The sequence below is a fragment of the Nocardia sp. NPDC003726 genome, from assembly GCF_053586955.1.
This window is the reverse complement of the sequence record NZ_JBSFNF010000015.1, coordinates 57,672-173,014: the sequence shown is the minus strand read 5'-3', so window position 1 is coordinate 173,014 and position 115,343 is coordinate 57,672. Positions and strand designations below refer to the sequence as shown.

Here is a 115,343-nt window from a genome sequence, read left to right as displayed (position 1 = left end):
CCAGCACCTTGGCCGAGGTCTTGTCACCGGACTGGTAGCCGCACTGCACGTCGTCGACCCACGACTTGACCTGCGCCTGCACCATGGCGTCCTTGAGCGCCTTGGTCGCGTCGTCGAACTCCTTGAGGAACTCGCCCGAGGAGCCCGCCTTCACCGTGGCGAAGTAGTCGTCGAGGTTCTTGGAGTAGTCGTAGACCGAGACGTCCTTGCCGAATTCGCACGCGGCGTTGGTGGAGTCGCGGATCGCGTCGAGCTTGTCGCCGCGGTCCTTGCCCTGCAAGAAGAAGACCACCACCGCGGTGATCGCCGCGACCGCGAGCACGCCGGCCACGAACGCGGCCACCAGCGGAAGCGACGTGGACTTCGCGGGCCGCGCGGGTGCGTCCTTGCGGGACTCGCCCTTCGCTGTCTGTTGCTTCGCGCCTGCCTCGGCCTTGTCTGCCTTCTCCGCCTTGGACAGGTCGGGCGTCGCCGCGCCAGCGGCGTCCTGCGACTTCCCGGTCACCGCGTCGGTGTCCTGGTCGGAGGCGGCGGCCGTGGTCTCGGCGTCCTTGCCGGTCTCGGCGTCGTCGGTAGACATCGATAAAACCTGCACTTTCCCGGCGCGCGTCGGTGCGCACCGATTGGCTTCAGTGGTCCGCGACAGCGAACCTCGAGCGTTCCACCGGCGAGTATGCCCGGCCGGCGGGATGACCGCAGGGCCGGGTACGTCTCACCGCACCGGAGGCAGCGTCCGCTCGTTCGGATCCACACCCGGCGGCATGTGCGCGCCGTTGTTCGGCACGTCCGGCCGCGGAGCGTTGGCGGCGCCGCGGATCTGCTGACCCGGCGGCGGGTTCTCACAGTAGTTCCACTTCGGGATCGTGCCGTCCTGCACGACCTCGTTGCGGATCTTCGGGGTGTTGTAGGTGCAGAACGGCCGCGGCCAGATGTCGATCATCGCGTGGAACTCGCCGTCGTGCGCCGGAACGCCGAGCGCTTCGCCACCGACCGCGAGCGAGGGGAACAGCGCGCGCAGCGCGGGCAGCCGCAGCTGCGCCGCTTTCGTGATCGCCTGGAAATTGGTGGCCAGGCTGGTGATCGGATCGGCCGTCTTGTCCACCACCGCACCCAGGCTGGTGAGCTGGCCCGGCGCCTGCTCGAGCACTCGTTGCAGTTCCGCGTTGGCGTTGTTGAACTGCTCGAACAGCACGCCGGAGTTGCGGGTCAGCGTGGCCAGATCCGGTTGCGCCATGGACGTGGTGTTCGCGATGGTGCGCAAGTTGGTGATCAGGTTCGTGGTCTGCGGCAGCAGCGAGTCCAGGCCCGCCATCGCCAAGCTGATGCCGTTGACCAGCCCGCGCAGCTGATCCGGGCCGCCGCTGAGCGCGATGTCCAGCTCGTTGAGGATGACCTGGAAGTGATCGGGGTTGATCTGGGCGATCAGGGCGCTGGCGTTGTCCAGCACCGACCACACCGGCGTGGGCGTGTGGATCTTGTCCGGATCGAACTTGATCACCGCGCCGTTGGCCAGATACGGCCCCTGCTCGGCGTTCGGCCGGAAGTCGATGTACTGCTCACCCGCACCGGACAGCGCCTGCACCGCGATCTGGGTGTCCACCGGGATCTTGTACTTCGACTCGATCTGCGCGGTGGCGGCGATGGACTGGCCGCGATCGGTCAGCTCGATCGAGGTCACCTTGCCGATGCGCCAGCCGCGTAACGTCACGTCGTTGCCGGGCTGCAGACCACCGGAGCGGTCCAGATTCACCGTGACCGTGTAGTCGGACCGCAGCGGGTTCACCCGCATAACGTTGATCATCAGGTACGCGGCGCCGACCAGCAGCACGAGCACAAGACCCAGGTTCGACAGGAAGATCTTGCTGCCGAACAGCTTGCGCGCGGAGGTCATCGCTGTCCTCCCGCCACTCGGCTCTGGACCAGTTGCAGCACCTGGATCAGGCTGCCCGCGAAGTCCTGCAGGTCGTTGAGGTCCTGGATCTTGCCGTGCTCCGGATCGGTGAGCGCGCTGATGTCCAGGTTCGTCGCGGTCGCGTAGACCGCGAAGCTGCTGCCGCGGAAGGTCGCGTCCACCTTCGGCCGGATCACCCGCAGCCGGTCCAGCAGGACGCCGAAGCCGTCACCGGTCTTGGCGATCGCGTCCATCAGCTGACGCGTGTTGTCCAGCAGTCCGTTCAGGGTCTCGGTCGAGGTGTTCGCGTAGTCGCCCAGGGCGGCGCTGGTGGTGGACAACTTGGTGAGCAGATCGCCCAGGGCCCGGTTGTTCTCGGCGATGGCGCCGATCATCTGCGGCAGCGTGTCGGCCACCTCGCCGAGTTCCGCCCGCCTGCCCTCGATGGTGTTCGCGAGCGTGCTGAACTCGCCGAGCACGCTGTCCACCCGCGCGGAGTTGGCGTTCAGACTGCCGACAACGCCGGTCATCTCGGTGATCAGGTGAGCGAGTTGCTCGCCCCGGCCGCCGACGATGGAGTCCAGCTCCGAGCCGAGCTTGGAGAGGCTGGCGATGCCGCCGCCGTTGAACAGCATGGAGACCGAGATCAGCAACTGCTCGACGGTCGCGCCCGCGGAGGTGCTGTCGATGGTGAGGGTGTCGCCGTCGTGCAGCATCGCCGCCCCTGGCTCGGTCTTCGGCTTGGACACCGCGACGAACACGTCACCGAGGGGAGTGGCCTGCCGCAGCTCCGCCGTGCTGCCCTCGGGCAGCTCGATGTCCTTGCGGATGGTCAGGTCGACGATGGCCTGGAAGTTCTTGGTCTTGATGTCGGTGACCACCCCGACATCCGAACCGCCGATCTTCACCTTCGCCTGGTCGGGCAGGTTCAGCGCGTTCTCGAAGACCGCGTGGATGGTGTAGGTCTCCCCGCCCTGGCCCGGTTTCGGCAGCGGCAGCTTCTCCACGGTGAGCCCGCAGCCGGAGGTGACCGCCACACCGGCCACCGCGGCGACGGCGACCAGCGCCCTGCGTGCCTTGATCGTCATTCGGTACGTCATTTCGTCAGTCCGAGCAGTGCGGCGGTGAGCCCGTAGTCGGGTCCGAAGTCCTGCATGTTTCCGGTGCGGCAACCATCGGCCTTCATCTGGATGCGTTCGCAGAACAGGCTGACGATCTCACCCGACAGCGCGGTGCCGATCACCGCGTGCAACCGGACGTGCCCGTGCTCGCGGTCGATGATGTTGTCGACGTTCTGCATGACCATCGGCGCGAGGTCGGCGACCTCGGTGAGGCCGTAGGCGTTGTCGCGCAACTGCTGGGTCACGTTGGTCAGGCCGGACATCGTGCCGGACAGCTGATCCTGGTACTGCGTCAGCGTGGTGCTCGTGTTCCGCAGGAAGGCGAGCAGCTGATCCAGTGTGGCCTGCAAACCGGGAGCCTGTTCGGCGAGCAGGCCGGTCATCTGGGTCACCCGGTTGCTGAAATCGCGCACCGACTGGTCGTTCTCGGCCAGCATGGTGGTGAGGTCGTTCAGCTTGATGATGATGCTGGAGATCGCGTCCTTGTTGTCGACGCCGACCTTCAGCGCGCTGGACAGCGCGTTGAGGGTGTCGCGGATCTTCTCGCCGTTGCCGTTGAGCATCGGGTAGAGCACCCGGCCCGACAGCGGGCCGATGCCCTCCTGACCCGGCTCCGGCTTCAACGCGGCCGCGAACTGGTCGATGGTCTTGATCATCGTGTCCAGCTCGACCGGCGTCTTGGTGCGGGCCTTGGGCAGATGATCGCCGTCGGACAGGGTCGCGCCCCCGGTGTAGACCGGGGTGAGTTCGACGTGCCGGTCGGTCACGATGGACGGCGAGACGATCGCGGCGATGGCGTCTTTCGGGATCTTCACGTCCTTGTCGATGGACATGTGCACCTCGACCAGCGTGCCCTTCGGGACGATCTTGTCGACCTTGCCCACGTCGAGCCCGAGCACCGTGATCGGGTTGCCCTCGTAGATGCCCGCGATGTTGTCGAAGTCGGCGGTGATCTGCAGGGTGTTGCCCAACGCGTCGTTCACCGAACTCGGCAGCAGCGAGCAACTGCCTACCGTCAGTGCGGCGGCGCTGATCAGGACCGTCTTCGCGACGGCCGCCAGCGGAAAGCCCGTGCGGAATCTCATCCCTGGCACCCCTCGATGACTTGGGCGAAGCACAACCAGTTGTCCGGGAACAGCCACGGCAGGCCGACATCGCCGTACGGACCGCTGCCACCCCAGGAGTTCGCCAGGTAGCGCAGGGTCGGCGGCATGATCGACAGCATCCGGTCCAGGTTGTCCTTGTTCTTCTGCAGGCCCTCGGCCATGGTGTTCAGCTGCTGGATGGTCGGGCCGAGCTGATCGTTGTTCTCCGCGCCGATCGCCTCCAGCTGCTTGGTCAGCGTCGCGACGTTGTCCAGCAGCTGGCGCAGCAGCGCTTGGCGCTCCATCACCCGGTTGGCGATGGCCTCGCCCTGGGTGATCACCAGCAGGATGCTGTTGCGGTTGTCGCCGAGGATCTGGGTGACCCGGTCGAGGTCCTTCAGCAGGGTGTCGACCTCTGCCTTGCGGCTGTCGATCACCTTGGCCAGCGCGCCGACGCTGTCCAGCGCCTGGGCGGTGAGCTGGGGCGAGCCGTTCATCTGCTCGTTGATCAGGTTCAGCGAGTCGGCCAGCTTCTTGGTGTCGAGCGCTTCGAACTTCGGGGTGCCGACCTGCACCACGTCGGCCAGGTTGTACGGCACCGAGGTGTTGGAGACCGGAATCCGCTTGCTCTTCAGCCCCGAGCCGTCGCCCGGCTCGAGGTCGACGTACCGCGCGCCGAGCAGCGTGGCCATCTTGATCGACGCACGCGCGTCCGGGCCGAGTTTCACGTCGTCGCTGACGCTCAGCGTGAGCAGCACGTGACTGCCCTCGAGTTCGGCGCCGACCACCCGCCCGGAGGACACCCCGGCGATGTTCACCTTGTCGCCGACCCTGATGCCCGCGGCCTGCACGAATTCGGCCTTGATCGACTGCTCGCCGACGCCGATCAGCTTGTAGACGCTGGACACCAGCAGCAGCACCACGATGAGGGCGCCGCCGATGATGCCCAACCAGAAGTACCGGTTGCTGTCGAACCTGGACCTGAGTTTCGTCATCATGGGCGGCACACCGCCGAGTGCGAGGTGCCACCGATCTGGGAGAACAGACCGCGGGGGAACAGCACGCCGTAGAGCGACACGTCCAGGCCGCACAGGTAGGCGTTGGCGTAACCGCCCTCCGAGGTGTGCCTGCCCGCCGCCGACAAGACGTTCGGCAGGTCGATCGCGGCTTGATCGAGCTTGGCGCCGTTGTCCAGCAGCAGCGTCAGCGCCGCGCTGGTGGAGTTCTGCGCGTTGCGCAGGCTCGGCTGGATCCGGTCGAGCATGCCGACCACCGACGTGGTCGCGCTCGCGATCTGCTCGGTGGAGGCGAGCAACGACTGTCCTTGTTCGTACAGCCCGCCGATCAAGGCCCGGGTCTGGGTCACCAGGGTCTCCAATTCATCACCTCGTTTCGCCAACCCCGACATCACGCCCGACAGGTTGGTGATCACATCGGACAGGATCGCGTCCCTGCGCTGGAAGTCGGTGGCCAGCTGGGCGGCCTGGACGATGAACGCGCTCAGCGAGACGCCGTCACCCTGCAGTGCCTGGATGAACGTCTCCGACAGCCGGTTGACCTGCTCGGGCTGCAACACCTGGAACAGCGGCTGGAACCCGTTCAGCAGACCCGACACGTCGAACGACGGCTCGGTGCGATCGATCGGGATGGAACCGTTGTTCTTCAGCGGCGCCGGATTCGACGCCTTGCCCGGAGCCAGCGCCACGTACCGCTGACCGATCAGGTTCTGGTAGCGGACCAGCGCTTTGGTGTCGTTGTAGATCGTCTGGTCCCGCTGCACCACGAAGGTGACCTTGGCGACCGACTTCTTGAGGTTCGCGTCGCGGCCCAGCTCGATCTTCTCGACCTTGCCCACCCGGACGCCCGCCATGCGGACGTCGTCGCCCTCGTGCAGGCCGAGCACGTCGGAGAACGTGGCGGAGTAGGTGTAGGTGTCGCCGCTGACGATGCGCGCCAGCGTGTTCCACACCACCACCGTCACCAGGATCGACACGATGGCGAAGATGCTGAATCCGATCAGCGGCTTGCGAATGCTCATCGGCCGGCACCGTTGTCGGACACCTGCATGGTTCCGCCCTTCAGGATCGTGCTCAGCAGCAGGTATTCGGCTGTGGTCGGCTGGCGGCCGAGCAGCGCGGTGATCGCGGCGTCACCCCGGTAGGAGATCGGCGCCGCCGACGGGGCGCCCTCCGGCGCCGCGGCCGGAGCCGCGGGGGCCGGGGCCGGCGGGAGCAGGCCCGGCGGCAGCATCGGGAACAGGCCCTCGAGCGGGGTGCCCGCGAACGGGGCGGGGGCGCCGCCGGTCGGGGCGGCCGCCGTGGCGCGGTTCGGATCCGGGGTGGTGACGCCGGGGATCAGCGGCAGACCGGGCATCGGCACCACGGGAGGAAGTCCGGCGGCCGAGGCCAGCGCGCGCGGCTTCAACTGCTCCGGCAGCTCGCCGACATCGGCGACGGCGGGAGCGGTGTAGCAGCTCGGCCCGACCATGTCGCCGTAGCGCGGGCAGTCGGCCACGGTGTAGGGCCGGTACGGGGTGAGCGTGATGCCCGCGTCCCAGACCTGCTGCTTCTGCGGACCCCACTTGAAGGTGGTGTCCATCCGGCGCATGGTCTCGCTGAGGTTCAGCAGGCTCCTGGTGATCGCGTCCGGGTCCGCGGCGAGCGCGCCGAACATGTCGTTCGTGCCCGCGGTGACCTCGATGCCCACATTCGGGTTACGGGCGAACAGCCCGTTCACCGTGTCGATGGTTCCGCTGGTGCCGGTGATCAGCGAGACCAGCTCGCTGCGCCGGTCGGCGATGGTGCGCGCGGTCTGCACCGAGCTGCCGAGCACGTCGACCAGCTCGGGCGCGGACTGGTTGAGCGCGTTGAACGACGCGGAGAAGTCGCTGAGCAGCACACCGAGATCGGGAATCGACTCGTCGACGGCGAGCAGCCAGCGGTCCAGCCGCTCGACGGTGGAGCCGGGCATCCGGCCGCTGCCGTCCAGCGCCTGGGACAGGGTGCCGAGCACCCGGCCGAACTGCACAGGGTCGATCTTGTCGAGGATGTTGCGGACCGTGGTGAGCGTGTCCTGCAGCGCGATGGTGCCTTTGCTGCGGTCCTCCTCGATGACCGAGCCTTCGTGCAGGTACTGGTCGGCGGGACCGTTGAAGACGAGTTCGACGGAGGTGACGGCGAACAGGTTGCTCGGCACCACGCGAGCGGTCACGTTGGCCGGGATGTCACCGGCGAACTCCGGCTTCATCTCGATCCTGACCTTCTGCAGCTCGCCCTTGGCCGCGACGTCGACGGTCTTCACCGCGCCGACGAGCACGCCGCGGAACTTGACGTCGGCCTGCTCGGGCAGACCGTCACCGGTGGTGGTCAGGTTCGCGGTGACGTTGACCTTCTCCTGGAAGTACCCCTTGTAGCGCAGCATCAGGACACTGAGCACCAACGCGAACACGACCAGACCGCACACGCCTGCGATGAGCAGCTGCCGCATCGTGGGCCCGCGCCCACTGGGATCAATGATCATGTGGTGTCTACCCCGAGATACGGATGCCGGGGTTGACACCCCAGATCGCCAATGTCATGAACAGGTTCGCGAAAACGACCGCGATGATGCACATCTTGATCGCGCGGCCCGCGGCCACGCCGACGCCCTCGGGGCCACCGGAGGCGAAGAAGCCGTAGTAGCACTGGATGAACGTGGTGATCGCGACGAACAGGATCGCCTTGATCAGCGAGTAGATGACGTCGGTCGGGACCAGGAACTGATAGAAGTAGTGCTGGTAGGTGCCGGTGGCGGTGCCGCCGATCAGCTGCACGGTCAGCGAGCAGGAGACGTAGGCCATCGTGAGGCCGAGGCAGTAGAGCGGGATGATGGCGACCATCGCCGCGAACATCCTGGTGCTGATCAGATACGGCAGCGGCCGGATGGCGATGGACTCGAGCGCGTCGATCTCCTCGGAGATGCGCATGGCGCCGAGCTGCGCGGTGAACCGGCACCCCGCCTGGGCGGCGAAGGCCAGCGTCGCGAGCAGCGGGCCGAGTTCGCGCGTCGTCGCGAACGCCGAGATCGCACCGGTGATCGGACTCAGGCCGAGCAGGTTCAGCGAGTTGTAACCCTGGATGCCGACGGTCATGCCGCCGAACGCGCTCAGAATGACGACGACGCCGATGGTGCCGCCGCCGACGACGAGATTGCCGTTGCCCCAGGTGACGTCCGAGAGCAGGCGCCACACTTCCTTGGGGTAGTGCCGCAGCGCCAGCGGAATCGAGCCGATCGAGCGCAACAGGAAGAACACCTGGTGGCCGAGCCTGGCGAGCCAATCGACCGGAGCCTGCGCGGATTTCCGGAACGCTTGCAGCGGCCGCAACAGCGGCGGTACATAGGTTGATGACACCGGCTCAGACCACCTGTGACGGGAATAGTGCGTTGTAAACCTGGGTGATGATGAGGTTCACCCCGAACAGCATGATGGCGGAGCTCACCACCGCGGAATTCACCGAGTTCGCGACACCGCCGGGACCACCGCGGGTGTTCAATCCGGTGTCGCACGCGATGATTGCCGCCAGCAGACCGAAAATGAGCGATTTCGCCAGCGCGACAAGCAGATCGGTGGTCACCGCGAACGAAGAGAAGGTGCCGACGTAGGAACCCGGCGTACCGTTCTGCGCGAAGATATTGAAGATGTAGCCGGTCAGGAAGCCGACGAAGACGACGAAGCCGCACAGCAGCACACTGACCAGCATCGCGGCGCCGAGGCGCGGAGCGACCAGCCTGCGCATCGGATCGACGCCCATCACCTTCATGGCGTCGATCTCCTCGCGAATGGTGCGCGAACCGAGATCGGCGCAGACCGCGGAGCCGACGGCGCCCGCGATCATCAGCGAGGTGACCAGCGGGGCGCCCTGCTGAATGATGCCGAGGCCGTTGGCCGCGCCGATGAACGAGGTGGCGCCGACCTGTCCGGCGACCGAGCCGACCTGAATGGAGACGATGACGCCGATCGGGATGGCGACCAGCAGGGTCGGCGCCGCGGAGACACTGGCCATGAAGGCGCACTGCCGGACGAACTCCCCGAACGGGAAGCGCTTGCGGAAAATCGAGACGAACAGTTCGGCGACCGCGGCGAAGCCCATCGTGATCTGCCTGCCGAAGGTCTCCAGCGATCGCTTGGGATGATCTTGCCAATAAGATCTCGTCCAATCGACCGCACCACTGAACCGTGACCCTGATGGTGGACTCTCGGTCGACTGCACTGGCTGATCCTCCTCGACGCCGGTTGGTTGCCCCGACGACTCGTTTGCTTGACGCACCTTACTACGGAGTAGTGCAGAACACACCATCCACTTGTGATCGCAGTCATAGATGTCTGTCACCGCCGCGGAAAAGCAATGGTTGAGGCGCAGAACATTGGGAACGACCCCAAAGGTGACCAGTCGAGCTCTGGCACAAGCTACAGCCGAACTGCGGGAATGCTCGATCGCTTCCGGCGATTCGGCGAATTACTTCGGATAATTCTCATCGAAAATCAGATTTGTTTCCGGAGACCAACGCGACGTCTCCTTACTATCACCGAGACACTAACGGTCACCCGCTTTTCACAATTGCGATAGCTAATCGCTATTGGGCGCATAAGATACATTTGGTCACGGTTGTATGAAAGTGGATTGAAGCGCAGGGCAGTGGGGACAACCCCCGTAGTGGTGACGCGCCCGAGACCGATTACTGACACGATGGGTGCGACAGATTGATATCGTGCGGGCTTCCGACGTCTGGAGGGACATGTTCAGCAAACTCGCCAAGGTGGCCAATGCCGCCTTCGCCGTCGCCCTGGGCGCGGCGCTGCTCGGCACGGGCACAGGGGCCGCTAACGCCGACCCGGGCCCGCCGGTGTTGGGCGGTGGATCCGGCATCATCATCGACAACCAGTTCGAGTGCACGGTCACGACGGTCGGCCACGACAACGCGGGACGTCTGGTCGGCCTGACCGCGGGTCACTGCGGCGACCCCGGCGCGCAGGTCTACGCCGAAGCCGATCGCGGCTCGGGCGTGATCGGCCGTTTCGTGTACTCCAACCACGATCTGGACTACGCCGTCATCCAGTTCGATCCGGGCAGGATCACGCCGGTGAACCGGGTCGGCAACGTGACCATCACCAATCTCGGCGGACCGGCCAACTTCCCGCAGATCGTCTGCAAAGAAGGGCGCACCACCGGCAACACCTGCGGTATCGCCTGGGGCGACATCTTCCGGACGAACGTCGAGACCTGGAGCCAGATGTGCGTCGTGGAAGGCGACTCCGGCGCGCCGGTCGTCGTCGGTTCGACGCTGGTCGGCATGGTGAACGCCTACCTGGCCATCGCGTGCTTCGGTCCCGAGGTCGGGACCAACATGAGCGCGATCATGGCCGACATCAACGCGCGCGGCGGCGTCGGCGCGGGGTTCCTCCCGATCTGAGCGCCGGCGACACGGCGATGAGCGGCCCGGACGCGAGCTACGCGTTCGGGCCGCTGATTTTTTCGCTCGGCGCCACCGCGGGGCCCGTGACCGCGCACTGCGGCATGCAATCGACGCTGTCGAGGGTGGGTGCGTGCCGCACCGGACGCAGCAGCACGGCGGCGAGCACCGCGCCGATCACCAGCAGCCCGGCGCACAGCCACATCGCGGTGGCGAAACCGTCGTCGAAAGCCGCCGGATCACCCAGCGCACCCGAGATGCCCGCGAGTCCGGGCAGCGCCGCCACCGCGAGCAGTTGCGCGGTGCGCGCGACGGCGTTGTTCACACCGGAGGCGATGCCGGCCTCGCTCGCGGGCACCGCGCCGAGCACGGCGCCGGTGAGCGGGGCGACCAGCGCCGCGAGCCCGAGCCCGAAGACGAGAACACCGGGCAGCACATCGGTGAAATACGTGGTGTCGGGTCCGATCCGCAGCAACAGCACCAACCCCGCCGCAGCCAGCAGCGGTCCCGCGGTCATCGGGATGCGCGGCCCGTGCCGCTGCGCCCAGCGCCCGGCGGGAGCCGACAGCGCCAGCATGATCAGCGTGATCGGCACCGTCGCGACGCCGGACATCAGCGGCGTGTACCCAGCGACCAGTTGCAGTTCCAGCACCAGCAAGAAGAAGACGCCGCCGAGAGCGGCGTAGACCGCGAGCGTCACGAGATTCGCCGCGGTGAACACCCGCGAGCCGAACAGCGACGGAGGCACCAGCGGGTGGTCGCTGCGCAGTTCGATCGCGACGAAAGCCAGCAGCAGCACGACGCCGGCGCCGATGAGCACGGGCACGGTGTCGATCAGTCCGAGAGTCAACGCACCGAGAGCCAGCGCCACCACGAGCGCGCCGGGCACGTCCAGTTCCGGGGCGGCGTCGGGATCGCGGCTCTCTGGCACGTGCCGCAACGCGACCAGCACGACGACGAGGGTGAGCGGAACGTTCAGGAAGAAGATGGACCGCCAACCCGCGAGCTCGATGAGCCAGCCGCCGAGGAACGGCCCCAGCGCGCCCGCCACCCCGCCGAAGCCCGACCACAGGCCGATCGCGGCGCCTTGATCGCGGCGATCGATGGACGATGAGATCAGCGCCAGACTGCCCGGCGTGAGCAGCGCGCCCGCGACGCCCTGCAGGATCCGCGCCGCGACCAGCAGTTCGATGGAGGTCGCGACACCGCACAGCACCGATGCGACCGCGAAAGCCGCGGTTCCCCAGACGAAGACTTTGCGGCGGCCGAGCTTGTCGCCGAGCGAGCCGCCGAGCAGGATGAACGACGCGAGGGTGAGGGTGTAGCCGTTCAACGTCCACTGCAACCCTGCGACATCGGTCTCCAGCGATTCCCCGATCCGCGGCAGCGCGATGTTCACGACCGTCGCGTCGAGCGAGGCGACCGACGAGCCGAGGATGGTGGCCAGCAGGATCCAGCGACCGGTGCCCGACCGCAACCGCGGTAGCTCGGTGGTGCTCACCCACCCAACCTAGCGGCAGGCAGGCGTTGGGAAGTCCGGCTCAGAGTTCCTGGACGCAGATGACGAAACGGCGCTTGTCGTAGACGTATCCCGTGCCGCTGCCGCAGACGTTCACGTCGTCGGCGCTGTCCACGCGCTTGACCACCTTGACGCCCTTCACCGGCGACGAACCGGTGCAGTCGATGCGCTTGGGGTCGTCACCGCCGACGTCCATGCAGCCGCCGACCACCCAGTCGATGTCCAGGCACAGCGCGCCCTGTTCGATGCCGTTGATCGTCTCGGCGTAGTAGTTGTCGGCGTCGCTGCTGCACTGCGAGCTCTTCGCCGCCTTCGCGATCACCTTGTAGTTCGACTCGCGGCTGCCGCACGACGCCTTCTCGATGGTGGCGTTGGTGGTGGTGCCGCCGAGCTTCACGCAGTCGCCGATGCTCGCGTCGAAATCGGTGCTTCCGCTCGGCTTGCTCGTCGTCGGCTTGCCGGTGCTCGGCGTGGGCTTGCCCGAGGACGGCTTCGGCGTGTTGGTCACCGACACCGCGTCGATCGTCCCGTCCACCGCGGGCTGTGCGGTACCGCTGACCGTGGACGTACAGCCGACCAGCGACAATCCGGCCGCGACGGCCAGTCCGGCGAAGGCGAGACGCCCCCAGGTCAGTTGACGAGACACGTACAGTCCTCCCGAGCTGTAACGCCGGCGAACTCACGCCCCCGTAATCCGAAGTTGCCTTGGCTGCGCTTGAAATACCACGCCATGAATACACCATCGACCGAGCGCCCGTCGAGCCGGAGCCGGAAACGAATCGCGGCCAATGGCTCTGGGTATGGTGGGATTTCTGGTGTGGAAGGAGCCCCCCGGTGAAGCTGATCAGCGCAATCGTGTGTTCGACCGCGGCGATCGGAGGCTCCCTGGTCGTCCCTGGCATGGCCGCCGCCGCCGACGTGCACTGCCGATCGGAAGGCGGAACCGATATCACCCGCATCAATGGGGAGACGGCCTGCCGCGCGGCGACCGATGACTACGGCCTCGCCACGGCCAGCGGGATCGACGGGGTCGGCTACGCCAACGCGACCTCGGGCGCGACGGCCATCGGCATCGGCGCGGCGGGGGGCGTCGGCGCGAGCGAGGGCGCGGGCGGGGTTCCCGTCGCGCTGGGCTTCGGCCCTGATGCCGTCGCGATGACCTCGACCACAGCGCCGGGCGTGCGGACGTTCGCGATCTCGATCGCGCTGGAAGGGTCGCGAGCGGGGGTGGAGACCGCCGAGCAGGCGGTCGTCTGCCTGGGCGCGGCGGCCTTCGCGTGGAACGCCGACAGCGGCGACGCGTGCATTGCGACGCCTTTTGGGCTCTGGCAGACCCATTGAACGGGTTACCCTGGTTGACCAGCCCGGATAACGGCGGTCAGGAGGTGACCCCATGGTTTCGGCAATGGCGGCGGACGATTTCGAGCCCGCCGATGCGCCAGGCGGGAAGCTGGCCGCGCCGCACGAGATGCTGGTCGATCCGCGTTTCATCCGGCTGGCCGATCAGTTCTTCGGCCTGTTCGCCCAGCCCGCTCGCGGCGGCGGGGCGCTGGCGGTCTACCTCGACGGCAAGCCCGTGGTCGACATCTGGGCAGGCTGGGCGGACAAGGAACGGCGCTGGAACGGCGATACCGTCGCGCTGACCTTCTCCACCGGCAAGGGCGTTGCGTCCACCGTCGTACACCGCTTGGCCGAACGCGGGCTGATCGACTACGACATCCCGATGGCCGAGTACTGGCCGGAGTTCGCCGCGCACGGCAAAGACGACATCACCGTCCGTGACGTGCTCTGCCACCGCGCCGGTCTGCACCGGGTGCGCGGCCTGGTTCCCGGGCGGGAAGGCATCCTGCACTACGACGCCGTGGTCCGTGCGCTGGCCGACAGCCCGCCGGACCCCCGCCGCATCCGCACTTCCGGCTATCACGCGATCACCTTCGGCTGGCTGGTCGCCGAGCTCGTGCAACGAGCGACGGGAACGCCGTTCACCGAGGTGCTGCGCACCGAGATCGCCGAGCCGCTCGGCCTGGACGAGTACTGGTTCCGCGTTCCGGAATCCGAACGGCACCGGATCGCCAAGATCTATCGCCACCTCGGCCCGCCGGGTGTCCGCTGGAACACCGCCTCCTCGGTGCTGTCCTGGGTGCGGCCGGTGCGCGGGCTGGCCGAGGCGGGGATGCCGGAGAGCTTCGACGAGCTGGTCCGCGATCCCCGCGTGCACGACTCGGTGATGCCGGGCTGGAACGGCGTGTTCTCCGCGCGCGCCCTGGCGCGGATGTACGGCGCGCTGGCCAACGGCGGCATGGTCCACCCGACCGGTTCGGACCGGAAGACGCGCGGCCCCGAGCAAGGCGGGCGGTTCCTGGCCCCGCGGACGATCGAGACCATCAGCCAGGTGCAGCCGACGCACAGCCGGGACTACGTGCTCGGCGTGCCGATCCACTTCACGCTCGGCTACCACCGCCCGGTCCTGATGTCCAAGCAGCAGCCACGGCACGCGTTCGGCCACTACGGCGTCGGCGGGTCCGGCGCCTACGCCGATCCGGATCTCGGCATGTCGATCGCGTTCGTCACCAACGGGCTCGGCAGCATGGTGACCGCGCTCGGCGACGCCAGGCTCGCGCGGCTGGCGGCGACGGCGCAGGCGACGGTGCGCAAGCACAAGCAGACCGCGGGCTAGCGGCGAACCGCCGCGGCCGCGGCCTCGTGTTCTCGACATGGAGGTGCGCATGCCACGAACCGAGGCGGGTGCCCGCCGCGGCGGACCGCGTGTGCCGCGCGCGACCGTACTGCACGCGTTGGCCGCAGGGGCCGATTTCGACCGGTACTTCCACTGGCGCAGGGCGCGGGAAGGCGACCCGTTCTATGTTCGATTTCCCGGTTTCGGCGCGGTGCTGTTCACCGGGACGGCGGTCGGCGCGAGCGAGCTGTTCCGTTTGCCGGTCGATGGCTCCGAGCCGCCGCGTCCGAATCCGATCGAACCCATGGTCGGCGCCGCCTCGATGATCCTGGCTTCGGGCGAGCGCCATCGCCGCGACCGCGCCCTGCTCACCCCCGCCTTGCACAGTGCCCGGGTACGGGAGCACGGCGAGCTGATCCAGGAAGCCACCGAGCGGGAACTGGCCGGGGAGAGCGGTCAGCGGTGGGCGACGGGCGCGCGCATCGACGCGCGGGCGGCGGCGCGGGCCCTCACGCTGCGCGTCATCGCGACGGTGGTGTCGGGTGCGCGCGACCCGCGGCGGCAAGCGGAATACACCGCCGCGATGAGGGACTTCCTCACGGCGTTCTCCGGGCCGTTGCTGCTGGTGCCCGCTCTGCGCCGCGGGCTGCACGGGCACGGTCCGTGGGACCGGTTCCGCGCCGCGCGCGAGCGATTGGATCGGCTGATCAGAGCCGATATCGCACACCGGCGCGCGCACCCCGCCGCATCGCCCGCCGACCTGCTCGATCTGTTGCTGTCCGTCTACCCCGACGACGACGAACTGTGCGAGCAGATCCGCACCTTGCTCGTGGCCGGGCACGAGACCACCGCGACCACCCTGGTCTGGGCGCTGTTCCGGCTGCACCGCGCACCCGAGGCACTGGGCAGGCTGCGGCGGGAGTTGCGGGACGCGAGTCGGGACGCGGGCCCCGCGGAGCTGGCCGCGCTGCCCTACCTCGACGCCGTCTGCCAGGAGACGTTGCGGCTGCACCCACCGGTGCCGATCGTTCTGCGCCGGCTGACCGAGCCCTTCACGCTGCGCGGCGTCGGGCTCGCGCCCGGCGACACCGTGGGGATAGCGGTGCCATTGCTGCACTCCGATCCCGAAGTGTGGACCGACCCGGGACGCTTCGACCCGGGACGCTTCGTGGAGCGCCGCTACCGGCCGTTCGAGTTCGCGCCGTTCGGCGGCGGCCATCGGCGCTGCGTGGGCGCGGCCCTGGCGGACTACGAGTTGCGGATCGCGCTGGCCACCATCCTCGCGCGGGTACGCCTGCGACTCACCCCGCGGTACGCGCGCGGACCGGTCCCGCTCTCCGTGCCGCACAATATCGCGAGCGGTCCGCATCGTCCGATTTCGTTCGACGTGATCAGTGAGCTTCGTCACTAATGAGTTTGCTGTGAGCCATCTTTCGGGAATCGAACGCCTCCGGCCGCGGAGCGCCCGATCCGTCGTGACCGGCAGATTTGCCCGCTTCGATACCCGATCGACGTCTTTGTGATCCATACCACTACAAGCGCGTGTGCCGAATCATTCTGAAACGCCGGTAGCTTCCACACGCGCCGGGACGGTAGGAATGGACGACGGGTCGGGCCCTCGATACCAGTGGGGCGCTCTTCTGGCACCGTGCTGAAATGAAATATCTCGCTGCGCGGCGTACGCGTGCGCGCGAGAGATGGAATGGACGAGAAACCTATGCATGCCGCTTTGCACACCGGGTCGTCGCCTGCTCATCGCAAGGGAGCGCGGCTAGCCCGCCGGATGCGCGAGGGCGTCCTGCTGTCCGCCGCGATCGCGGCAGCCGGTGTTCTGCTCGTCGCGCCTGCCCAGGCCGAACCGCTCCCGGGGATCGGCACCGGCTCGGCCGCCGCCGCCACCGAGCCCGAACCACAGGCGAACTTCGCTCCGCCCTCGATCAACATCGCCGACGGCGAGGTGGTCGGCGTCGCACAGCCGATCATCATCACCTTCAAGGAACCGGTGACCGACCACGCCACCGCCGAGAAGGCCATCAAGATCACCTCCTCGAAGCCTGCGCCAGGACACTTCTACTGGCGCGGCGACAAGCAGGTGCGCTGGCGGCCGGACGAGTTCTGGCCGGACAACACCGACGTGCAGGTGCAGGCGGGCGGCACCACCAGCTCGTTCCGCATCGGCGACGCCTTCGTGACCACCGCCGACGACACCACCCACACCATCACCGTCACCCGCAACGGCGAGGTGGTGAAGGAGATGCCCACCTCGATGGGCAAGCCCAAGCACGAGACGCCGAACGGCACCTACATCGTCGGCGAGCAGCTGCGCAAGATGACCATGGACTCGTCGACCTACGGCGTTCCGGTCACCGACCCCGAGGGCTACAAGCTCGAGGTCGAGTACGCCACCCGCATCTCCAACAGCGGCATCTTCGTGCACGCGGCCCCGTGGTCGGTCGCCCAGCAGGGCGTGTCCAACGCCAGCCACGGCTGCCTGAACGTCAGCACCGAGGACGCCAAGTGGTTCTTCGAGAACGCGCGTCGCGGCGACCCGGTGATCGTGCAGAACACCCAGGGCGGCACGCTCAGCGCGAGCGACGGTCTCGGCGACTGGAACTGATCATTCGGTAACCCCTGATCGGCGCGAAGCCGAACATTACGATCAATTGCTCGAAGTAGCCGATCGTAGTGTTCGGCTTTTGCTCTACTTGGCCCGTGCGCGAGAAGTTCAGCGCGGCGGCGGGCGAACGTAACCGGCTGTTTGCTCCGGTCCGTAGAGTCACCGCCGTGCGTACCAGGCCGGAGCGAGTACTGCCGCAGCCACCGGGACGCGGTCTGCGGCACCGCCCCTGGCGGGACCACGCCCTGTTCCTCGTCTTGGTGCTGCCGAACCTCGCGCTTCTGGCGCTGTTCGTCTACCGGCCGCTGATCGACAACATCCGGCTGTCGCTGTTCGACTGGAACATCTCCGATCCGGTCGCCACCTTCGTCGGTTTCGACAACTACCGCGAATGGTGGAGCAGGCCGGATTCCTGGGACATCGTCACCAACACCGTGGTGTTCACCCTCGCGGCGGTGGTGGGCAGCATGGCGCTCGGTCTGGCGCTCGCGCTGCTGCTGGATCGGAAGCTGTTCGGCCGCAACGTGGTCCGCTCGGCGATCTTCGCGCCGTTCGTCATCTCCGGCGCCGCCATCGGCGTGGCCTTCCAGTTCATCTTCGATCCGAGTTTCGGCCTGGTCCAAGACGTGCTGCACCGGCTCGGCGTGCACGAGGTGCCGGATTTCTACCAGAGCCCGCGCTGGGCGCTGTTCATGGTGACGGTGACCTACATCTGGAAGAACCTCGGCTACGCCTTCGTCATCTATCTGGCCGCGCTGCAAGGCATCCGGGCCGACCTGATGGAAGCCGCGCAGATCGACGGCGCGAGCCGCTGGACGACGTTCACCAAAGTCCTCCTGCCGCAATTGCGCCCGACGACCTTCTTCCTGTCCATCACGGTGCTGCTGAATTCGCTGCAGGTCTTCGACATCATCAACGTGATGACCCGCGGCGGACCGCTCGGCACCGGCACCACGACCATGGTCTACCAGGTCTATCAGGAGTCCTTCCGCAATTTCCGGGCCGGTTACGGCGCGACCGTGGCGACCATCATGTTCCTGGTGCTGCTGATGGTGACGCTGGTGCAGGTGCGTGTCATGGATCGGGGGCAGCAGTGAATCGACAGCGCGCGGTGACGCTGCTCGGCTACGGCGCGATGGCGTGCGTGCTGATCATCGTGGGCGTTCCGCTGTTCTGGATCTTCATCACCTCGTTCAAAGCGCGGCCGGACATCTACGTGCAGCCCGCCGTGTACTGGCCGCACAGCTGGCACCCGGAGAACTACCGTGAGGCCACAACGACGTTGCCGTTCTGGACTTTCCTGCGCAATTCGCTGATCATCACCGGCATCGTCTCCGCGGTGAAGTTCGTGCTCGGCGTGTTCAGCGCGTACGGCCTGGTGTTCCTGCGCTTTCCTGGCAAGACGGTGGTGTTCCTGGTGATCATCGCGGCGCTGATGGTGCCCAACCAGATCACCGTGATCTCCAACTACGCGCTGATCGCTCAGCTGGGTTGGCGAAATACGTTCCAGGGCATCATCATTCCGCTCTGCGGTGTCGCCTTCGGAACCTTCCTCATGCGCAACCACTTCCTCTCGCTGCCCTCCGAGGTGATCGAGGCGGCGCGGATGGACGGCGCCAACTGGTGGCGGTTGCTCACCCGGGTGGTGCTGCCGATGTCCGGGCCGACCATGGTCGCCTTCGCGGTGGTGACGCTGGTCACCGAGTGGAACGAATACCTGTGGCCGTTCCTGATGGCCGACGACACAACGGTCGCCACCCTGCCGGTCGGCCTGACCCTGCTGCAGAACACCGAGAACCCGAGCGTCACCAACTGGGGACCGGTCATGGCGGGAACGCTGCTGACCATGCTGCCGATCCTCGTGGTCTTCCTGGTGCTGCAACGCCACATGATCAAAGGCCTCACCTCCGGTGCGGTCAAGGGTTGACAAGGAGAAACCACGTGTCCACTGCACAGTTCCCCGCGCTGACCCGGCGCGGATTCCTCGGGCTGACCGGCGCGCTCACGGCGGGCGCCGCGCTGACCGCGTGCGCGGGCACCGGAGGCGGCGGCAAACAATCCGGCGACGCCAAGACCCTCACCTTCTGGTCCAACCACCCGGGCACATCGAAAGAACTCGAGGCCGAGCTCATCCGTCGCTTCCAGGACAAGCACCCCGACCTGACCGTGCACCTGGTCGACGCGGGCAAGAACTACGAGGAGGTGTCGCAGAAGTTCAACGCGGCGCTGTCGGGCGGTGACCTGCCCGACATCGTGGTGCTGTCCGACGTCTGGTGGTTCAACTACGCGCTGAACGGCACCATCGAACCGCTCGACGGCCACTTCGCCGACGCGGGCGTGCGGCTGGACGACTACGTCGACTCGCTGGTCGCCGACTACCAGTTCAACGGCAAGCACTACGCGCTGCCCTACGCCCGCTCGACCCCGCTGTTCTACTACAACAAGGACGTGTGGAACCGGGCCGGCCTGCCCGACCGCGGTCCGCAGAGCTGGCAGGAGTTCGACGAGTGGGGGCCGAAGCTGCAAGAGGTGGTCGGGGAGGGCAAGCTCGCGCACGGCTGGGGCGATGCGAAGAACTACCTCGCCTGGACCTTCCAAGGCCCGAACTGGACCTTCGGTGGCGCGTATTCGGACAACTGGACGCTGAAGTTCACCGATCCCGGCACCATCGCGGCGGGCACGTTCCTGCGCGACATGATCAACACGAAGAAGTACGCGGGCATCAAGCCGCAGATCGCGGTGGACTTCGGCACCGGCGTGATCGCCTCGACGATCGCCTCGACCGGCGACCTGCGGGGCATCCAGAAGAACGCCGAGGGCAAGTTGACCGTCGGCACCGCCTTCCTCCCGCATCCGAACGGACCCGGCGTCACCACCGGCGGCGCGGGCCTCGCGATTCCGGCGCGCCTGTCCGACGAGCGGAAAGTGAACGCGCTGAAGTTCATCGAGTTCGTCACCAACCCGCAGAACACCGCGTACTTCTCGCAGGGCACCGGCTACATGCCGGTGCGCAAGTCGGCCGTGGACGATCCCAGCCAGCGGGACTTCCTGGCGAAGAATCCGAACTCGAAGGTCGCGATCGATCAGCTGCCGCTGACCAAGTCGCAGGACTACGCCCGCGTCTTCGTGCCGGGCGGTGACCAGATCATCGGCACCGGCTTGGAGCAGATCGGTCTGCGCAACGCCGACGTCGCCGCCACGTTCGCGAACGTGACCAGCCAGTTGCAAGCGATCATCGATCGGCAGATCACGCCCAAGCTGCCGAAGTAGCGCCCGTCCCCGAGGAGACCGACAAGCATGGCCACCGTGCAGTTCGACAGCGTGACGCACCGGTATCCCGGTGCGCAGGCACCGGCCGTCGACCAGCTCGAACTCGACATCGCCGACGGTGAGTTCGTCGTGCTCGTCGGTCCGTCGGGATGCGGCAAGTCGACCAGCCTGCGCATGCTCGCTGGGCTGGAATCCGTTGCGCGCGGACGCATCCTGATCGGCGGCAAGGACGTCACCCGGTTGCCGCCGCGGGCGCGGGACGTGGCGATGGTCTTCCAGAGCTACGCGCTGTATCCCAACATGACCGTCGCGCAGAACATGGGCTTCGCCCTGCGCAACGCGGGCATGAACAAGACCGACACGCTGGTGCGGGTCCGCGAGGCGGCGAAGCTGCTCGAGCTCGAGGACCTGCTCGATCGCAAACCCGCCCGGCTGTCCGGCGGGCAGCGGCAGCGCGTCGCCATGGGGCGCGCCATCGTCCGCCGGCCCCAGGTGTTCTGCATGGACGAGCCGCTGTCCAACCTGGACGCGAAACTGCGGGTGAGCACGCGCGCGCAGATCGCGGCCTTGCAGAAGCGGCTCGGCACCACCACGGTGTACGTCACCCACGACCAGGTCGAGGCCATGACCATGGGCGATCGGGTGGCGGTGCTGCGCGAAGGCAAGCTGCAGCAGATCGCCGCGCCGCGCGTGCTCTACGACGATCCGGTGAACACCTTCGTCGCGGAATTCATCGGCTCGCCGGGCATGAACCTGCTGGAAGCGCCGGTGCGCGACGGTGCGGCGGGGCTCGGCGACCTGCGCGTTCCGCTGCCGCCCGCCGCGAGATCCCGCGACCGGGTGGTGGTGGGGGTACGGCCGGAGTCATGGGAGGTCACCGCCGAACCCGCCGACGGCCTTGCGGTCGACGCCGAGCTGCTGGAAGAACTCGGCGCGGAGTCGTTCGTCTACAGCCACGGCATCGCCGCGGACTGGAGCAGCCGATCCGGGAAGGTGGTCGCGCGCGTCGACCGCCGCTTCCAGGTGCGGCTCGGTGACCGGCTGTACCTGCGGCCCCGGGCGGAGGACGTCTTCTTCTTCGACGCCGCGACCGGGGACCGCCTGCGCTGACCGCAGCGCGGCCGAGACGGTCGCAACGGACAGCCTCGGCGCCGGGAATCACCAGATCTTCACACGCTCAGCGGGTTCCAGATACAGCGCGTCGCCGGGTTCGACGCCGAACGCCTCGTGGAAGCTGTCGATATTGCGCACGACCGCGTTGCAGCGGAACTCCGGCGGCGAATGCGGATCGGTGGCCAGGCGCCGGATGGCCTCCTCCGTCCTGGCTTTCGTGCGCCATACCTGCGCCCACCCGTAGAACACCCGTTGCAGGCCGGTGAGCCCGTCGATCACCGGCGCGGCGGCGCCGCCCAGCGAGATCTTGTACGCCTCCAGCGCGATGGACAGGCCGCCGAGGTCGCCGATGTTCTCGCCGATGGTGAACTGGCCGTTCACCGTGTGCTCGTCCGGCAACTCCTTGGGGGAGAGCACGTCGTATTGCTCGATGAGAGCGGTCGTCCGCTTGGCGAATTCGGCGCGGTCCTCGTCGGTCCACCAGTCCACCATGTTGCCGTCGCCGTCGTACTTCGCGCCCTGGTCGTCGAAGCCGTGCCCGATCTCGTGGCCGATCACCGCCCCGATGCCGCCGTAGTTGGCGGCGTCGTCGGCGTTCATGTCGAAGAACGGCGGCTGCAGGATGGCGGCCGGGAAGACGATCTCGTTCATGCCCGGGTTGTAGTAGGCGTTGACCGTCTGCGGGGTCATGAACCACTCGTCGCGGTCGACCGGACCGCCGAGCTTGTTCAGATCCCGATCGTGTTCGGCCGCGTAGCCTCTGCGGTAGTTGCCGACCAGGTCGGCCGGGTCGATCACGAGGCCCGAGTAGTCCCGCCACTTGTCCGGGTAGCCGATCTTCGGGGTGAACTTCTCCAGCTTCGCCAGCGCGGCGACCCGGGTGCCCTCGCCCATCCATTCCAGTTCGGCGATATTGCGGCGGTAGGCCTCCTGCAGATTGGCCACCAGCTCGACCATGCGCGCCTTGGCCTCCGGCGGGAAGTGTTCGGCGACATAGAGTTTGCCGACCGCCTCGCCGAGCAGGTCTTGCACCAGCGTGACGCCGCGCTTCCAGCGCTCCCGGTTTTCCTGGGCGCCGGTGAGCGTGCGGCCGTAGAAGTCGAAGTTCTGCTCGACCACGGCGTCGGTCAGGTACGGCGCACGCGAACGCAGCACTCGCCAAGCCGCCCACGCCTGCCAGTGCGCGAGCGGCTCTTCGGCCCACAGCCGCGCGAACGTGCGCACGTAGTCCGGCTGGTTGACCACCAGCTCGGCGAACAGCTCGGGCCCCGACGCGTCCACGCCTTCGGCCAGCGCGTCGGTCCACGCGACCCAGTCGAACTCGGGGTTGTCGGCGGCCAGCGCCTCGAAGGTGGTGAGGTTGTACCTGAGCTCGGCGTCCCGCCTGCGCACCACGTCCCAATGGCCTGCGGCCAGTTTCCGCTCCAGCTCGAACACGCGCGCGCCGACGGTGCCGAGTTCGTCCGGCAGCAGGCCTGCGACCTGCGGGTCGGCGGCGGCCAGGGCGAACATGCGGTCGATGTGCGCGATGTACTTCGCCCTGATCTCGGCGAACTCGTCCTGCCGGTAGTACGACTCGTCGGGCAGGCCGAGGCCGGACTGGGTGGCGTGCGGGAGATAGCGGTTGGAGTCCTTGTCGTCGGTGTCGACGTAAACGGCGACCGCGCCACCGATGCCGGTGCGCTGCAACCGGCCCAGCAGCGCCGCGAACGCCCCCTTGTCGCCGACCTCGGCGATCGCCGCGAGTTCGGCGGCGATCGGCGCGAGCCCGGCGGCGGCCACCGCGTCGGTGTCCATGAAGCTGGAGTACAGGTCACCGATCTTGCGGGCCTCGCTGCCTGGTTCGGCGTCGGTGGCCGCGGCATTCTGGATGATCGCCTGCACATCCAGCTCCGCCTGGTCGTACAGCGCGCGGAAGGCGCCGTCCACCGCCCGGTCGGCGGGGATCTGATGCTGCGCCAGCCACTTGCCGTTGACGTGCGCGAACAAGTCGTCCTGCACCCGCACGTCCTCGTCGAGGTAGGACAGATCGATACCGGAAGGACGGGTCAGTTCGGAAGTCACGGTGTCCAGTATGCCGACAAGCGCGCCCGTCGGCCGTGGGCGAGGACCACGAGCCGTCCTTCCGAGCCTGGTCGCAGCGATCGACGCGGGGAACGTGCGAGGCCGCTCATCCGCCTCCGGCCGAGCGTTGGTGGGTGTGCGCCCTACGGGGAATCAAGCGGGCAAGACGACCCGATCGAATTCGCCGTCATGCGCGCCGAGCAGGAAGGCATCCCACTCCTCCGGTGTATAGACGAGGGTGACACCGCCGTAGGTCAGTGCGGTGTGCCCATCGGCTGCGGGGTGCGCGCTCAGTTCGCCGTCCGATCGCCCGTGAGTGCGCACCGCGTCGAGGAACGCGGTCCATTCGGCTGCCGTGACGGTGATGACGGGCTCTCCGGCGGGGCGGTTCGCCGGGTCGCGGCGATATTTGCTGTCCCGGATGAGCACCGCATCACCATCGAACCTGACCTCGACGCATTGGTTGCCGTTGTTCGATCTGGTCGATGTGAACCAGCCGGTGCGTACCGGCCGTACGGTGCTGGCCATGGGCAGGATTTTACACGCGGGAATAGCGCCTGATCAGGGCCAATGAGTCCGCTCGCGAGAGCGACTGCTCCATCGCCCGCAGGTAGGCGAAGCGCAGATCGCGGACCAGATCCGGGTCTTCCACCGCCCCGCCGAACACCGCGCTCTCCACCCAGCCGAACGTAGGCAACTGCTCGCCGGCGAAGTCGATGAGGTGGAAACTCGATCCGCCGAGCACCGCGCCCGCGGTGGCCGCGAACGGGATCACCCGCACCTCCACGGTGTCCAGTTCCTCGATCAATTCGGCCAGATAGGTCAACTGTCCGCGCAGCACGTCCGGACCTCCGGTCTGCTGCAACAGCGTGCCTTCCCCGAACACGGCGGTCAGCTCCACCGGATCCGCGCCGCGCAGCCGCTCCTGGCGCCGCATCCTGATCGCGACCAACTGTTCGACCTGGACCGGGCGGATCATCACATCGGCGCTGATCAGCGCACGCGCGTAGTCCTCGGTCTGCAACAGGCCGGGCACGACGAGGCTGTCGTAGCTGCGGATGCTCTGCGCGCCGTATTCCATGCCGTACAGCCGTTGCAGCTCGGGTCCGATCAGCGCCGAGGACTTCGCCCACCAGCCGCGCTGCTTGCTGGCCTCCAGCAGGGCCAGCAGTTCCACCCGTTCCTCGGCGTCGACGTCGAGCAGTTCGAGGACCGGGCCGATGGTCTTGGCGGTGAGCACGCGCCTGCCCTTCTCGACGTGCGACCAGTTGGCCGGGGTGAAGCCCACCCGCCCGGCGAACCCCGCGGAGTCGAAGCCGCGCTGTTCCCGCAGTTCACGAAGCCGAAGCACCAGCTCCCAGCGGGCAACGGTCGGCGAGACGGGTGCCATGTGACGGGATGCTACGCCCCCTCCGGCGCGCGGCGCGGTGACTATTGTCAAGCGACTTGCCCAGGACTAGGGTCGAGACAGCGATCGATTCTTCCGAGCACGCGTCCCCACCACTGCGAGGCGAGGTTGTTCGTCATGGGTACATCGCGCATCGAATCGGGCAGGCATCTCGCGTCCACTGATCTTCCTTCGATCGAGGACGCGTTCGCTCGCTGCCGTCGCTATCGCGACGAGCACGGGCTGTACGCACTCGTGGACCCGATCCTGGGTCGCATCATGCTGGAGGTCGGCTCGGTGGGAGCGGTCGTGATGCCCGCCGCGTTCGGCCGCCGGGTGCTCGAGCGGTTGGCCGCCGGACCCGAACCGCGGCCGGGCCCGATCATCGCGCATCCGCGCGCCCACCGCTGGACCTTCCTCACCGGCCCCACCGACAACTCCTACCTGGACACCGCCCTGTTCGCGGACCTGTTCCGGATCTGCGCGTCGATCGCGCTGCCTGGCAGCCACATCGTGCTGCCGTCACCCGCCGACGAGCACGGCGGCTACCGAACCTGGGTCGTGGCGCCCGACGGCGACTTTCGCCGTGCCTTCGCCGAGGTGATCGCCACGACCCTGGCGTGCGCCGCGGCTACCGGGGCGTCGGCGCGGGCGCCGGAGTGAGGGTGACGCTGTACTTGTCCTGTAGCTTCTGATTCCACTCGCGCTCGCACTGCTCGATCTTGGACTGATCGTTGTTCGCCTTGTTCACGCAGTCGATGAAGTCTTTGCCACCCGAGTTGACGAAGAAGCTGTAACCCACGACGGTGAGCAGCACGGCGCCGATGATGCCGAGCGCGCCGAGGACGATGCCGGTGATCGCCATGCCCATGCCGCCCGCGGTGCCCGCACGCGCTTTGAACACGGCGACGATGCCGAGGATGACCGCGAAGATGCCGCAGGCGTAGCCGCCGATCACCGTCCAGAAGAACAGCAACGCCAGGATGCCGAGCACCAGCGCGGTGATCGCCAGGCCACGGCCCTTCGGCGATTCCTGCCAGTAAGCGGGCTGGCCAGGGTACTGACCGCCCGGGGGCTGTGGATATTGCCCCGGCGGCGGGTACTGGCCGGGCGGCGGGGGCGGATATTGCGACATGGACTTCCTCTCCGTCGGTGCTCGCGATGCTCGGTCCGGGAGGTTGGCCCGGGGGTGCGCGGCGGTCGCCTACTGATCGCACTTCCCGCGGACGGATGTTAATGCCGACCGGCTACTGGGCGCCGAGCCGTGCGTGCATCTCCCAAACCAACACTTCCGAAGGCTGCCGCGCGACCACCCGTTGTCCGCCCGACCTGGTCAAACGCACCGCGTCCCCCTCGTACAGCGGGCCGACGCCCTCCATGTCCACCTCCCCGCGCGCCACGAACAAATGCAGATACGGCGCATCGGGTAGGTCGATCACCTGCTCGGCGCCCGGCTCCGCGCTCGCCATGCGCGCCACGTGCAGCGCCGAATGGCTGCTGTTGATGGCGATCGCGGTGCGATCCCGGTAGCGGGGCAGACCCGATGCGACCGTGACCAGACCACCTTTCGCCAGCTCGTCGTCGATTTCGAGCTGCTGGTAGCCGGGGGTCAGGCCCGGCTCGTCCGGCACGACCCACATCTGCACGAAATGCACCGGCTGCTCGTGTTCGGCGACGCGGCCGTCCAGACGCCACGAGTCGTTCTTCTCCGAATGCAGGATGCCGGTGCCTGCGCTCATACGCTGGGCCAGGCCGGGATAGATGACGCCGCTGTGCCCGAGCGAATCCTGATGCACCAGGCTGCCGCCGAGCACCCAGGTGACGATCTCCATATCCCGATGCGGGTGGGTGTCGAAGCCTTGGCCGGGGGAGACGATGTCCTCGTTGTTGACCAGCAGCAAGCCGTGGTGGGTGTTGTCGGGATCGTAATGTTCCCCGAAGGAGAACGAATGCTTCGAATCCAGCCAGGAGACCCGCGTCTTCATGCGGTCGCCGCCACGGTGGACATCGATGTGTGGTGTCGTGAGTGTGGACATCATGGTCCTCCTCTCGGGACCGTGCACCGATCGCCATTCAGGGTAGGAGCACTTCCACCGCGGTACTCCACATTCCTAGTAAATTGTGCCGCACTCGGCATTTTACGCGAGCGACCGGAAGGTGAACGGGAGGCGAGCAGAACCAACCGGTACGTCGAAACGTCGGGCCACCTCGTCGGATATCGCGGCCCGTCCCCGATTGCCAAGCGCCACAACGACAACCGGAGGTAGCGACGTGCTCGACCCCGATGACCTCGCCCTGATCGAACAGCAACTCCGCAGCGAAGCGCACCGCGATGGCATCGCGCATTTCGTGGTCGGCGTCGCCGTGTTCCGCGCGGGCAGGCTTCTGGTGGTGCGCCGCGTGGCCGACGACTATCACGGCGGTATGTACGAACTGCCCGGCGGTGGCGTCGAATCGGGGGAGACATTCGCCGAGTGCCTCGCACGGGAATTGCTCGAGGAAACGGGGCTGCGGCTGCGCGCGGTCGTCGACTTCCTCGGCGGATTCGATTACGCCACCAGGACCAAGTCGAAAGTGCGGAAATTCAGCTTCGTGGTGGCGGCCGAACCGGGCGATGTGGCCCTCGCGCCGGGCGAGCACGACGCGTTCGCCTGGATCGACGCGGACTCGCTGGACGAGCTGCCGATGGCGCCGGACATGCGCGCGACGGTCAGCACGCTGTTCGACCGCGTCTGACCCGCCATCGGCGCCGACGCGCGCGTGTGCGGCCCAGTCGGCGAACACAGTACGCTCGCCAACGTGTCGACTGGTCACGCCGATGGCCGCACTCCCGCGGAGCAACGGCCGGGTGGGCTGCGCGCAACACTTCGGCAGAGTTCGGGCGTGTCGCGGCTGGCCGTGGTGCGCTTCGCCGGGCAATTCGGCGACGGGATGTTCCAGGCGGCGCTGTCGGGGGCGATTCTGTTCAACCCCGAGCGGGAGACCGATCCGCTGGCCATCGCGGCGGGCTTCGCGGTGCTGCTGCTGCCGTATTCGCTGATCGGGCCGTACGCGGGCGCGCTGCTGGATCGCTGGGACCGGCGCACCGTGCTGTTGGTCGCCAACGTGCTGCGCGCGGTGCTGATCGCGCTGGTCAGCGGAGGACTGCTGGCCGGAGTCGGCGAGACGCCGCTGCTGTTGCTGGCGCTGGCGGTGGTCGGCGTCAGCAGATTCGTCCTTGCGGGCGTCTCGGCCGCGCTGCCACGAGTGCTGGCCCAGGCATGGCTGGTGTCGATGAACTCGGTGCTGGCCACCGTCGCCTCCGCGTGCGCGGGTGCAGGCGCGGCCGTCGCGGTGGGCGTCATCGGACTGATCGGGGCGGGAGACTTCGCCTCGGCGGTCGCGGTGGCGATCAGCGGCATCGGGTCACTGCTCGGCGCCGCCCTGGCGGCGGGGTTCCGGCCGCGCGTGCTCGGCCCGGCCCCCGGCACGGCGGCAGGCGAGAACACCGTGCACGCGATCGCCACCGGTCTACGTACCGGGGCCACGGCGGTGTGGGAATCGCGGGCGGTCACGACGGCGATGCTGGGCATCGGCACCCATCGGATCGTCTTCGGCATGAATACGCTGATCATGGTGCTGGTCCTGCGCCAGACCCCGGTGGACGGCTCCGGACTCAGCGGCGGCCTGGTCGGATTCGGCGTCACGATCGCCGCCACCGCCGCGGGCATGCTGGTGGCCGCCGTCGCCGCGCCGCTGCTCATTCCCCGGCTGGGACGGGCGCGCACCGTGGTCGCCGGTCTGATCACCGCGATGCTCGTGCAATTGACGCTGGTCACGCCGATCGCGTTCGCCGAATCCGGCGCCGCGGCGCAGCGTGCGCACGAACTTCTTCTGATCGGGGCGTTCCTGCTGGGTCTCGCCGGGCAGACGATCAAGCTCACCGGTGACGCGACCATGCAGATCGACATCGATGACGCCCGCCGCGGCCAGGTGTTCGCGTTGCAGGACACGGTGTTCAACGTCGCGTTCGTGCTGGCGATCGCGGTGGCGGCCCTGATCGTTCCGGACGACGGCCGATCGGCGATCGTGGTGCTGGCCGGAGCCGCGATCTACGCCGCGGGAATCGTGGCCATCGCGGTGAACACGCGCCGCCGCGCGGTCAGCTGAGCGACGGGTCGTCGCCGCAGTCGCGCCGGTCGCGGTTCGACCAGTGGGCGAGGTGCTCGGGCAACGCACCCGCTTCCGGCAGATCGGGCTCCGGCGGCGAACCCGATGATCGTGCCTCGCCGAGTAGACGATCCGGCCCGTCGGTGTCCGTGCGCACGATCCAGTCCAGCGGCTCGTCCGCCGTATCACCGGGCAGACCGGTGATCTGGTGGTTCCAAGTGCCGAGGCCGGTGGGATCGGTGAAGAAATGGTCGAGCACGCCGTCGTCGTCGAGATCCAGCGCGGCGATGCCGGCGCGGCCGCAACCGGCCGCGTCCCACAGCGCGTCGTCGGCGATGCCGTCGCCGTCGAAATCCAGGCGCACCGCGTCGGCCGTGCCCGCATCGCCGAGAGTGAGGTCGGCCTCGCTGGTCCAGACGTGCACGGGTCCGTCACCGGTACCGAACACGTACTCGATCTCGTTCATACGTCCTTGGACGCACGCGGCGCGGCGCCGGTTCCATCGCGCGGAGCTTTCCTTCGCCGTCCCCCGTTCGCGGTGGTTGTTCCGGTAAGTTGGCACGTCAGCAGCCGACCGACAGGAGTCAACACGACATGGGTTCTCCGGTGCACCACCTCGACGCGGTACGAGAACTGCTGAGCTCCGCCGAGTCTCGGTCCACCGCCGGGCATCCGATCGCCTGACGAGCGCGGCAGGGCCGGCCTGATGCGCGCATCCGGAAGCAAATCGCCTTGTGCACCCGCCTTCTTCGGCGCACTGCTCGCAGGCGCCTTGGCCGTGCCTGCGCCCACCGCGCAAGCCGCACCCTTTCCGTGGGCGCCACCGCCGGTCAACAGCTGCGGTGAGGTCGGTTTCGATCCGCTCAACCGCGAGCCCGATCCCGCGCAGCCGCCGCCACCACCGCTGCCGCCGCAGATCGACATCCCTGTGCCGATCCCGGAACTCACTCCGGTCCCGGTGCCCGACCCACCGCAGGACAACACGCGGATCGTCCCGGAACCGCTGCCGGAGAATCCGTGCGACAACCCGTGCCCCGACATCAGGGACTACCCCGAGCATCCCGAGCCCGATCCCGATCCCAGCCCCACGCCCGAGACCGGCGCCGACGAGAAGACCGGTTCCTCCGGCTCGGCAGCCGGACCCGATTCGGGCAGTGGGTCGGGCTCCGCATCGGGATCCGGTTCGAGCGATGGCTCCGGCTCTTCCTCCGGGTCCGGCTCTCCGGTCAAGCTGCCGCGCATCGAGTTCAAGCCGGAGACCGAGCCGATTCCCGTCCCTGTGCCCGGCGGTCCCGGTGAGGAGCCGCAGCCCGCGCCGCCACAGGTGGTGCATCCGGCCGAGCCAGGCCCGCTCGCGGCCGCGGTGGCCGCGCCCGCGGTCGAGTCGGTACGGCTGGTCGGGCAGGTGACCGGGCACGGCTCGGACAACCGCACCGACATGCGCTGGCAGGTCGACGGCACCGATCTCGGCCTGATGTGGGAGACCCGACCCGGTGAGGTCGCCGTGGTGTTCGGGGACACCTTCGGCAAGGGCTGGGGTGTCGGTGGCGCGGGCAACGACGACCAGGACTGGCGCAGCAACGTCATCGGTTTCAGCACCGACCGCGATCTGGACGACGGCCTGACGCTGGACACCTTCGCGCAGGACAGCCGCTGCCACGCGGCGGAGATCCTGGGCAGTCGCAAGGTCAAGAACTGGGAGACGACCACCATCCCGACCTCCGGGTTCGCCGTCGGTGACCGGCAGTACCTCAGCTACATGTCGGTGAACCGATGGAGCCGCATCCCGGGTCTGTGGTGGACCAATTACGGCGGCCTCGCCTATTCCGACGACCGCGGGCGCACCTGGCGCAAAGACCAGCACGCCAAGTGGGAGAACCTGTTCGGGCTCGGCAAGTTCCAGGTCGCGGCGATGGTGCCGCAGGGCGACTACGTCTACATGTTCGGCACGCCCAACGGACGCATCGGCACGATCGCGCTGGCGCGCGTGCCGAAGCACCAGGTGCTGAACAAGTCCGCCTATCAGTACTGGGTCGGCGGCACCTGGGCGCCCGCCGCCGAGAATCAGGCCACCCCGCTGGTGCTCGGCATCGCCAGTGAACTGTCGGTGCGCTACGACCGGGAGACCGAACAGTGGCAGATGGTCTACCTGGATTCGGCGCGGGGCGCGATCGTGCTGCGTACCGCGGCGAGCCCGCAGGGCGCGTGGACGGACGCGATACCGCTGGTGTCCACCGCCGACTACCCGAAGTCCTACGGTGGCTTCATCCATCCGTGGTCGACCGGCGAGGACCTGTACTTCATGCTCTCGGCCTGGGACAGCTACAACGTGTATCTCATGCACGCCCGGCTGCGGCCGAACCCGGGTCAGCCCGCGCGCACGAATCGCACCGGCTGACCTGGCCGCGTCTGCGCGATGGCGTCGACGTCGGCATCGACGACCACCGCGATCACCGGATAGCCGCCGGTGATCGGGTGATCGGCCAGGAAGACCACCGGTTGTCCGCTCGGCGGCACCTGGATCGAGCCGAGCGCCATGCCTTCGGTCGGCAGTTCGCGGGTGACCTTCCTGGTCAGCGGTGGCCCGACGCGGCGTTCCAATCGGGCGCCGATCCGGTCGGTGTCGGTGGAGATCGCCCATTCGCCCGCGAACAAGGACGCGGCGTCGGCGAACCAATCGTCGCGCGGACCGAGCACGGCGCGCACAGTGACCACGCCCGCGGGTAATCCGGCGACCGGGGCGAAGTCCACAACCGGGATCGTGTGCGGAGAAGACCCGACCGGGAGACGATCACCCTTCCGCAAAGGTTCCGGCCCCAAGCCGGACATCGTGTCGCGACTGCGGGAACCGAGCGTCTCCGGCACGGCGATGCCGCCGCGCACCGCGATATAACTGCGCAGTCCGACGGACGCGTAGCCGAGCCGCAGCTCCTGTCCCGGTTCCAGTTCCAGCACACTCGCGTGACCCACGGGCCTGCCGTCGACGGTGGCGGGGGCAGGGGCGCCGGTGACCGCCAGCATGACGTGCTCTTCCGCGTGCAGCGCTAGACCGCCGAGCAGCACTTCGACGGCCGCGTGCCCCTCCGGGTTGCCGACCAGCCGATTGGCCAGCCGCAGCGACCCGCGGTCCGCCGCTCCCGCTGGACCGACGCCGAAATCGAACCAGCCCGGCCGCCCGAGATCCTGGATGGTCGCCAGCGGGCCGACCGCTTCGACGACGATCATCAGCCGTCCCTCGCGTCGAGGAATCGAACCGTGGCGCCCGCGCGGATCAGCGCGGGCGGGTCGCGCTCGGCATCCCACATCCTGAGGTCGGTGGTGCCGATCAGCTGCCATCCCCCGGGGGTGCTCCTGGGGTACACCGCGCTGTATCCACCCGCGAGGGCGACCGCGCCCGCCGGAATCGATGTGCGCGCCTGCGCTCTGCGCGGCACGGACAACCTTCCGTCCGGCGCTTCCAGATAGCCGAAGCCCGGCGCGAAACCGACGAAAGCGCACCGCCACAGCGTTCCGGTGTGCGCCGCGATCACTTCCGCGGTCGTCACCTCCAGCATCCGGGCCACATCGTCGAGGTCGGCGCCGTCGTAGCGCACCGGAATCGACACCGGTTCGGTGCGGTGGCCGGAGGATGTTCCACGGGAAACAGCGTCCGATCGCTCGGCGTCCAGGGTGACCAGCAGCGTGGTCAGCGATCGGCGGACCGCTTCGGCAGCGCGCGGCGAATCGAGCGTCAGGAGTACCGTTTCCGCGGCCGGAAGCAGATCCTGCACGCCGGGTACCTGGCGCTCGCGCAGGGCGATGACCAGCGCCGCCACCATGTCGCGGCGATGCGGAGTGACCAGCAGCGCCCGGTCACCCGCCGACCGGATCGCCTCCTCGGCCGCCCGCCGCTGCGCGTGGGTCACCGCGCCCGTGGTCTTCATCTCCTCACCTCTAGCCGAAGGGCTCCACCGGCACCCCGACTTCGTCCAGCGCGGTGCGGATGTGGCGAGCCATCTCCACCGCCGCGGGCGAATCGCCGTGCACGCAGATACTGGCGGCGCGCACCGCGACCTCGCCGGAACCGTCCGCGGTGCGCGCGGCTGCGGACTTCGCGATCGAGATCGCCTGAGCCACCGCCTCTTGCGGACCCAACACCGCCCCCGGCGTGCCGCGCGGCGCGAGCGAGCCGTCGGGGGTGTACGCGCGGTCGGCGAACCCTTCTCCGACGAAGCGCACCCCGGCGGCTTCCGCGGCCGACTCCAGCTGGGTGCCGGCCGGGCCGAGCAGGGCCAGCCGCGGGTCGTACTCCGTCATCGCGGCCAGTACCGCGTCGGCCAATTCTCGATCGCGCGCAGCCGAGTGATAAAGAGCCCCATGCGGTTTCACATAGCGCACCCGGTCACCGGCCGCCTTCGCGAAAGCGTCGAGGCCGCCGATCTGATACAGCACCTCGTCGCGCAGTTCCCCGGGTGCTACGGCGATCGCACGCCGACCGAAGCCGGCCAGATCGCGGTAACCGACGTGGGCGCCGATCCGCACTCCCTTCGCCACCGCGAGCGCGCACGTCTTACGCATGATCGCGGGGTCGCCCGCGTGGAATCCGCAGGCGATGTTCGCGCTGGTCACGATGTCGAGCATGGCGGCGTCGTCGCCCATCGTCCACGGGCCGAAGCCCTCGCCGAGATCACTGTTCAGATCCAGCGCCATCTGCGTCCTCCCAGCGGTGTGTGACCATTTTCGATTCTCGTGCTCCAGCGTTGCCGCGGGCAAGGACCGCGGGTCCACGCGACCTGGGTCACAACCCACCGGTCTCGGGCCGCGCGCCAAGTACGCTCGATCCAATCATGGCCACGTATTTCGATCCGAAGTCCTGGTCGCCGCTGCGGGCCGTCGATCTCGGAAAGCGCCTGTTCGATCAGTCCTGGCTGGAGCAGTGGGTCACGCTCAGCACGGCCTGGATGGATCCGGTCGCCGACCTCGGTGCCGGCACCGTCACGGCGCTGCTGCCGGACGTGCTGATGACCATGCTCAGCGAGGGCATCCTGAGCCGGTTCGGCGGACAGGAAGTCAGCGCCACCCTGCTCGGTCACGATCTGCACGCCACCCTGCAGGTGTTGAAGGTGCGCAGGCGCGGCGCGCACTTCCAGACCAAGACCGTGCTGTCGCGGCTGCGCTGGGACGATCACCCGATCGAGTCCGTGACGGTGATCGCCCACGGCGTACGCCTGATCCCGGGCGTGCCGACCAAAGTGCGTACCGCCCGGCTCGATCTGATCGGCACCGTCACCACGGCGGCGCTGGTCGGATGGCTCAACACCCAGCCGTTGGACTGGGAGCTGGACGTGCACCCGAGCGGGCTGATCCGGGCCAGGCACCGCCGTCGGCTGGTCACCGCCCTGGTGGACGCGACGGTCACGGACAACCGCCTGGATATCGCGGTGCGCCGGGTGACCTGGCTCGGCTTCCGTGTTCCGCGGCGCATGATCGACGTGCCCGCCCTACCGCTCGAGCAGCTGCCGAAGAACGCGCGGATCGTACGCGCCGCACGGGAGGGCGACCTGATCCGCTTCCGGGTCGAGCTGCCGGAGATCTCCGGGTCCTTCGACCTGGCCCAGATGCGCTCGGCGATCCTGGCCGGCACCACCCTGATCGTCTTCTGACCTGCTCAGCCCTGCGTCTTCCACCACTCGAGCAGCGCGGCCTCGGCTTCGTCCCGGCTGAGCGGGCCGTGGTCCAAGCGCAGTTCTTTCAAGTGCCGCCAGGCCCGGCCGACCTCAGGGCCCGGGGGCAGGCCGAGCAGCTCCATGATCGCGTTGCCGTCCAGGTCCGGGCGGACCTTGGCCAGATCCTCCTGCTCGCGCAACCGCTCGATCCGCGCTTCCAGCTCGTCGTAGGTGGCGCGTAGCGCGGCGGCCCTGCGTTTGTTGCGGGTGGTGCAGTCGGCCCGGACCAGTTTGTGCAGGCGGGGGAGCAGCTCGCCGGCGTCGGTGACGTAGCGGCGCACCGCGGAGTCGGTCCACTGGCCCTTGCCGTAACCGTGGAAGCGCAGGTGCAGGAACACCAGCCGGGCGACGTCCTCGGTGAATTGCTTCGGGTACTTCAGCGCGCGCATCCGTTTGCGTACCATCTTGGCGCCGACCACCTCGTGATGGTGGAAGCTGACGCCGCCGCCCGGCTCGTTGCGCTTGGTGTCCGGCTTGCCGATGTCGTGCAGCAGCGCGGCCCAGCGCAGCACCAGGTCCGGGTCGCCCTCCTCCTGGTCGATGGCCTGTTCGAGCACGGTGAGCGAATGCCAGTAGACGTCCTTGTGCTGGTGGTGCTCATCGATCTCGAGCTTCATCGCGGGCACCTCGGGAAGCACCCGTTGCGCCAGTCCCGTCTCGCACATGACGTTGATGCCGTCGATCGGATGCGCGCCGGCGATCAGCTTGTCCAGCTCGACCCGCACCCGCTCGGCGGTGATGCGGTCGATCTGATCGGCCATCGCCGTGATCGCGGCGCGCACGCGGGGATGCGGCTCGAACCCCAGCTGGGAGACGAACCGCGCCGCCCGCAGCATGCGCAACGGATCGTCGTTGAACGAATCCTCCGGCGCGGCAGGCGTGTCCAGCACCCCGTCGAGCAGGGCGGTCATGCCGTCGAGCGGGTCGACGAACTCCAGCGCGCCGTCCGCGCCGATCTTCACGGCCATCGCGTTCACCGTGAAGTCGCGGCGCACCAGGTCTTCCTGGAGGGAGTCACCGAAGGTCACCTGCGGGTTGCGCGACACCCGGTCGTAGCTGTCGGCGCGGAAGGTGGTGATCTCCAGTTGCTGACCGTCCTTGGCCGCGCTGACCGTGCCGAACGCCAGACCTCCTGTGTCCCACAGATGGTCCGCCCACCCGCGCAGGATGCCCTGCACCGCGTCCGGCCGCGCGTCGGTGGTGAAATCCAGGTCGGTCCCCAGCCTGCCGAGCACCGCGTCCCGCACGCTCCCGCCCACCAGGTACAACTCGTGCCCCCGCGCCGCGAACATCTCACCCAGCGGCGTCAGCACATCCGACAGCCCCCCGAGCGTCACCGCCGCGGCGGCCAGCAATCGGGTACGTCTATCCAGCACAGCGTCCTGGGACCTCGGCGCAACCACGAATGAGCAGCTTACCGAGCCACGCCAACAGCGATGGCAGCCAAGCCCCACGCAGCAGCCCAGATATATAAGGACACCGACATGAGCCCAGCCAGCGGCGTACGCGCACCCCGCAGCCTCCCGTCGAATCCGTCCACCGGCTACTCAGCCCAGCTCACCCCACGATCGTGGGGCGAAGCGAGACCGAGCACCTGTCACGCGGGCATCGTTGCCCCGACCGAACGAGCACCCTCTCCCAACCGCGCACCCCGCACACCCAGGCCCGACAATCGAACGCGCTCAGCTCACCTCCACCACGACTTTCGAGCGAAGCGAGACCGAGCATCCGCCGCGCCGAAGGCGTGGCCAAAACAACACAGTAGGATTGCCAGGTGTCTCCGGCCGATCGTGCGAACAGTCGACGCCGCCAGCCTCGGCGCCGCGGTTCGGCCGCCAATGCCGCCAATGCCGCGAAGCCACGGATGCGCACGGTGCGGGAGACTTCGGCGGGTGGACTGGTCGTAGACGGCCTCGACGGTCCTCGCGAAGCGCGCAGCGCGGCCCTCATCGGACGCACCGATCGTCGCGGGCGGTTACTGTGGTCGCTGCCGAAGGGACATATCGAAGAAGGTGAGACCGCCGAGCAGACCGCGATCCGCGAGGTCGCCGAGGAGACCGGCATCAACGGTGTCGTGGTCGCCGAACTCGGCAGCATCGATTACTGGTTCGTGACCGATGGTCGGCGGGTACACAAAACGGTGCATCATTATCTGCTGCGTTCGGTCGGTGGCGAACTGTCCGACGCCGACGTGGAAGTGACCCAGGTTGCCTGGGTTCCGTTGAGTGAACTGGATTCTCGGCTGGCCTACGCCGACGAGCGGCGGCTGGCGGAGATGGCGAACAAGCTGATCGACCGGATGGAGACCGGCAAGCGATGACGCGTGGACTGTTCCGGATCTTCGTGGCGGTCCTGACCATCCTCGGCCCGGTGACGACGCTGCCACTGCTCGATTCCGCGGCGGCCGGAGCGCAGCCGACCGGGTCCGGCACCTCGACGAATCCCAAATTCTTGAAGCTGTCCCTCGATTCGGTGACGCCGACCACAGTCACCGCGGGCAGCGATCCGGTGCTCACGGTCGCGGGCACGGTCACCAACATCGGCGACCGTGTGGTGGACGACGTGAGCATCCGGGTGCAGCGGGCGGCGGCGATCACCACGCCGGTCGGCTTGCGCGCCACTTTGCGCCTCGACGAGGTCAACTACGACGTGAACGGCGACTTCGAGGACGTGGCGGAGCGGCTGAACCCGGGGCAGCGCAAACAGTTCACGTTGAGCATCCCGCTGCGTTCGGAGACCGGCGCCACCTCGTTGCGGATCACGGAGCCTGGCATCTACCCACTGCTGCTGAACGTCAACGGGGAACCGGCTTACGGCACGCAGGCCAGGCTCGACGACGCCAGATTCCTGCTCCCGGTGCTCGGCGTGCCGCCCGCTCCCGGCGACGAGGCTCCGGTGCCCGCGCCCACCGACGCTCCGGTGGCGACCACGCTGCTGTGGCCGCTGGCCGACCGGCCGCGGCAGGTCGGGGGTCATCCCGGCAGCGTGGACGGCAAGGTGGAGCTCACCGACGACGAACTGGCCGCCTCGCTCGGCAAGGGCGGGCGACTGGATCAGTTGCTGGCCGCGCTGGAAGGGACGTTGACCATGAGCGGGGGCCGCAACGCCGAGCTGGCCTCGGCGGTGTGCCTGGCCGTCGACCCCGACCTGCTGCTCACGGTGCGCGCGATGACCAGGGGTTATCGCGTGCTGGCCAGCCCGTCCGATCCCGATGGCGCGACCAGGGCGGGCGCAGGCGCCGAGCAGGCCCAGACCTGGCTGGACCGGTTGCGCGCGCTGGCCGGGTCGATGTGCACCGTGGCGCTGCCGTTCGCGCAGGTCGATCTCACCGCGTTGGCCGCGGTCAACGATCCGGCGCTGTCCGCGCGCGCGCTCAACGAACCCGCCGAGATCATCGATTCGATCCTGTCCACCCGATCGGTGCGCGGGGTGAGCCTGCCGGATTCCGGCAGCATCGATGAGGGGGCGGGAGCCCTGTTGCGCAGTCACGGTTTCGGCACCGCCGTGCTCGCCTCGACGGCGGCCGTTCCGCAGGGCAGCGTGGACTGGGCACAGTCGAGCAGTGAGAGCGGCCGGTCCACCGCCGGTGCGAACGAGGCGCTGTCCAGCGCGGACGCGGCGGTCCCGGAAGTGGTCCGGCTGCCCGACATCACCGCCAGCCAACCGGCCGGACCGGCGCCGCAGGTCACGGGCAGTCCGGCGCCCGCAGCGAGTGCCCCCGCGCCCGCCGCCGACCCCGCTCTGCACGCGGTGACGTTCGACATCTGGTCCGCGACCGCGCTCGCGGCGGTGGGCTCGAATCCGCCGACCCCGCCGTTCACCCCGTCCCGGGTGCGCTACGACGTGACCAACGATTCGCGCGCGGCGCGCTTGCAGGACGCTCTCGGCGCGATTTCGTGGAGCGCGCTGCATCCCGAGGCCAACCGGTCCCGGTCGCTGCTGCTCGTCCCGCCACAGCAGTGGGGCGCGAACCGGGACGAGGCGACCGCACTGCTGCGGCAAGTCGACCAGATGCTGCGCGGCAACCTCGCCACCGCGCGTCCGTTCCACGATCTGGTGGCGCTGCCGCCGGATCCGCAGCCCTATCAGCTGGACTACCTGACGCAGGCCGCGCAGGACGCGGTGCCGGACCGATTCCTGCCGCCGGTGCGCGAGCAGAGCCGCCGGATCACCGAGATGATGCGCGCCTTGGTGGACGTGCCCGAGGCCGAACCGACGCCGCACGACTTCCTGACGCCGCTGCGTGACGACCTGTTGCGGGTGCTCAGCCTCTCGGATCGGCGGGCGGGCGATGCCGCCCCGCCGGACACGTTCGCCCAGCGTCGGCTGGACCAGAACACCCGCACGATGGACAAGCTCTATCGCTCGGTCACCGTGCTGCCGCCGGGCGGGGTGTACACGCTCGCGTCCGAGCAGAGCCCCCTGCTGCTGGTCGCGCGCAACGATCTGCCGGTGGCCATCCGGGTCAAGTTCCGGATCGAGGCGCCGAACGAGACGAAGATCACCGATCCCGGCGAACAACAGCTCCCGGCCAACGGGTCGCGGTCCTTCCAGATCCCCACGGAGGTCAGCGACAGCAGGAACCTCGTCATCCCGATCTCGCTCACCACGCCGGAGGGCGTCGCGCTCGGCAATCCCACCCAGGTCTCGGTGCGTTCGAATGCCTACGGCAAGGCCTTGGCGATAATTACGGGATGCGCCGCACTCCTGCTGCTCCTGCTGGCCGGCCGTCGTTTGTGGCGCCGGTTCCGCGGGCAGCCCGATCCGGCCGACGAGGGCTTCGATCCGAGCACCAGGCGCCGGGTCAACCGCTACCGGCGTGCACGCATGCGCGTACTGCGGGCGCAGGAACAAGAGCAGGAGCAGTTGCAGGAGACGCGGTGACCGATCCCGCTTCGACTGGACCGGGTAAACCGCCGCGACCTGCGTCGATGCGGGGTACCGCGTTGTCGTGTGGCACGGTGGAGGACAATCACGGTGTTGCCGAGCCGGTGCGATCCGGACCGGGACCACTGACAGAATGTTCGCCGATCACGGCGAACCATTGCGGCGAGCCGCGGCTCACCGCACCGATGGGGGTGCGGATATCCCGGCTGGTACAGGAGGCATGATGAGCGACGATGACATATCGGCTCATCGCCCTCGACCAAGCGACCGGCTCGACGGGCCACCGGTTCGCCGGGCGCCGGCCGCGCCGTGGGAACGCGGCCCCGCTGCGGCCGAAGCCGAACACCAGGGTGTGAACGGCGGTCAGTACGACGACGGCCAGGCGCCGAGGGTGCCGCAGATCAGTCGTCCTCCGGCCGCGCCGCAGCCGCGTCCTGGTCAGCACATGGCGCCGCCGCCACCCGCCGGGCAACCGAGGCCGCCCGTGCCGCCACCGCCGCGTCCCGGGCCGGTACCGAACCCACGGCAATATCCCGCTCCGCCGCCGGCGGCCGGACCCGGCCAGCCCCGGCCGGTCCCGCCCGGCCCCGCTCGCCCTGGGCCCGCGCCTTCCGGTCCGCCCGCAGGCGCGCGGCAGGCTCCGCCGCCTCTCCCGCCGCGGGCGCCGCAGCCCGGAGCGATCCCGGCTGCTCCACGCCCTCCGCAGTCCGGCGCCATTCCGGCTGCTCCACGCCCTCCGCAGTCCGGCGCGATCCCGGCTGCCCCGCGGCCCCCGCAATCCGGTCCGATCCCGGCGGCGCCACGCGCACCCCGTTCCGGAGCGATTCCGGCTGCCCCGCGGCCCCCGCAATCCGGTCCGATCCCGGCGGCGATGCCCGCCGTCCCGCCGGAATCCGATCGGGTGCCGCCGCCGCGCTACGCCCCGTCGCAGCCGCAGCAGTTCCCGCCGCCGCGGCAACGACCGGCCGCCCCGGTCCGGCACGAGCCCGCGCAACCGGATCGCCCACGGACGAGTGAGTGGCCGGCCGCCACCGCCACCGAGGAGCCGCCGAAAGCGGAGGCTTCGAAGCAGAGTGCGACCTCCCGGCTGCTGAGCGATTCGGGGTCGATCGCGTTCGCGACGCTGATCAGCCGGATCACCGGGTTCGGCAAGCAGCTGCTGCTGCTGACCGTGCTCGGCCCCGCCATCGCCAGCGCGTTCACCGTGGCCAGCCAGATCCCGAACATGATCGCGGAACTGGTGCTCGGCGCGGTGCTCACCGCGATCGTGGTGCCCACGCTGGTGCGCGCGGAGCAGGAGGATCCCGACCGGGGAGCGGCCTTCGTCCGGCGCCTGGTGACCGCGGCTTTCGTGGTCCTCGCCGCTGCCGCGCTGCTGGCGACCGCCGCGGCGCCGGTGCTGACCACATACGTCTTCCTGCCCGACGACGGCCAGGTCAACACCGCGCTCACCACGGCGCTGGCTTTCCTGCTGCTGCCGGCGATCCTGTTCTACGGCATGTCGGCGCTGCTCACGGCGATCCTCAACACCCAGCAGATGTTCAAACCCGGCGCATGGGCTCCGGTGCTGAACAACCTGGTGGTCCTCACCGTGCTCGGGTTGTACGTCGTGATGCCGGGTGAGATCACGCTGGACCCGGTCCGCATGAGCGACCCGAAGCTGCTGGTGCTCGGCGTCGGCGTCACGCTGGGCGTGGTGGTGCAGGCGGTCAGCCTCGTTCCGGCGATCCGCAGGGCGGGCATCGACCTGCGGCCGCTGTGGGGTATCGACGATCGCCTCAAGCAGTTCGGCGGCATGGGCGCGGCGATCATCCTGTACGTCTTGATCAGCCAGGCGGGTTTCGTCTTCGCCACCCGCATCTCGGCGCACGCCGACGAGGCCGGCCCGGCGATCTACAACAACGCGTGGCTGCTGCTGCAACTGCCCTACGGCGTGCTCGGCGTCACGGTGCTCACCGCGATCATGCCCCGGCTGAGCCGCAACGCCGCCGCCGACGACACGCCCGCCGTGGTCGACGATCTCTCCGCCGCCACCCGGTTGACCATGATCGCGCTGGTCCCCGTGGTCACGTTCTTCACGCTGGCCGGTCCGCAGGTCGGGCAGGCGCTCTACGGCTACGGCAATTTCGGATCCGACGCCGAACGTCTCGGACTCGCGGTCAGCTGGTCGGCGTTCGCGCTGATCCCGTACTCGCTGGTGCTGATCCACTTGCGCGTGTTCTACGCCAGGGAGCAGGCATGGATTCCCACCTGGATCATCCTCGGCATCACCACGGCCAAGATCGTCTTCTCCGCGCTGGCCCCGGTCGTCACCGACGCCGAGCACGTGGTGGTCGCGCTCGGCGTCGCCAACGGGCTCGGCTTCGCGGTCGGCGCCGTGGTGGGCGGTTTCCTGCTGCACCGCAGTCTCGGTGACCTGCGCATGGCGAACGTCGGCCGAACGGTGACCCGTGTCGTACTTGCGTCACTCGCGGGCGGCGCGGTGATGTGGATCGTGGACCGGGTACTCGGCCTGGATCGGTTGACCGCGTCCTTCGGCGGACCCGGTTCGCTGATCCGGGTGGCGATCACCGCGATCGTCATGTTCGCGGTGGCCTTCGGCCTGATGCGACTCGCCGGTATTCCGGAGATCGTCGCCATCACCGTGTCCGTCTCGCGGCGCCTCGGCTGGACCCCGCCCGCGCCGGAACTCGACCTGGAGAGCCCGGTCGAGGATCCGTACGTCACGCAGGTGCTGCGCAGGCCCGACCCGTACTTGGCATACCCGCGGTTCGATCCGTACATGGACGCCCAGACCATGGTGCTTCCTGTGATCAGACCCGATGCCGTTGACCGCACCGGCATGGGTGAGTTCCCGTACCCTGTTCGGCAGAGAAGCACAAGTGGCGAATTCGCCGGAACCTCGACATACCAGGGCGAAGGAGGACCGAGGGTGAGCGACGACGCGGTGGGCGGCGTCCCAGCCGCCGATTCTTCTGCGACCACGCCCGGCGGACTGTCCACCGATGTACCGCCGACCGCGGGGGAGCCGTTGGATCCCGCGTACGCGAACAAGGAACCGGGCACCGCCGGGCCGGAGCAGAACGCGGCGAGGCCGCAGGACAACCAGCTGCCGCCGCGCGATCCGATGTACGACACCGGGATGATCCCCGTCGGCTCGCCGGAGATGCCGCCGATGGGTGGCGAGAATCTGGGCGCACGGCGAATCCCGCGCGGTCCCAAGCTGATTCCGGGCGCGTCGGTGGCGGGCGGCCGTTACCGCCTGCTGGCCAGTCACGGCGGCGCCCGCGGCCTGAAGTTCTGGCAGGCGCTGGACATCAAACTCGATCGTGAGGTCGCGCTGACCTTCGTCGACGCCGACCAGAAGGCGACGGAGAACTCCGGGCAGGACGGTCCCCAGGCGATCCTGTCCAGGACGCTGCGCCTCGGCCGGATCAACTCGCCCGGCCTCGCCCGCGTGCTCGACGTCGTGCGCGGCAGCTCCGGCGGCATCGTGGTCGCGGAATGGACGCCGGGCCGTTCGCTGCGCGAGATGGCCGAGACGGTGCCTTCCCCGATCGGTGCGGCACGCGCCATCCGCGCCCTCGCCTCGGCGGCCGAGCTGGCGCACCGCGGCGGCGGATCGCTGTCCATCGACCATCCCGATCGGGTGCGCATCAGCGCCTCGGGTGACGCCGTGCTCGCCTTCCCCGGCACCTTGTCCGACTCCGACGCGCAGTCCGACGTACGCGGTCTCGGCGCGATGCTCTACGCGCTGATCACGGCCCGCTGGCCGATCCGCTCGGGCGGTGTCAGCGGCGCCGCCGCGACCGTCGGCGGCCTGCGGCCGGCCGATTTCGGCCCGGACGGCACGCCGGTGGAACCGCGCCAGATCCGTCCGGAAGTGCCGTTCGAGATCTCCGCGGTCGCCGTGCGCTCACTGGAGTCGAACAAGGGCGTACGGACGGCGGCGACGGTCCAGCATGTGCTGGAGCAGGCCTCGGTGGTCGATCAGAAGACCGATTTCATCCCGGTGCTGCGGCTCGGCCAGCGCGCTCCCGCCAATATGGACGACTCGCTGGCCGATCCGGAACTGCTCGCGGCCGAACGCGAACGCTCCCAGCGGATGATGTGGATCATGGTCGGCCTCGGCATCCTCGCCGCGCTGGTGGTCGGCGTCGTGATCTGGTGGATGGTCAGCGTGTTCGCGCCGAGCGCGTCCGACGCGCCGCTGAACGAACAGCGCAATATCGGCCTGACGACGAACAACCAGCCAGCGCCGACGCCCGCCGCCGCTGGTCCCGGCCTCACCTCGACGGGTGTGCCGGTCCCGGTGACGGGCGTATCGGTGTTCTCGCCGGAGGGCACCGCCGACGGTGTCGCCAACGTGCACGCGGTGCTGGACAACGATCCCGGCACCCAGTGGCGCACCGATCAGTACTTCCAGCAGTTCCCGGCACTCAAGAAGGGGGTCGGTCTGCTGGCCACGCTGCCGGCCCCCGCGAAGCTCACGAACGTCTCGATCAACTCGCCCAGCGCGGGGACTTCGGTGGAGATCCGCACTTCGCCCACCGGCTCCCCGACGCTGGATCAGACCCAGCTGATCGGTTCCGCCCGGCTGGACGACGGCGTCACCGACATCCCGGTGCGCGCCGATCAAGCCGCCCGCTACGTGCTCGTCTGGATCACCGGACTGGGGAATTCCGGAGGACAGTTCCAGACCGCCATCGCCGACATCCGTTTCGACGCCGCGCCGTAGCCGGTCCGGGCCGCGCCTTCGGCGGTGCGAGCCCCCTCGTAACGCGGTATCGAGCGCCGCGCAATCCTCCGTATCCGGCCCGATCACTTGGTTGCTGCCAAAACGTTACGGGCGATATGATCTTCGAGCGCTCTCAGCAGGGGAGCTTCCCAGGTTCTGGCGTTTTCGTTCCTGGATGCTGCGAAGTCTCGGTGATGGTCGACCATGCCCGTTGCCGCCGTGAGGGCTGTCCAAGGGGTTGGCATTGTCGTCGGAAGTGAACGAGGAGCTCGGCAGGGGGGCGTCGCAGCCGGTGATGTTTCGCGAGCGTTCCCCCGAACTCGGTGAACGCACCGACGTGGACTTGTTGCGAGCGCATGTCGCCGGTGAACGGTACGCGTTCGCGGAGTTGCTGCGCAGACACAACGATCACCTGTGGCAGACCGCGCTGCGCACCTCCTACACCCGGGAGGACGCGGCCGATTCACTCCAGGACGCGCTCTTGTCGGCACATCGCACCGCGGGCTCGTTCCGGGCGGAAGCGGAAGTGCGCAGCTGGTTGCACGCGATCGTGGTGAACGCGTGCCTGGACCGGATCCGGCGCAACAAGACCAGGCGCGCGTTGTCGCTGTCGCCGGAATCGTTGCCGGAGCCGAAGGACACCCGCGACGAGATGGCCGAGGCGGAGATGTCGTTGGTCATCGACCGGGCATTGTTCTCCTTGCCGCCGGATCAGCGGACCGCGCTGGTGGCGGTGGATGTGGAGGGGTATAGCGTGGCCGAGGCGGCGGCGTTGCTCGGCGTGCCCGAGGGGACGATCAAAAGCCGGTGCGCTCGCGCACGGCAGCGGTTGAAAGAGCGATTGGATTTTCTGCGTGATCCGGGGAACCGGGGGTAGTTGGGATGCGTCATTAACAGTGACGAACCACTGAACGAATCAGAGACAGGCCCCGTCGGCGAAGGGGTCCCCGCGATGTCCGATGCGAACAACGGAGGTGCGATGGCTACCGAGTCCGTGCCGGAGCCTCCGTTCACGCCCGAATTCCTGGCCGACCTGCATGCCGGCAACGTGACGCCGCAGCAGCGCGAGCGGTTGTGGCCGAGCGTCTCGCGCGACCAGGAGGCGGTGCGGTATCTGCACGCGCTGGACGAGGTGAGCGCCGAACTGCGTGCCCTGGGCCGGGACGAGCGCATCGTCCATGCCATGCCGGACGACGTGGCGGCCCGCCTCGCTCGGTTCGTCGACGAGCTGGAGCCGCCCGATGGCGCCACGGTTCATGGGCTTGCGTCCCGACGGGTGATCGAAACCACCGGCGAGGCAGACGTTTCCGAATCGACTCCGGTGGCTTCGGACGAGCGTCGCCGCGGCAGGTTGCGCTGGTTCGCCGCGGCGGCCGCGGCGATCGTCGCGGTCGTCGGCGCGGGCGTCTGGGTTTCGACAACCCGCGGCGGTGACGCCCCCGCGCCCACCGCCCAGCCGACCACCGGCAACGACGACTGGGGCGACGATCTCACCGCCACCGTGGCCCTGGGCGCACTGGGCAGGCACAACGTCACCGGAGCGCTGGCCGGCTCGGACGCTTTGGAGCGTTGCGTACGGGCGAACGGTCTCGACCGCACGATCCTGGGCTCGACCGACATCCGCTTCCAGGGCGGCAACGCGGTGCTCATCCTGCTCACCGGCCCCCAGCAGCCCGAGATCACCGCGGTGGGGCGGCCGCCCAAGATCACCGCGCTGGTCGTCGGAACCGGTTGCGGCACCGGCGATCCACAACGGAAGGCGCTGCAGGACATCGGCTGACCTTGCGATCTGGACCACGTGGGCGGTGTGACGCCGCCGACGCGGGAACAACAGCCATTACCCTGTTGTTGACCGACACGTCCGAATCGAATCTCCCCGGAAGGGCCCCATGAGCGAGCGTAGCGAGCAAAAAAGCGACACCGGCGCGCCAGTTCGCGATCTGATCATCATCGGCTCCGGCCCCGCCGGCTACACGGCCGCCGTCTACGCTGGCCGCGCCGAGCTCCAGCCGCTGCAGTTCGAGGGGACCCAGTTCGGCGGTGCGCTGATGACCACCACCGAGGTCGAGAACTTCCCCGGTTTCCGCGGCGGCATCATGGGCCCCGATCTCATGGAGGAGATGCGCGAGCAGGCCAAGCGGTTCGGCGCGGACATCCGCACCGAGGACGTGGAGGCCGTCGACCTGAGCGGACCGATCAAGAAGGTCGTCGTCGGCGGGGAGACCTTCCAGGCCTACGCCGTCATCCTCGCCATGGGCTCGGCCGCGCGCTACCTGAACGTTCCCGGCGAGCAGCGGTTGCTCGGCCGCGGTGTCAGCGCCTGCGCCACCTGCGACGGCTTCTTCTTCAAGGGCCAGGACATCGTGGTGGTCGGCGGCGGCGACTCCGCGATGGAAGAGGCGACCTTCCTGACCAAGTTCGCCTCCAGCGTGACCATCGTGCACCGACGCGAGGAGTTCCGCGCCTCCCGCATCATGCTGGAACGCGCGAAGGCAAACGAGAAGATCAAGTTCGTGCTCAACGCCGAAGTGGCCGAGGTGCACGGTGAGAACAGCGTCACCCACCTGACCCTGCGTGACACCCGCACCGGCGAGACCTCCGAGCTGCCCGCCACCGGCCTGTTCGTCGCGATCGGCCACGACCCGCGCAGCGAACTCGTCAAAGGCCAGGTCGCCTTGGACAGCGAGGGATACGTGCTGGTGAAGGACCCGACAACCGCGACCGACATCCCCGGTGTCTTCGCCGCGGGCGACTTGGTCGATCACACCTACCGGCAGGCGATCACCGCCGCGGGCACGGGCTGCCGCGCGGCCATCGACGCCGAGCGCTGGTTGGCCGAGCAGGGCGACATCACGTCCAACACCCTCGCCCACGCGGGTGAGTCGGTGGCCGCCAACTGAGCTCGCGCCGGACGAGCCACACACTTTCGTCTCGCTGTATCGCAAGGAGAACAACCATGTCCGAGTCCGCCAACACGGTCACCGTCACCGACGCGTCCTTCGCCGACGACGTGCTGCTGAGTGAGAAGCCCGTCCTCGTCGATTTCTGGGCCGACTGGTGCGGCCCGTGCAAGATGGTCGCGCCCGTCTTGGAAGAGATCGCGGGCACGCACGCGGACAAGCTGACCGTCGCGAAGCTGGACGTGGACGCCAACCCGAGCACCGCCCGCGATTATCAGATCCTCTCGCTGCCCACTATGATGCTGTTCCGCGGCGGTAAGCCGGTCAAGCAGATCGTCGGAGCGAAGGGCAAGGCGGCTCTTCTGCGCGAACTCGAAGACGTCATCTGAGGGCGCGCCGTAGGATGCCTGGACCCGGGGATTGTCGAAACCCGGTCCGGGTCTGAGACAATCGACCGACGTTCCGGTCGTGCGAAGGTGTAGCCCATCGCATGAGTGGGTAACCCGCGGGTTGACGGAAGGAAAGGGCTCTCACGCATGCACCGACTTCGTCACGGCGATTCCGGTCCAGCCGTAGCAGAGGTTCGGAGCACCCTGGCAAGCCTCGGGTTCCTACACGCGCACATCGCGGCCGACAACGCGGACGCACGCGAGTATTGGAAGGACACCGAGGTCTCCTTCGACCATCACCTCGACTCCGCGGTTCGCGCGTTCCAGCAGCATCGCGGTCTGCTCGTCGACGGCGTGGTCGGCCCGGCGACCTACCGGGCACTGAAGGAAGCGTCGTATCGGCTCGGCGCGCGCACGCTGATCTATCAGCTTTCCGCGCCGCTGTACGGCGACGACGTGGCCACGCTCCAGCGCAGGCTGCAGGACCTCGGCTTCTACGTGCACCGCGTCGACGGCTATTTCGGTCCGCACACCCATGACGCGCTGACCGCCTTCCAGCGGGAGATCGGACTGTCGGCCGACGGCATCTGCGGCCCCGACACGCTGCGCTCGCTGGATCTGCTCGGCGCCAGGGTCACCGGAGGCAATCCCCACCGGATCGCCGAGGAAGAAGTCGTGCACCGGGCCGGGCCGCAGCTGACCGGCAAGCGGATCGTCATCGATCCCGGTCTCGGCGGCCCGGACAAGGGTTGCGCCGTGCCCACCGAGTACGGCGACGTCTACGAGTCGGAAATCCTGTGGGACCTCGCCAGCCGTCTGGAGGGCCGGATGGCGGCCACGGGCATGGAGACTTTCCTGTCGCGGCCGTGGGGCGCCAACCCCACCGACGCCGAACGTGCGGAAACGTCCAACGCCTTCGATGCCGATCTGATGATCTCGCTGCGCTGCGCGGTCAACCCGAGCCCGCTGGCCAACGGCGTAGCCGGGTTCTACTTCGGCAACTCGCACGGCTCGGTGTCCATGATCGGACAGGTGTTGGCCGGGTTCATCCAGCGCGAGGTCGTCGCCCGAACCTCCTTGCAGGACTGCAGGACCCACGCGCGGACCTGGGACCTGTTGCGGCTCACCAAGATGCCCACCGTGCAGGTCGACATCGGTTATCTGACAAACGAATACGATGCCTCGGTACTCACCAATCCGCGCATGCGCGACGTGATCGCCGAAGCCATCCTGATCTCGGTGAAGCGGCTGTATCTGCTCGGACAGGATGATCAGCCCACCGGCACATACACTTTCGCGGAACTGCTGGCCGAGGAGCTGGCCGCAGCCGACCGCATGTAACCCATCGGTCTTTCGTAAACCCAAGCGCCCCCTGCTCTTTCGATCGGTAGGGGGCGCTTCGGCATTCAACTCAACGAGCTCCGATCCGGGTGGGGGCGGTCATCGACGCCGCCGCGAGCAGCTGATCGAGGGCCCGTTCGACGTCTTCCTTCCAGCCGTGATCGGAGGCGAGCTCCAACCGCAAGCGCGGGAAGCGGTGATGCGGGGCCACGACCTCGAAGCCGACATCCTCCAGGAAATCGGCGTCGATCATGCAGCTCTCGGGGGAGCATTCGGTGCTCGCGCCGGCCGGGCCCGCGTTCTTGATCGGCGCGACGATCCGCTCGAGCAGCGTCATCGAGCCGGACCGGTCCGACAGCGCCTGCGTCGTCGGGTCGGTGCGGATACCGAACGCCTCCAAGGCGCGCACGCCGCGGCGCACCAGATCGGCCACCACGGCCTGCACCAGGCGGTGGGAGATATCGGCATCCTGATAGGGGAATTCGGCCCGCAGCGTGGTCAGCAGGACCGCGTCCGGGCTCACGGGGGAGGTGGGGAACAGCGTCGCGCGCGGCACGGCACTCGGCGGCGCGTAGAAGGCGCAGCCCGCGACGTTGCCGTCCACGTGCGCCACCTGCCCGCACGAACCCCACTCCAGCATGACCGTGGACAGCCAGGCTTCCTTCTCGAACATCGGATCGCTGAAGTTGCGCGAGTCCTCGGCCACCGCGGGGTCCATCTCCCAGAAGACACAGCGCCGCGCATGCGCGGGAAGCTTCTCCAGTCCGCCGAGGGTTAGTGCTGTGACGCTGGTCGACACCGCTCTGCTCAGCCTCCAGCTGTCCGATTCATCCACGCTCACGTCGCATCAATGTTTGCTCGCCAGCAAGAATAAGCGATCAACGGGAACCTGCCTCATTCCATGTCGCTGTGCTGTTGGTCGGAAGAACTTGTGTTGCTCCGCCGGGAGCGATCTACGCTCCACGGCCGCGCGGAACCGTGCCGTCACAGTGACGTTTCGGCCGGGAACCCGCACCTATCGAAACCACAAGTTGAATTTCGTCACTTCTGTCACACTCAGGGTGCGTTCCGCTCCATCAGGGCGACGATCCGTTCGAGGTCTTCGACCGACCCGAACTCGACGACGATCTTGCCTTTGCGCTTGCCCATGCTCACCAGGACCCGGGTGTCGAAGGAGCCGGACAGTCGATCGGCTACGGCTTGTAGGCCTGGCATCTCGATCGGCTTGCGCCGGGCGACGGGAGAGGGCGCGGCCGCGTCCTGCTCTCGGTTCGCCAACATGACGGCTTCCTCGGTAGCCCGGACCGAGAGTCCCTCGGCGACGATTCGGGCGGCGAGCACCTCTTGAGCGTCCGCACCCGCTTCGAGACCGAGCAGTGCCCGCGCGTGCCCGGCGGACAGTACGCCCGCCGCGACCCGGCGCTGCACCGGGATCGGCAACTTCAGTAGACGGATCATATTCGTCACGACCGGGCGAGAGCGGCCGATTCGAGCAGCCAATTCCTCGTGGGTGACGTCGAATTCCTCCAGCAGCTGCTGGTAGGCCGCCGCCTCTTCGAGCGGGTTCAGCTGCACCCGGTGGATGTTCTCCAGCAGAGCGTCGCGCAGCATGGACTCGTCCGCGGTCTCCCGGACGATCGCGGGAATCGCGGTCAGGCCCGCCTCCTGACAGGCCCGCCAACGCCGCTCGCCCATGACCAGCTGATAGCGGTCCACGCCCGGTTCGGTCCGGCGCACCACGATCGGCTGCATCAAACCGAACTCGCGGATCGAATGCACCAGCTCGGCCAGTGCGTCTTCTTCGAAGACCGTGCGCGGCTGCTTCGGGTTCGGCTCGATCTGGTCCGGCGGGATCTCCCGATAGACCGCGCCGCCGGCTTCCAGATCGGCGTTGTCGGCCGGATCGGGTACCCGATGCAAGTAGGTGGAGGGAGGCTGCGGCCCGACGGGGTCCAGACCGATGACACTCGCCGCAGCGCTGCTGAGGCCCGGTGCTGCCGTCGGTGTCGTCGGGATCAGCGCGGCGAGACCGCGCCCGAGCCCACCCTTCTTCGCCTGACTCATCGGTCTACCGACCCCTTCCTCGTTCCGCCACCAAACCCGATCGTGCCGAGCTCCGGCCCGGCCTGCCGAGTCACTCCGCCGACTTCGCGGCGACGCGCGGGGCCACCGCGCGGGCCGCCATCTCGCGTCCGGCGTCCAGGTAGCTCATCGCGCCCCGGGAGCCTGGATCATAATCGAGCACCGTCATGCCGTAACCGGGTGCCTCCGACACCTTTACGCTGCGCGGAATCACCGACCGCAGCACGACGTCACCGAAGTGCCCACGGACCTCCTCGGCGACCTGGTCGGCCAGTTTGGTGCGGCCGTCGTACATCGTGAGGATCACCGTCGAGACGTGCAATTCCGGGTTCAGGTGCGCCTGCACCAATCCGATATTGCGAAGCAGCTGACCGACACCTTCCAGCGCGTAGTACTCGCACTGGATCGGAATCAGCACCTCTTTCGCCGCGACGAGCGCGTTGACCGTCAGCAGGCCCAAGGAAGGCGGGCAGTCGATCATCACATAGTCGATGTCGTATCCGGCGATATTCGCCTCTTGGATCGCGGCTTTCAGGCGTCCCTCCCTGGCCACCATCGAGACGAGTTCGATCTCGGCGCCCGCCAGGTCGATGGTCGCGGGGATGCACAGGAGTCGCTCACTGTGCGGGCTCGTCTGGATGGCATCCCGGACCGAGACCTCGCCGATGAGCAGTTCGTAGCTGGAGGGGACACCCGAATGGTGCTCGATGCCCAGGGCGGTACTGGCGTTGCCCTGCGGATCGAGGTCGATCACGAGCACCGTCATCCCTTGATGCGCCAGAGCCGCCGCAAGATTCACGGCGGTGGTCGTCTTCCCGACGCCGCCTTTCTGGTTGGCGATCGTGATGATCCGTTGCTCATGAGGTTTCGGCACAGTCGCCTTTCCTGGATGGAGGATCTGACTCGCACGTTGGGCTTCGGCGGCTATCGGGGTCTCGCTCGGAGAGATGTGTCCGAACGGTGTACTTCCGAAGGCCTCCGTGTCGAAATTGCTGGAGTCCAGCATCCCCGGCACACGCGACGCTGTTTCCCGTGAAACATTCGCCGGACCGCTCGACATAGACAGCTCCTAACCCGAGAAACTTCAGAACACGCGCGCGACGGAACGGGTCGGCGTCGTATCTGCAACAGCCTTTGTCGGTTCGAACACGATGCACAACCGGCTTCGCGGCGCCCGATCGACCGAGCGGAGCTGCTCGCCGCTGGACAACCAGATCCCTCGTGGCACCTACGCTCACGCCCGACGCCCACTAGCTTGCCAGCACCGAGCGGTTTAAGAAAGCTGAATCGCGGCGAGGCGCAAAGCGACACGCAAAACCGCATGAATTCGCGCCGACACGCGGGGTGTTTCACATGAAACATTGCCCCGGGGCTTTGCGCGAGACGGTCGCCGTCGTGCGAACTGACGTCCGCCCGGAGCGTTTCGGGCAAGGGGATCGAACGGCAACTACGAGTGGCCATCCGCGACCAGCCGAGCCGAACTGTGCGCCGAGGCCGTGGAGACGCTGTCCATCTCCACACGAGATCCGATGGACTCGCACCGATTCACGTGAAACCTACTCAGCGGCGACTTCCGGTGCGCTCAGAACTTTCCCGCTTCTCCCGCACGCGCAGGCGGCTCTCCGGGCTTGATTCACGTGAAACGCCCCGGGGGGTGGCTACTCAGTCGGTCAGAAACTCGCGCTGTTCCTTAGTACAGCGTCGGCCCGCAGGGTCTGGATTCACGTGAAACATCCCCGGGCCGACGGCTACTCAGGTCGGTTAGCAACTCGCGCCGTTCCCGTGAGCAGAGACCGCTCGGCGGCCGGGCTTTGATTCACGTGAAACCTTCAGCGACGCATGAGCACCTCTCGATAGCCGATGCTCAACAGATCCCGCGTCGGGATGCCCCGCGCCGCTTTGATTCACGTGAAACATCGGCAGGTTGGGCGTGTGGGCGAGCTACAAGACGGGGGCGTAGTTGTATCCGTATCCCACGCCCGAACGGCAGACGCCTTCGCACTATGCCCCGAGTGCACGCGTACACCAGGCGAACCGCCACGAGGAATCTCGCGCGCATTGCGCCCAACCGAACCGTTCCGTCAGGGTGACGAAACGTGCCCGGGTCCAGGGTCTAATGCACCGCCGCCGCGAACGGTGCTTCTACTTGGCCTTGCGTGCCGCACGCTTACGCGCACGCTCTGTCGTCGCGGTGTGAGCCGTCTTCCCGTCACGTTCGACCGCTCGTTCGGCACGACGCCGGGTGGCTCGCTCGGCGCGGGGGAGACGCTCCGCACTGATCACCATCGTGGGGGTCGTCACCAGACCGACGCCGCATTCGAGCACGACCGCGTTTCCTGCTCCGGCCTTCGCCAGCGCATCGCCATCACGTTCGAGTTCCTCGGCCGCGCTCGCACCCTTGAGGGCGAGCATGTGCCCGTGGTCGCGGAGGAGAGGGAGGGACCACTGGGCAAGTTTCGCGAGCGGGGCGACCGCGCGCGAGGTGACGACATCCGCGCCACCGGCTTCCTTCATCACGCCGGACTGCTCCGCGCGTCCTCGCACCACGGTCACGTCCAGCCCCACCGATTCGATGAACTCACTCAGGAAGACGGTTCGGCGCAGCAGCGGTTCGACCAAGGTGATCCGGAGGTCCGGCCGCGCGATCGCGAGCGGGATACCGGGCAGGCCCGCACCGCTACCGATATCGACCACGGACGCGCCCTCGGCGATCAACTCGCCGAGCACCGCGCAGTTGAGGATGTGGCGATCCCAGAGGCGAGGCACCTCGCGCGGGCCGATCAACCCGCGCTCCACGCCCGCGGTGGCGAGCGCCGTGCGATATCGACGCGCGAGATCGAGTCGGTCGCCGAAGACGGTGGCCGCCGACGCGGGTGGCTCCAGCTCCGCGGGTTCCGCGGTGGTTCCACCGAGATCTCGTTCCACGTGAAACATCCTTCCGAACTCGGGTCGGTCTACGAGCGAGCTATCGGGCTCCGGACACGAACAAGGCCCCCGGTCCGAAGACCAGAGGCCCTATCCAACCACTACCCCTCCAGGCTGCGAAACATGCCGCCCGCTCCGGGGATGCCCGCGTCTCAGCCGGGAACGACCACCACGTGCCGGTTCGGTTCGACGCCCTCGCTCTCGCTGCTGACCCCCGCCACAGCCGCCACCGCGTCGTGCACGATCTTGCGCTCGAACGGAGTCATCGGCGCCAGCGACTCCGGCTCCCCGGATTCCAGCACGCGCTGCGCCGCGGCCGCGCCGAGTTCGCTCAACTCCGAGCGCCGCTTGGCCCGCCACCCCGCCACGTCCAGCATCAGCCGGCTGCGCACTCCGGTCGCCTGCTGGACAGCGAGACGAGTCAGCTCCTGCAGCGCGTCGAGCACCTCGCCGTTGCGTCCCACGAGCTTCGTCAGATCACGGCCGCCGTCGATGCTCACGACGGCGCGATCGCCTTCCACGTCGAGATCGATATCGCCGTCGAAGTCCAATACGTCGAGCAACTGCTCGAGATAGTCGCCCGCGATCTCACCTTCCTCGATGAGCGCTTCCTCGGCATCACTCACGACATCGCCGGTGTCCGCTCCGGCGTTCGCCGTCGTCGTCGCCACGGTGGCGTCCCCTCCGTCGGTCTCAACAGTCATTTGATTTCCTTCATCTGCTCATCGCGCGCGCCGGGCAATCGCCGCCGGGCGGTATTCGCGATCAAGGGGTAGCTCAGCGATCGAGGTGGGCGGCTCGGCCCACCGATAATGCGATCAGCGCTTGCGCTTCTGGTTCGCCCGGCCCCGGTTGCCCGGCCGCTTCTGCCCGGCCGGACGCCGCGGGCCGGCCGACTGCTTCGCCGGCTTCGCGGTGCCGTTCGTCGAGGCGACAGCACCGTCCTCGTCCGATGCGGTGTCGGCAGCGGCGGCGGGGGCCTGCTTCTTCTTCACGTTGACCGGTTTGGCGCCGGGCTTGGGCGCGTTCTGCGCGCGCTGCTCCAGCTTGGCCTGCTTCTTGGCTTCCTCTTCCTTCGCCATGCGACCGAACACGAGGTGCTGCTGCCCGTAGGTCCAGATGTTGTTGGACACCCAGTACAGCAGGATGGCGATCGGCAGGAAGGGACCACCCACGAGCACACCGAGGGGGAACACCCACAGCGCGAGCTTGTTCATCATCGCGGCCTGCGGGTTGGCCGCGGCTTCCGGCGTCTGCCGCGCGACCGACGCACGCGCGTTGAAGTGGGTCGCCACACCGGCGATGACCATCAAGGGGATCGCGACGAGCGCGATGCTCAGCTTGCTCGGCACGCCGCCGTAGTCGGCGAAGGCCTGCAGCTGGGGGGTGGGGATGGTGATCCAGGCCGAGATCGGCGCACCGAAGATGCGGGCGGCCAGGAAGGACTGGACGTCGGTCGCGCTGAAGACGTAGTTCGCGGTGTTCGCGTTCTGCTCCGGCGTCATGCCCAGCTGACCGATGCCGTGCCCGGTGCGGTTGAACGAGCGCAGCACATGGAAGAGCCCGAGGAACACCGGCACCTGAGCGAGGATCGGCAGGCAGCCCATCAGCGGGTTGAAGCCGTTCTCCTTCTGGAGCTTCTGCATCTCGAGCGCCATCTTCTGGCGGTCGTTCTTGTACTTCTTCTGCAGCTCCTTGATCTGCGGCTGCAGTTCCTGCATCTGCTTGGTGGTGCGCACCTGTTTGACGAACGGCTTGTAGAGCACCAGGCGCAAGGTGAACACCAGGAACACCACGGCCAGCGCCCAGGTGAGACCGTTGTCCGCGCCGAACGCGAACCCGAAGACCCGATGCCAGAACCAGAGGATCCAGGACACCGGGTAATAGATGAAGTCGAGCACGGCTCTATGCACTCCCGTCGTTCGTGTCGCCGATCACCGCGTGCGGCGATCCTTTACAAGCTTTCGGCTCCGACCGCGGTCCGGCGGGCAGGCTCGTCTCCTGCGACGTCGCGTCGGTCGCTGCCCCGTCCGCCGGCTCGGCGCCATGCGTGCTCCGCTTCCGCTCCGGGACGGGATCCCACCCACCAGGGTGCCAGGGTGCGCATTTGGCCAAGCGCACGACCGTCAATACGAGCCCCATCAACAGGCCCCGAGTGCGCAGTGCGGTCACCGCGTACTCGCTACAGGTCGGGGTGAATCGGCACACCGGCATGCGGGTGGGGGAGACGTAGGTCCGATAAAGCTCGATCGAAAAGATCAGCACGTTCGCAGGCAGTCCGGCGATTTTCGCCCAGAGGCTCATGCCGGGCCGCCCGTCGACATACCCGCCTTGGCGCCGACGCCGAGCTTGCGCAGTGCGGTGCGCAACTGGCGCAGCAGGTCCTCCGACGACGCGGTCGCGGCGCCGGGAAGCGCGCGGATGACGACATCGGTCTCGGCGGGCACTTCGTCGACCACCTGGGCGCACATATGACGCAGGCGGCGGGCGACGCGATGTCGAATCACCGCGTTGCCCACCGCCTTGCTGACGATCAACCCGAAGCGCGGTCCGCCTACGCGGACCAGCACATCGCCCGGGATCTGATCGTGTCGTCCATTCGCGCCCACGACTCCGTCATACCCGTGTGCGAGCGCATGCACGACCAGATCACGCCTCCCGATTCGCTGGCCGCGGCGCACCGTCCGGGAGAAGTCGGCACGATGATGCAACCGATACGGCTCAGGCAACACCCGAGCGTCCGAGAGCGAGGATCAGGCAGTGAGGGAAGCGCGGCCCTTACGGCGACGCGCCGAGACGATGGCGCGGCCCGCACGGGTGCGCATCCGGAGGCGGAAGCCGTGAACCCGCGCCCGACGACGGTTGTTCGGCTGGAACGTCCGCTTGCCCTTGGCCACGGTCAACACTCCTCGAGTAGGCGGGCACCGAGTAGTGCCCGAAGTTGTCGGTGATACGTGTATTGCGCGAATGAATCGCAGGTCTGGTCATCATCGGCGCGCGTCGGTCCTGGCGCACAGTCGGTCGATCACGACCTAAACGCGGTCAGCACAAGACCGCCACCGCACCAAGGGGTGACTGTACGAGGGTACTGATCGGCTCGGGACGGGTCAAACTCGGCCCACCTCTTCGCTCGCCTCCGGTGACCAGGCCGAATCGGGCTCGCCGGACTCGGCGTTCCGGTGACGATCGTGAGTTCGTCCACACCCCTAGCCATCGCCCGCCCCACGCCACTAAGGTACTTAGCCAGGCGATTGCTGCAGAACCGCAGGTCGTGGCGTTGCCCTTCCCGCGCGTGTGCGCGTTCCACAGCTCCCCAGGGTTCTCCACATCTGTGGATAATTGTGTGGAAAGACCCCTGGAGTGGCATATTCGTAGGGCCGACGGTGCCACGCCGCTGTCCAGATGGGGGACCCGGGCAGCGTCCGAACCGGTTACGGACGTACGCAGGATCACGGGACCGACCCCGAGCATCACACTCCCCGCGTGCCCCGGCCGTCTGCTCCTATCGACCTACTCCGGGGAGGAAACTGCATGGACGACGAGCAGAACGTGCTGGCCACGGTGTGGCCCGAGGTGGTCACCGAGCTGACCACCGGGTCGCCCGACGGCGCCATTCCTCCGGTGACCCGAGCACAGCAGGCCTGGCTCAAGCTGGTCAAGCCGCTGACGGTCGCACAGGGATTCGCGCTGCTTTCCGTGCCGTCGTCGCTGGCACAGGAGGCCATCGAACGCGATCTGCGCGAGCCCATCCTCCGCTCTCTCGGCCGCCGGCTCGGCCCTCAGGTGGAAGGACTCGGCGTGCGTATCGCCGCCCCGACCACACCGACCGTCGACCGGCAGAGCAACACGCCGCGGCACGCACGGATGACGAGCAGGCCGGAGCGCACTCGGGAGGGACGGGCTCCGGCCGCCTACCCGGGTTCGGAGTTCCCCGGACGCGATGCCTACCCGGGGCCGCGTTATGCACAGCCCACCGACTTCCCCGCGGCGTCCGGGTACAACGACGGCTCCGACTACCCCGGCGCCGAGTACGGGCAGGACTTCGCCGCGCCGGAGGAGTACCGCCAGCCGGAGTACGCGCACGCCGACTATCCGCCGCGCGGCGAGTACGCCACGACGGCCGAACTGCCCATGATGTCCGGGCAAGACGCCGCGCCGCGCCGCGAACCCGGGCTTCCGCCGCGACGGGAGCCTGCCATCCCGCCGGGGCAGGAGTCACTGTTCACGCCCGAGCCGTCGCCGGCCGGTGTGCGCGGCCCACTGCGTGCGCCGATGCGCGAGACCGCCGACGACGACACGGGCCTCGCGCACGAGCCGGTGCGGGAGCCGGTGGGCGACCCGCGCGGCGAGCAGGACGACGAGCCCGTGGTGAACGTCCGCAACTCTTGGCCCACCTACTTCGCCAAGTCGCAGGAATCGCCCGCTCCGTCGACGTCCTCGGCCAGTCTCAATGCGAAGTACACCTTCGAGACCTTCGTCATCGGCGCGTCCAACCGCTTCGCGCACGCCGCGGCGGTCGCCATCGCCGAAGCCCCGGCCCGCGCCTACAACCCCCTTTTCGTCTGGGGCGCTTCGGGATTGGGCAAGACCCATCTGCTGCACGCGGCGGGCCATTACGCACAGCGGCTCTTCCCCGGCATGCGGGTGAAGTATGTCTCGACCGAAGAGTTCACCAACGACTTCATCAACAGCCTGCGCGACGACCGCAAGGTCGCGTTCAAGCGCCGCTACCGCGAAACCGACATCCTGCTGGTCGACGACATCCAGTTCATCGAGGGCAAGGAAGGCATCCAAGAGGAGTTCTTCCACACCTTCAACACACTGCACAACGCGAACAAGCAGATCGTCGTCTCCTCGGATCGCCCGCCCAAGCAGCTGGCCACGCTCGAAGAGCGGTTGCGGACGCGGTTCGAATGGGGGCTGATCACCGACGTCCAGCCGCCGGAGCTGGAGACACGCATCGCCATCCTGCGCAAGAAGGCGCGGATGGACCGGCTCGATGTGCCGCACGACGTGCTCGAGCTGATCGCCAGCCGGGTGGAGCGCAACATCCGCGAGCTGGAGGGCGCGCTCATCCGGGTGACCGCCTTCGCCTCGTTGAACGGCCAGCCGCTGGATCTTCCGCTGGCGGAAGTGGTGCTGCGCGATCTGATGCCGGACACCGCCGCCCTGGAGATCAACGCGGCCACGATCATGGCCGTCACGGCGGAGTACTTCAACACCACGCTCGAAGAACTCACCGGTCCCGGCAAAGCGCGGCCGCTGGCCCAAGCCAGGCAGATCGCCATGTACCTCTGCCGCGAGCTGACCGACCTGTCCCTGCCGAAGATCGGCCAGGCGTTCGGCCGCGACCACACCACGGTGATGTACGCGGAGAAGAAGGTGCGCAAGGAGATGACCGAGCGCCGCCGCGTCTACGACCAGGTGCAGGAACTCACAGCCCGGATCAAGCAGCGCTCCCGCTGAGCCTCATCCACACCTGAGCACCGCCCCTGACCTGGGGCGGTGCTTTTTTGTGGTTGTGGATTCCTCGAGGAATCCTTGTGGACTCCTCGAGGAATCCACCGGTTTGTCCACCGATTCGTGCACAGGTCGGGGCGACCGCCCCCGCGGGTTGCCTCACAGGGCGAATTCAACAATCTCCCCAGGCAGACTTACGCACAGCCGCTGACCAGGGGAGTGTCCGGTCTGGCCTTGTGGATTCCTCGAGGAATTGATGTGGAGTCCTCGAGGAATCCTCGAGCTGTCCACGATTTCGTGCACATGTGTGCACAACCGGGTGAAACCAGTGGAACAACTCGGGGAGCGCTCGAGGATGAATCCGGGACAACCGCGGAACCTCCACAGACGCCCGGTGTTCATCCTCGAGACACTCAGCGGTCATCCCCACGGCACCACGCCCCCTGAACAGCGGTTTCGGCCGCAGTCCACAGAATCCACAGCGCCTACTACTACTTCAGTTCTTCTCATTAGAGATCTCTCTTCAAAACAGGGTGTGTGGAAAGTCGGCCGAGCGACGCACGTCGCGGTGCGCTCCCGGTTTCCGGCAAGGACGACGGGACAGACCCGGACCCGGATCGCGGTTCTCGTGTCCGATCGCCATGGGGCTTCACGCGCTTCGCTGCGCGCCCTCCTCGATCCGCCCTCGCCTGCCCCACTCGCCTTCGCTCACGCTCGGCCATCCGCGGCACCGGAGGGTCGGGCTAGGTGCACGTCCCTCGCGCGGGTACGGTTTGATGTCGGTCGCCTGTGCCAGACTTCGAGGGCGGCCGATTCGGCAGGACCCTTTCGAGCACCGACACTGACGAGCCGACAACAGATCACGGAACCGGGAGAGGACAGATCGGGCCATGGAGCTTGCAAGCATGAAGTTTCGGGTCGCCCGCGAGGATTTCGCCGAGTCCGTCGCCTGGGTGGCGCGCAGTCTTCCGTCCCGGCCGCCGGTTCCGGTACTCGGCGGCGTGCTGCTGGTCGCCGACGAGGACGGCCTGACCGTCTCCGGTTTCGACTACGAGGTCTCCGCCCAGGTGCGCGTCGCGGCCGAGGTCGCAGGCCCCGGCCAGGTGCTGGTCTCCGGACGCCTGCTCGCCGACATCACCAAGGCGCTGTCCAACAAGCCCGTCGACGTCTCCGTCGACGGCACCCGCGTGCTGATCACCTGCGGCAGCGCGAAGTTCTCCCTGCCGACCATGCCGGTGGAGGATTATCCCCAGCTGCCCGAAGTTCCCGAGCAGACCGGTGCGCTGAGTGTGGATGTTTTCGCGGAGGCGGTCGGCCAGGTCGCCGTCGCCGCTGGCCGCGACGACACCCTGCCCATGCTGACCGGTATCCGGGTCGAGATCGAAGGGGCGCAGGTCGTGCTCGCGGCCACCGACCGGTTCCGCCTCGCCGTCCGGCACATCGAATGGCAGCCGGCGCGGGCCGATATCGAGACCTCGGTGCTCATTCCGGCCAGAACGCTCTCGGAGGCCGCCAAGACGCTCGGCCCCTCCGACGCGCCCGTCCAGCTGTCCCTCGGCACCGGCACGGGGTCGGACGGCCTGCTCGGCATCGTGAACGCGGGCCGCAGGACCACCACCCGCCTGCTGGACGCGGAATTCCCCAAGTTCCGTCAGTTGCTCCCCAAGGAGCACACCTCGATCGCCACCCTGGCCGTCGCCGCGCTCACCGAGGCCATCAAGCGCGTCGCGCTGGTCGCCGAACGTGGCGCGCAGGTGCGGCTGGAGTTCTCCGCCGACGGCCTGCTGCTGTCCGCGGGCGGCGACGACGCGGGCCGGGCCGAGGAGTGGCTGGAGGCGGATTTCCGCGGCGAATCCCTGACCATCGCGTTCAATCCGGGTTATCTCATCGACGGTCTGTCCGCGCTGCACGCCGACCGGGTCACCTTCGGCTTCACCACGCCGAGCAGGCCCGCCGTGCTGCTGCCCGCCTCGGAGGAAGAGCCGGAAGTGCTCGACTCCGGATCGTTCGCGGCGCTGTCGAGCCCGTACATCTATCTGCTGATGCCGGTCCGGCTCCCGGGCTGATCGCCTGTGCACGACCTGGTTTCCGGCGGATCCGCTCCGCGTGATCCAGCGCGAACGAGCGGTGACGACGCTGGAAACCGCGCAGCGACGTCGGAGGAATCGACCTCCGCACCGTTGAGGACGCACTTTATCCACAGGTGTTCCACAGGGCCGTGGCTCGCCGCGCGGTCTGCGCAAGCTGCGGAAGCAATGCGTCGAACTGCGGGAATGTTCGCTTCGACGCAGGCAGGAGCGCGATAGCGGATGTTCGTCCGAGCGCTGTCGCTGCGTGATTTCCGCTCGTGGGAGCATGCGGAGCTGGAATTATCCCCAGGTCGAACCGTTTTCTTGGGATCGAACGGCAACGGCAAGACGAACCTGCTGGAAGCGATCGGCTACCTGGCCACGCTCGGGTCGCATCGGGTGGCTTCGGAAGCGCCGTTGATCCGCACCGGGACCGAGCGAGCCCGGATCGGCGCCACGGTGGTCAATACCGGCCGCGAACTGCGCATCGATGTCGAGCTCAATCAGGGCAGTGCGAACCGCGCGCAGATCAACCGCTCACCGGTCCGCCGGCCCCGGGAGATTTTGGGGATCCTGCAGACGGTCCTGTTCGCTCCGGAGGATCTCGCGCTGGTTCGCGGCGATCCCGGCGAGCGCCGTCGATTCATGGACGAGTTGTGCACAACTCGGCTCCCCAGACTGGCCGCGGTTCGCGGCGACTACGACCGGGTGCTGCGCCAGCGCTCGGCGCTGTTGAAAACCGCGGGGCGGCAAGCCAGGTCGAAGGCCGATCTGAGCACTCTGGACGTGTGGGACGGGCACCTCGCCGCGCACGCGTCCGTCCTGCTCGCCCAAAGGCTGCGGTTGGTGCACGATCTCGCGCCCTATCTCGCCCAGTCCTATGCGTCGATCGCCCCCGAATCGCGGCCCGCCTCGATCGCCTATCGCAGCGCAGCGCTGCCTCAGGAGTTCTTGGATCCGGCCAGGCCGCCGCGCCCGGAGGACACCGAGGAGCTCGAAGCGATCCTGCTGCGCGAACTCGCCGCCGCGCGACCGAGGGAACTCGAGCGCGGTGTCTGCCTGATCGGTCCGCACCGCGACGAACTGGATCTGATCCTGGGCGATTCGCCCGCGAAAGGTTTCGCCAGTCACGGGGAGTCCTGGTCGTTCGCCCTGGCTCTGCGCTTGGGGGCGTTCGAACTGCTGCGCGCCACCGGCGCCGAACCGGTACTGCTGCTCGACGACGTGTTCGCCGAGCTCGATCGCCGTCGCCGCGCCGCGCTGGCGGCCGTAGCTGCGGGCGCGGAACAAGTGCTGATCACGGCGGCCGTGCCGGAGGACGTGCCCGCCGAACTCGCCGCCGTGCCGCTGCGCGTCGAGACGGCGGGCGGCCCCGACGGCCGTGTGTCGCGGATCCTCGCCGCGGACCGGCCGGGCGACAGCGATTTCGACGGCGAGCGGCGGCACGAGCATGCCACGCCTTCGGCAACCGAGGGCGAAGGCGATCCGGTCACCGGTTCGACCGAGTCGCAGGCGCCGTAGCCATCCGCAGGCGAAGTGCGCAGATCGCCATCCACCGCCCAGGTCCACTACAGTGACCTGTCGTCGATAACGCCGATCGAGTTCTCAACAGCTGAGACCGATTCCCCAACACCTGTGGAAAACTCGTCCGATCATGACTGCCCCACTCTCTCCGAACCCGCGTCAGCAACAGCTGAGCAAGTTGAAGAACTTTGCCGCAAAACCGCCGTTTTGGGCGTGGAACAGGCTATTCGCCCGGGTGTCCTCGGTAGGAATCGGACCGGATCCGGGGGGCTGGCAATCTCAAGCAACCGTTGGGGACAACTTGATCGAAGCTGGGGACAAATCATCGGACACGGAGGCAGGAGGACGATGAGCGATCAGTCCGGGGAGCCCGGATCCGCGGGATCGGAACCCGAATTGCGCGGAATCGACCTCGCGCGGCGTGCCCTGGAGGAAGCGCGCGCGGCGGCACGGGCGAGCGGAAAATCCGTCGGCCAGGGGCGCTCATCGCCGCAGCGCAGGCTGCGGACGGGCGCCCGCAGGCGCACCGGATGGTCGGGCGCGGGTCCGGACGACCGCGATCCACAGCTTTTGTCCAAGCTGGCCGGCTCCATCGCGAGAAGTCGCGGCTGGTCGGGGAAGGTCGCCGAAGGCATGGTCTTCGGTCGCTGGTCGGGAGTGGTCGGGGAGGACATCGCCGCGCACGCCACGCCGGTCACCCTGAAAGACGGCGTGTTGAGCATCTCGGCCGAATCCACCGCATGGGCGACTCAGCTGCGCATGCTGCAGAGCCAGATCCTCGCGAAGATCAATGCGGCGGTGGGCCAAGGCGTGGTGACCTCGCTGAAGATCTCCGGCCCCGCCGCGCCGAGCTGGCGCAAAGGAGAGCGTCACATCAAAGGTCGCGGACCGCGCGACACCTACGGCTGATCACGGTGGCAAGTACCTGATACTGGGTGTTACGTTTATCTGGAAGCGGCGTTTCACGTGGAACGCCCCGGTTCGACGTCCCCGGAAAAGCCTCGGCGTCGGATCGAAAGCGTCCGCGCAGAAGGAATCTCGATGACGATCACCACCTCGGTCGGCCCGTTTCCCGCGACCTCGACCCGTACGGTTCGCCGGGGCGACGTGGAGCTCGCGGTCTACGAATGCGGCAATCCCGAGGGGGTGCCGGTGCTGCTGATCCACGGCTGGCCCGATACCCATCTGCTGTGGAGCAGGGTGGCGGCCCTGCTCGGCGGGCGTCATCGCGTGATCGCCTTCGACAACCGGGGCGCGGGAAACAGTTCGGCGCCGGAAGCGGTCGAGGCCTACCGGATCGAAGAGCTCGCGGCCGACGTCCGCGCGGTCATCGCCGCGGTCGCGCCCGGTGAACGGGTGCACATCCTCGGACACGACTGGGGGTCGGTGCTCGGATGGGAGGTCGTGGCCGCCTCGGACGCCGCGTCGGTGATCGCGTCCTTCACCTCGGTGTCCGGCCCGAATCTGGATTTCCTCGGCGCGTATCTGCGTGGTCCGCTCACCGCGGCGCGGCTGCGCGGCGCGCTGGCCCAGGCCGTGGCATCGGCCTACACCGTCGCCTTTCAGATTCCCAAGCTGCCGGACCCGGTTCTTCGCGTGCTGTCCGGTCGCTGGCCGCGTTTCCTCGGGTTCTTCGACGGTCTGGATCCCGCCCTGGTGGAGACGGCGCCGACGCTGCGCACCGATATGGTCAACAACCTGAAGCTCTATCGCGCGAACATCCGGACCCGCCTGCGCCATCCGCGGCCGCGCCCGATCGGAGTGCCCGTTCAGTTGATCGTGGCCACCGGCGACCGCGCCGTGCGGCCCGTGGCGAACGCCGAGGCCGACCGGTGGGTGCCGCGGCTGAGCCGGGTCGAGATCCCCGCGCGGCATTGGTCGCCGATCTCACACCCGGCGGAGCTGGCGCGCCACACCGCCGCGTTCATCGCCAGGATCGACGCCGCTGCCTGATCCTCGCGCCTCGAAACCGCCACCTGTCAACGCATCTCTCAGCCCACTTCTGATGGATCGAAACCGGCGGAAGGCGCAACCGAGTCGCCGAATTCCGATTTCTCGCATCTACGCCGCCGTGAGGGGTGTCGGAGGTGGGTTGTAAGTTGGCTGTACCAGTAGGATGGTGACGTAACTAGCGGCGATACCTTCGGCGCGTTCCGCACAGTCCGCGCGTGGACCCTAATTCTCCAGCAGGCATCACCAGGGCCCCACGTGTGCTGTCCGATCGCTCTATGCCGGGATCAGCAAGTAAGGAGAGCTACCGACCAGTGGCTGCCAAAGACTCCAACGCATCGGGTTCGACCAGAGCGACCGGGAAGCAGGACTACGGTGCCTCCTCCATCACGGTACTCGAGGGACTCGAGGCGGTTCGCAAGCGTCCGGGCATGTACATCGGCTCCACCGGTGAGCGCGGTCTGCACCACCTGATCTGGGAGGTCGTCGACAACTCCGTCGACGAGGCGATGGCCGGATACGCGACGAAGGTCGAGGTCACCCTGCTGGCCGACGGCGGCGTCGAAGTGATCGACGACGGCCGGGGCATCCCCGTGGAGATGCACGCGCAGGGCATCCCCACCATCGAGGTCGTCATGACCCAGCTGCACGCGGGCGGCAAGTTCGACTCCGAGTCCTACGCGGTGTCCGGCGGTCTGCACGGCGTCGGTATCTCCGTGGTCAACGCGCTGTCGACGCGGCTGCAAGCCGAGGTCGACACCGGTGGGTACCACTGGACCCAGGAATACAAGGACGCGAAGCCAGGCAAGCTCATCCAGGGGGAGCCGACGAAGCGGACCGGCACCACCATCCGGTTCTGGCCGGATCCGGAGATCTTCGAGACCACCACCTTCAACTTCGAGACCGTCGCGCGCCGGTTGCAGGAGATGGCGTTCCTGAACAAGGGCCTCACCATCGTCCTCACCGACGAGCGGGTCAGCGACACCGAGATCACCGACGAGGTGGTCAGCGAGACCGCCGAGGCGCCCAAGCACGCCGAGGACGCCGCCGCGCCCGCCGAGCACAAGGTGAAGTCCCGCACCTACCACTACCCGGGCGGTCTGGAGGACTTCGTCCGCCACATCAACCGGACCAAGCAGCCGATCCACAACTCGGTCGTCGCGTTCACCGGCAAGGGCACCGGCCACGAGCTCGAGGTCGCGATGCAGTGGAACTCCGGTTACTCCGAGTCGGTGCACACCTTCGCCAACACCATCAACACCCACGAAGGCGGCACGCACGAAGAGGGCTTCCGCGCGGCGCTGACCACGGTGGTCAACAAGTACGCCAAGGACAAGAAGCTCATCAAGGAGAAGGACGGCAACCTCACCGGTGACGACATCCGGGAGGGCCTGGCCGCCATCGTGAGCGTCAAGGTCGGCGAGCCGCAGTTCGAGGGCCAGACCAAGACCAAGCTGGGCAACACCGAGGTGAAATCGTTCGTGCAGCGCACCTGCAACGAGCACCTCACGCACTGGTTCGAGGCCAACCCGGCCGACGCGAAGACCATCGTCAACAAGGCGGTGTCCTCGGCGCAGGCCCGCGTCGCCGCGCGCAAGGCCCGCGAGCTGGTGCGGCGCAAGTCCGCCACCGACCTCGGCGGGCTGCCTGGCAAGCTGGCCGACTGCCGGTCGAAGGACCCGAGCAAGTCCGAGATCTACATCGTGGAGGGTGACTCCGCCGGCGGCTCGGCCAAGTCCGGCCGCGACTCGATGTACCAGGCGATCCTGCCGCTGCGCGGCAAGATCATCAACGTCGAGAAGGCGCGTATCGACAAGGTCCTCAAGAACAACGAGGTCCAGTCGATCATCACCGCGTTCGGCACCGGCATCCACGACGAGTTCGACATCAGCAAGCTGCGGTATCACAAGATCGTGCTGATGGCCGATGCCGACGTCGACGGCCAGCACATCTCCACGCTGCTGCTGACCCTGCTGTTCCGTTTCATGCGTCCGCTGGTCGAGCACGGGCACGTGTACTTGGCGCAGCCGCCGCTGTACAAGCTGAAGTGGCAGCGCAGCGAGCCGGAGTTCGCCTACTCCGACCGGGAACGCGACGGCCTGCTCGAACGCGGACTCGCCGCGGGCAAGAAGATCAACAAGGACGACGGCATCCAGCGCTACAAGGGTCTGGGCGAGATGAATCCGAAGGAACTCTGGGAGACCACCATGGATCCCAGTGTCCGGGTGCTTCGTCAAGTGACGTTGGACGACGCGGCCGCGGCCGACGAGTTGTTCAGCGTGCTGATGGGCGAGGACGTGGAGGCCCGCCGCAGCTTCATCACCCGCAACGCCAAGGACGTCCGCTTCCTCGACGTGTGATCCCGCCCGAGGCGCGGCCGATGGCAAGGCGCCCGGCAGTTTCGCACGTCAGCCCCGTTAAGGAGACTTCATGACCGACATCACCCTGCCACCGGACGGTGCGGGCGACCGCGTCGAACCGGTCGACATCCAGCTGGAGATGCAGAACAGCTACATCGATTACGCGATGAGCGTGATCGTCGGCCGCGCGCTGCCCGAGGTGCGCGACGGCCTCAAGCCGGTGCATCGCCGGATCCTCTACGCCATGTACGACAACGGGTACCGGCCCGATCGCGGGTACGTGAAGTCGGCCCGCCCGGTGTCGGACACGATGGGTAATTACCATCCGCACGGCGACTCGGCGATCTACGACACCTTGGTGCGTATGGCGCAGCCGTGGGCGATGCGTTACCCGCTGGTGGACGGCCAGGGCAACTTCGGCAGCCGCGGCAACGACGGCGCCGCGGCCATGCGCTACACGGAGTGCCGCCTGACGCCGCTGGCGATGGAGATGCTGCGCGAGATCGACCACGAGACGGTCGATTTCATCCCCAACTACGACGGCAAGACGCAGGAACCGGTGGTCCTGCCGAGCCGCGTGCCGAACATGCTGATGAACGGCAGCAACGGCATCGCGGTCGGCATGGCGACCAACATCCCGCCGCACAATCTGACCGAGCTCGCCGACGCCATCTACTGGGCGCTGGACAACCACGACGCCGACGAGGAAGCCACCCTCGCCGCGTGCATGGAGCGGATCAAGGGTCCGGACTTCCCGACCGCCGGCCTGATCGTCGGCACCCAGGGCATCCACGACGCGTACACCACCGGCCGCGGCTCGATCAAGATGCGCGGTGTCGTGGAGATCGAGGAGGACAATCGCGGCCGCACCACGATCGTCATCACCGAGCTGCCCTACCAGGTCAACACCGACAACTTCATCAACGCGATCGCCGAGCAGGTCAAGGACGGCAAGATCGCCGGGATCGCCGACATCCACGACGAGTCCTCCGACCGCGTCGGCCTGCGCATCGTGGTGACGGTCAAGCGCGACGCCGTCGCCAAGGTCGTGCTGAACAACCTGTACAAGCACACCCAGCTGCAGACCAGCTTCGGCGCCAACATGCTGTCCATCGTCGACGGCGTGCCGCGCACGCTGCGCCTGGACCAGATGATCCGGTTCTACGTCAACCACCAGTTGGACGTCATCATCCGGCGCACCAGGTACCTGCTGCGCAAGGCCGAGGAGCGGGCCCACATCCTGCGCGGCCTGGTCAAGGCGCTGGACGCGCTGGACGAGGTCATCGCGCTGATCCGCCGCTCGGCCAACACCGACACCGCGCGCACCGGCCTGATGCAGCTGCTCGACATCGACGAGATCCAGGCCACCGCGATCCTGGACATGCAGCTGCGGCGGCTCTCGGCGCTGGAGCGGCAGAAGATCGTCGACGATCTGGCCAAGATCGAAGCCGAGATCGCCGATTACAAGGACATTCTCGACAAGCCGGAGCGGCAGCGCGCGATCGTGCGTGACGAGCTGGCCGAGATCGTGGACAAGTACGGCGACGAGCGGCGCACCCAGATCGTCTCCGCCGACGGCGACGTGGCCGACGAGGATCTGATCGCCCGCGAGGACGTGGTCGTCACGATCACCGAGACCGGCTACGCCAAGCGCACCAAGACCGATCTGTACCGCAGCCAGAAGCGCGGCGGCAAGGGCGTGCAGGGCGCCGGCCTCAAGCAGGACGACATCGTCAAGCACTTCTTCATCACCTCGACGCATGATTGGCTGCTGTTCTTCACGAACAAGGGCCGGGTCTACCGGGCCAAGGCCTATGAGCTGCCCGAGGCCAACCGCACCGCGCGCGGCCAGCACGTGGCCAACCTGCTGGCCTTCCAACCGGACGAGAAGATCGCCCAGATCATCCAGATCAAGTCCTACGACGACGCGCCGTACCTGGTGCTCGCCACCAAGAACGGCCTGGTGAAGAAGTCGAAGCTGACCGACTTCGACTCCAACCGCAGCGGCGGCATCGTCGCGGTGAATCTGCGCGACGAGGACGAATTGGTCGGCGCGGTGCTCTGCTCGGCCGACGACGACCTGCTCTTGGTCTCCGCGCTCGGCCAGTCGATCCGGTTCTCCGCCACCGACGAGGCGTTGCGTCCGATGGGCCGCGCCACCTCGGGCGTGCAGGGCATGCGGTTCAACGACAGCGATGCCCTGTTGTCGCTCAACGTGGTTCGCGACGGCACCTATCTGCTGGTCGCCACGTCCGGCGGCTACGCGAAGCGGACCGCGATCGAGGAGTACACCGCGCAGGGGCGCGGTGGTAAAGGCGTATTGACCATCCAGTTCGACGCGAAACGTGGCACCCTGGTCGGGGCGCTCATCGTCGACGACGATGATGAGTTGTACGCGATCACCTCCGGGGGCGGCGTCATCCGGACGGCGGCGAAGCAGGTTCGTAAGGCTGGACGACAGACCAAGGGCGTGCGATTGATGAACCTCGCGGAGGGCGATACCTTGCTTGCGATCGCGCGCAACGCCGATGAGCCCGATCCCGATCAGGTCTCCGGTGGCGGCGACACCGGCTCCTCCGAGAAGTAACCCAACAGCGGCGGCAACGAACGGATCTAAGGATTCCCATTGACCACTCCGAATCAGCCGAATGACGAGCGGCACCAGACGAACGGTGTGACCGAGCGGATCGCACCGTCACCGATCCCGCCGCGGCCGATCCCACGGCCGGTCGCCTCGGCCGAGAACGGTCAGGGCCAGCCCAGCGGCGGTCAGCCCGGCGGTCACCCCGGTGGCGGCCACCCGGGTGGACCGCAGCCCGGTGGCCCGCAGGGCCAGCCGAACGGGCCGCAGGGCCAGCCGAACGGGCCGCAGTCCGGCGGGCATCCGGGTGGACAGCCTGCCAACCAGCCCGGCGGCAACCAGCCGAACGCGCAACCACACGAGATTCGCGACCAAAAGGGTGATTTCGCGCCGCAGCAGGGAGCGCCGGACCAGGCTCCCGGGGGTGACGGCCAGGATCGCTTCGACCAGAAGACGACGCGGATCCCCAACCAGGCCCCGCAGTCCGCGCCCGAGAACGAGGACAAGCAGCCGGTTGGCGCCACCAACGGCGGACAGCAGTCGCCGTATCAGGACGGGTGGGCGCAGCTGCCGCAGCGGGAGCCGCAGTCCAACCTGTACCGGCCGGGACAGGCCCCGGTCACCGGTCGCCCGACTTCCGGCGGCGCGGGCGTCGGCCTCGGCGGCAGCACGTCCAACGCGCGTACCACCGCCGACCTGGCGGCCAAGGCGGCGCGCAAGGAAGCGGCGATGGTGAAGTCCGTCGGTATCGACGGCCCCACCCGCAGCATCGCCCGGCCGGAACTGATCAAGGACATGCCGGACCTGTCCGAGATCCGCCATCCGCTGCCCCAGGCCGAAGCCGCGGGCCCGCAGTCAGGGCCGGTGTCGCCAGCGGTTCCGGTCGCGGTCGCGGCGGTCGCCTCCGGCGAGCCGCTGCGGGCCACCGTGCAGATCCGCCGCATCGATCCCTGGTCGACGCTGAAGATCTCGCTGGTGATCAGTGTGGCGATGTTCTTCGTGTGGATGCTGGCGGTCGGCCTGCTGTACATCGTGCTCGAGGGCATGGGCGTGTGGGAGCGGCTGAACAACACGTTCACCGACATGGTCTCCCAGGACAGCGGCTCGGTCGGCCTGATCGACGCGGGTACCGTGTTCGGGTACGCGGGCGTGATCGGCTTGATCAACGTCGTGCTCTTCACCGCGCTCGGCACCGTTGGCACCTTCATCTACAACCAGTGCTGCGACCTCGTCGGCGGCATCCAGGTCACTCTGGCCGACCCCGACTAGAGCCACCGCACTCCGGACGGCCGGTACTCGCCCAGCGGGCTGGTACCGGCCGTTTCTGTCGGTACGGGGCTGAGCGCGGGACAGCGGCGCTCCACCGCCGCCAACCGGGCCCCGGTAAGGCTCCTACCAGCCGTTTTGGTTCCGCGGATAGGTGTTGTGTAGTCTCTACACGTCGTTGTTCACCGCGAACAACGCGAACTACGGGCCTATAGCTCAGGCGGTTAGAGCGCTTCGCTGATAACGAAGAGGTCGGAGGTTCAAGTCCTCCTAGGCCCACCTCTGGTGCCAGTTCAGGCACATTCCAGTACTCGATCCCTCGTCATCGCCTACCGCTTTCGACGCGGAGACCATACCCTCGCACTCGCTCGTCGGCGCCGAACTGGTGATGGAAGCGAGCGAGTCCGGCAAGTCGCGGAGGGCTGAGTCCTGCGCCGTCTATCCGGCGGGGTGGGTGACGACAGCTACGCCGATTGGCTGATGAAGCACCACAGGGCGAGCGCGGGATGGTGCGGACATCCGAGACTCCTTGCAGGTTGAGTGGTGCGGTAGGTCTTACTGGCAGAACTGGGGACCCTGGTTCATGAGCATCAGCTTGATGATGGTGCACAGGATGCTTCCGGGACCGCTGGCCGATCCGCTCTCGCCGGCCACCGCGGAGACGGAGGGGGCGGGTTGCGGAATCTCGGCCTGCGCCGTCGCGGCGGGTGACAGCACAGCCACGGTCAAGAGAGCGCCGATGGTGAGCCGAGTGATTCGAGTCATCGAATCTGCCTTCCTTCCTTGAGGTTTCGGTCCGCAGATGCGTACCACCCAGACCATCGTCGGCTCCGCGCCCGTCGTTACCACGGTGTTATCCAGCGACCGTCACGGCGTCATCCGGTAGGCGAGCTCGACCTTCCGGAAACCTGCCGCTGGGTGCATCGCTGTAACACCCGTGGCAGGCGTTTCGACACCTTTTGACAACAGTTGGCGGACAAGAACATTCGTATCGGGTGGGATGCCGAATCCCCCGGATCCGGCGCGCCGGTGATCGCGGGCGTGAAACGAATGTCGAAACCCTCAGCTGCGCAACAACATCCGAGGGATTCGCGATGAACGTCAAATTATCGGCCGTGGTGTCGCTCGCGGCGACCGTTGTGCTCACGACGGCCGCGTGCGGTCCCGACTCGGGGACATCGGCCGGGCCCGTGACGTCGGCGGGGCGTACGACCACCGCGTCACCGGCGGGTCCAGCGGTGACGCCGGAACGCGCTCCAGGGGCCACGGCGGCCCCCGGATCACCCGCCGCGACGACCCAGTCTCCCGTCGCGGAACAGGCGCCGGAAGGTAGCGGCCACGGCCTGTGCTTCGACGCCAACTCGGCGCTCGCGGCGTCCTCGATCGCCACATTGGCGGCCCCTCCCGGCGGGTCCTGGACGGTCCAAGGGGCGAGCGAGGATCCGATCGCGGCGGGATGTACCGGCGTGCTGTCCTGGATGACGGTGGACTGGCCGGGAATTCATCCCGGCACACACGTTCTGTTCTTCGCCGGCGGAAAGTATCTGGGGACCGCGAGTGCGCGGCCGTACGCGTACACCACAGTGCTTGGCAAGACCCGCGACACCGTGTCGGTGCAGTACCGCTGGCCGGAGAAGAGCGACCCGCTGTGCTGCCCACAGGGCGGGCCGAGCGTCGTGACGTTCACGCTGACCGGCGGCACCGTGCAGGCGAACGGTCAGTTCCCGCCGGACAACTGATTCACTGCCCCGGATCGCTGGTACTCGCTTCCTTCCGACGCGAGCCCCCGCGCGTGGTTGCGCCGCTGTGAGAGAAGAAGGCCCATGCTCTTCACGAGCATGGGCCTCGAACGTGGAGCCTAGGGGAATCGAACCCCTAACCCCTGCCTTGCAAAGGCAGTGCTCTGCCAATTGAGCTAAGGCCCCGTGCGTACAGTCGCCTGAAAACGGTACCTTCTCGCCGCTGACATGGTCAAAACGGCGGGTTGTCGCGTCAAGGTGAGCGCCGCCGGCGGTACGGAACGCCTCAGGCCGCGTCAGCGCTTTTCAGCACGTCATCGAGGGAGGGCAGCGGAAGCGAGCAGATTTCGCGCGCTTCGTCGTCGGGGACGCCGAACATCCGCAGCAGGTCCTCGGTGACCTGATCGGTGGCGGCGGCATCGTCGCGGTCGGGATGGTCGTGCAACAACTGGCCGAGGCACAGGGCGGCCCCGGCCACGATCGTCATGGCCAGTTCGGGGTCCCGGGTCCGGAACCGGCCGGTGCGCGCGGCGGCCTCGATATCGCGGCGAGCGCGCGGCGCGAGCCCCTTCCCGGACGCGCTGAGCGTCAGGCCGTTGTTCAGCAGCACCTTGCTCATGGTGGGGATTCGCCGGTGCAATCGGCCGGTCAGCCGGAAACTCTGCGCGAAGACCTCGGCCGGATCGTCCATGCCTTCGGTGAGGGCGTCGAGCACGGCGCCGTGCTTCTCGAGCGCTTCCTCCACCGCCGTCTGGAACAGATCCTCCCGACTCTGGAAGTGGTTGTAGAACGACCCCATTCCGACGTCGGCGGCCTGGGTGATCTCCAGGATGGGCGCGTTCAGCTTCCCGCTCGCGATGAACGACTGGGCCGCGGTCAAGAGGGCGGCGCGGGTGCGGGCCTTGCGGCGCTCCAGGCGATTGCGTTCCACCCCGGTCCGATCCGTCATGCCCACTCCTTTCCCTGTCGGTACGCCGCCGATGATAGCGCCTTACTCAGTTATGACGAATTCATCATGAACCGGCCTCGGGCCTTTCTGGGCGGGCTTCGGGCGCCGCAGTAGGGTGGAAGTCATGAAACTTCTTCTCACCGCCGGTGTCGTGGTTCTGGTTCTCTTCGGCATCTCCAAGCTGCGCCAGCGCGGCGACGCGGACATGTGGCACGAGGTGACCACCCGCTGATCCGCCTTTGCACGGCAGGGGGCAGGGCAATCGAGGGAACACGGGCGCAGCGGCCCGGCGGGGCGATGGAATTCCCCGCCGGACAGCCGGAACTTTGTGTCCAATTGGACACAAAGTAGAAGCGGCACAACCGGGACAAGGCGCCGCAATCAGGCGATATTCGCCGATACTGTGCCAGACTGACCCCGCACAGTAATGCACTCCTCACCCTCGGAGGAACGTCTATGACGAATTCTGTTGCGCCACTCGAATTGCCCGAACCTCTGGTCATCACGCTGGGGAATCTCAAGGGCGGTGTCGGCAAAACGACATCAGCGTTCTTCTTGGCGAGCTACTTCGCTTCGGTGCACGAATCGCGGGTGCTCGTGATCGACGCCGACCCGCTCAGCCAGACCGGATACTCCTGGTACCGGCGGCTGGTCAAGGGGGGAATCGAAGTGCCGTTCCAGCTGGTCGCGTTTCCTTCGCGGCATGTCGGCGACTGCATCACCGACAATGCCGCCGATTTCGACGTCGTCATCGTGGACGCCGGGGGTGAGTCGGCCGATATCTTCAAGGCCGCCGTTCCGGAGAGCGACGAACTCCTGCTGTTGACGAGTGTGAGCCCGTCGGAAGTCAAACGCGTGCCGAGCACGTTCAAAGCCGCCGAGGAGGCGGCGGCCGACACCGACCGGGAAATCCGGGTGCGGGTGTTGATGACCAAAGTCCCGGTGATCATGAAGAAAGGGGTCAATGTCTCGACCGAATACCGTGCGCAGCGCGGGCATTTGGAAAGCGCCGGCTACGACGTATTCGATTCCTATTTGAGCGCCTGGAAATGGTACCGGGAGGCGGCGGACGGGGAGGTGGGGGAGGGCGCCGAGAATCCGATCGAGGATCTGGGGGAGTATCGCAAGGTCGGCGACGAGTTACTGAGCGCGTATCGCGTCCTCATGGAGGTGCCCGCCTGATGCCTCCACAACGCAGGAAGGGTTCGATCGGCGGGGCCAATCCGCTATCCGACGGCGCCGAGCACACGCCACCGGTGTCCCCGCTGCGCGATGCCGAATGGCGGCGGTCGAGGCCGGTGAGCCCGAATGTCTTGACCATGCCGGTGCCCGATGCCGGTGACGGACCGCTGAGCGACCGGGAACGAGCGCAGCTGACCGCGTGCGAGTCGTCGATCGACACGTTGCGCATCGCGTTCTGGGCGGCCGGGCGCGCGCTGCAGATCGTGCGGGACGGCCGGCTCTACCGGGACAGCCACGACACCTTCGACGACTATGTGGAACAGCGGTGGGATATGCAGCGGTCCTACGCCCACAAGCTGATTCGCGCTTGGCCGCTCGCCGCGCGGCTGCATCCGATCGCGCCTGCGATCAACGAAGGCCAGGTGCGCGAGCTGTTGCCGGTGGCGGCCGAATACGGCGAAGAAGCGGCGGTGACCGTATACACCACCGTGGCGGCGTGCGCCGAGGCGAAGGTCACCGCGGGAAAACTCCGGCAAGCGGTGGCCCTGCTGCCCGAACGCTATGACGAAGAGGTGGTGGTCGAGCGCCTCCAGGCGTGGCTGCGCGGCGAACTGCCGGGCGAGGGGGCCGATCGTGCGGCCGACATCTTCACCGCGATGGAATCCCGGTTGGCGGCGCTGACCAAGCGTGTGGTCAAAGGATCCAGCGACGACCCGCGCGCGGCCCGCGAATTCGCGGCCAAGCTCCGGACGATCGCCGAACAGATCGAGGAACAGATCACCGCGTGAAAAAAGATTCGGCAATGGGCCCCGCTTCCCTGCGGGGCCCATTGCGTATCGAGGAACGAATTGCACGCCGAAATTATGAATACGTCTCAACGCACCGAAACGAGTTATTGTTTCGTTATGAAAATAAAGGTGTGTTGTGCTTTACGTGATGCAAGCTATGCCGAAAGGTGAACACTCGGATCGGATCCGCTGGACTGACGAAGCACCGTGATGGTTTTCGAATCAATTCGAGGTCTTTGGTGAAGTCGGTCGCGCCGTGTACGGCGCGTCGTATGGCTCCGCCGGAGGCCGGCGATATGAGCATCGGAGGACCGCATCATGGCATCATCGACCGACGACCGATATCTCCGCTACCTGCGGCGCGCTGTGCTCTGGGCACTCGCCACCGGAGCGGCCGCACTCATCGGCGTGCTGTGCAACGCGGGGGAGGCATCGGCCCAGCCGGTGACCATTCCCGGCGTGGGAACGTTCGAGATTTCCGACGATATTCCACTTCCCGGATCGCCGGAGAAACTGCTCCGGAACAACGCCATACTCGCCGTCGACGGAATCGAGAACGTCGCGGCCGCTCCGGTTCCGCAGATTCAGATCGCGCCCGCCACTGTGGGCCCCGCGATCGAGTCCCCCTTCTCGGTGGACATCCCCGTGCTCGAGCTGCCGATGCCGACGATCGTGCCCGCGATCGAAATTCCGCTGATCGGTGTCCTTCCGGAGATCGAGATCCCCTTCCTCGGCGACATCCCGCAGATCATGCCCCGGGCGCCAACCCCGCCCGCAGCCGTGATCCCGCAGAAGTCCGCCGGTGAGATGGCAGTCGACGCGGCCAAGACCAAGATCGGTTCCGAGTACAGCTACGGTGCGGTCGGCCCCGACTCCTTCGATTGCTCCGGACTGGTGCAGTGGTCCTACGAGCAGGCCGGCGTAGAACTGCCACGCACCAGCTACGACCAGCTCGCCGCGGGAACGCCGATACCGCTCGACGATCTGCGCCCCGGCGACATGGTGTCGTTCTACGGCGGAAGCCACTCCGCCCTCTACGCAGGCGACGGCAAAGTCATCCACGCATCGACATACGGAACGGGCGTGACCACTTCCCCCCTCTCCTCGATGCCGGTGAGCGGAGCCCGCCGATTCTGACTCCCCGAAACAGCCGCACCGCCGCTTTCGGTCAGGGAGAGACCGCCGCCGCTTCCAGCGCGGCCAGCGTCTCGGCATCCGGCCAGTGACGAATCTCGTAGCGGCGAGGCGAGAGATCCGGGACCGGAGTGAGGCCGGTCAGTCCCACGACAGCATCGAACGGGACTTCGAAAAGACGCTCCAGCTCACCTTGGTCGTCACGGCAGAAGGCGACGTAATCGGCTTCCGGGAGCAGGTACTCGACACCCTCCCCCCAGACGGTGATCGTGAAGGGACCGTTGTCGCCATGGCCGTACATGACCGAACCGACGTAGGCGGGCTCGAGGTCGTAAGGCGTGAACTCCAGATCGCGTTCGACGATCTCGTTGAGAATCCGCGCCTGCGCGTCGTATTCGGTGACCGCCAAACCGCATCGGGCGCGCTGCACGGCGGGCAGGTGGCGATGGGCGGGCGAACGATCGAGCGGGATGATCGCGCCACTGTCGTCCACGGTGTACCCCTGCGGCGAGATCGGGCGGGACGCGTCGTGGTACTGCTCTTCCACCACTTCGAAGATCGGCTCCAGATCGTCGGCGCCGGTCGCGACGATGAGCGTGTCGACATCGGGCATGAACGCGATGGGTGCTCGGTTCCCGAAACCGGAACCGGCGAGCCAGCCGGGGAGCAGCGGCCATGACGTGCAGTAGCCGTCGCCGTCGTCGACGAATTGCAGCACGCCGTCTTCCTCGAAGTCGGTGAAAGCCACTATTGCGGCGAGGTTTTCGCGTGCGGCCGTGAATACCTCGTCGGAACTCACGCCCCACTCGCGCAATGACGCGTAGGTGACGATCGATCGGGTCTGGGGCATGTCGATGGCAACCATCTCGTCCACGAATGGGAAAGCCGAGCGCGCGATCGGCCGCGACTCCGGTTCGACGCCGACGCCGAAACTGTTGGGGCGCAGAAGCGGTCGCAGCATGGACCGCGCCGCGGGCCAGTCCGGCGCGGGAGCGCGCAGCTCACGCACGGCGGCGCAGTGCTGGGCGACCCGGGCCTCACGCTCGGCCGCATCGAGTTCGCGGGTTTCCCGGAAGATGTTGTGCAGGTCGAGAAAGAGGTCGCCGATTCGTATGGCGAACTGGTCCGGGTCGTATTCGGCTTCCGTTTCGTCCAGCGTGGAAAGGTGTTGCATGACGAGCGCGGCGAAGGCGGCGGCTTCGTCTTCGATGTTCTGCACGCGGCCACGGTAGTCGGGGAGCCGGGCCGATGCCCCGCGGTGGCTTACCGTGTGAGGGGACCGTGCCGATCCAGATGCAGGTAGGTGAAGCCGGTGACGAGCAGGCACACGACGGTGGCGGTGATCAGCATTGCCCAGCCCGCGACCACCAGGCTCAGCAGTCCGCCGAGCAGTGCGCCGAGCGAAAAGCCGGCGTAGAGCAGGAAGTATCCGAGCCAGTCCGCGTAGTCGCCACCGCTGAGATGGCGTTCGACGCCCTGGCCCAGTTTGACCAGCGTCCCGGTGACGTAACTGAGCGGCACCGACACCTCACCGTTGCGTACGAACGACGTGTTGAGCGCGCCGACGCCGAAGGCGACGAACATGATCGGCAGCAGGCCGATCGGCCTGCTGGAGGTCTGGTATTCGAGAATGTCGATGACCGACGCCAGCGCCAGGCAGACCGTGGTCAGCAGGGTGGGTCCGTGCGGATGCCCCGACCAGTAGCGTCTGCGGCACCATGAGGCCACCACCACGCCGGACAGGAACGACAGCAGCAATCCGGCGGCCGCCAACGCCATATCCGTTTCGTCGTGGAAATATCCGAGCACGGCCCGTTCGGTGTTGCCCGTCATGAAGGTGACGAAATAGCCAGCCGTATGCATGAAGGCCGCCGCACCGATAAGCCCGGCGAGCGCCGCCAGTACCCATGACAGTCTGGCTTCGGAGTCGAATAGTGCCCTTTTGCGACTTTCTTCCAGTTCCGGCACAGGTCCAACTCCTTCCGGTACGGGCGACAGTTCAGTCAAGCAGGCTCGGGTACGGAATCCGACCATGCAGCGCCGACCGTTGCCCACCGATCGCTGGTGCTTCGAGACGAATCGGGCGGCGTATGGTTGGGCGCGGCGCCCGAGTACGCCGTCATATCCTGGCCGGCGGGATGATGCCGGTTCGGCCTCCGCGGTATGCGGAGCGAGCGCACTCCCGAGCGAGTCGGTGCTCGGTTACCGTGCAGAGGTGGATACTCTGCTCGACTTCCTGCTGACCGAGCCGGTGGCAGCCGCGCCGCTCGACGATGTCACCGCGGCGTGGACGCGGCATCGAGTGGCTGCGAAACGATTCGAGCAGCCGGTAGAGGTGGCCGTCGCGGGCGGTTTCGGAGCCGACCGGCTCGGATTCGCCTTTCTGTCCGGCTATCGGGAGGCGCTGCGGACGCTTGTTCCCGACCTGCCGGAGGACGAGCTGGTCGCGATGTGCGCGACCGAGGAAGGCGGCGGTCACCCAGCCGCGATTCGCACCACGCTCACCGAGCGGGACGGCGCCTGGCTGCTCGACGGCACGAAGTCGTTCGCGACCATGGGCTCCTACGCACGGCGGTTGGTGGTGATCGCCAGTGTCGGCGCGGCGCCGGACGGGCGGAATCGGTTGCGCGCCTGCACCGTCGAGACGAGCGAAGCAGGAGTGCGCCTGACCGATCATCCCGCGCTGTCGTTCGCGCCCGAGGTGCCGCACGCCTCGGTAACCCTGACCGGCGCGCCGGCGGTGCCGCTTCCCGGTGACGGCTATCTCGACTATCTCAAGCCGTTCCGGACGATCGAGGACATCCACGTGCTGGCCGCCGCGCTCGGCTGGCTGGTGCGGGTGGCCCGGCTGTCGGAATGGCCGCGCGCGAGCAGGCAACGGCTGTTGACGCTGGTTGCCGCCGTACGGGGCCTCGACATCGATGCGCCGAGTGCGGCCGGGGTGCACATCGCCCTCGGCGGCGTCTTCGATGCGTTCGGTGACCTGCTGGCCGAGATCGAGCCCTTGTGGCAGTCCGCCGACCCCGTGACCCGGCAGCGGTGGGAGCGGGACCGGCCACTGCTGGCCACCGCTGGGCGCGTGCGCGCGCAGCGGCTCACTGCCGCGTGGCGGATGGTGGAACCGGGTGGCGACGAAGCGGGAACAGGCGCCTGAGCTGCGCCGAAAATGGGGAGCGGGCCTCGGCGAAGGGGGGGAGTTAGCCGAGGCCCGCGTAGGGTCGGCCCGGGGGGGAGGGGCCGACGTGAACGATGCTACTCGATGATGTGCGTTTGTGTGCGCGTGGGGACGGCGGGGTTTCCAAGTTTTTTCGGGTCGGCTCACTTCCGGACGCCGCATCGCGGTTGTCACCGGCCCGTTGGTGGTCCAGGCGGCTCGTGGCGGTTGGCTTGTTGTTTGCCAAAAGGCTTGTGAATAAAGCGTTTACACGTACCCGGCACGGTATGACCTGCTGAGGCGCCGCATCGCGCGCAACATGCCGACCGGTCGCCGCACGGAAGAAATCTGCGACAACGTCCGGGCGTGTCGGTCCTTCTGGCGCGGCGGCACCCGCACGCGGCGGCCGAACATGTCGTACCCCGATGCGAACATGTGTTCGTGGTCACCGACTGGACTGTTCGCGCGGCGCGCCCCCGCTCGTCGCGCCGGCGCGCGTGCGCGATCCCGCCGACCGAGTACGGGTCGCAGGCGATTCGGGTAGCCCGCTACGCGCGCTGCGATACTCGTGCGCGGGGGATCATCGAACCGGTCGCATTCCGATCCGGTACCCCCGAGCACCGACTGGATCGGAATGCGGCCTTCTCGCGTCGCACGAGTCTTCCGCTGGCGGCCGGCAGATATCCGGAAAGAAATCGGATGAAATCGTCGGCGGCCGGGACAATACTGTCTCGGGTATCGGTCGGTCGTCCGTTCCAGCGAATTGATCGGCGCCCGGACATCATGGCGTCGCACCGATGCGCATCGAACTCGTCAACCTCAGGAGAATCATGCCCGACGCAATAGTCGCCGAGGGTCTGGTCAAGCGCTACGGCCAGCTCGTGGCCCTCGACGGACTCGATCTGCGGGTCGAGGAAGGGACCGTCACCGCACTGCTCGGACCCAACGGCGCGGGCAAGACCACCACCGTCCGAGTGCTCACCACCCTGCTGGTGCCGGATGCCGGGCACGCGACGGTGGCGGGAATCGACGTGCTGCGCGATCCGCAGACGTTGCGTTCCCGTATCGGGGCATCGGGGCAGTATGCCGCGGTCGACGAATACCTCACCGGTTTCGAGAATCTGGAAATGGTGGGCCGTCTGTATCACATGGGGGTGCAGCGAAGTAAGGAACGCGCGCGCGAATTGCTCGAACGCTTTCGGCTCACCGACGCCGCCGACCGGCCGGTCAAGGGTTATTCCGGCGGTATGCGCCGTCGTCTCGACCTGGCGGGCGCGTTGGTCGCGAATCCACCCGTGCTGTTCCTCGACGAGCCCACCACCGGACTGGACCCGCGTGCGCGCCTCGATCTCTGGGACGTCATCGAAGAACTGGTCGCAGGCGGGACCACGTTGCTGCTCACCACGCAGTACATGGACGAAGCCGATCGGCTCGCCGATTCGATCGCGGTGATCGACCACGGCAAGGTGATCGCCGAGGGCACCGCCGACGAACTCAAGACCATGGTCGGCGGCGACCGCATCGAGCTGACCGTCGATCGCGCGGACAATCTGGCGACGGCCGAGGCCGCGCTGAAGAATCTCGCCGACGGGGAGATCCATCTGGAACCGGCGTTGCGCCGGATCATCGTCCCGGTCTCCGACGGATCGCAGGCGCTGGTGGAGGCGGTCGGGCGGCTGGCGGAGCACAGCGTGCGGATCCACGATGTCGGTCTGCGCCGACCGTCGCTGGACGACGTCTTTCTCACCCTCACCGGTCACGAAGCGGAGACGATCGCGGACGGTGACGCGGCGAACGACAAGCTGGAAGCTACGGAAGGAACGATCCGATGACCGCGACGGCACCGGCCCGGCCCGCGCTGGGCGCCCGACTGTCCATAGTGGTCAGCGATAGTGTGACCATCGCGAAACGCAACGTCATCAAGATCAAGCGAGTGCCCGACGTGCTGATCTTCTCGACGCTCTCGCCGATCATGTTCGTGCTGCTGTTCGCCTATGTCTTCGGCGCGGCCATCGACGTGCCCGGCCTCTCCGGCGGTTACCGCGAGTTCCTCATCGCGGGCATTTTCGCGCAGACCGTGGTGTTCGGCGCGACCTTCACCGGTGCCGGGCTTGCCGAGGACATGCAGAAGGGCATCATCGACCGATTCCGCTCGCTGCCGATGGCCTCGTCGGCGGTGCTGGTCGGCCGGACGATCAGCGATGTGGTGATCAACGTGGTCAGCCTGACGGTCATGTCGCTGACCGGACTGATCGTCGGCTGGCGCATTCGCGGGTCGTTCCTGGACGCGGTGCTGGCTTACATCCTGCTGCTGCTGTTCGCCTACGCGGTGTCCTGGATCATGGCCGTGGTGGGGCTGTTGGTGCGAGCGCCGGAGGTGTTCAACAACGCCAGCTTCATGGTGATCTTCCCGCTCACGTTCATCGCCAACACATTCGTGCCCAGCGAGAAGCTGCCCACGGTGCTGCGCGTGATCGCGGAATGGAATCCGGTGTCGGCGCTGACCCAGGCGACGCGTGACCTGTTCGGCAACACCAGCCCGATCGCGCCGACGGGTGACGCCTGGTCGTTGCAGCACCCGGTGATCACCTCGCTGGCCTGGGTGGTGGTGATCATGGTGGTGTTCGTGCCGCTGGCGTTGCGTCAGTACAAGAAGACGGTCAGTCGCTGATCCGCCGAGCCCGAGTCAGCGATCGGTCTCCGCGCCGGCTTCCGCCAGCGGGGTCGGCGCGGAGCCGTTGCGCGAGTATCCGATGCGTGGCGGCGCGGGCGCGGGTTCGGGCGGCTGCGGCCGTCGGGTGCGGACCAGATACGCCACACCGCCCGCGAGCGCGACGGCGGCGGCGAGCAGAAGCCGATTACGTGAACGCGAAGAGACATGCAGGCGCCCAGAGGTCATGGGACCACTCTATGCACAGCCCGGCGATTCGCGCAGGAGCCCCAGCTCACACTGCCGTCCGGCCCAGTTCCGCGGTCGCATCGCCGACCGTGGCACGATGGGCGGCGTGACCTCACCGAATCAGACATCCGTGGCAACGCTGCACACGAATCACGGCGATATCAAGCTCGCGCTTTTCGGTAACCACGCGCCAAAGACGGTCCGCAACTTCCTTGGCCTCGCCGACGGTTCGGCGCCGTACACCACCGCGAACGCCAGCGGAGGCAACAGCGGCCCGTTCTACGACGGCGCTCTCTTCCATCGCGTGATGGCGGGTTTCATGATTCAGGGTGGCGATCCCACCGGCACCGGCCGCGGCGGCCCCGGCTACGAATTCGGCGACGAATTCCACCCCGAGCTGCGGTTCGACCGGGGCTACCTGTTGGCTATGGCCAACGCGGGGCCGGGCACGAACGGCTCGCAATTCTTCATCACCGTCCGTCCGCAGCCGCACCTGAACCGCAAGCACACGATCTTCGGTGAAGTGGTGGACCCGGATTCCAGGAAGGTCGTCGACTCGATCGCCACCACCAGGACCGATCGCAACGACCGGCCGCTCGAGCCTGTCGTCATCACCAAGATCACGATCGAATGAGACTATGAACCCCCAGCCGCCCGCACCCACGTGCGTCCGCCATCCGAATCGCCCGACCGGCCTGGCCTGCACGCGGTGCGGGCGGCCGTCCTGTGCGGAGTGCCTGCGCCCCGCGGCCGTCGGACAGCACTGCGTCGACTGTCTGCGCGCGGAGCAGCGCAACGTCGCGCCGGTGCGGACGGTCTCGGGCGCGGCGGCTCCCCGGACGTCAGCGCCTTATGTCACCTATGCGCTGATCGCGATCAACGTGGTGATCTATGCGATCACCGCCGCCCAGGCCAAGAGCTTGATGGACAACCAGCTCGGCTCCGCGCTGTTCTTCGACTGGGTGCTGTACGCACCGGCGGTCGCGGACGGCGAATGGTGGCGGGTGATCGGCTCCGGGTTCCTGCACTACGGTCCGATCCACCTGCTGCTGAACATGTTCGCGCTGTACGTGGTGGGCCGGGATGCCGAGCTGGTGCTCGGCCGGTTGCGCTATCCGGCGGTGTATCTGGTCTCGCTGCTCGGCGGGTCCGCCGGGGTCATGCTGTTGGCGCAGAACAGCCTGACGGCGGGTGCGTCCGGCGCGGTGTACGGGCTGTTCGGTGCGATCACGATCATTCTGCTCCGGTTGCGGCAGAACCCGAATCAGATGCTCATCATCATCGGCATCAACGTGTTCATCAGTCTGTCGCTGCCCGGCATCTCGCTCTGGGGTCATCTCGGCGGCCTGGCCGCGGGCACTCTCGTGACCCTCGGCATCCTGTTCCTGCCGGCCTGGCTGCGCGTGCGCACTCCGCAAGCGGCTCGGACGGTTGGCTGGATCGCGGTGGCGCTGGTCGCGATCGCCGCGCTGGGGCTGGTGGTCGTTGGCGCGATCACTTCCACTGCCTGACAGCGGGATTCGCTTCACGTGAAACATTCGCGGCCGGGTGCCGAATTTCCCGGCCGCGGCGTGTTCAGCGGGTTTTGTCCTGAGTGAGCCGCATGGCCGCGACCACGTCTCGATAGACGAGTTCGGGATTGGCGCCCAGGTCCCAGCGGCCGAAGATCAACAGCCGGTCCGCGCCGTCGCGCTGGACGTCGAGTTCCAGCATCGGCATTTTGCGCCCCAGGCGTCGATAGCTCACGACGCGGGCGCGGATGATCTGCTCCGGGGTGTATTCGTCCGGTCCCGTCAGCGTGCGGACGACCATGCGTGGCCGCGCACCGGGCGCCACGGACAGTCGCGGGCGTTGCCGGAATCCGAGCGCGGCGAGGGCGAGCAGTCCGGCGGCCGCCAACCCGACGAGCAGGCGGCTCGCCGCCTCGGTGCTGACCACCGCCGCGACCGCCAGGGCGACGCCGCCCACAGCGACGGCGACCAGCGCGGGGGTGGGCGTGGTCCAGGCCAGGCTCGGTTCGTCGCGGTCCGGCCGACCGGGCACCGCGGACTCCGAACTCACCGCACTCCCCAATCGCTCCTCGAGTTGTCCACAGGCTCATCCACAGGTGTGCATGAATGACACGTCTGTAATCCGGTCGCTGTCGTCGCTCAGCGCCAGCGCATCGTCATGATCAGGCCGACCACCATCAGGCCGAAGCCGATCAGGAAGTTCCAGGCGTTGAGGTCGTTCATCCAGCTGATCTGCTCGGCCGCCAAGTAGTAGACCAGCAGCCAGGCCAGCCCGGCGAGCATGAACCCGAGCATGATGGCGACATACCAGACCGGCGACGGCCCGGCCTTCACCTTCACCGGGGTCCGGCTGGCGGGGTTGATCGTGTAGTCGGTCTTCTTACGGACCTTCGACTTGGGCATGACGTCCTCGTATTCGGCGTGCAGGTCGTGGTCTCTAGGCTATCCCAACAGGTAATGGATGCGACGCGGTGCCGGGCGGGCACGTAATCTCGATGCCATGCGTGTTCTGGTCGTCGACAATTACGACAGCTTCGTCTTCAACCTGGTGCAGTACCTCGGGCAGCTGGGTGTCGAAGCGGTCGTCTGGCGTAACGACGATCCGAATCTGGCCGACGTCGGCGCGGTGGTCGGAGACTTCGACGGCATCCTGATCAGTCCAGGCCCCGGCACTCCCGACCGCGCGGGCGCGAGTATCCCGTTGGTGCGCGCGTGCGCGGAGGAAAGTGTCCCGCTGCTCGGTGTGTGCCTCGGCCACCAGGCGATCGGCGAGGCGTTCGGCGCCACCGTCACCAGGGCTCCCGAATTGCTGCACGGGAAGACCAGCGACGTCTTCCACATCGGCGCCGGCGTGCTGGCCGGTCTGCCCGATCCGTTCACCGCCACGCGGTACCACTCCCTCACCGTGCTAGAGGAGACCCTGCCGGAGGAGATCGAGGTGCTCGGACGCACCGAGAGCGGGATCGTGATGGCCATGCGGCATCGCACCTTGCCCATCCACGGGGTGCAGTTCCATCCGGAATCGGTGCTCACCCAGGGCGGGCACCGGATGCTGGCGAACTGGCTCGGCGTGTGCGGCGAGCGTCCGGCCGAGGGCTTGGTGCGGACGCTGGAGGCGGAGGTCGCCGCGCTGGTGCTGCAGTGACCCGTCCGCATGTGCTGCTGTCGGTCGCGATGAGCATCGACGGGTACATCGACGACGCGAGTCCCGAGCGGCTGCATTTGTCCGACGCGGCGGACTTCGACCGGGTCGACCAGGTGCGCGCGGACTCCGACGCCATCCTGGTCGGGGCGCAGACCCTGCGCAGCGACAATCCGCGACTGCTCGTGGGCAGCGCAGAGCGCAGGGCGGCCCGGCTCGCCGCGGGCAAGCCGGAATATCCGTTGAAGGTGACGGTCTCTGCGAGCGGCGAGCTGGATCCCGAGCTGCGGTTCTGGCACCACGGCGGCGGCAAGCTCGTCTACACCACGGCGGCGGGCGCGGCGAAACTCACCGCCCGGCTGGCCGGACTCGCCGAGGTGGTCGATCTCGGCACCGAACTGGACTTCGCCGCGCTGTTGGACGATCTCGGCCGCCGCGGTATCGACCGTCTCATGGTGGAGGGCGGCACTCGCATCCATACCGCGTTCCTCGCCGCCGATCTGGCCGACGAACTGCACCTCGCGGTGGCCCCGATCCTGGTGGGTGACGTAGCGGCCCCGCGCTTCCTCGATCCGGCCGATTTTCCGGGCGCGCCGCACCGCAGGATGCGACTGACCGGCGTGACGCAAGTCGGCGATGTCGCCGTGCTGCGGTATCTGCCGAAGGCCGACCGGACCTGACGCGGGAGTCGTCCCTCGGTAGCGGAGCGACCCACCGCGGACGGCGGGTTCACCGCCCGCGGCCGGTCGGCTCACATGGCACCTCGAGCGGGCTGTGGGTAACCACGGTGGGCCTTGCCGAAGTGCGTAGAAGTAGCCGGGAGGGCGGCGGGCGCCGCTCTCCGCGCGGTGGGAAAGCTACGGACGCCCGTAGACGGCGGTCACGAACTCGCCGAGCTGGTTGTCGTCCAGATGCCTGGCCAAGTCCGCTTCGCTGATCATGCCGACGAGCCGCTTGTCCTCGATCACCGGCATGCGCTTGACCCGGTTGCTCTCCATTTCATCGAGGACTTCCTCGATGTCGGCGTTGGCATCGACCCACCGCGGCGTCGCTTCGCACAGTTCTTCGACCCGGCAGTCCGCGGGGGTCTTGCCCTGGGCGATGCACTTCACCACGATGTCGCGGTCGGTGACGATGCCGCACATGCGCTCGTTGTCGTCCGAGACGATCAGCGACCCGACGTTGAGCTCGGCCATGGTGCGTGCGGCTTGCTCGATGGTCGTATCCTTGCCGATCCACTGAACGCCCGGTTTCATGATGTCCCTGGCAGTGGTCATGAGCTACCTCCTCGTGCTCAGCTGCGCTGATTGGGATGGAGCAGCATCATTCTCCCGCAATTCACACCGGATGGTCTCGTTTTCCGGATACCGCCGATCACGGCGGGCCGAGCACTCCCACCCCGACCAGGATGGCGCTGTTCTTCTGGATCGAACTGCCCGCGGACGGTTGCTGACTGAGGATGCGTCCGACGCTGCCCGCGTCGAAGGTTCCCTGCGGCGACTGGCTGATCTGACTGGTGCTACCGGTCCAGCCCTCCGCCCGCAGCTTCTCCACCGCCTGCGAGACGGTCAGGCCGACCAGCGACGGCATCTTCAGGTCGCCCGCCGATACCTGCACGGTGACCGTCGAGCCCTTCTCCGCGTTGCTGCCACCGGCCGGGCTCGAGGCGACCACCTCGCCCTTCGGCTTGGAGGACTGCACCTCCTGCACGACGACCTTGAAGCCGTTGCCCTCGATGTTCGGCTGCGCCACGTCGATCGTCTGGCCGACGACGTAGGGAACGCGAACCGCTTCCGGGCCGGTGCCGATCGTGACGACGACCTCCCAGTCGACGTCGACCTTCGAACCCGGCGACGGATTCTGCTCGATCACCTGATCCTTCTCGGCGATGCTCGACGGTTTGCGCTCGATGTTCGGGTTGATCCGCAGGCCTTTGGAATTCAGCACCTGCTCGGCCTGCTCCTGGGTCAACCCGGTGAGCTTCGGCACCTGCACCTGGGCGGGCCCGGAGGACACCTGCACCGTGACGGTGCTTCCCTCGTCGATCCGCGAGCCGCCCAACGGCTGCGTCGCGATCACGTTGCCCGTGGCGACCTTGCTGTCGGGCTTCTGCTGGATCGCCACGGTGAAGCCGAGCTTCTGCAACGCGTCCTGCGCCTGCTGGGAGGACTTGTTGGACAGATCGGGAACCGCTACCTGGTCCGGTCGGCTGCCCGGCCCGAGCAGCACCCAGAACAGGGCGAAAGCCACGGCGACCGCCGCGACCGCGCCGAGTGCGATGTAGGCGGTCCGGCGCCGGCCGTTCGGCTCGGCCGGGTCCTGCTCGGCGGTGTCGTCGTTGCGCTCGACGGTGCGGTAGTTGCGCGGCGGCGGCTCGTCCGCGCCCATCATGGTGGTGCGGTCCTCGTCGGTCATCACCATGGGAGCGCTCGGCTTCTGGCCGCCGAGCACCCGGATCAGGTCGGCGCGCATCTCGGCGGCGGTCTGGTACCGGTTGGCCGGGTTCTTGCTCATCGCCTTGAGCACGACCGAGTCCAGCTCGCGCGGCACCCCCGAGTACACGTGCGACGGCAGTCGCGGGTCTTCCCGGACGTGCTGGTAGGCGACGGCGACCGGCGAGTCACCCGTGAAAGGCGGCTCGCCGGTGAGGATCTCGAACAGCACACAGCCGACCGAGTAGACATCCGAGCGGGCGTCCACCGTCTCGCCGCGCGCCTGTTCCGGCGAGAGGTACTGCGCGGTGCCGATCACCGCCGCGGTCTGCGTCATCGGGTTGGAGCTGTCGGCGATCGCGCGCGCGATGCCGAAGTCCATCACCTTCACCGCGCCGGCACGGTTGATCATGATGTTGGCCGGCTTCATGTCGCGGTGCACGATCCCGGCCTTGTGGCTGAAATCCAAGGCGGCGCAAACGTCCGCGATGATCTCCATCGCGCGCCGCGGCGGCAGCGGCCCCTTGCCGCGCACGATGTCGCGCAGCGTGTCGCCGTCGACGTACTCCATCACGATGTACGGCAGCGGGCCGCCGTCCACCTCCGCCTCACCGGTGTCGTACACCGCGACGATGGCCGGATGATTGAGCGCGGCCGCGTTCTGCGCTTCCCGCTTGAACCGCAGGTAGAACGTGGGATCGCGGGCCAGGTCTGCCCGCAGCACCTTGATCGCCACGTCTCGGCTCAGCCGGACGTCGCGGGCCTTGTGCACCTCGGACATGCCGCCGAACCCGATGATCTCGCCCAGCTCGTAGCGAGACGAGAGGTTCTTCGGGGTCGTCATGGCAGTCCTTGCGAAGAAGTGGCGGATCCGCTGCGAGTGGCCGAAGGCCCCCGGGCACCGGGAATCTCCGGGAATGGTATGTCGAGGGTCGGGATGCGTGGGCGGGTCGCGGTGGCCGTGGGCGCGGTGGTCGTCGGCTTCGTCGTGCTCGGTGCCGTGGTGGTCGGCGGCGCGGTGGTCGTCGTTGGCTCCGGTGTCGTGGTCTTCGGCTCGGTGGTGGTCGGTTCGTAGGTTTCGGTTTCCACCGGCGCGGGCGCTGGCTTGGGGGTGGTCGTGGTGGCCACCGGCGGGGCAGGCTTCGGATTCGGTGCGAACGTCGTGGTCGGCGATGGGGTGGAATCGGGGTTGGTGTCGCCGCCGAAGAGCAGGTAAGCCGTGAGCGCGGCGAGCAGTACGGCGCCGACGCCGAGTCCGGTGAGCCATTTCTGAGTGGTGCTGAAACCCTTGCCGCCACCGGGCGGTTGATCGGCCGCGCCGCGGCTGAGCACGGTGGCCGGAGCCGCGACCGTGCCGGCGCGATTCGCCGCTCCTACCGCTCCTGCCGCGGGCGTGGAGTAACGCACCGTCGCCCCGTCGAAGTCGGACGGCGTCGAGGGGATCACGGCGGTCGGGCCGGGCGGGAGCACGCGCGTCGCGCCGGTCAAGGGCGCGGCGGGGTGCATGCCACTCGGCGGCGGCGGACGGCGGCCCGCCCGCACCGCGGCGACCGCGTCGGCGAACTCGCCACCGCTTGCGTAGCGGCGCGCCGGGTCCTTCTCCATCGTGATCTCGATGAGTTCGCGCACGTTGCCGGGCAGGTCGGCGGGCATCGGCGGCGGCGTCTCGCGCACGTGCTTCATCGCGACGGTTAGCGCGCCGTCGCCGGTGAACGGCCGCTGTCCGGCCAGCGCTTCGTAACCGACCACGGCGAGCGAATAGACGTCGCTGGCCGCGGTGGCGTCCTCGCCGACCGCCTGTTCCGGCGCGATGTACTGCGCGGTGCCCATCACCATGCCGGTCTTGGTCACCGGGGAGGCGTCCACCGCCTTGGCGATACCGAAATCGGTGATCTTCGCCTGCCCGGTCGGGGTCACCAAAATGTTGCCCGGCTTCACGTCGCGATGCACCACGCCCGCGCGGTGCGCCACCTCGAGCGCGCGCCCGGTCTGCTCGAGCAGGTCGAGCCCCTGGGGGACCGACAGCCTGCCCAAACGGTTGAGCACCGTGTTCAGCGGCTCGCCCTGGACGAATTCCATGACCAGGTACGCGATCTCGCTGCCCTGCGGGTCGATGGTCTCGCCGTAGTCGTAGATGCCCGCGATACCGGGGTGATTCAGCTGGGCGGTGGTCTTCGCCTCGGTGCGGAATCGATGCCGGAACGTCGGGTCGGCCGAGAACTCCGATTTCAGCACCTTGACCGCGACCCTGCGGTCCAACCTGGTGTCCAGCGCTTCCCAGACCTGGCCCATGCCGCCGGTCGCGATCAGTCGCTGCAGCCGATACCGGTCGGCGATCATCGCACCGTTGTTCAGCATCGAGGTCCCCGTACCTTCACTCGCACATCCATATCGTTCAGCCCCCTCGAAGACCGGCGTCGAGAACCGCGCGAGCCACCGGCGCGGCGACCGAACCACCGGTCGCGGCAAGCGCCCGGTCCCCACCGTTCTCCACGATCACCGCGATGGCGATCTTCGGGTTCTGCGCGGGGGCGAACGCGATGTACCAAGCATGCGGCGGCGTGTTGCGCGGGTTGCTCCCGTGCTCCGCGGTGCCGGTCTTGGACGCGATCTGATAAGGGGTCCGGTTACCTCCAGCGGTGTTGCCCTCGGACGCGATCATCATGTTCGTCACGGTCGACGCTACATCGGCGCTGACGGCTTGGCCGACCGAGACCGGCTTGGTCTTCGACAGCTCGCTCAGGTCCGGGCCCTGCAACTGATCGACCAGGTACGGCTCCATCCGGACGCCGCCGTTGGCGATGGTCGCCGCGACGACCGCGTTCTGCAGCGGGGTCAGCGCCACGTCGCGCTGCCCGATGCTGCTCTGGGCCAAAGCGGCGTCGTCGGAGATGGTGCCGACGGTGCTCTCCGCCACCGGCATCGGGATCCCGCGGTGCGGGCCGATGCCGAACGCGGCCGCCTCGTCCTTGAGGGTCGCGGCGCCCACCTTGACGCCGAGTTCGGCGAAGGCGGTGTTGCACGAGCGCCGGAACGCCTCGAGCAGCGAAGCGGTGGGGTTGGGACCGCACGTGGAGCCGTTGTAGTTCTCCAGCGTGGTGCTGGTGCCCGGCAGCGTGATGTTCGGCGCGGCGGTGAACTGGTCGTCGGGCGTCGCGACGCCGTTGGCCAGCGCGGCGGCGGTGACCACGACCTTGAACGTGGAGCCGGGCGGATAGGTCTGCGAGATGGCGCGATTCAGCATGGGATGGTTCGGATCCGCGCTCAGGGTTTCCCACGCCTGGGTGCCGCGCGCGCCGTCGTGCCCGGACAGCAGGTTCGGGTCGTAACTCGGCGTGGAGACCATGGTGAGGATCTTGCCGGTGCTCGGCTCGATCGCCACCACCGAACCGGTGTAGCCCTTGCTGGTCATCTGGTCGTAGGCCACCTGCTGCATCACCGGATTGAGCGTGGTGAGCACGTTGCCGCCGCGCGGATCCCGGCCGGAGATCAGGTCGACGAGACGGCTGCCGAACAGCTGACTGTCGGAGCCGTTGAGCACCGAGTCCTCGGCGCGTTCCAGTCCGGTGCTGCCGTACTGCATCGAGTAGAAGCCGGTGGCCGGCGCGTACGCCGCGGGCTCGCTCGGGTACGTGCGCAGGTACTTGTAGCGGTCATCGGTCGCGACCGAGCTGGCCAGCACGGTGCCGCCGGCCGAGATCTGCCCGCGCTGACGGGCGTACTCGTCCAGCAGCACCCGGGAGTTGCGTGGATCGGAGCGCAGATCGTCGGCCTTGATCACCTGGACGTAGGTGGCGTTCGCCAGCAGCGCGACGACCATCACCATCACCGCGATCGCGACTCGGCGTAGTGGAGTGTTCATGTCAGCGGCCCCGCCTCCGGTCGCCCGCCGTCGCGCCGCAGCAGTTCGGTCTGCGCGTCGGCGATCGGCGCCGGTTCCTTCTTGCGCACCGGGGCGGGTGCGCGGGCGGCGTCGGAGATCTTGATCAGCAACGCCAGCAATGCGTAGTTGGCCAGCAGCGAAGATCCGCCGTAGGACATGAACGGGGTGGTGAGACCGGTCAGCGGAATCAGCTTGGTCACACCCCCGACCACGACGAACAGCTGGATCGCGATGGTGAACGACAGGCCGGCCGCGAGCAGCTTGCCGAAGCTGTCGCGCACCGCGAGCGCGGTGCGCAGTCCGCGCACCACGAACACCAGGAACAGCGCCAGCACCGCGGCCAGCCCGATCAAGCCGAGTTCCTCGCCGATCGTGGTGACGATGAAGTCGGTCTTGGCGAACGGCACCTGGTTCGGCCTGCCGCTGCCGAGGCCTGTGCCGGCCAGACCGCCGGTGGCAAGGCCGAACAGCGATTGCGAGATCTGGTAGCCGGTGTTGTTGTAGTCGTCGAACGGGTGCAGCCAGGTCTCCACCCTGACCCGCACGTGGCCGAACAACTGGTAGGCGAAGACGAAGCCGAGCGCGAGCAGTCCGCCGCCGATGACCAGCCAGCCGACCCGTTCGGTCGCGATGTAGAGCATCACCAGCACCGTGCTGAAGATCAGCAGCGAGGTGCCGAGATCCTTCTCGAACACCAGCACGCCGATGCAGACGACCCAGACGGCGAGAATCGGGCCGAGGTCGCGGCCGCGCGGGAACTCCATGCCGAGCACGTGGCGCCCGGCGGCGGTGAAGATCTCGCGCTTGGCCACCAGCACCGAGGCGAAGAAGATGATCAGCAGGATCTTCGCGAACTCACCCGGCTGGACGCTGAACCCGGGCAGCCTGATCCAGATCTTCGCGCCGTTGGTCTCGGAGAACGCGCTGGGCAGCAGCGCCGGGATAGCCAGCGCGACAAGGCCGATGAGGCCGAGGGTGTAGCTGTAGCGGGCCAGGGTGCGGTAGTCGCGCAGTGCGATCAGCAGTGCGATGAACACGATCGTGCCCAGCGCGGTCCACAGGATCTGCTGATTGGCGTCGGGCGACGGACTCGCCCACGAGTTGTAGGCGGCGGTCTGCTGGTCGGCCAGGTCGAGGCGGTGGATCAGCACGAGGCCGAGTCCGTTGAGCAGCGCCACGATCGGCAACAGCAGCGGGTCGGCGAACGGCGCGAACCGCCGCACGGCCAGGTGCGCCACACCGAACAACGCCAGGTAGGCCAAGCCGTATTTGGCGATGTCCAAGGTGATCGACTGTTCCTGACTGGCCTCGACCAGGAACAGGGACACGGTGGTGATCACCGCCGCCGCCCCGAGCAGCAACAGTTCGACGTTGCGCCTGGTGCTCGGCGGTGGCGCGGGAGCGAAGCCGCCAGGGGGACTGGGAAAAGCCCCAGCCGACGGCGGTGCCGGCGCGGACATCAGTCCGTCACCCGGCAGTTCTCCCCCGCGGTCTGGGGGGCGGGCGATGTGCTGGTCGGCGCGGCGGGAGTCGACGTCGTCGGCGTCTTGATCTCGGTGCCCCTGGCGTCGCCCTGCTCGGGCGCGGGCGCGCCGGTGGCCGGAGCGGGCGGAGCGCCGTTGGGCGCGGGCGCCGCGGTCTCGGCCGGCGACGGAACGACTCCCGGCTGCGGCGCTGATTCCTTGACCGCGCACGGCGGCAGCAGTTCGCGCTGGGCGAGGTAGGTCATCGAGTCCCTGGCCTTGTCCAGCGATCCGGGCGGCAAGCCCTTGTCCACCTGGTCGCGGCCGGTCTGCTTGAGATCGGTGACCTTCAGCGGCTTGCACGCCGACGGCACGTTCTCGCCGGGCTCGGTCAGGGTGAGTTCACCGTTGCGGGTCACGCATCCGACCAGGTTCACGTCGTGGATCGAGTAGCCGAGGATCGAGCCGGGCAATCCGCGCAGGATCACCACCGAACCGTCGTCTGCCCCGACGTAGTAGTTGCTGCGGATCATCTTGTAGCCGACCACGAGACCGACGCAGACCGCGACGACGAGCGCCAGCGCGAGCACGATCCAGCGCAGCCGGTGCGACTTCTTCGCGGGCGGCTCGGGCGCGGCGGCGGCCCGGCGCGGCGCGGCGCGCGGCGGGCGCAGCGCCGAGGCCCGGCCCGCGGCGGTGTTCGGCGGCGGTGTGTCCTCGTCGACGCCGGACGCGGCGCCGGCGACGATCGGGTGGCTCTGGCCATAGTCCAGGTCGATCACGTCGGCCACGACGACGGTCACGTTGTCCGGGCCGCCGCTGCGCAACGCCAGCTCGATGAGCCGGTCGGCGCACTCGTCGGTGCTGCCCTCGCGCATGGTGTTCGCGATCGTCTCGTCGCTGACCACGTCCGACAGGCCGTCGGAGCACAGCAGGTAGCGGTCACCGGCGCGCGCTTCGCGCATGATCAGCGTCGGCTCGATCTCGTTGCCGGTGAGCGCGCGCATGATCAGCGAACGCTGCGGGTGCGTGTGCGCCTGCTCCGGTGTGATCCTGCCCTCGTCGACCAGCGACTGGACGAACGTGTCGTCCCGGGTGATCTGGGTGAGCTCGCCGCCGCGCAACAGGTAGGCGCGCGAGTCGCCGATGTGCACCAGGCCGAGTTTCTTGCCCGCGAACAGGATCGCGGTGAGCGTGGTGCCCATGCCGTCGAGCTCGGGCTCCTCCTCGACCTGATCGGCGATGGCCGCGTTGCCTTCTCGGGTGGCCGCGTCGAGCTTGCCGAGCAGATCGTCGCCGGGTTCGTCGTCGTCGAGATGGGCGAGCGCGGCGATCATCAACTGGGACGCGACTTCTCCCGCGGCATGGCCGCCCATGCCGTCGGCGAGTGCGAGCAGCCGGGCGCCCGCGTACACGGAGTCTTCGTTGTTGCCTCGGACGAGACCGCGGTCGCTGCGCGCTGCGTAGCGGAGAACAAGTGTCACGATCGCAGCTCGATCACTGTCTTGCCGACACGGACGGGCGTGCCGAGTGGAACACGGACGGCGGTGGTGACTTTCGCGCGATCGAGATACGTGCCGTTCGTCGAGCCGAGGTCCTCGACGTACCAGTCGTCACCACGCGGAGACAGTCGCGCATGCCTGGTCGAGGCGTAATCATCGGTGAGTACCAGCGTGGAATCGTCCGCACGCCCGATCAGCACCGGTTGGGTGCCGAGCGAGATGCGGGTGCCGGCGAGTGAACCCTGAGTCACCACAAGAAATTTGGCGCCCTTCTGGCCCCGGCTGAAGGAAGGCAGCACCGCGGAACCGCGTGCGGCCCTGGGCTGAATCCGAATGCCGGATGCCGCGTAGATGTCGCTGCGCAAGGTGCGCAGCACAGCCCACACGAACAACCACAACAGCAGAAGGAACCCCGCACGGGTCAGTTGCAGGATCAGTCCCTGCACGGCGCTCCACCTCCTGTTCGACCGTGTACGTCGGTGCCGTAGGTGCGGTTCGACCACCCCCACCAGCCTGCTGGTCTTGCCGGCCCCGGTGTCGGCGCCGCGCGTGTGTTGGCAGCATCATAGGGCCGTCGGTCGACTTCGATCACGATACGACCGACGAATCCCTCGAGAGCCATGTCGTGACCTGCACCGCGAGCTTACGGGATCAGACGATGCGGATCAGGATCTCGGAGTGCCCGGCACGGATGACGTCGCCGTCGGCGAGCTGCCAATCCTGCACGGGGGAGCCGTTCACCAGGGTGCCGTTGGTGGATCCGAGATCGGACAACATCGCGGTCTGCCCGTCCCAGCGCACCTCGATGTGCCTGCGCGAGACGCCCGTGTCGGGCAGGCGGAAGTGCGCGTCCTGGCCGCGGCCGATGATGTTGCTGCCTTCCCGCAGCTGGTAAGTGCGGCCGCTGCCGTCGTCCAGCTGAAGTGTCGCGGAGTAGCCCGAACCGGCCTGCGGCGCGGCGCCGTAGCCTTGTCCGCCCGCGTAGCCCTGCGGCGCGCCGTACCCGGGTTGCTGGGAGTATGCCTGACCGTAGCCGCCCTGGTCGTCCTGGCTGTAGCCGCTTTGGTCGGCGTAGTTCGGGTCGCCGTAGCTGGGATCGGTGTACCCCGACTGACCGTAGCCGGGCTGACCGTAGCCTGGCTGGCCATAACCCGGCTCGGCGTAACCCTGCTGGCCGTACCCGGGGTCGCTGTAGCCTTGCTGGCCGTAAGCCGGGTCGGCGTAGCCCTGCTGTCCGTAGCCGGACTCGCCGTAGCCTTGCTGGCCGTAGCCACGCTCCCCGTAGCCGCTCTGCTGGCCGTAGCCGGACTCGCCGTAACCGCCTTGCTGGCCGTAGCCGGACTCGCCGTAACCGCCCTGCTGGCCGTAGCCCTGGCCGCCCTGGGGGTAGTCGTAGCCGTTCTGGTAGTCGCCGTAACCCTGCTGCGCGTCCGGAGCCTGGTAATCCGCCCCGTACGCGCCGCCGCGGCCGTAGTCGTCGCGGTACGCGCCGTTCTGCGGGCCGCCGCGTCCGGCAGGCGGTGGTGCGTACCCGCGGTTGCGTGGATCGGACTCCGCGGGCTCACGGCTCGGGTCGTAGCCTGAGTTCTGCGTCATGGGGCCAGCTCCTGGTTGCGGGTGTGCAGGTCGTTGTGGCGGTGATTCGGGGCCGCGAGCCGCGCTGGCTCTGTGTCCGACGTCGGGATCGACGCGGCCACTCGCCCTGAACTGTCCGGTGTGCAGCGTAGGTGATGCCTCGAACGCCACGTGTACTTCGCCGTAGGTCTGCCAGCCTTGCTCGCGGATGTAGTCCTGTAGATGTTTGGCGAACGCGCGGGTGGTGAGGTCGTGGTCGGCATCCAGCTGCTGGTGATCGGAGGTGTTGATCGTGATCACATAGCTGTTGGGTGCCAGCAGATGCCCGCCGCCCAGGTCCTGGACATGATCGGCGGCCTCGCGTTGCAGCGCCGCCTCCACCTCCTGGGGCACGACACTGCCGCCGAAGACTCTGGCGAACACGTCACCGACGGCGCCTTGCAGGCGACGCTCGAATCGCGAAACGATGCCCATCTCGGCCTCCCTTCGGTGCGCGTCTCTTCCTGATTCGTAACAACGACACGCGTGTATGGCGTGTCGTTGATCGACCACGTTCATTGCATGATATCCACGATCGTCCACACCTGTAACTCTTGGCGACGGCCCTGGGTTCCCGGACCCGTTCAGCCCCCGGTCAGGCCTCTGAAATGGCGATTTCGTATCCGGCGCGCGGCCGTGATACTGTCTCCCAGTCGCTCGGGCGAGTGGCGGAATGGCAGACGCGCTGGCTTCAGGTGCCAGTGTCCTTCGGGACGTGGGGGTTCAAGTCCCCCTTCGCCCACAGACGAGAAACCGCGCATCAGGTGCTGATGCGCGGTTTTTCTTTTGCCCACGCAGGGGTGTGACCGACGTCGCCGCGCCGCCGGTCAGCGCCTTCCCACCGCGGGTGGCAGTCCGTCAGGCCACCGGCCCGTGACGGTCGAGGAAGCGTTGTTCGAACGCGGCGATGAATCGCCGCTGGTCGACCGACGACGACGAGTGCGCGAACTCGCCGTCGTCGGCGAGGTAGAAGATCGCTCGGGGAGGCTGCGCGTTCTCCCGCGCCGGCACGTGCACCTTCCAGCCGAAGCGGAAGCGGTCGGCGGTCAGTTCCGACAGGGGGTAGCCGGTGGTGTCCAGCTGCCGTCCGGTGATGTAGTCCCGCACCCGGCTGATCGCCTGTTCGGCGGGCATCGGCTCGGGCAGCGTCGACCGCAGCCCGGCCACCGAGAACTGGTAGAGCGCGCCGTCGATGTCGTAACGGTCGTCGTCGCCGAAGACGGCGACCAGCTCCGCCCGCGTCACCCTGCCCGCCTCGGCGGCGGACAGCAGCGCGTCGACCGCGTCGGTGTCCGTGTTCTCCGCGCATAGCCCAGCCACGATCTTGATCGCCGTGTCTCGCGTCCATATGCCCGGCACCGCGGGCGCGCACTCCCGTGCGGACGGTGACTGTCCGCGGTACCAGCGCCCCGCTTCCCACCAGTAGCAGAACGACAGCAGGCCGGAAGCCGCCCGCGGATTCAAGACGGGGTCGGCGACCCAGTCCGGCGCGCCGCCGTACAACTCCGGCATCGGCGCGCCCGCGTTGTACACCGCGTCCAGGGTCGGCGCGTTCCAAACTCCGCCGGAGAGCACGGCTCGTCCGGCGGGGAGCGCGTGCAAGGTCGACCCACCGCGCGCGGTGCCTTCGAAGACACCGACCCAGGGCAACATCCGCGGACCCCACTCCGACTTCGCCGCAACGAAGGCCGCGGCGATGGTCGTCCAACGGGCCCACATCTGCGGGAACGGAGGGAACTCGTTCTCCGCGAGTACGGCCCACACTCCTTCGGCCCGGTCGGCACGGGCTCGGGCTGCGGCCTGCTGTGGGGTGCGCCGCTGCCGGTCACCGTGGCCGATATAGGCGGCCAGCCACACCGGTACTTTCCGGCGGGGATACGCCTCGAGGTCGGCGCGGTATGCCTCCGGGACGAACAGCTGGCCGTCGGGGAAAGGTTCGTCGCCGTAGTCGTAGGTGACCTCGACCTCGCCCGAACTCGTCATCGCCATCACCAGCCGCCACCACGGTTCCGCACCGGAGCCGGCCGCGAGCGCGCGGTGCTCCCGCACGAGGGCGAGCACCGGCTCCGGCGGGTCCACCGGCATCACTTGCTCCCCGACCGTGTAGACCAGCTGGGCGACCTCGCTCACCACCGTGACCGCGAACACCGCGTCCACCCGCTGCCACCCGGTCGGCGCGTGCGCCGCCAGCGCGCGAGCCAGCGGGTGCTCGGCGGTCAGCCCACCGGGTTCGTCTGCCACGTCGTCCTCCATGTCGATATCGAGCCACTGATCTCGCCGCACCGAGCGGCGTTCCTGCGCGGTGGCAACGCGAACGTCGAAGATAGCTTGCTTTCAGGGTCGCCAGGAGCGAAGAATTTCGAGCTCGGCGCGCGGCGGCAGTAGATCGGAGTGCCCGGACAGCTGGCGCATCTGGATCACTGCCTCACTGAATTCGGTCTCGATGAATTCGATCAGTTGCGGGGTGAGTCGGCCCGCAGCGGCCAGCGGCGCCAGTTTGACGGTGTCGTTCATGACCCGCTTGAACTTCTCGACGCGGGCGAATCCGACCATGTCGGGACCGCCGAGTTCGTAGGGCACCTCGATCTCCGGGACGAGATGGCCCAACCTGGCCCAGTCGTAGGCGCTCGGACCGGTGACGACGAGTTCCCAGTCGATCAGCGTTATGTGGAGATCGTCGCTGATGAGGAAGTTCCCCCCGTTCGGGTCGCCGTGCAAGATGTGGTGGCGGGAGTCCCGCATCGATCGAGCCTCATCTCTCAGCGGCTCGAAGGGATTTCCCCGCAGCAGGCCGAACTCGTCGAAGAGGCGCCCGAAGCGGGCGTAGTGCGGTCGATAGAAATTGTCGGTGTACCAATCGATATGGTTCAGGTACCACCCGGCGGTGTCACCCGTCGCCACGCCTGGCGGTGTCAGTCGAGCCAGCAGCGGATGGTTCTCCGGCATCGCGCGCAGCTGCTCGTGGATGTTCGCGAAGGTGCGCAGTATCAGAGCCTGATGTGACCGGATCGTTCGCCGGTCGGCTCGCCGGAACGTCTCGGCGAGATTGTGTCCGCGGGCGAGCCTTTCGATGAGAATCGGCGCCGATTCGTCGACGACGCGCCCGTCCGGCATGCGGCCGTCGAGGACTTTCAGCAGTTGCGGTGCGTTCCGAACGTATTGCGAGATGACAGGCAGGGTTCTGTGCTCGGGTCCGAAACGTGGATCGTAGCTGCCGGTATCCGGTTGGCCGATGCGCAGGACCAGGCCGAGGTCTTCGAGGACGACCGTCGTGTTGTACGTTCCCGACAGCGCATCGCGCAGCACGGGTTGTGCAGCTCGGTACACCGTCAGGCCCTCGTCGTGAGTCATGGTCCATCCGAGGCTGCCCCCGACGGGCCGGTATTCGTGCGCGGGAAGCAGCTGAGACAGATCGCGCACGCTGGTGGGGGTCTCCATCAGCGGAGCGGTTGATCGGCCGGAGGCGTCGGGTGCGGATTCGATATCGGCGCCGTGCCCGACCGTGATCAGCCCTATGGTCTTCGGATCGTCGTTCTGGTCGCGGTGGGGGTTGAGCGTGTACACATTTTCGGTGCCGATCCTGAGCTGACTGGCGGTGGGAAGCCGGTCGCCGGCCGAGCCGGGAACCAGAACGATCTGGTCCACGGCTCGGCTCAGCAGCAGGGTATCCGCGGCCGAGCGCAGCACACCGATACCGTCGCCGTGCCCGATCGCGGTGAACAGCTGGGACCTTCGCGACCAGCTTTCGTCGCTGCCATCCGAAGCCAATTCGCGAGTCGCGTCGTAGGTGAGGAGTTCCCGCGCCACGATGTCCCCGGCTACGGCGCGGGCGTCGACGACGGCGTCCTGTGCCATCGCGCCCGGCTCAGCGGTGCGCGAAGGCGCCCCCGCACCACGCGGTGATCCGGCAGTGAACATGATGGCTACGCGGGTGTCGGCGGGCGCATGCCGCTTCGCTTTCTCGTACTGCAGGCAGGCGTGCACCGACCACTGCGCCAGATCGGTAAGCGGGGTGTCGGCTCCCGCGACGTTGAACGCGATGAACGATGCGGCATCGGCCTCGCCGATCGAGACGACAGCCCGGCCCGTTCCGCCTCGTGTGACGGGGTCATAGGAGACCAGCAGCACCGGTGGCGCGGCGGAGCCGGGGACGGCGAGTCCGTGGGCGCTGCGTCCGATCTCTGCCAGCTGTGTGCGCAGTACGTCGAGCTCACGTCGGCGCTCGGGCGGGAGGCGGGAGGACTCGAGGTCACGGGCGAGCGACAGCCGATTCGCCAGGTCCCGCGCCCGATAAGGGATGCCGCCGACAGCGCCGATGATGTGGGGATACCGCCTCAGCACCGCCAACTGCATCTGCGACACCCAGAAGTCCGTGGCTCCCGCCAGCAGGCTGCCGATCGGAACGCCCCCGCTGATCCATCTTCCGAGCGCGATCCACCATCGCATGTTCCTCCCGACGCTGTCGAAGGTGCTCCGGAAAAGATCGACGGAATCGATGGGGGCCAACAATGACCGAATACCGCCCTCCGGTGCGCCTGCGATCTGTAGCAAGTGCTCCGCGGTCGCGGTGAGGGCACGCTCGTCGTCGGTGATACGCCAGTCCCAAGGCGCATCGACATCCAGACGGTGCCGCGCAAGGGCGTAATCGATACCCGGACTCTGACTACCCAGCCCGTGCAGTGCCCGCATTCCCCAGCGGAGAGATCGGACGATGGAGGACTCGAATGCTTCGTGGAAATAGTCCGAAAGCACATCGTGTATGCGTCGCGCGCGGTTTTCGGGTGATCGGCGGGAGTCCGCGAGGATGATGTCTTCGTACAGTCTGTGTACGTTGTCGGAAGCGTCCCGCAGCGCGTGGCGGGCGGAGCTGTTCGTGAAGCGGGTGCTGGCCTCGGCCAGCAGACTGTCGGCCTGCCTCAGGTAGTCCAGCCCCAAGGCGGAATTGCTGGTGGGTAGGAGGTAGAACGCCGCGTCGAGCAGGTCGGGCACCGCGACGGCGACCGTCGCGGCGAACAGCCGGTCCGAGCCGGTGCGCGCTCGATCGAGCGCAACGGCGTGGACGGGCAGCGACTCGAAGATCGTGGCGTACTTCGGTGAGAAGAGCTCGCTCGATCGCAGCTGGAGCAGCGTATTCATGACATAGGCCCACTCGGTGACCATTCGAGCCATCGTCGGGCTGCGCACTTGGTCCCCCAGGAAGGACTTCACAAGGCGCACATGTTCCGTGTCGAGGGCGTCCCCCGGCCGGAACGAACCTTCCTCGCGCCAAACGCCGTGCCGGTCGGCTTCTTCGATATCGCGTGCTATCTGCGCGATATGCGCTGGGACCGTATGGTGCATGGCAGCCACCGACCAGCGGTGCGCACCGGACGTGCGGATCACCGCGAACGCGGCGTCGAGCACGGCGGTCATGGCTGCATGCAGGTCGGAGACGGTGCGCCGGCTCGCTCGCAGCCACGGCGCGGTAGCGAACAACTCCCGATAGGTGGTAGGCGTGGTGGTGGGAACGCTGTCGCCGAAGCGGCGAGTCGCTTCCGCCACGATCGCGCCCAACAGGCGTGCGGGATTGATCACCTGGTCGGTCAGTGTCGGCGGATCGCCGCGATGAATGGCCGAGATCAGTTCGGTGACCGTGCGGGTGAAGCCGGTCAGCAGCTGGTGGAGGTTGTCGTCGGTGAGACGTGCGGCCCAATCCTTGAGGTCGCTGAATGTGGCATCGACACGGAAGTTCGACAGCGCGGCCCTCGCGATTCGCTCGCTTCGTCCACCACCGAACGCTCCGCCGTCCGGGTCATCCGGATGCGCGGCATGTGCCACCACGCCGTCGGGCAAACCGCGAAAGGGATCGGCCACCGCCGGGGCCGGGCCGAAACCGAGCCCGTCCAGACCGCGGGCACGCTGCGGTGGAAGGTCCAGTGCCGTAGCCGGATCGAATACCACCTGCGGATAGGTGCCCGGGCGGATCTCTTCTGCCCGTTGGGCGATCCTCTGGCCGTGGCCCAGAACTCGCGGATCAGCCGGAGGCGCGGGACGGTTGGCGGTGTGCGGAGTGGCACCGTCGCCTGCGGGTCCAGGCGGAACGAGCAGTTTGCGCTCACCCGAGCTGCTGTGCGCGGCCGGTAGCAAGGCAGCGGTGTTCCGGCAGGCCGCGCAGTTGTCCAGGTGCTCCTTCACCTCGGCGCCGACCCTGCGGCCCAGGCCTCGGAGTGCCCAGGCGCCGAGCCGCTCCGTTGTGGTGCGGCAGGACTCCGGTAGGTAATGGGTCAAGTCGTGGAGCAGTACCCTGCCCGCCGCCACACCTTGACGGCGCAGGTACGGACGGACGACATCGTCCAGGTACCGCACTTCCAGCGGTTTCGTGGCGATCTTGTCGAAGATGGCGATCGTCAGATAGCGGGTGAGCAGGAATTCCGGCGACTGCGGCTCCAGCTCACGGCAGCCGGGGAAGTGCAGGGTCCACAGCGCGTCGTGGTTGAACATCAGCCACAACGCGTATTCCTCCGGCGTGAGCACCGGGTCGCGCCCGGACACCAGCAGTTCGTAGCCTTCCGCGTAACGCCCCGCCACCATGAGGTTGTGGCCCTCCGCGCGCAGCAGTCGTCCGCCGTTGTAGGCCATCTTTCCCTGGCGAATCAGCTTGGTCTGCGGTAGCTCGTCCCCGGAGACCGCCGCCCAGAACCGCCCGAACGGCGTTCTCTCCTCCGCGTTGGCGGGGGACGCCTCCCGTACCTGCGTGTCGTGCCGCATGGTTCGGTTCTTCCCGGCGTCGATCGGCCCACGGCCCGGAATGACCCGGCGTTGCTCGATGGTGGCCGGTCCAGGAGTCGCATTGGGGGCTCCGAGCAGTCGCTCGGCTGCGAGCGTCAACCGGACGGCGGCGTCGACGCCCGCATAGAGTGGCGTGCGCCGCAACGCCCGCCGCCTCATCCAGGCCTTCCGCTCCGCACTTTCGATCCATGCCCGGCCGGACAGCTCTCCTTCCCGAGGCATCGGGAATTCCCAGAAGTAGTGGAAGATCTCCTTCCACGGGCGCAGGCGTTCCATGAGTTCTTCGAGCGACGGATCGGCGGGTATCACGTACGCGGCGGGCACGATCAGGCTGTCGGTGGGGTCGGCTGGCACGATCAGGCCCGCGGGCGATGTGCGGATACCGCCGCTGGTGAAGCCGCGCCCAGCGGGTTGCCCGCCGTTGCCGCCGGTGCGGGATGCGCGGGCGGCCGTCGAATCCGCTGCGGCAAGCGGTCTTACGTCGAATGACGGTCGGGGTTGCCGACCGGGGCGTACGAACGCGTGCGCGTCCGGTCCCACGTTCGGGCCGAAGGCGTGGAGCATGCCGGGGTCGAACCGCTGCCCAGGCGGCGTGGTCTCGACCCGCGGCCGCGCGGTGGCGCCCGGTGCACGGCCCGGTGCCGACCGCACATTCGAATCATCGGCCCCCGCATCGGGTGAGACAACGTCATCGTTTGGCCGTCCCGGTCGATCTGTCTCCGGTCCGGGTGTGCGCCCGGCCGGGTCCGTGCCGGATCCGAAACCGGGATTCAAGCGCACGGTGATGAACCGTGGACGGTACTTCGAGACGTCGCCGATGACGCCCTCGAAGTCCAGGCTGTTCACGTTGTAGCTGACGATCAGCGTGTCTCCGGACCGGAGGTCGGGATGTTCATGCGCGTTGTATGCGTACACGTTCCGGTCGCCGTAGGTTCCGTCGATGCCGGCTTCGGGGGCTCGGTACACCACGGTCGGTGTGGTGAACGGGCCGGTGGGCGCATCCGAGAGATACGCGCGGATCTCCGCGCTGAACGGGACGCTGGTGTCCTGGGTGATCAGCAGGTAACGGTCGCGCCATCGGGTGACGCTGTACTCGTTGGCGACGCCCGACAGGAGGGGCGCGGAATCGCTTTCCTCCGGCGACCAGCCTTCGCCGTCGAAGAACTCCCATGGTGCGCGAAGGTCGTCGCCGAGCACCCTGGCCACGTGCATGTACTTGTCGCCGCCCGAGTCCTTGGTGCCGTAGACGTAGGTGTGGGTGCCGTCGTAGTCCAGCCACGCCGACCACATGACCCCGGTCCGAGATGGCATCGGGGTGAGGTCGATCAGCCCGAGGTTCTCCGCGTCGAATCTGGCGAGCCGGTTCTCCTTCCAGGAGATGCCCCACATGAGATCGTCCGGGTCGGTGTTGACGAACCGAACCAGCATGACGTTGAGGACGTTTCCCGTGACGTATCCGCCGCCGACCCAGAACATCTGCCCCTCCGGCGCCGGCACCACCGCGGTCGGGGCATCTGCCGTCCCGCCATGAACGGTCGACATCCGGCCCCGGTCGTCCACGACGAAGGTGTTCTTCACCATCGGGCTCGTCGCGGGTCTCGACCCGTCGGGGTGCACGGTGCCGAGGAACGTGTCGGAGAACATCCACAGCTGCCTGCCGTCCGGCAAGCGCCGGGAGTACGTGCTGTCCGCACCGGTCCAGCCGCCGCCGGTGTCGCCGTATGTCGCCAGCGCGGCCGTGAGTTCCGTATGGGGGACCGCTTCCAGGATCAGCCCCGTCCCGGATTCGGCCGTATCCGAGAGTCCCGACGCGTTCGCGTCTCGTCGTGCTTGCTCCGGCTGCGAGCGGTCGGCGGACTCGCTCGCCGCACGCCGTTCGGGAGTCAGATGCTTCATCAGCAGCGCATAGAGCACTCGCTGCCCATCGGTCGGCTCTTCTGTCCGCACGACTTCGACGACCGACTCTGCGAGAGCCGCTTCCTCGTCCAAGTACAGATATCGATGCGGAGACTTGTCGTCGTCGCGCTGGGCCGCCCGGCGGCTGAACCGGGAGAATTGAGATCCGAGCCACGGCCCGAAATCCTTCTTATAGCCGTGTTGCCCGCTGGCCTTTCCTTGCAGCCAACGAGTGAGCAACGCGGGAAACACATCATCCAGAATGGCGCTACCGGCATCGGCGACCATGACCGTTGCGAAGCGATACATCGCCTCGTCATGAGTGCGGTGAACACCATATCTGAATCCCGCTACCCGATCCGTTGGGTACTCGTTACGCAGGTACTCTCGGTTGAAGACTATTTCTTTCGGATCCTCGCCCTGCATGGCCCTGATGGACAGGTTCATCGACCGAAAAGTCACTGACCGGATTTCGACGTCGGGGAAAACGTCCCATATGGCGTGCAGTCCTCTGAAGAGCGCACGCACTTTCTTCCCATCGGCATCCGAAAAGTCGGCCCCTATCACCGGGATGCCGCGTTCGGCCGCGAACGTCGCCGCGAGATCCCGCGCGTTCTCGGATCCTCTGCCCCACTGGATCCGCGCGTGCCGGGCGACCTCCGGCAGAGCGGTCTGGAGAAGATCCAGCGACGTCGGATCGCTACGCAGCTGCGCGAACAGCAGCCGATGCAGTGTCCGTGCCGCGTCCGAAGCGTTGCCCCGTCCGTTGACTTCCACCTCCGCGACCGCCGCTCGCGCGGCCTGCCAGACATCGAAACGGCTCGACAGACTACGTCTTCTGAGGTGAATCCGGCTTCGTGGCTCGAAGACGGAATCGCCCAGCTGGCCGCGTAACCAGTCCTCGAAAGCGGTGTCCTGATCGCCGTTGCGATCGGGTCGCGAGCCGAGGTAATGCGAATACAGATAGTCGAAAGCGCGTTCTCGCACGACGCCGACTCCGGCGTCGACCAGGACGGCACCGATCGCACCGACGATCGAGCCATAGAGTTGTTCACCTGCGGACTCGGACGCGGAGCCGAGCAGCCGCGGGTCCACGGTCATCGAATCGATGAAAATCTGGCCGCTCTCGTCACGATGGACCGCCACATGGATGCCTTTACCGCCGCCGACTCTGCCGACCGCGACGACGGCACCGCTGCGTGCGCTCAACTTCCGGTATTCGGTGAACATGTGGTCGATGCCACGAGCCACATCCCGGGCCCGCTCTTGCTCATCGAAGCCGGACAGCTCTACCCGCCACGTCCGCCGCAACCACACGGCGACTTCGACAGCCGTACCACTGCGCAATACCTCCACGCCCGACCGGTCCTGGGGCCCGCCCACCGCGTCTTCCAGGAGTTCAGCGGAACGGTCGGCACCGAGCTCCGCTTCGGATCGGTCGCTGTTGTGCTCGAGCCGCACCGTCTTGCCGTGGTGCAGGTCGCCGCCCGCGCCAACGGGGTCATCCGCGATGATCCGGAGGTCGTCGGGGATGTAGCCCAGCTCTCGAATCCTGACGAACCTGGCCAGAGCTCCCTCGACACTACCGTGGTGCAGACCGGCGTCTTCGAACGCGGCCCGCATGTGGTCGATGTCCACGGCGCGCATAGCGTCCAGAACTTCTGGTTCGAGTGGATGTTGCTCCCCTTGGTGGGCGGCGACGAAGGGGGAATCGATATCGATGTCGAATGGATCGGCGGAAACGGGAAACGACCAAGCGTGGTCGATGGCGAGGAGGTCGCGCTGGACGCCGCGCTTGACGGTGCGCCAGTTGCCCCGGCGGTCCGATTGGCCGATGGTGGCGTCGATAACAGCCACCTGCTGCTGCTGTACGACCGAATACTTGTCGATCGCCTCGCCTGGTGTCGAAACGACGAACTGCTGGATCATCCCTGGCCCCGAGCTGTCTTCCGGGCCGATGACTCCCTCGGTGCGCGCGGTCGCAGGTATCCGCCCGAAACCGACGATCTCACTGAAGCGGTAGGCCGCTACCTCGTTGGCGGTGTAGGTGTCCAGTTCGGGGTTGACGCTTTCGGCCTCCTTATTCGCCCCCGCTTCGGGTTTGTAGATGTTGATTTCACCGTCGCTGGAACGCATTTTGCGGACCACCGAACTGGTGTTCCCCTTGTCGGGGAACTCGACATCGGTGATCAGGCGCCGGGCCGCCATGGTCGCTTCGGCGACGCTGGGTTGGTAAAGGGCGCGCGGTGGTGCGGGGCCGGGCGAACGTGTTGTCGCGGCGGGGTTTTCCGGCCCGGTGCGGTCGGCTCCGGTGTGGGGGTCGGTCGTCGCCGCGGTCGAATCATCGCCTCGGTTCGAGTGTGGTCCAGCTGTCGCGGTGGTCGGTGGTTCCTCGGCGACTTGCGGTTCAGGAGGTTCCCCTGCGGGCGGACCGGCGTCCGGCCGAGTACCGTCGTTCGGCGCGGGTCTGCCGTTCTCGTCGAAGAACATCGCGCGCACGCCAGGCAGTTCCGGTGATCCCAGCGGCAGATGGTGGTTGGCCCGCAGCACGCCTTCGCCCGGATTCCTGACCTCGATTCGGGCCGTGCCGCTTTCGGTAGCGCGACGCACCAGCAAGTAGGAGCGGCCGTCCTCGACTACCAGCGCCGATACTCCGTCACGATGGCTGTCCGGTGAGTGGTCCCAAGCGCGAAGCTGGGTGATGACCTCCCCGACATCGGTGAAATGCCGCAGCTTGTGGCCGGTCGCGGTCTCCAGTACGTCGGCTGCGCTGTCCTGTGGGCGGAGCCCGGCAGGCACCTCGATGTCGGCGCGGCCCGTGACATCCCTGAAGTCGTGCAACAGCAGCAGAACACTGCGGCCTTCCCCGACCACAGCGGCCTGTCGCTTCGCCCACTGTGCCAACGTCGGCGCAGGTGACGAACCATCACGCGTGACTGTCAGCCAATGCAATATCCGCGCGGGATCGGTCAATGTTGAGGAAGATCCCACCGCACCGGCCCTGGCCCCTTCCGGTACTCCCTCGACCGGATTGAACGTTGCTGTCTCGGAATGCGGATCGGACAGCAGCGCGTATGTGGGAAGAAGTGCGAGCCATTCGGTGAATTCGACATCCGCCGGGATCAGCTCCGAATCACGATAGAGCGCATAAGCCGACCGCAACAACGCCATCGCAGGAGCATGGAGCATCCAGTTGCCATCGTCCACGACCACGTGAATGAACTCGTGGTGGATCAACTGGTAGATCAGGTCTTCGGCCGACTCCGCATAACGGTGGTTGGAGACCTGCTCCGCCCACTCCCGCCGTACTTCCGGGTCGGTGAAGATCCTGCGGTTGACCGTGATCGACGTGTAGTGATCCTTCGCATCCGGAGTCGTGGTGCCGAAACTCCGGGTCAGGCCGAACTCCTCGATGTCGTCGAACGTTACGTCCCGTAGGGCGAACCGGCTGCCGTACTCCGCTATCCGGTCGCGCAGCGCGCGGTCGACGGATTCGACGGCTTGCGCCGGGACGACCGAGTCCTCCCATCCCACAATGCGGATGTGGTGGTCGTCGTACAGTTTGCGCACGATGCGGGACTTGGCTGCGAGATCACCTTGCGGCGGCGGCTCGTCGACAGCGCCGTCGGCGTCCGATCGCGGCTCGTCGAAGCGAGCCCAGATCTCGCCCCACTGTTCGACGTCGGACACGGTGGCCGAGTCGAGCAAGGTCCGTACTCCTGCCTCGACCTGAACGTCACTGAACAGCGGAGCGTGCCAGGTGAACAACTCGTCGTCGGGAGATCGTTCGGGACGGTACTGTTCGATTTCCAATGCCATGTACAGCGAACGGGCATCGGCCTGGGTGGACAGCCGCAGCATCAGCTTCGCCTTGATTCCGTGCAGGGCTCGCTCTTCGTCCCACTGCGAGACGCCAGCTCGCTGCAGCGCGCGGGTATAACTCGTCATATACCTGACCGCGTTGAGCCCGGCCGCTCGTACCAGCTCGGCCGCGGCCTCGATCTGGGCCGTATCCCGCCAGTTGTGCTCGCGCAGCATGTCGCCGACCGCTGTCGCCACCGTCTCCACGTCCTCATCTGTCGTCAAGCCATCGGACGCGAAGAACGGCAGGAAATCGAGGTTGAGTTCGGGACCCAGTGGTCCCGCGGTCGTCGGGAGATCGCGTACCGCGGCGGCGGCAGCCTCATCCGGCGAGGGATTGAACAGCAGGTCCGAGTAACGCACCTGGTTCCGCACCACTCCGGCGCTCGGCGGGTTCTGCGGATCGGGCCGGTTACCACGGGCAAAGCCACCGCCGTCGATGTGCGGCTCCGCGAGTCTGTCCGTCCGTTGGTGTCTCGGCACCCGGCCGCCGCGGTCCCAAGGCGCTCCGCGGTCGTCCAAGGGGTTGACGAGGTCGGGAACGTTGCCGATCATGTTCGTGCGGGCGGGCGCCGGGTTGGCCGGAGCATCGTCGGAACGCGGTTGGTCACGGGCAGCTTCGAATGCCGCGATCGCGGCGGCCGCGCGAGGCTCGCGCTCGGGCACAGCGGCGGTATCGGACGTGTGGCTTCGCAGCCAATCCTGTAGTTCCGGTTCGTAACGACGACCTCCACGCCCCCATGGCCCGGGGCCGAACTCGACACGGACCGAATCGTCGTCGTCGGGCGCGGTCGGATTGCCGGACCTGGACAGCTGTGCTGCCTCGGCATCGACCGTCGAAACCCGGACGGTTTCGACCATCGGCCAGGACCGGTACGGCCAGAATGTGAACACTTCGGGAGATCCGTCGACGCCCAAGCGCCCGGTCGCCACTGCCACATGACCGAGTCCATCGAAGAACACCAGGTCGCCGCGGTGCGGCAGTATGGTGTTCGGCCTGTCGGCGTGGTACTCGTGTACGCCGTGCGGCGCGAGGAACAGCAATGACAAATTGCCGTGCTGGCCCACTTCCTCCGCGGTGATCTCCGTGCCGTCCTGCCATTGCATCGCCGTGCCGCTCGCCTGCGGGACGGCAATCGTGTTCCACCACTCGAACCGGATGTACGACTGCAGATAACCACGGTCGAGCACCTGGGCGAGAACGCCACCGTACAGCGGCAACTTGATGCAGTTCATCATGTTGTTCACGGTGACTGCCGGCGGGCGGGAATCAGGCGTGGCCGTGAGCGCCCAGCGGTCGAATCCGTGGAACTCGAGTGGGAGTTTTCCACTGGCCCAGATCGCTTGTCTGCCGAGTAGTTGTGTTTCGATCACGTCCGCGACGATGGATCCCGCTTCGGCGGGGGTGAGATCCTCGGGGTAGGCGATGGTCGGTACCTCGGGGACGGTGAGTTGTCCGGGATCCACAGTTATCGGCGCACCGGCTGCTCGGTGCTTGGCCGCTGCCTGTTCCAGAATCGCGATCAGCGACATTCGGTCGGTGTGACCGACATCTGCGGTCGCCGCCTTGAACTCCTGTAAAGCAGCCGGATCGTCCAGATAACGCCGGTATGCCCCGGAGAGCACGTCGTCCGGGCCGAAAGGCAAGCCTGCGGTCCTCTCCCGCAGGGTATGCCACGCACGCTCGCGCGCCCGCACGGCGGCCTTCCGCAGTTGTTCGGTCAGCCAAGCGGCGGGCACCTGCGCAGCGGGGCCCGACGGCTCGCCCGTATCCGGCGCATCCTCGCCGGCAGGTGTCGTCGCCCGCGGTTTTGCGGATCTGTCTTCGGCGACGGGCAGCTCCGATCCGGCTTTCCCACCTCGGGTGAATCCACCACCGTCTATGTGTGTTTCCGCGATCCGTTCGATCCGCTTGTGCCTGGGCACCGGGCCGCCGCGATCCCAGGGTGCGCCGCGGTCGTCGAAGGGGTTCACCAGGTCGGGAACGTCCCCGATCAGACCTGCAGGCCGGGGGGCAGCGGGTTCGGGCACACCGGTGGTCGAGGCTTCCGGTTGCTTCGCCGGGGCGGGCGGATCTGCGGAATCCAATTCATCGGGCGCCTCCGAAGCGTCTGAGGCGCGCCGGACTGCGATCGCGGTGAGCACCGTGCTGCCACTGACGCGGAATCGCCCGGAAAACAGCGGCGAGGTGGACGCGTCCGATCCGGCGATCACCGGAAGTATCTCGAAGGAGCCGGAATCGGGATGCGCGGGATCCGGGCGGAGGACGACCTCGATTTCGTTGTGGCTCAACTCGGTCTCGGTCAGGCCGGACTGCACGTCTATCGCGTTGTCCTTGGCGGAAGCCAGCACCTGAGTCCAATAGATGCCGGGATGCGCGGAGGATAGTTCCCGCAGGTGCGAACGTTCTCGGTGTCGTGTGATGCTCGGGATCGCGGCTCGGCTGACCGGTTCATGATCCTTGGCATCGAGACCGATGGCGCGGTACATCTGGCCGGGGGCGGCTGCCACAGCCGCATATCTGCCGGTGCCGGCGGTATCACCCACCAAATCCGCAGGCCAGCGTGGTTTTCCGGTGGGCCATGACGGAAGCGGCTCGTTTTGCAGTCCCAGATCACCTAGCAATTGCTCGGCGGCCAGCCGCACCGTCAGCGCCGGGCTCCGTCCGCTGTCGAGGATTTCGGCGGTGTGCACATCGGCGGGCAGCACCTGCCGGAGGATGGGCTGCCCGGTCGGCTCGGTGGTGACCTCTCCGATGCTCCCGTTCGGCGCATGGTGGGACGGACTGTGCTCACGGGCCTCGGTCACGATCCCGCCGTTGTCGACAGTGACTATTCCGAGACGAATGGCCTTCATGACCATCGGTAGCTGTCCGGGGGCCCCCAACTCCGCACCGATTCGAGCGGAATGGCGCTCGACGGTCTCTGGTGTCACCTTCCGTTCCCGCGCGATCTGCTGGGCCGTCTTTCCTTCGGCCAGCAGCTGAAGCAGCTTTCTGTCCTCGTCGGACACAGTGAAAAGAGTCGATTCCTCCGTGCCGGTATCCGTCAGCAGGCCCCAGCGCTTGGCTTCGACCACGGTGGCGATCACGCCCACCGTACCGAGCTTCTTGGCGGCGCTGGCGCGGTAATTGGTGACCGTCTCCGGCCGCAGCCCCAGTCTTTCCGCAATCTCATTGCGCGACAGGCCCTGAAGGGTCATATCCAGCACCTCGACCTCGCGAGGCAGAATCCCGATGTCGCCCATCGGCTTAGCTCGTTTGCGGGGGCCGTCCGCCGGGGATCCGGTCGTCGAACTCACTGCCGCGGCGGACGCCGACGTGGCGTCGATGAGTCCCTCTCGCGGCCCTGGCCCGGCGGCCGGACGGTCCTGCTCCGCGAGCCGCTGCTCGTCCGGTACCTCGGAGATCTCGTGTTGCGGCTCTGCCTCCGTCCTATCGCCGGGTGTGCCCCATTCTCGGCCGTCGTCGGGGTTGTGGTGAAAGGCCAGTGCGGGATCGAGTCCCGGAAGCCCGCGCATGTGGCCGAATGGTCGGCGGCGTTGACGGACCGGCGGCAGGTCGAGCGCCGCGCGCTCGTCGACGATGTCGTGGAAGTTCACTTCCGGGCCGGGGTGCGTGCCATCGCTTCCGCGACCCCCACCGGCCGTAGTTCGTTTCCAAGGCGTAGGGCTGCTGGGTTTGTCCTGCGCGAGCGGTGCGGTACCCGGCCGGGACGACGAAGCGGCGCCGCTCCACGGTGTCTGCCTGCGCTGCTCCCCACGGGATTCCTGGGCCGGCGCGTCTTCGGTCGAAAGCCTACGGCGGTGGGCGTCGAAGATATCCTCGAGAGAAGCTGAGTCCCGAGCCGGGAGGCCCCAGAATCGGCGGGCTATGGCGTAACTCGTCGCGTACTCCGCGATTCTGTGGGGGTCCGGTCGCGGCTGCGAAACCAGTTCCACCGCGCCGTGAACGGCTCGACGGACGTGCAGCAAGCTCGCGTAAATCGGCATATTGGGTGGTCTGAGGCGCGACGGCACGTAATCACCGGCCCCGCGGTGGTTCAGCCACGCCCAATCCAACGCCGGATCCCCGATCAAGGCTCCCGCCCAACCTGTTATCGCCGCGATCCGGCCGCGATCGATCCGGATGTGCTCTCTGCCGAGACTCCCGTGCAGCACCTCGAACCGCGCCGGGATCATGAAGATCGCGCTCTCGAGTACCGCGGCCAACGGGTCTCGGCCGGGGATCTCCAGGTCGGTGAACATCTCGGCCCAACCCGCTTGCCGATATCGCGAGAATTGATCGGTCCACTCATCGGCGAGAAACCGCAGGAATCCCTCTGTGTCCCGATCCTCCGGGAATCCGGGAAGCCACTGTCGCAGCGGTTCCACCGGTACTTCGCCCAGCGCTCGCCGCAGCCCTTCGATACTGCGCAGCACCATGGCGCGCAGCCGATCGAACTGGAAATCGGACACGACGGCGCCCGGCGGCCGCTGCTCGATGAGCGCTGGCGTCGAAGAATCCAGCACCCGGCCATCCGGGAGCCGGACGTCCGTCAGCAGGTGCAGAACCTTGCGGAACCGCTGGACGTGGGGCGGCATCATCTGCCACAGCCGATGCTCCGGAAAGAGCGGTCCGCCATCGGCCGCGGACGCATCCGGGATACGCACGATGAAATCACCGACCGTTGGATTTCCACTGCGGACCGCGGCTTCGAACAGTACGTGGGCCTCGTATCGAGTCATCCGGTATCCCGAGTCGCCACCCATATACCGGTACTGGTCCGCAGGGCCGACGACGCGAAGCGGCGGTGCGACTCCTTCGCGCTGTACGAAGGTCACCCCCTGCCGGTCCGCGGCTTCCAGAACGCGACGCTTGGTCTCCGGTGCGAAACCTCCCGCACCGCGCAGCACCTTCTCGGCAGTACTCTGACTGACCCCTGCCTCGCGGGCGACATCGCTCGTGGTGGCCGTCTGGAGCAGGCCTCGGCTCGTATAACTCTCGCGCAGCTCCGCGGGAACCTTCTGAGCCAGGAATTGGGCCACACGGTACACCCGCATGTAGATCGTCTTCGGCTTGATGCCTTGCGCGGCGGCCATTTCGTTGACAGTCCGTCGTTGTATGAAGAACTGCTCGAATGTGTTCTGGTAGAGCGGATCGAGTCCCCGCACATAAGGCGCCAGCACAGCCGTGTCGTGCCGTTGCGCGGCCCGCGTGAGCATCACCGCCTCGTGGTCGGTGAGCAACACACCACCGGTGAGCAACGTGGCCAAGGCCGGGACGATCTCCTGGTGCAAGGTGGCCTTGAGTCTTCTGGGCGAAGTGTCCAGCGCCTTCGCCGCTTTTCCAGGTGGCGCAGTGCGCAGCAGCAGGAGAGCGGCGATCTCGCGCTGTCGCTCGGGAAGCATGGGGATATGCCGCTCGAG

88 protein-coding genes and 3 tRNA genes (2 of these 91 cut by a window edge) are annotated in these 115,343 nt (G+C 67.6%); 43 read left to right on the top strand and 48 right to left on the bottom strand.

Going from position 1 to position 115,343, the window contains the following annotated elements; all coding sequences use genetic code 11:
* From ACWDMM_RS20805 to ACWDMM_RS20765, 9 genes are all read right to left on the bottom strand, one after another.
* Nucleotides 1-580, bottom strand: the 5' portion of a protein-coding gene (locus tag ACWDMM_RS20805) for a hypothetical protein (RefSeq protein WP_195079534.1). Its footprint begins 242 nt before the window's first position; only the first 580 of its 822 coding nucleotides appear in the window; the start codon lies at nucleotides 578-580; the stop codon falls past the left edge of the window.
* 132 nt (nucleotides 581-712) lie between these two features.
* Nucleotides 713-1,891, bottom strand: a complete 1,179-nt coding sequence (locus ACWDMM_RS20800; protein WP_449938932.1) for an MlaD family protein — start codon at nucleotides 1,889-1,891, stop codon at nucleotides 713-715.
* Nucleotides 1,888-2,979, bottom strand: coding sequence for an MCE family protein (locus ACWDMM_RS20795; protein ID WP_357106804.1), 1,092 nt, complete (start codon nucleotides 2,977-2,979; stop codon nucleotides 1,888-1,890). Before ACWDMM_RS20795 ends, ACWDMM_RS20800 begins: the two co-directional genes overlap by 4 nt.
* 8 nt (nucleotides 2,980-2,987) lie before the next feature.
* Nucleotides 2,988-4,097 carry an MlaD family protein gene (locus ACWDMM_RS20790; RefSeq protein ID WP_357106807.1) on the bottom strand — a complete coding sequence of 370 codons (1,110 nt, stop codon included), beginning with the start codon at nucleotides 4,095-4,097 and terminating at the stop codon, nucleotides 2,988-2,990.
* Nucleotides 4,094-5,092: an MCE family protein gene (locus tag ACWDMM_RS20785; protein ID WP_195079538.1), complete on the bottom strand. Its 999-nt coding sequence runs from the start codon at nucleotides 5,090-5,092 to the stop codon at nucleotides 4,094-4,096. Before ACWDMM_RS20785 ends, ACWDMM_RS20790 begins: the two co-directional genes overlap by 4 nt.
* Nucleotides 5,092-6,135, bottom strand: coding sequence for an MCE family protein (locus tag ACWDMM_RS20780; RefSeq protein ID WP_195079539.1), 1,044 nt, complete (start codon nucleotides 6,133-6,135; stop codon nucleotides 5,092-5,094). The genes ACWDMM_RS20785 and ACWDMM_RS20780 overlap by 1 nt, the downstream gene beginning before the upstream one ends.
* On the bottom strand, nucleotides 6,132-7,616 hold the full coding sequence (locus ACWDMM_RS20775; RefSeq protein WP_195079540.1) for an MCE family protein: 1,485 nt from the start codon (nucleotides 7,614-7,616) through the stop codon (nucleotides 6,132-6,134). The genes ACWDMM_RS20780 and ACWDMM_RS20775 overlap by 4 nt, the downstream gene beginning before the upstream one ends.
* Before the next feature lie 7 nt (nucleotides 7,617-7,623).
* Nucleotides 7,624-8,487, bottom strand: coding sequence for an ABC transporter permease (locus ACWDMM_RS20770; protein WP_195079541.1), 864 nt, complete (start codon nucleotides 8,485-8,487; stop codon nucleotides 7,624-7,626).
* A gap of 4 nt (nucleotides 8,488-8,491) precedes the next feature.
* Nucleotides 8,492-9,346: an MlaE family ABC transporter permease gene (locus tag ACWDMM_RS20765; RefSeq protein ID WP_195079542.1), complete on the bottom strand. Its 855-nt coding sequence runs from the start codon at nucleotides 9,344-9,346 to the stop codon at nucleotides 8,492-8,494.
* 526 nt (nucleotides 9,347-9,872) lie between these two features.
* Here ACWDMM_RS20765 and ACWDMM_RS20760 point away from each other — a divergent pair.
* On the top strand, nucleotides 9,873-10,547 hold the full coding sequence (locus tag ACWDMM_RS20760; protein ID WP_195079543.1) for a S1 family peptidase: 675 nt from the start codon (nucleotides 9,873-9,875) through the stop codon (nucleotides 10,545-10,547).
* A 37-nt stretch (nucleotides 10,548-10,584) separates the two neighbouring features.
* Here ACWDMM_RS20760 and ACWDMM_RS20755 read toward each other — a convergent pair whose 3' ends face one another.
* Nucleotides 10,585-12,048, bottom strand: coding sequence for an MFS transporter (locus tag ACWDMM_RS20755; RefSeq protein WP_357207511.1), 1,464 nt, complete (start codon nucleotides 12,046-12,048; stop codon nucleotides 10,585-10,587).
* Between the two features lie 40 nt (nucleotides 12,049-12,088).
* Nucleotides 12,089-12,712 (bottom strand): LppU family putative lipoprotein, encoded by a 624-nt coding sequence (gene lppU, locus ACWDMM_RS20750; RefSeq protein ID WP_195079545.1) that lies wholly within the window; start codon nucleotides 12,710-12,712, stop codon nucleotides 12,089-12,091.
* 188 nt (nucleotides 12,713-12,900) lie between these two features.
* On the opposite strand from lppU, the gene ACWDMM_RS20745 reads away from it, so the two are divergent.
* The 8 genes from ACWDMM_RS20745 (at nucleotide 12,901) to ACWDMM_RS20710 (ending at nucleotide 21,740) form a co-directional block, all read left to right on the top strand.
* Entirely contained in the window at nucleotides 12,901-13,407 is a 507-nt protein-coding gene (locus ACWDMM_RS20745; RefSeq protein WP_195079546.1) for a DUF6764 family protein, read from the top strand.
* A 64-nt stretch (nucleotides 13,408-13,471) separates the two neighbouring features.
* Nucleotides 13,472-14,743, top strand: coding sequence for a serine hydrolase domain-containing protein (locus ACWDMM_RS20740; RefSeq protein WP_323124365.1), 1,272 nt, complete (start codon nucleotides 13,472-13,474; stop codon nucleotides 14,741-14,743).
* Nucleotides 14,744-14,792: 49 nt separating this feature from the next.
* Nucleotides 14,793-16,154 carry a cytochrome P450 gene (locus ACWDMM_RS20735; RefSeq protein ID WP_357207514.1) on the top strand — a complete coding sequence of 454 codons (1,362 nt, stop codon included), beginning with the start codon at nucleotides 14,793-14,795 and terminating at the stop codon, nucleotides 16,152-16,154.
* Between the two features lie 306 nt (nucleotides 16,155-16,460).
* The gene (locus ACWDMM_RS20730; protein ID WP_449938921.1) at nucleotides 16,461-17,360 is read left to right on the top strand and encodes a L,D-transpeptidase; all 900 of its coding nucleotides are present in this window, start codon (nucleotides 16,461-16,463) and stop codon (nucleotides 17,358-17,360) included.
* A gap of 167 nt (nucleotides 17,361-17,527) precedes the next feature.
* Nucleotides 17,528-18,457, top strand: coding sequence for a carbohydrate ABC transporter permease (locus ACWDMM_RS20725; protein ID WP_357106823.1), 930 nt, complete (start codon nucleotides 17,528-17,530; stop codon nucleotides 18,455-18,457).
* A gap of 38 nt (nucleotides 18,458-18,495) precedes the next feature.
* Nucleotides 18,496-19,287: a carbohydrate ABC transporter permease gene (locus tag ACWDMM_RS20720; RefSeq protein ID WP_449938956.1), complete on the top strand. Its 792-nt coding sequence runs from the start codon at nucleotides 18,496-18,498 to the stop codon at nucleotides 19,285-19,287.
* Nucleotides 19,288-19,301: 14 nt separating this feature from the next.
* Nucleotides 19,302-20,630: an ABC transporter substrate-binding protein gene (locus tag ACWDMM_RS20715; protein ID WP_357207517.1), complete on the top strand. Its 1,329-nt coding sequence runs from the start codon at nucleotides 19,302-19,304 to the stop codon at nucleotides 20,628-20,630.
* A gap of 27 nt (nucleotides 20,631-20,657) precedes the next feature.
* Entirely contained in the window at nucleotides 20,658-21,740 is a 1,083-nt protein-coding gene (locus ACWDMM_RS20710) for an ABC transporter ATP-binding protein (protein WP_357106829.1), read from the top strand.
* 48 nt (nucleotides 21,741-21,788) lie between these two features.
* On the opposite strand, the gene ACWDMM_RS20705 is transcribed toward ACWDMM_RS20710, so the two are convergent.
* The 3 genes from ACWDMM_RS20705 to ACWDMM_RS20695 all read right to left on the bottom strand — a co-directional run bounded on the left by ACWDMM_RS20705 (nucleotide 21,789) and on the right by ACWDMM_RS20695 (nucleotide 25,197).
* Nucleotides 21,789-23,807: a M13 family metallopeptidase gene (locus ACWDMM_RS20705; RefSeq protein ID WP_195079553.1), complete on the bottom strand. Its 2,019-nt coding sequence runs from the start codon at nucleotides 23,805-23,807 to the stop codon at nucleotides 21,789-21,791.
* A gap of 153 nt (nucleotides 23,808-23,960) precedes the next feature.
* Nucleotides 23,961-24,335 carry a DUF397 domain-containing protein gene (locus ACWDMM_RS20700; RefSeq protein WP_195079554.1) on the bottom strand — a complete coding sequence of 125 codons (375 nt, stop codon included), beginning with the start codon at nucleotides 24,333-24,335 and terminating at the stop codon, nucleotides 23,961-23,963.
* Between the two features lie 10 nt (nucleotides 24,336-24,345).
* Nucleotides 24,346-25,197: a Scr1 family TA system antitoxin-like transcriptional regulator gene (locus ACWDMM_RS20695; protein ID WP_195079555.1), complete on the bottom strand. Its 852-nt coding sequence runs from the start codon at nucleotides 25,195-25,197 to the stop codon at nucleotides 24,346-24,348.
* Between the two features lie 135 nt (nucleotides 25,198-25,332).
* Between ACWDMM_RS20695 and ACWDMM_RS20690 the strand changes: the two genes are divergently transcribed.
* A complete protein-coding gene (locus tag ACWDMM_RS20690; RefSeq protein WP_357106834.1) occupies nucleotides 25,333-25,857 on the top strand; it encodes a hypothetical protein in 525 nt (174 codons plus the stop codon).
* Here the strand turns inward: ACWDMM_RS20690 and ACWDMM_RS20685 are convergent.
* Both ACWDMM_RS20685 and ACWDMM_RS20680 read right to left on the bottom strand, forming a co-directional pair.
* Entirely contained in the window at nucleotides 25,826-26,329 is a 504-nt protein-coding gene (locus ACWDMM_RS20685; RefSeq protein WP_195079557.1) for a DUF4190 domain-containing protein, read from the bottom strand. The two genes, ACWDMM_RS20690 and ACWDMM_RS20685, sit on opposite strands and share 32 nt — an antisense overlap.
* 112 nt (nucleotides 26,330-26,441) lie before the next feature.
* Nucleotides 26,442-27,230 (bottom strand): pirin family protein, encoded by a 789-nt coding sequence (locus tag ACWDMM_RS20680; RefSeq protein ID WP_195079558.1) that lies wholly within the window; start codon nucleotides 27,228-27,230, stop codon nucleotides 26,442-26,444.
* Nucleotides 27,231-27,465: 235 nt separating this feature from the next.
* Between ACWDMM_RS20680 and ACWDMM_RS20675 the strand changes: the two genes are divergently transcribed.
* Entirely contained in the window at nucleotides 27,466-27,930 is a 465-nt protein-coding gene (locus ACWDMM_RS20675; RefSeq protein WP_357106838.1) for an NUDIX hydrolase, read from the top strand.
* Nucleotides 27,931-28,047: 117 nt separating this feature from the next.
* Nucleotides 28,048-29,343 (top strand): MFS transporter, encoded by a 1,296-nt coding sequence (locus tag ACWDMM_RS20670; RefSeq protein ID WP_195079867.1) that lies wholly within the window; start codon nucleotides 28,048-28,050, stop codon nucleotides 29,341-29,343.
* Here ACWDMM_RS20670 and ACWDMM_RS20665 read toward each other — a convergent pair.
* Nucleotides 29,336-29,809 carry a hypothetical protein gene (locus tag ACWDMM_RS20665; protein WP_357106841.1) on the bottom strand — a complete coding sequence of 158 codons (474 nt, stop codon included), beginning with the start codon at nucleotides 29,807-29,809 and terminating at the stop codon, nucleotides 29,336-29,338. The genes ACWDMM_RS20670 and ACWDMM_RS20665 overlap by 8 nt on opposite strands.
* Nucleotides 29,810-30,049: 240 nt before the next feature.
* Between ACWDMM_RS20665 and ACWDMM_RS20660 the strand changes: the two genes are divergently transcribed.
* Nucleotides 30,050-31,741 carry a DUF4185 domain-containing protein gene (locus ACWDMM_RS20660; RefSeq protein WP_357106844.1) on the top strand — a complete coding sequence of 564 codons (1,692 nt, stop codon included), beginning with the start codon at nucleotides 30,050-30,052 and terminating at the stop codon, nucleotides 31,739-31,741.
* Here the strand turns inward: ACWDMM_RS20660 and ACWDMM_RS20655 are convergent.
* Genes ACWDMM_RS20655 through ACWDMM_RS20645 form a run of 3 tightly spaced genes read right to left on the bottom strand, consistent with a single transcriptional unit; the run spans nucleotide 31,711 to nucleotide 34,032 of the window.
* Nucleotides 31,711-32,568: a 5-oxoprolinase subunit C family protein gene (locus ACWDMM_RS20655; RefSeq protein WP_449938909.1), complete on the bottom strand. Its 858-nt coding sequence runs from the start codon at nucleotides 32,566-32,568 to the stop codon at nucleotides 31,711-31,713. The genes ACWDMM_RS20660 and ACWDMM_RS20655 overlap by 31 nt on opposite strands.
* The gene (locus ACWDMM_RS20650; RefSeq protein ID WP_195079563.1) at nucleotides 32,568-33,266 is read right to left on the bottom strand and encodes a 5-oxoprolinase subunit B family protein; all 699 of its coding nucleotides are present in this window, start codon (nucleotides 33,264-33,266) and stop codon (nucleotides 32,568-32,570) included. The genes ACWDMM_RS20655 and ACWDMM_RS20650 overlap by 1 nt, the downstream gene beginning before the upstream one ends.
* Before the next feature lie 10 nt (nucleotides 33,267-33,276).
* Nucleotides 33,277-34,032 carry a LamB/YcsF family protein gene (locus ACWDMM_RS20645; protein WP_195079564.1) on the bottom strand — a complete coding sequence of 252 codons (756 nt, stop codon included), beginning with the start codon at nucleotides 34,030-34,032 and terminating at the stop codon, nucleotides 33,277-33,279.
* Between the two features lie 137 nt (nucleotides 34,033-34,169).
* On the opposite strand from ACWDMM_RS20645, the gene ACWDMM_RS20640 reads away from it, so the two are divergent.
* Nucleotides 34,170-34,985, top strand: a complete 816-nt coding sequence (locus ACWDMM_RS20640; protein WP_195079565.1) for a hypothetical protein — start codon at nucleotides 34,170-34,172, stop codon at nucleotides 34,983-34,985.
* A 5-nt stretch (nucleotides 34,986-34,990) separates the two neighbouring features.
* Here ACWDMM_RS20640 and ACWDMM_RS20635 read toward each other — a convergent pair whose 3' ends face one another.
* Nucleotides 34,991-36,424, bottom strand: a complete 1,434-nt coding sequence (locus ACWDMM_RS20635; protein WP_195079566.1) for a CCA tRNA nucleotidyltransferase — start codon at nucleotides 36,422-36,424, stop codon at nucleotides 34,991-34,993.
* A gap of 398 nt (nucleotides 36,425-36,822) precedes the next feature.
* Here ACWDMM_RS20635 and ACWDMM_RS20630 point away from each other — a divergent pair, with 398 nt between their 5' ends.
* The 8 genes from ACWDMM_RS20630 to ACWDMM_RS20595 all read left to right on the top strand — a co-directional run bounded on the left by ACWDMM_RS20630 (nucleotide 36,823) and on the right by ACWDMM_RS20595 (nucleotide 49,303).
* Complete coding sequence (locus tag ACWDMM_RS20630; RefSeq protein WP_195079567.1) at nucleotides 36,823-37,368, top strand: NUDIX hydrolase; 546 nt, start codon at nucleotides 36,823-36,825, stop codon at nucleotides 37,366-37,368.
* The gene (locus ACWDMM_RS20625) at nucleotides 37,365-39,932 is read left to right on the top strand and encodes a DUF6049 family protein (RefSeq protein WP_449938903.1); all 2,568 of its coding nucleotides are present in this window, start codon (nucleotides 37,365-37,367) and stop codon (nucleotides 39,930-39,932) included. Before ACWDMM_RS20630 ends, ACWDMM_RS20625 begins: the two co-directional genes overlap by 4 nt.
* 874 nt (nucleotides 39,933-40,806) lie before the next feature.
* Nucleotides 40,807-44,673 carry a lipid II flippase MurJ gene (locus ACWDMM_RS20620; RefSeq protein WP_449938900.1) on the top strand — a complete coding sequence of 1,289 codons (3,867 nt, stop codon included), beginning with the start codon at nucleotides 40,807-40,809 and terminating at the stop codon, nucleotides 44,671-44,673.
* 295 nt (nucleotides 44,674-44,968) lie between these two features.
* Nucleotides 44,969-45,550, top strand: a complete 582-nt coding sequence (gene sigM, locus ACWDMM_RS20615; protein WP_449938953.1) for an RNA polymerase sigma factor SigM — start codon at nucleotides 44,969-44,971, stop codon at nucleotides 45,548-45,550.
* Nucleotides 45,551-45,652: 102 nt separating this feature from the next.
* Nucleotides 45,653-46,453, top strand: a complete 801-nt coding sequence (locus ACWDMM_RS20610) for a hypothetical protein (RefSeq protein ID WP_449938897.1) — start codon at nucleotides 45,653-45,655, stop codon at nucleotides 46,451-46,453.
* A 109-nt stretch (nucleotides 46,454-46,562) separates the two neighbouring features.
* Nucleotides 46,563-47,573 carry a thioredoxin-disulfide reductase gene (trxB, locus tag ACWDMM_RS20605; RefSeq protein ID WP_067810229.1) on the top strand — a complete coding sequence of 337 codons (1,011 nt, stop codon included), beginning with the start codon at nucleotides 46,563-46,565 and terminating at the stop codon, nucleotides 47,571-47,573.
* 56 nt (nucleotides 47,574-47,629) lie between these two features.
* On the top strand, nucleotides 47,630-47,962 hold the full coding sequence (gene trxA, locus ACWDMM_RS20600) for a thioredoxin (protein WP_067810231.1): 333 nt from the start codon (nucleotides 47,630-47,632) through the stop codon (nucleotides 47,960-47,962).
* A gap of 147 nt (nucleotides 47,963-48,109) precedes the next feature.
* Entirely contained in the window at nucleotides 48,110-49,303 is a 1,194-nt protein-coding gene (locus ACWDMM_RS20595) for an N-acetylmuramoyl-L-alanine amidase (protein ID WP_195079570.1), read from the top strand.
* A gap of 70 nt (nucleotides 49,304-49,373) precedes the next feature.
* Here ACWDMM_RS20595 and ACWDMM_RS20590 read toward each other — a convergent pair whose 3' ends face one another.
* The 9 genes from ACWDMM_RS20590 to rpmH all read right to left on the bottom strand — a co-directional run bounded on the left by ACWDMM_RS20590 (nucleotide 49,374) and on the right by rpmH (nucleotide 57,207).
* Complete coding sequence (locus ACWDMM_RS20590; RefSeq protein WP_195079870.1) at nucleotides 49,374-50,102, bottom strand: GNAT family N-acetyltransferase; 729 nt, start codon at nucleotides 50,100-50,102, stop codon at nucleotides 49,374-49,376.
* Between the two features lie 257 nt (nucleotides 50,103-50,359).
* Nucleotides 50,360-51,367, bottom strand: a complete 1,008-nt coding sequence (locus ACWDMM_RS20585; protein WP_195079571.1) for a ParB/RepB/Spo0J family partition protein — start codon at nucleotides 51,365-51,367, stop codon at nucleotides 50,360-50,362.
* Nucleotides 51,368-51,437: 70 nt separating this feature from the next.
* A complete protein-coding gene (locus ACWDMM_RS20580; protein ID WP_397069391.1) occupies nucleotides 51,438-52,391 on the bottom strand; it encodes an AAA family ATPase in 954 nt (317 codons plus the stop codon).
* Nucleotides 52,392-53,527: 1,136 nt separating this feature from the next.
* A complete protein-coding gene (gene rsmG, locus ACWDMM_RS20575; protein ID WP_449938892.1) occupies nucleotides 53,528-54,319 on the bottom strand; it encodes a 16S rRNA (guanine(527)-N(7))-methyltransferase RsmG in 792 nt (263 codons plus the stop codon).
* Between the two features lie 143 nt (nucleotides 54,320-54,462).
* Complete coding sequence (locus ACWDMM_RS20570) at nucleotides 54,463-55,014, bottom strand: Jag family protein (RefSeq protein WP_323124346.1); 552 nt, start codon at nucleotides 55,012-55,014, stop codon at nucleotides 54,463-54,465.
* A gap of 114 nt (nucleotides 55,015-55,128) precedes the next feature.
* Nucleotides 55,129-56,211: a membrane protein insertase YidC gene (gene yidC, locus ACWDMM_RS20565; protein ID WP_357106872.1), complete on the bottom strand. Its 1,083-nt coding sequence runs from the start codon at nucleotides 56,209-56,211 to the stop codon at nucleotides 55,129-55,131.
* A gap of 4 nt (nucleotides 56,212-56,215) precedes the next feature.
* On the bottom strand, nucleotides 56,216-56,614 hold the full coding sequence (gene yidD / locus ACWDMM_RS20560) for a membrane protein insertion efficiency factor YidD (RefSeq protein WP_195079575.1): 399 nt from the start codon (nucleotides 56,612-56,614) through the stop codon (nucleotides 56,216-56,218).
* On the bottom strand, nucleotides 56,611-57,042 hold the full coding sequence (gene rnpA, locus ACWDMM_RS20555; RefSeq protein ID WP_195079576.1) for a ribonuclease P protein component: 432 nt from the start codon (nucleotides 57,040-57,042) through the stop codon (nucleotides 56,611-56,613). Before rnpA ends, yidD begins: the two co-directional genes overlap by 4 nt.
* 21 nt (nucleotides 57,043-57,063) lie before the next feature.
* On the bottom strand, nucleotides 57,064-57,207 hold the full coding sequence (gene rpmH, locus ACWDMM_RS20550) for a 50S ribosomal protein L34 (RefSeq protein WP_006550910.1): 144 nt from the start codon (nucleotides 57,205-57,207) through the stop codon (nucleotides 57,064-57,066).
* 505 nt (nucleotides 57,208-57,712) lie between these two features.
* Here rpmH and dnaA point away from each other — a divergent pair.
* From dnaA to ACWDMM_RS20505, 9 genes are all read left to right on the top strand, one after another.
* Nucleotides 57,713-59,776, top strand: a complete 2,064-nt coding sequence (dnaA, locus tag ACWDMM_RS20545) for a chromosomal replication initiator protein DnaA (protein ID WP_449938886.1) — start codon at nucleotides 57,713-57,715, stop codon at nucleotides 59,774-59,776.
* 884 nt (nucleotides 59,777-60,660) lie between these two features.
* Nucleotides 60,661-61,836, top strand: coding sequence for a DNA polymerase III subunit beta (gene dnaN / locus ACWDMM_RS20540; protein ID WP_195079578.1), 1,176 nt, complete (start codon nucleotides 60,661-60,663; stop codon nucleotides 61,834-61,836).
* 243 nt (nucleotides 61,837-62,079) lie between these two features.
* Entirely contained in the window at nucleotides 62,080-63,360 is a 1,281-nt protein-coding gene (gene recF / locus ACWDMM_RS20535) for a DNA replication/repair protein RecF (RefSeq protein WP_357106881.1), read from the top strand.
* 351 nt (nucleotides 63,361-63,711) lie between these two features.
* Nucleotides 63,712-64,272 (top strand): DUF721 family protein, encoded by a 561-nt coding sequence (locus tag ACWDMM_RS20530; protein WP_195079580.1) that lies wholly within the window; start codon nucleotides 63,712-63,714, stop codon nucleotides 64,270-64,272.
* Between the two features lie 132 nt (nucleotides 64,273-64,404).
* Nucleotides 64,405-65,316: an alpha/beta fold hydrolase gene (locus ACWDMM_RS20525; protein ID WP_195079581.1), complete on the top strand. Its 912-nt coding sequence runs from the start codon at nucleotides 64,405-64,407 to the stop codon at nucleotides 65,314-65,316.
* A gap of 311 nt (nucleotides 65,317-65,627) precedes the next feature.
* Complete coding sequence (gene gyrB / locus ACWDMM_RS20520; RefSeq protein ID WP_067810250.1) at nucleotides 65,628-67,673, top strand: DNA topoisomerase (ATP-hydrolyzing) subunit B; 2,046 nt, start codon at nucleotides 65,628-65,630, stop codon at nucleotides 67,671-67,673.
* A 70-nt stretch (nucleotides 67,674-67,743) separates the two neighbouring features.
* Nucleotides 67,744-70,260, top strand: a complete 2,517-nt coding sequence (gene gyrA / locus ACWDMM_RS20515) for a DNA gyrase subunit A (RefSeq protein ID WP_195079582.1) — start codon at nucleotides 67,744-67,746, stop codon at nucleotides 70,258-70,260.
* 39 nt (nucleotides 70,261-70,299) lie between these two features.
* On the top strand, nucleotides 70,300-71,523 hold the full coding sequence (locus ACWDMM_RS20510; RefSeq protein ID WP_357106886.1) for a DUF3566 domain-containing protein: 1,224 nt from the start codon (nucleotides 70,300-70,302) through the stop codon (nucleotides 71,521-71,523).
* Between the two features lie 202 nt (nucleotides 71,524-71,725).
* Nucleotides 71,726-71,799, top strand: a tRNA-Ile gene (locus ACWDMM_RS20505).
* Nucleotides 71,800-72,075: 276 nt separating this feature from the next.
* Here ACWDMM_RS20505 and ACWDMM_RS20500 read toward each other — a convergent pair.
* Complete coding sequence (locus ACWDMM_RS20500; protein WP_195079583.1) at nucleotides 72,076-72,285, bottom strand: hypothetical protein; 210 nt, start codon at nucleotides 72,283-72,285, stop codon at nucleotides 72,076-72,078.
* A gap of 329 nt (nucleotides 72,286-72,614) precedes the next feature.
* Here ACWDMM_RS20500 and ACWDMM_RS20495 point away from each other — a divergent pair, with 329 nt between their 5' ends.
* A complete protein-coding gene (locus ACWDMM_RS20495; protein ID WP_357106889.1) occupies nucleotides 72,615-73,259 on the top strand; it encodes an LppP/LprE family lipoprotein in 645 nt (214 codons plus the stop codon).
* Nucleotides 73,260-73,372: 113 nt separating this feature from the next.
* Here ACWDMM_RS20495 and ACWDMM_RS20490 read toward each other — a convergent pair.
* Nucleotides 73,373-73,445, bottom strand: a tRNA-Ala gene (locus ACWDMM_RS20490).
* 100 nt (nucleotides 73,446-73,545) lie between these two features.
* Nucleotides 73,546-74,208 carry a TetR/AcrR family transcriptional regulator gene (locus ACWDMM_RS20485; RefSeq protein ID WP_357106892.1) on the bottom strand — a complete coding sequence of 221 codons (663 nt, stop codon included), beginning with the start codon at nucleotides 74,206-74,208 and terminating at the stop codon, nucleotides 73,546-73,548.
* A 456-nt stretch (nucleotides 74,209-74,664) separates the two neighbouring features.
* Here ACWDMM_RS20485 and ACWDMM_RS20480 point away from each other — a divergent pair, with 456 nt between their 5' ends.
* The 3 genes from ACWDMM_RS20480 to ACWDMM_RS20470 all read left to right on the top strand — a co-directional run bounded on the left by ACWDMM_RS20480 (nucleotide 74,665) and on the right by ACWDMM_RS20470 (nucleotide 77,315).
* The gene (locus ACWDMM_RS20480) at nucleotides 74,665-75,390 is read left to right on the top strand and encodes a ParA family protein (protein ID WP_357106895.1); all 726 of its coding nucleotides are present in this window, start codon (nucleotides 74,665-74,667) and stop codon (nucleotides 75,388-75,390) included.
* Nucleotides 75,390-76,178 (top strand): hypothetical protein, encoded by a 789-nt coding sequence (locus ACWDMM_RS20475; protein ID WP_195079587.1) that lies wholly within the window; start codon nucleotides 75,390-75,392, stop codon nucleotides 76,176-76,178. The genes ACWDMM_RS20480 and ACWDMM_RS20475 overlap by 1 nt, the downstream gene beginning before the upstream one ends.
* Before the next feature lie 660 nt (nucleotides 76,179-76,838).
* Complete coding sequence (locus ACWDMM_RS20470; protein ID WP_195079873.1) at nucleotides 76,839-77,315, top strand: C40 family peptidase; 477 nt, start codon at nucleotides 76,839-76,841, stop codon at nucleotides 77,313-77,315.
* 31 nt (nucleotides 77,316-77,346) lie between these two features.
* Here ACWDMM_RS20470 and ACWDMM_RS20465 read toward each other — a convergent pair whose 3' ends face one another.
* A complete protein-coding gene (locus tag ACWDMM_RS20465) occupies nucleotides 77,347-78,531 on the bottom strand; it encodes a hypothetical protein (RefSeq protein WP_357106898.1) in 1,185 nt (394 codons plus the stop codon).
* A gap of 44 nt (nucleotides 78,532-78,575) precedes the next feature.
* Nucleotides 78,576-79,280, bottom strand: coding sequence for a YoaK family protein (locus ACWDMM_RS20460; RefSeq protein WP_323124348.1), 705 nt, complete (start codon nucleotides 79,278-79,280; stop codon nucleotides 78,576-78,578).
* 247 nt (nucleotides 79,281-79,527) lie between these two features.
* Here ACWDMM_RS20460 and ACWDMM_RS20455 point away from each other — a divergent pair, with 247 nt between their 5' ends.
* From ACWDMM_RS20455 to ACWDMM_RS20445, 3 genes are all read left to right on the top strand, one after another.
* Entirely contained in the window at nucleotides 79,528-80,466 is a 939-nt protein-coding gene (locus ACWDMM_RS20455) for an acyl-CoA dehydrogenase family protein (RefSeq protein WP_449938874.1), read from the top strand.
* 830 nt (nucleotides 80,467-81,296) lie between these two features.
* On the top strand, nucleotides 81,297-82,298 hold the full coding sequence (locus ACWDMM_RS20450) for an ATP-binding cassette domain-containing protein (RefSeq protein WP_195079590.1): 1,002 nt from the start codon (nucleotides 81,297-81,299) through the stop codon (nucleotides 82,296-82,298).
* Nucleotides 82,295-83,137 carry an ABC transporter permease gene (locus ACWDMM_RS20445; protein WP_195079591.1) on the top strand — a complete coding sequence of 281 codons (843 nt, stop codon included), beginning with the start codon at nucleotides 82,295-82,297 and terminating at the stop codon, nucleotides 83,135-83,137. Before ACWDMM_RS20450 ends, ACWDMM_RS20445 begins: the two co-directional genes overlap by 4 nt.
* 15 nt (nucleotides 83,138-83,152) lie before the next feature.
* Here ACWDMM_RS20445 and ACWDMM_RS20440 read toward each other — a convergent pair whose 3' ends face one another.
* Nucleotides 83,153-83,365, bottom strand: coding sequence for a hypothetical protein (locus ACWDMM_RS20440; protein WP_195079592.1), 213 nt, complete (start codon nucleotides 83,363-83,365; stop codon nucleotides 83,153-83,155).
* Nucleotides 83,366-83,471: 106 nt separating this feature from the next.
* Here ACWDMM_RS20440 and ACWDMM_RS20435 point away from each other — a divergent pair, with 106 nt between their 5' ends.
* Nucleotides 83,472-83,999, top strand: a complete 528-nt coding sequence (locus ACWDMM_RS20435; protein WP_067810293.1) for a peptidylprolyl isomerase — start codon at nucleotides 83,472-83,474, stop codon at nucleotides 83,997-83,999.
* A gap of 4 nt (nucleotides 84,000-84,003) precedes the next feature.
* Nucleotides 84,004-84,876, top strand: a complete 873-nt coding sequence (locus ACWDMM_RS20430) for a rhomboid family intramembrane serine protease (RefSeq protein ID WP_195079593.1) — start codon at nucleotides 84,004-84,006, stop codon at nucleotides 84,874-84,876.
* A gap of 64 nt (nucleotides 84,877-84,940) precedes the next feature.
* Here the strand turns inward: ACWDMM_RS20430 and ACWDMM_RS20425 are convergent, their stop codons facing one another.
* Together ACWDMM_RS20425 and crgA are read right to left on the bottom strand one after the other, a co-directional pair.
* A complete protein-coding gene (locus ACWDMM_RS20425; protein ID WP_323124349.1) occupies nucleotides 84,941-85,426 on the bottom strand; it encodes a PH domain-containing protein in 486 nt (161 codons plus the stop codon).
* 89 nt (nucleotides 85,427-85,515) lie between these two features.
* Nucleotides 85,516-85,779, bottom strand: a complete 264-nt coding sequence (crgA, locus tag ACWDMM_RS20420; RefSeq protein ID WP_039803465.1) for a cell division protein CrgA — start codon at nucleotides 85,777-85,779, stop codon at nucleotides 85,516-85,518.
* A gap of 97 nt (nucleotides 85,780-85,876) precedes the next feature.
* On the opposite strand from crgA, the gene ACWDMM_RS20415 reads away from it, so the two are divergent.
* Nucleotides 85,877-86,521, top strand: a complete 645-nt coding sequence (locus tag ACWDMM_RS20415; RefSeq protein WP_195079594.1) for an aminodeoxychorismate/anthranilate synthase component II — start codon at nucleotides 85,877-85,879, stop codon at nucleotides 86,519-86,521.
* Complete coding sequence (locus ACWDMM_RS20410) at nucleotides 86,518-87,198, top strand: RibD family protein (RefSeq protein WP_195079595.1); 681 nt, start codon at nucleotides 86,518-86,520, stop codon at nucleotides 87,196-87,198. The genes ACWDMM_RS20415 and ACWDMM_RS20410 overlap by 4 nt, the downstream gene beginning before the upstream one ends.
* A gap of 177 nt (nucleotides 87,199-87,375) precedes the next feature.
* Here the strand turns inward: ACWDMM_RS20410 and ACWDMM_RS20405 are convergent, their stop codons facing one another.
* The 8 genes from ACWDMM_RS20405 to ACWDMM_RS20370 all read right to left on the bottom strand — a co-directional run bounded on the left by ACWDMM_RS20405 (nucleotide 87,376) and on the right by ACWDMM_RS20370 (nucleotide 97,847).
* Complete coding sequence (locus tag ACWDMM_RS20405; RefSeq protein WP_195079596.1) at nucleotides 87,376-87,795, bottom strand: CBS domain-containing protein; 420 nt, start codon at nucleotides 87,793-87,795, stop codon at nucleotides 87,376-87,378.
* A gap of 97 nt (nucleotides 87,796-87,892) precedes the next feature.
* Nucleotides 87,893-89,794 (bottom strand): Stk1 family PASTA domain-containing Ser/Thr kinase, encoded by a 1,902-nt coding sequence (pknB, locus tag ACWDMM_RS20400; protein WP_195079597.1) that lies wholly within the window; start codon nucleotides 89,792-89,794, stop codon nucleotides 87,893-87,895.
* Complete coding sequence (locus ACWDMM_RS20395) at nucleotides 89,791-91,308, bottom strand: protein kinase domain-containing protein (RefSeq protein WP_195079598.1); 1,518 nt, start codon at nucleotides 91,306-91,308, stop codon at nucleotides 89,791-89,793. Before ACWDMM_RS20395 ends, pknB begins: the two co-directional genes overlap by 4 nt.
* A gap of 37 nt (nucleotides 91,309-91,345) precedes the next feature.
* Complete coding sequence (locus ACWDMM_RS20390; protein WP_195079599.1) at nucleotides 91,346-92,812, bottom strand: peptidoglycan D,D-transpeptidase FtsI family protein; 1,467 nt, start codon at nucleotides 92,810-92,812, stop codon at nucleotides 91,346-91,348.
* The gene (locus ACWDMM_RS20385) at nucleotides 92,809-94,293 is read right to left on the bottom strand and encodes an FtsW/RodA/SpoVE family cell cycle protein (protein WP_195079600.1); all 1,485 of its coding nucleotides are present in this window, start codon (nucleotides 94,291-94,293) and stop codon (nucleotides 92,809-92,811) included. Before ACWDMM_RS20385 ends, ACWDMM_RS20390 begins: the two co-directional genes overlap by 4 nt.
* The gene (locus ACWDMM_RS20380; RefSeq protein WP_449938863.1) at nucleotides 94,293-95,780 is read right to left on the bottom strand and encodes a PP2C family protein-serine/threonine phosphatase; all 1,488 of its coding nucleotides are present in this window, start codon (nucleotides 95,778-95,780) and stop codon (nucleotides 94,293-94,295) included. Before ACWDMM_RS20380 ends, ACWDMM_RS20385 begins: the two co-directional genes overlap by 1 nt.
* Nucleotides 95,777-96,244: an FHA domain-containing protein FhaB/FipA gene (locus ACWDMM_RS20375; protein WP_014980860.1), complete on the bottom strand. Its 468-nt coding sequence runs from the start codon at nucleotides 96,242-96,244 to the stop codon at nucleotides 95,777-95,779. Before ACWDMM_RS20375 ends, ACWDMM_RS20380 begins: the two co-directional genes overlap by 4 nt.
* 205 nt (nucleotides 96,245-96,449) lie before the next feature.
* A complete protein-coding gene (locus ACWDMM_RS20370) occupies nucleotides 96,450-97,847 on the bottom strand; it encodes a DUF3662 and FHA domain-containing protein (protein ID WP_357207594.1) in 1,398 nt (465 codons plus the stop codon).
* Between the two features lie 224 nt (nucleotides 97,848-98,071).
* On the opposite strand from ACWDMM_RS20370, the gene ACWDMM_RS20365 reads away from it, so the two are divergent.
* Nucleotides 98,072-98,154 (top strand) — tRNA-Leu (locus ACWDMM_RS20365).
* 116 nt (nucleotides 98,155-98,270) lie between these two features.
* On the opposite strand, the gene ACWDMM_RS20360 is transcribed toward ACWDMM_RS20365, so the two are convergent.
* Nucleotides 98,271-99,653 carry a hypothetical protein gene (locus ACWDMM_RS20360; protein WP_449938860.1) on the bottom strand — a complete coding sequence of 461 codons (1,383 nt, stop codon included), beginning with the start codon at nucleotides 99,651-99,653 and terminating at the stop codon, nucleotides 98,271-98,273.
* 93 nt (nucleotides 99,654-99,746) lie between these two features.
* Nucleotides 99,747-115,343: the 3' portion of a sigma-70 family RNA polymerase sigma factor gene (locus ACWDMM_RS20355; RefSeq protein WP_449938858.1), read on the bottom strand. It continues 10,005 nt past the right edge of the window; the window shows 15,597 of its 25,602 coding nt (coding positions 10,006-25,602); the start codon falls outside the window, past its right edge — the gene reads right to left on this strand; the stop codon is at nucleotides 99,747-99,749.

Excerpts from the sequence above, each read along its gene's own strand:
- ACWDMM_RS20530 (WP_195079580.1), top strand. The coding sequence starts at position 63,712 with ATGAGCGATCAGTCCGGGGAGCCCGGATCCGCGGGATCGGAACCCGAA.
- ACWDMM_RS20385 (WP_195079600.1), bottom strand. The coding sequence starts at position 94,293 with ATGTCCGCGCCGGCACCGCCGTCGGCTGGGGCTTTTCCCAGTCCCCCT.
- ACWDMM_RS20570 (WP_323124346.1), bottom strand. The coding sequence starts at position 55,014 with ATGACTGTTGAGACCGACGGAGGGGACGCCACCGTGGCGACGACGACG.
- ACWDMM_RS20640 (WP_195079565.1), top strand. The coding sequence starts at position 34,170 with ATGGCCACGTATTTCGATCCGAAGTCCTGGTCGCCGCTGCGGGCCGTC.
- trxA (WP_067810231.1), top strand. The coding sequence starts at position 47,630 with ATGTCCGAGTCCGCCAACACGGTCACCGTCACCGACGCGTCCTTCGCC.
- ACWDMM_RS20665 (WP_357106841.1), bottom strand. The coding sequence starts at position 29,809 with ATGAACGAGATCGAGTACGTGTTCGGTACCGGTGACGGACCCGTGCAC.
- gyrA (WP_195079582.1), top strand. The coding sequence starts at position 67,744 with ATGACCGACATCACCCTGCCACCGGACGGTGCGGGCGACCGCGTCGAA.
- ACWDMM_RS20445 (WP_195079591.1), top strand. The coding sequence starts at position 82,295 with ATGACCGCGACGGCACCGGCCCGGCCCGCGCTGGGCGCCCGACTGTCC.
- ACWDMM_RS20700 (WP_195079554.1), bottom strand. The coding sequence starts at position 24,335 with ATGGCCAGCACCGTACGGCCGGTACGCACCGGCTGGTTCACATCGACC.
- ACWDMM_RS20585 (WP_195079571.1), bottom strand. The coding sequence starts at position 51,367 with ATGAGTCAGGCGAAGAAGGGTGGGCTCGGGCGCGGTCTCGCCGCGCTG.
- ACWDMM_RS20470 (WP_195079873.1), top strand. The coding sequence starts at position 76,839 with ATGCCGACGATCGTGCCCGCGATCGAAATTCCGCTGATCGGTGTCCTT.
- ACWDMM_RS20685 (WP_195079557.1), bottom strand. The coding sequence starts at position 26,329 with ATGTCGCAATATCCGCCCCCGCCGCCCGGCCAGTACCCGCCGCCGGGG.
- rsmG (WP_449938892.1), bottom strand. The coding sequence starts at position 54,319 with ATGTTTCACGTGGAACGAGATCTCGGTGGAACCACCGCGGAACCCGCG.
- ACWDMM_RS20370 (WP_357207594.1), bottom strand. The coding sequence starts at position 97,847 with ATGGGCATCGTTTCGCGATTCGAGCGTCGCCTGCAAGGCGCCGTCGGT.
- ACWDMM_RS20785 (WP_195079538.1), bottom strand. The coding sequence starts at position 5,092 with ATGACGAAACTCAGGTCCAGGTTCGACAGCAACCGGTACTTCTGGTTG.
- ACWDMM_RS20595 (WP_195079570.1), top strand. The coding sequence starts at position 48,110 with ATGCACCGACTTCGTCACGGCGATTCCGGTCCAGCCGTAGCAGAGGTT.
- ACWDMM_RS20800 (WP_449938932.1), bottom strand. The coding sequence starts at position 1,891 with ATGACCTCCGCGCGCAAGCTGTTCGGCAGCAAGATCTTCCTGTCGAAC.
- ACWDMM_RS20695 (WP_195079555.1), bottom strand. The coding sequence starts at position 25,197 with ATGGCACCCGTCTCGCCGACCGTTGCCCGCTGGGAGCTGGTGCTTCGG.
- dnaN (WP_195079578.1), top strand. The coding sequence starts at position 60,661 with ATGGAGCTTGCAAGCATGAAGTTTCGGGTCGCCCGCGAGGATTTCGCC.
- yidD (WP_195079575.1), bottom strand. The coding sequence starts at position 56,614 with ATGAGCCTCTGGGCGAAAATCGCCGGACTGCCTGCGAACGTGCTGATC.
- ACWDMM_RS20495 (WP_357106889.1), top strand. The coding sequence starts at position 72,615 with ATGAACGTCAAATTATCGGCCGTGGTGTCGCTCGCGGCGACCGTTGTG.
- ACWDMM_RS20645 (WP_195079564.1), bottom strand. The coding sequence starts at position 34,032 with ATGGCGCTGGATCTGAACAGTGATCTCGGCGAGGGCTTCGGCCCGTGG.
- sigM (WP_449938953.1), top strand. The coding sequence starts at position 44,969 with ATGTTTCGCGAGCGTTCCCCCGAACTCGGTGAACGCACCGACGTGGAC.
- ACWDMM_RS20795 (WP_357106804.1), bottom strand. The coding sequence starts at position 2,979 with ATGACGATCAAGGCACGCAGGGCGCTGGTCGCCGTCGCCGCGGTGGCC.
- ACWDMM_RS20500 (WP_195079583.1), bottom strand. The coding sequence starts at position 72,285 with ATGACTCGAATCACTCGGCTCACCATCGGCGCTCTCTTGACCGTGGCT.
- ACWDMM_RS20395 (WP_195079598.1), bottom strand. The coding sequence starts at position 91,308 with ATGCTGAACAACGGTGCGATGATCGCCGACCGGTATCGGCTGCAGCGA.
- ACWDMM_RS20525 (WP_195079581.1), top strand. The coding sequence starts at position 64,405 with ATGACGATCACCACCTCGGTCGGCCCGTTTCCCGCGACCTCGACCCGT.
- ACWDMM_RS20415 (WP_195079594.1), top strand. The coding sequence starts at position 85,877 with ATGCGTGTTCTGGTCGTCGACAATTACGACAGCTTCGTCTTCAACCTG.
- ACWDMM_RS20680 (WP_195079558.1), bottom strand. The coding sequence starts at position 27,230 with ATGTCCACACTCACGACACCACACATCGATGTCCACCGTGGCGGCGAC.
- ACWDMM_RS20720 (WP_449938956.1), top strand. The coding sequence starts at position 18,496 with ATGGCGTGCGTGCTGATCATCGTGGGCGTTCCGCTGTTCTGGATCTTC.
- ACWDMM_RS20480 (WP_357106895.1), top strand. The coding sequence starts at position 74,665 with ATGACGAATTCTGTTGCGCCACTCGAATTGCCCGAACCTCTGGTCATC.
- dnaA (WP_449938886.1), top strand. The coding sequence starts at position 57,713 with ATGGGGGACCCGGGCAGCGTCCGAACCGGTTACGGACGTACGCAGGAT.
- trxB (WP_067810229.1), top strand. The coding sequence starts at position 46,563 with ATGAGCGAGCGTAGCGAGCAAAAAAGCGACACCGGCGCGCCAGTTCGC.
- ACWDMM_RS20450 (WP_195079590.1), top strand. The coding sequence starts at position 81,297 with ATGCCCGACGCAATAGTCGCCGAGGGTCTGGTCAAGCGCTACGGCCAG.
- ACWDMM_RS20485 (WP_357106892.1), bottom strand. The coding sequence starts at position 74,208 with ATGACGGATCGGACCGGGGTGGAACGCAATCGCCTGGAGCGCCGCAAG.
- ACWDMM_RS20730 (WP_449938921.1), top strand. The coding sequence starts at position 16,461 with ATGCATGCCGCTTTGCACACCGGGTCGTCGCCTGCTCATCGCAAGGGA.
- ACWDMM_RS20625 (WP_449938903.1), top strand. The coding sequence starts at position 37,365 with ATGACGCGTGGACTGTTCCGGATCTTCGTGGCGGTCCTGACCATCCTC.
- pknB (WP_195079597.1), bottom strand. The coding sequence starts at position 89,794 with ATGACGACCCCGAAGAACCTCTCGTCTCGCTACGAGCTGGGCGAGATC.
- crgA (WP_039803465.1), bottom strand. The coding sequence starts at position 85,779 with ATGCCCAAGTCGAAGGTCCGTAAGAAGACCGACTACACGATCAACCCC.
- ACWDMM_RS20780 (WP_195079539.1), bottom strand. The coding sequence starts at position 6,135 with ATGAGCATTCGCAAGCCGCTGATCGGATTCAGCATCTTCGCCATCGTG.
- ACWDMM_RS20405 (WP_195079596.1), bottom strand. The coding sequence starts at position 87,795 with ATGACCACTGCCAGGGACATCATGAAACCGGGCGTTCAGTGGATCGGC.
- recF (WP_357106881.1), top strand. The coding sequence starts at position 62,080 with ATGTTCGTCCGAGCGCTGTCGCTGCGTGATTTCCGCTCGTGGGAGCAT.
- ACWDMM_RS20430 (WP_195079593.1), top strand. The coding sequence starts at position 84,004 with ATGAACCCCCAGCCGCCCGCACCCACGTGCGTCCGCCATCCGAATCGC.
- ACWDMM_RS20440 (WP_195079592.1), bottom strand. The coding sequence starts at position 83,365 with ATGACCTCTGGGCGCCTGCATGTCTCTTCGCGTTCACGTAATCGGCTT.
- ACWDMM_RS20620 (WP_449938900.1), top strand. The coding sequence starts at position 40,807 with ATGCCCGCCGTCCCGCCGGAATCCGATCGGGTGCCGCCGCCGCGCTAC.
- ACWDMM_RS20790 (WP_357106807.1), bottom strand. The coding sequence starts at position 4,097 with ATGAGATTCCGCACGGGCTTTCCGCTGGCGGCCGTCGCGAAGACGGTC.
- ACWDMM_RS20660 (WP_357106844.1), top strand. The coding sequence starts at position 30,050 with ATGCGCGCATCCGGAAGCAAATCGCCTTGTGCACCCGCCTTCTTCGGC.
- ACWDMM_RS20650 (WP_195079563.1), bottom strand. The coding sequence starts at position 33,266 with ATGAAGACCACGGGCGCGGTGACCCACGCGCAGCGGCGGGCGGCCGAG.
- ACWDMM_RS20740 (WP_323124365.1), top strand. The coding sequence starts at position 13,472 with ATGGCGGCGGACGATTTCGAGCCCGCCGATGCGCCAGGCGGGAAGCTG.
- ACWDMM_RS20775 (WP_195079540.1), bottom strand. The coding sequence starts at position 7,616 with ATGATCATTGATCCCAGTGGGCGCGGGCCCACGATGCGGCAGCTGCTC.
- ACWDMM_RS20735 (WP_357207514.1), top strand. The coding sequence starts at position 14,793 with ATGCCACGAACCGAGGCGGGTGCCCGCCGCGGCGGACCGCGTGTGCCG.
- ACWDMM_RS20655 (WP_449938909.1), bottom strand. The coding sequence starts at position 32,568 with ATGATCGTCGTCGAAGCGGTCGGCCCGCTGGCGACCATCCAGGATCTC.
- ACWDMM_RS20710 (WP_357106829.1), top strand. The coding sequence starts at position 20,658 with ATGGCCACCGTGCAGTTCGACAGCGTGACGCACCGGTATCCCGGTGCG.
- ACWDMM_RS20475 (WP_195079587.1), top strand. The coding sequence starts at position 75,390 with ATGCCTCCACAACGCAGGAAGGGTTCGATCGGCGGGGCCAATCCGCTA.
- ACWDMM_RS20610 (WP_449938897.1), top strand. The coding sequence starts at position 45,653 with ATGGCTACCGAGTCCGTGCCGGAGCCTCCGTTCACGCCCGAATTCCTG.
- ACWDMM_RS20760 (WP_195079543.1), top strand. The coding sequence starts at position 9,873 with ATGTTCAGCAAACTCGCCAAGGTGGCCAATGCCGCCTTCGCCGTCGCC.
- ACWDMM_RS20390 (WP_195079599.1), bottom strand. The coding sequence starts at position 92,812 with ATGAACACTCCACTACGCCGAGTCGCGATCGCGGTGATGGTGATGGTC.
- ACWDMM_RS20690 (WP_357106834.1), top strand. The coding sequence starts at position 25,333 with ATGGGTACATCGCGCATCGAATCGGGCAGGCATCTCGCGTCCACTGAT.
- ACWDMM_RS20580 (WP_397069391.1), bottom strand. The coding sequence starts at position 52,391 with ATGCTGGACTCCAGCAATTTCGACACGGAGGCCTTCGGAAGTACACCG.